This window comes from Burkholderia sp. R-40, from assembly GCF_049942845.1.
In the GTDB taxonomy this organism is placed as follows: domain Bacteria; phylum Pseudomonadota; class Gammaproteobacteria; order Burkholderiales; family Burkholderiaceae; genus Burkholderia; species Burkholderia ambifaria.
In genome coordinates, this window is sequence record NZ_CP187968.1 from 627056 (window position 1) to 740477 (window position 113422).

Annotated in this window: 104 protein-coding genes, 1 tRNA gene and 1 pseudogene (1 of these 106 only partly in view); 51 read left to right on the forward strand and 55 right to left on the reverse strand. The window is 66.5% G+C overall.

The genetic code is table 11. From position 1 onward, the window contains the following. The first annotated feature begins 288 nt into the window (after nt 1-288). The 4 genes from ACP26O_RS19210 to ACP26O_RS19225 all read left to right on the forward strand — a co-directional run bounded on the left by ACP26O_RS19210 (nt 289) and on the right by ACP26O_RS19225 (nt 2626). Nucleotides 289-639 carry a hypothetical protein gene (locus tag ACP26O_RS19210; protein ID WP_244098348.1) on the forward strand — a complete coding sequence of 117 codons (351 nt, stop codon included), beginning with the start codon at nt 289-291 and terminating at the stop codon, nt 637-639. Nucleotides 640-867: 228 nt separating this feature from the next. After that, on the forward strand, nt 868-1095 hold the full coding sequence (locus ACP26O_RS19215) for a DUF2945 domain-containing protein (RefSeq protein WP_175663441.1): 228 nt from the start codon (nt 868-870) through the stop codon (nt 1093-1095). Next, complete coding sequence (locus tag ACP26O_RS19220; RefSeq protein ID WP_175663440.1) at nt 1092-1670, forward strand: DUF488 family protein; 579 nt, start codon at nt 1092-1094, stop codon at nt 1668-1670. Before ACP26O_RS19215 ends, ACP26O_RS19220 begins: the two co-directional genes overlap by 4 nt. A 218-nt stretch (nt 1671-1888) precedes the next feature. After that, complete coding sequence (locus ACP26O_RS19225) at nt 1889-2626, forward strand: sulfite exporter TauE/SafE family protein (RefSeq protein WP_175663439.1); 738 nt, start codon at nt 1889-1891, stop codon at nt 2624-2626. A 123-nt stretch (nt 2627-2749) separates the two neighbouring features. Here ACP26O_RS19225 and ACP26O_RS19230 read toward each other — a convergent pair whose 3' ends face one another. From ACP26O_RS19230 to ACP26O_RS19250, 5 genes are all read right to left on the reverse strand, one after another. After that, nucleotides 2750-3328 (reverse strand): NnrU family protein, encoded by a 579-nt coding sequence (locus ACP26O_RS19230; protein ID WP_175663438.1) that lies wholly within the window; start codon nt 3326-3328, stop codon nt 2750-2752. Between the two features lie 229 nt (nt 3329-3557). After that, nucleotides 3558-4001 carry a TfoX/Sxy family protein gene (locus ACP26O_RS19235; RefSeq protein ID WP_175663437.1) on the reverse strand — a complete coding sequence of 148 codons (444 nt, stop codon included), beginning with the start codon at nt 3999-4001 and terminating at the stop codon, nt 3558-3560. Further along, a complete protein-coding gene (locus ACP26O_RS19240) occupies nt 3998-5107 on the reverse strand; it encodes a malate/lactate/ureidoglycolate dehydrogenase (RefSeq protein WP_175663436.1) in 1110 nt (369 codons plus the stop codon). Before ACP26O_RS19240 ends, ACP26O_RS19235 begins: the two co-directional genes overlap by 4 nt. Before the next feature lie 80 nt (nt 5108-5187). Then, nucleotides 5188-6642, reverse strand: coding sequence for a M20 family metallopeptidase (locus tag ACP26O_RS19245; RefSeq protein WP_006751392.1), 1455 nt, complete (start codon nt 6640-6642; stop codon nt 5188-5190). Between the two features lie 150 nt (nt 6643-6792). Beyond that, nucleotides 6793-7863: an NAD(P)H-dependent flavin oxidoreductase gene (locus ACP26O_RS19250; protein ID WP_175668352.1), complete on the reverse strand. Its 1071-nt coding sequence runs from the start codon at nt 7861-7863 to the stop codon at nt 6793-6795. A 438-nt stretch (nt 7864-8301) separates the two neighbouring features. On the opposite strand from ACP26O_RS19250, the gene adiC reads away from it, so the two are divergent. Next, on the forward strand, nt 8302-9828 hold the full coding sequence (adiC, locus tag ACP26O_RS19255) for an arginine/agmatine antiporter (RefSeq protein WP_175663434.1): 1527 nt from the start codon (nt 8302-8304) through the stop codon (nt 9826-9828). A gap of 2 nt (nt 9829-9830) precedes the next feature. Next, nucleotides 9831-12170, forward strand: coding sequence for an Orn/Lys/Arg decarboxylase N-terminal domain-containing protein (locus ACP26O_RS19260; RefSeq protein WP_175663433.1), 2340 nt, complete (start codon nt 9831-9833; stop codon nt 12168-12170). A gap of 66 nt (nt 12171-12236) precedes the next feature. Here ACP26O_RS19260 and ACP26O_RS19265 read toward each other — a convergent pair whose 3' ends face one another. Both ACP26O_RS19265 and ftrA read right to left on the reverse strand, forming a co-directional pair. Then, the gene (locus tag ACP26O_RS19265) at nt 12237-12965 is read right to left on the reverse strand and encodes a hypothetical protein (protein ID WP_175663432.1); all 729 of its coding nucleotides are present in this window, start codon (nt 12963-12965) and stop codon (nt 12237-12239) included. Nucleotides 12966-13131: 166 nt separating this feature from the next. Further along, complete coding sequence (ftrA, locus tag ACP26O_RS19270) at nt 13132-14106, reverse strand: transcriptional regulator FtrA (RefSeq protein WP_175663431.1); 975 nt, start codon at nt 14104-14106, stop codon at nt 13132-13134. Between the two features lie 110 nt (nt 14107-14216). On the opposite strand from ftrA, the gene ACP26O_RS19275 reads away from it, so the two are divergent. Both ACP26O_RS19275 and ACP26O_RS19280 read left to right on the forward strand, forming a co-directional pair. Continuing rightward, nucleotides 14217-14636 carry a rhodanese-like domain-containing protein gene (locus ACP26O_RS19275; RefSeq protein WP_011659334.1) on the forward strand — a complete coding sequence of 140 codons (420 nt, stop codon included), beginning with the start codon at nt 14217-14219 and terminating at the stop codon, nt 14634-14636. Nucleotides 14637-14726: 90 nt separating this feature from the next. After that, nucleotides 14727-15053 carry a superinfection immunity protein gene (locus ACP26O_RS19280; protein ID WP_011659335.1) on the forward strand — a complete coding sequence of 109 codons (327 nt, stop codon included), beginning with the start codon at nt 14727-14729 and terminating at the stop codon, nt 15051-15053. A 15-nt stretch (nt 15054-15068) separates the two neighbouring features. Here the strand turns inward: ACP26O_RS19280 and ACP26O_RS19285 are convergent, their stop codons facing one another. The 5 genes from ACP26O_RS19285 to ACP26O_RS19305 all read right to left on the reverse strand — a co-directional run bounded on the left by ACP26O_RS19285 (nt 15069) and on the right by ACP26O_RS19305 (nt 19459). Further along, nucleotides 15069-16250: a cytochrome P450 gene (locus tag ACP26O_RS19285; protein WP_175663430.1), complete on the reverse strand. Its 1182-nt coding sequence runs from the start codon at nt 16248-16250 to the stop codon at nt 15069-15071. A 166-nt stretch (nt 16251-16416) separates the two neighbouring features. Next, nucleotides 16417-16680 carry a YodC family protein gene (locus tag ACP26O_RS19290; RefSeq protein ID WP_011659337.1) on the reverse strand — a complete coding sequence of 88 codons (264 nt, stop codon included), beginning with the start codon at nt 16678-16680 and terminating at the stop codon, nt 16417-16419. 332 nt (nt 16681-17012) lie between these two features. Then, nucleotides 17013-17873 (reverse strand): isocitrate lyase/PEP mutase family protein, encoded by an 861-nt coding sequence (locus ACP26O_RS19295; protein ID WP_175663429.1) that lies wholly within the window; start codon nt 17871-17873, stop codon nt 17013-17015. A gap of 316 nt (nt 17874-18189) precedes the next feature. After that, nucleotides 18190-19050, reverse strand: a complete 861-nt coding sequence (locus tag ACP26O_RS19300; RefSeq protein WP_006753956.1) for a MurR/RpiR family transcriptional regulator — start codon at nt 19048-19050, stop codon at nt 18190-18192. Between the two features lie 55 nt (nt 19051-19105). Further along, nucleotides 19106-19459: a YgiW/YdeI family stress tolerance OB fold protein gene (locus ACP26O_RS19305; protein WP_011659339.1), complete on the reverse strand. Its 354-nt coding sequence runs from the start codon at nt 19457-19459 to the stop codon at nt 19106-19108. Between the two features lie 225 nt (nt 19460-19684). Here ACP26O_RS19305 and ACP26O_RS19310 point away from each other — a divergent pair, with 225 nt between their 5' ends. The 4 genes from ACP26O_RS19310 to ACP26O_RS19325 all read left to right on the forward strand — a co-directional run bounded on the left by ACP26O_RS19310 (nt 19685) and on the right by ACP26O_RS19325 (nt 22776). Next, nucleotides 19685-20347, forward strand: a complete 663-nt coding sequence (locus tag ACP26O_RS19310) for a response regulator (protein WP_175658898.1) — start codon at nt 19685-19687, stop codon at nt 20345-20347. After that, nucleotides 20344-21720 (forward strand): ATP-binding protein, encoded by a 1377-nt coding sequence (locus ACP26O_RS19315; protein WP_175663428.1) that lies wholly within the window; start codon nt 20344-20346, stop codon nt 21718-21720. The genes ACP26O_RS19310 and ACP26O_RS19315 overlap by 4 nt, the downstream gene beginning before the upstream one ends. A gap of 202 nt (nt 21721-21922) precedes the next feature. Further along, nucleotides 21923-22369, forward strand: a complete 447-nt coding sequence (locus ACP26O_RS19320) for a MarR family winged helix-turn-helix transcriptional regulator (RefSeq protein ID WP_175663427.1) — start codon at nt 21923-21925, stop codon at nt 22367-22369. A gap of 38 nt (nt 22370-22407) precedes the next feature. Beyond that, nucleotides 22408-22776, forward strand: a complete 369-nt coding sequence (locus tag ACP26O_RS19325; protein ID WP_175663806.1) for an antibiotic biosynthesis monooxygenase family protein — start codon at nt 22408-22410, stop codon at nt 22774-22776. 786 nt (nt 22777-23562) lie between these two features. Here the strand turns inward: ACP26O_RS19325 and blaPEN-bcc are convergent. After that, a complete protein-coding gene (blaPEN-bcc, locus tag ACP26O_RS19330; protein ID WP_175663426.1) occupies nt 23563-24456 on the reverse strand; it encodes a PEN family class A beta-lactamase, Bcc-type in 894 nt (297 codons plus the stop codon). Nucleotides 24457-24572: 116 nt separating this feature from the next. Here blaPEN-bcc and penR point away from each other — a divergent pair, with 116 nt between their 5' ends. After that, nucleotides 24573-25463 (forward strand): beta-lactamase transcriptional regulator PenR, encoded by an 891-nt coding sequence (gene penR / locus ACP26O_RS19335; RefSeq protein WP_006758175.1) that lies wholly within the window; start codon nt 24573-24575, stop codon nt 25461-25463. 496 nt (nt 25464-25959) lie between these two features. Here penR and ACP26O_RS19340 read toward each other — a convergent pair whose 3' ends face one another. The 5 genes from ACP26O_RS19340 to ACP26O_RS19360 form a co-directional block, all read right to left on the reverse strand. After that, entirely contained in the window at nt 25960-26211 is a 252-nt protein-coding gene (locus tag ACP26O_RS19340) for a hypothetical protein (RefSeq protein ID WP_011659343.1), read from the reverse strand. 98 nt (nt 26212-26309) lie between these two features. Continuing rightward, nucleotides 26310-28535: an amylo-alpha-1,6-glucosidase gene (locus ACP26O_RS19345; protein WP_175663425.1), complete on the reverse strand. Its 2226-nt coding sequence runs from the start codon at nt 28533-28535 to the stop codon at nt 26310-26312. 156 nt (nt 28536-28691) lie between these two features. Next, a complete protein-coding gene (locus tag ACP26O_RS19350; RefSeq protein WP_175701124.1) occupies nt 28692-35792 on the reverse strand; it encodes an autotransporter-associated beta strand repeat-containing protein in 7101 nt (2366 codons plus the stop codon). Between the two features lie 748 nt (nt 35793-36540). Further along, nucleotides 36541-37200 (reverse strand): YdcF family protein, encoded by a 660-nt coding sequence (locus ACP26O_RS19355; protein WP_175663423.1) that lies wholly within the window; start codon nt 37198-37200, stop codon nt 36541-36543. A 205-nt stretch (nt 37201-37405) separates the two neighbouring features. After that, nucleotides 37406-38440, reverse strand: coding sequence for a rod shape-determining protein (locus ACP26O_RS19360; RefSeq protein ID WP_165753541.1), 1035 nt, complete (start codon nt 38438-38440; stop codon nt 37406-37408). Nucleotides 38441-38696: 256 nt separating this feature from the next. On the opposite strand from ACP26O_RS19360, the gene ACP26O_RS19365 reads away from it, so the two are divergent. After that, nucleotides 38697-41099 carry a patatin-like phospholipase family protein gene (locus tag ACP26O_RS19365; protein ID WP_175663422.1) on the forward strand — a complete coding sequence of 801 codons (2403 nt, stop codon included), beginning with the start codon at nt 38697-38699 and terminating at the stop codon, nt 41097-41099. Between the two features lie 78 nt (nt 41100-41177). Here ACP26O_RS19365 and ACP26O_RS19370 read toward each other — a convergent pair whose 3' ends face one another. Together ACP26O_RS19370 and ACP26O_RS19375 are read right to left on the reverse strand one after the other, a co-directional pair. Next, the gene (locus tag ACP26O_RS19370) at nt 41178-42308 is read right to left on the reverse strand and encodes an ATP-binding protein (protein ID WP_165753543.1); all 1131 of its coding nucleotides are present in this window, start codon (nt 42306-42308) and stop codon (nt 41178-41180) included. 64 nt (nt 42309-42372) lie between these two features. Further along, nucleotides 42373-43083 carry a response regulator gene (locus ACP26O_RS19375; protein ID WP_006752985.1) on the reverse strand — a complete coding sequence of 237 codons (711 nt, stop codon included), beginning with the start codon at nt 43081-43083 and terminating at the stop codon, nt 42373-42375. A 222-nt stretch (nt 43084-43305) separates the two neighbouring features. Here ACP26O_RS19375 and ACP26O_RS19380 point away from each other — a divergent pair, with 222 nt between their 5' ends. From ACP26O_RS19380 to ACP26O_RS19390, 3 genes are all read left to right on the forward strand, one after another. Beyond that, nucleotides 43306-44220 (forward strand): glutaminase, encoded by a 915-nt coding sequence (locus tag ACP26O_RS19380; protein ID WP_175663421.1) that lies wholly within the window; start codon nt 43306-43308, stop codon nt 44218-44220. A 167-nt stretch (nt 44221-44387) separates the two neighbouring features. Beyond that, nucleotides 44388-45308, forward strand: coding sequence for a LysR family transcriptional regulator (locus tag ACP26O_RS19385; protein WP_175663420.1), 921 nt, complete (start codon nt 44388-44390; stop codon nt 45306-45308). A 130-nt stretch (nt 45309-45438) separates the two neighbouring features. Then, the gene (locus ACP26O_RS19390; RefSeq protein ID WP_175663419.1) at nt 45439-46074 is read left to right on the forward strand and encodes an isochorismatase family cysteine hydrolase; all 636 of its coding nucleotides are present in this window, start codon (nt 45439-45441) and stop codon (nt 46072-46074) included. Nucleotides 46075-46142: 68 nt separating this feature from the next. On the opposite strand, the gene ACP26O_RS19395 is transcribed toward ACP26O_RS19390, so the two are convergent. Next, nucleotides 46143-46874, reverse strand: coding sequence for a ribonuclease T2 (locus ACP26O_RS19395; RefSeq protein ID WP_011659354.1), 732 nt, complete (start codon nt 46872-46874; stop codon nt 46143-46145). A gap of 171 nt (nt 46875-47045) precedes the next feature. Continuing rightward, nucleotides 47046-48449 (reverse strand): HdeD family acid-resistance protein, encoded by a 1404-nt coding sequence (locus tag ACP26O_RS19400; RefSeq protein ID WP_011659355.1) that lies wholly within the window; start codon nt 48447-48449, stop codon nt 47046-47048. A 362-nt stretch (nt 48450-48811) separates the two neighbouring features. On the opposite strand from ACP26O_RS19400, the gene ACP26O_RS19405 reads away from it, so the two are divergent. The 5 genes from ACP26O_RS19405 (at nt 48812) to ACP26O_RS19425 (ending at nt 52612) form a co-directional block, all read left to right on the forward strand. Then, the gene (locus ACP26O_RS19405; protein WP_175663418.1) at nt 48812-49459 is read left to right on the forward strand and encodes a hypothetical protein; all 648 of its coding nucleotides are present in this window, start codon (nt 48812-48814) and stop codon (nt 49457-49459) included. A 71-nt stretch (nt 49460-49530) separates the two neighbouring features. Further along, entirely contained in the window at nt 49531-50088 is a 558-nt protein-coding gene (locus tag ACP26O_RS19410) for a helix-turn-helix domain-containing protein (protein WP_175663417.1), read from the forward strand. A gap of 108 nt (nt 50089-50196) precedes the next feature. Continuing rightward, on the forward strand, nt 50197-50778 hold the full coding sequence (locus ACP26O_RS19415) for an HD domain-containing protein (RefSeq protein WP_175663416.1): 582 nt from the start codon (nt 50197-50199) through the stop codon (nt 50776-50778). Nucleotides 50779-50836: 58 nt separating this feature from the next. After that, nucleotides 50837-51565 carry a class I SAM-dependent methyltransferase gene (locus ACP26O_RS19420; protein WP_175663415.1) on the forward strand — a complete coding sequence of 243 codons (729 nt, stop codon included), beginning with the start codon at nt 50837-50839 and terminating at the stop codon, nt 51563-51565. Nucleotides 51566-51859: 294 nt separating this feature from the next. Continuing rightward, nucleotides 51860-52612, forward strand: coding sequence for a DUF3658 domain-containing protein (locus tag ACP26O_RS19425; protein WP_175663414.1), 753 nt, complete (start codon nt 51860-51862; stop codon nt 52610-52612). A 43-nt stretch (nt 52613-52655) separates the two neighbouring features. On the opposite strand, the gene ACP26O_RS19430 is transcribed toward ACP26O_RS19425, so the two are convergent. Beyond that, the gene (locus ACP26O_RS19430) at nt 52656-54194 is read right to left on the reverse strand and encodes an MFS transporter (RefSeq protein WP_175663413.1); all 1539 of its coding nucleotides are present in this window, start codon (nt 54192-54194) and stop codon (nt 52656-52658) included. 177 nt (nt 54195-54371) lie between these two features. Between ACP26O_RS19430 and ACP26O_RS19435 the strand changes: the two genes are divergently transcribed. Continuing rightward, nucleotides 54372-55277, forward strand: a complete 906-nt coding sequence (locus ACP26O_RS19435) for a LysR family transcriptional regulator (RefSeq protein WP_175663412.1) — start codon at nt 54372-54374, stop codon at nt 55275-55277. A 61-nt stretch (nt 55278-55338) separates the two neighbouring features. On the opposite strand, the gene ACP26O_RS19440 is transcribed toward ACP26O_RS19435, so the two are convergent. The 6 genes from ACP26O_RS19440 to ACP26O_RS19465 all read right to left on the reverse strand — a co-directional run bounded on the left by ACP26O_RS19440 (nt 55339) and on the right by ACP26O_RS19465 (nt 62845). After that, a complete protein-coding gene (locus tag ACP26O_RS19440; protein ID WP_175663411.1) occupies nt 55339-56478 on the reverse strand; it encodes an enoyl-CoA hydratase/isomerase family protein in 1140 nt (379 codons plus the stop codon). Beyond that, nucleotides 56475-57266 (reverse strand): enoyl-CoA hydratase, encoded by a 792-nt coding sequence (locus ACP26O_RS19445; protein WP_165753557.1) that lies wholly within the window; start codon nt 57264-57266, stop codon nt 56475-56477. The genes ACP26O_RS19440 and ACP26O_RS19445 overlap by 4 nt, the downstream gene beginning before the upstream one ends. Continuing rightward, on the reverse strand, nt 57263-58165 hold the full coding sequence (gene mmsB, locus ACP26O_RS19450; protein ID WP_006761413.1) for a 3-hydroxyisobutyrate dehydrogenase: 903 nt from the start codon (nt 58163-58165) through the stop codon (nt 57263-57265). Before mmsB ends, ACP26O_RS19445 begins: the two co-directional genes overlap by 4 nt. A gap of 18 nt (nt 58166-58183) precedes the next feature. Then, nucleotides 58184-59713 carry a CoA-acylating methylmalonate-semialdehyde dehydrogenase gene (locus tag ACP26O_RS19455; RefSeq protein WP_011659364.1) on the reverse strand — a complete coding sequence of 510 codons (1530 nt, stop codon included), beginning with the start codon at nt 59711-59713 and terminating at the stop codon, nt 58184-58186. A 107-nt stretch (nt 59714-59820) separates the two neighbouring features. Further along, a complete protein-coding gene (locus tag ACP26O_RS19460) occupies nt 59821-61527 on the reverse strand; it encodes an AMP-binding protein (protein WP_175663410.1) in 1707 nt (568 codons plus the stop codon). Between the two features lie 184 nt (nt 61528-61711). Further along, entirely contained in the window at nt 61712-62845 is a 1134-nt protein-coding gene (locus ACP26O_RS19465; protein WP_006753001.1) for an acyl-CoA dehydrogenase family protein, read from the reverse strand. Nucleotides 62846-62982: 137 nt separating this feature from the next. Between ACP26O_RS19465 and ACP26O_RS19470 the strand changes: the two genes are divergently transcribed. The 3 genes from ACP26O_RS19470 (at nt 62983) to ACP26O_RS19480 (ending at nt 66487) form a co-directional block, all read left to right on the forward strand. Beyond that, nucleotides 62983-64017 carry an AraC family transcriptional regulator gene (locus tag ACP26O_RS19470; protein ID WP_175663409.1) on the forward strand — a complete coding sequence of 345 codons (1035 nt, stop codon included), beginning with the start codon at nt 62983-62985 and terminating at the stop codon, nt 64015-64017. A 122-nt stretch (nt 64018-64139) separates the two neighbouring features. Continuing rightward, the gene (locus ACP26O_RS19475; RefSeq protein WP_175663408.1) at nt 64140-65717 is read left to right on the forward strand and encodes an NfeD family protein; all 1578 of its coding nucleotides are present in this window, start codon (nt 64140-64142) and stop codon (nt 65715-65717) included. Continuing rightward, on the forward strand, nt 65714-66487 hold the full coding sequence (locus tag ACP26O_RS19480; protein WP_011659369.1) for a slipin family protein: 774 nt from the start codon (nt 65714-65716) through the stop codon (nt 66485-66487). The genes ACP26O_RS19475 and ACP26O_RS19480 overlap by 4 nt, the downstream gene beginning before the upstream one ends. 78 nt (nt 66488-66565) lie before the next feature. Here ACP26O_RS19480 and ACP26O_RS19485 read toward each other — a convergent pair whose 3' ends face one another. Then, nucleotides 66566-67843, reverse strand: a complete 1278-nt coding sequence (locus ACP26O_RS19485) for a haloacid dehalogenase-like hydrolase (protein ID WP_175663407.1) — start codon at nt 67841-67843, stop codon at nt 66566-66568. Between the two features lie 507 nt (nt 67844-68350). Between ACP26O_RS19485 and ACP26O_RS19490 the strand changes: the two genes are divergently transcribed. The 5 genes from ACP26O_RS19490 to ACP26O_RS19510 all read left to right on the forward strand — a co-directional run bounded on the left by ACP26O_RS19490 (nt 68351) and on the right by ACP26O_RS19510 (nt 73068). Beyond that, complete coding sequence (locus ACP26O_RS19490; RefSeq protein WP_175663406.1) at nt 68351-69250, forward strand: M24 family metallopeptidase; 900 nt, start codon at nt 68351-68353, stop codon at nt 69248-69250. A gap of 65 nt (nt 69251-69315) precedes the next feature. Continuing rightward, nucleotides 69316-71103 (forward strand): SDR family oxidoreductase, encoded by a 1788-nt coding sequence (locus ACP26O_RS19495; RefSeq protein WP_175663405.1) that lies wholly within the window; start codon nt 69316-69318, stop codon nt 71101-71103. A 34-nt stretch (nt 71104-71137) separates the two neighbouring features. Further along, a complete protein-coding gene (locus ACP26O_RS19500; RefSeq protein WP_175663404.1) occupies nt 71138-72043 on the forward strand; it encodes a metal-dependent hydrolase in 906 nt (301 codons plus the stop codon). Between the two features lie 102 nt (nt 72044-72145). Further along, a complete protein-coding gene (locus ACP26O_RS19505; RefSeq protein ID WP_006749455.1) occupies nt 72146-72433 on the forward strand; it encodes a hypothetical protein in 288 nt (95 codons plus the stop codon). 251 nt (nt 72434-72684) lie between these two features. Further along, a complete protein-coding gene (locus ACP26O_RS19510; protein ID WP_175663403.1) occupies nt 72685-73068 on the forward strand; it encodes a DUF2917 domain-containing protein in 384 nt (127 codons plus the stop codon). 181 nt (nt 73069-73249) lie between these two features. On the opposite strand, the gene ACP26O_RS19515 is transcribed toward ACP26O_RS19510, so the two are convergent. Next, nucleotides 73250-73528, reverse strand: a complete 279-nt coding sequence (locus tag ACP26O_RS19515; RefSeq protein WP_175658874.1) for a hypothetical protein — start codon at nt 73526-73528, stop codon at nt 73250-73252. A 758-nt stretch (nt 73529-74286) separates the two neighbouring features. Between ACP26O_RS19515 and ACP26O_RS19520 the strand changes: the two genes are divergently transcribed. Further along, the gene (locus tag ACP26O_RS19520; RefSeq protein ID WP_011659376.1) at nt 74287-75588 is read left to right on the forward strand and encodes an NCS2 family permease; all 1302 of its coding nucleotides are present in this window, start codon (nt 74287-74289) and stop codon (nt 75586-75588) included. 592 nt (nt 75589-76180) lie between these two features. Here ACP26O_RS19520 and ACP26O_RS19525 read toward each other — a convergent pair. The 8 genes from ACP26O_RS19525 to ACP26O_RS19560 form a co-directional block, all read right to left on the reverse strand. Then, nucleotides 76181-76462 carry a helix-turn-helix domain-containing protein gene (locus ACP26O_RS19525; protein WP_426356393.1) on the reverse strand — a complete coding sequence of 94 codons (282 nt, stop codon included), beginning with the start codon at nt 76460-76462 and terminating at the stop codon, nt 76181-76183. A gap of 106 nt (nt 76463-76568) precedes the next feature. Then, nucleotides 76569-77405: an HNH endonuclease gene (locus ACP26O_RS19530; protein ID WP_175663402.1), complete on the reverse strand. Its 837-nt coding sequence runs from the start codon at nt 77403-77405 to the stop codon at nt 76569-76571. Beyond that, nucleotides 77402-78853 (reverse strand): AAA family ATPase, encoded by a 1452-nt coding sequence (locus ACP26O_RS19535; RefSeq protein WP_175663401.1) that lies wholly within the window; start codon nt 78851-78853, stop codon nt 77402-77404. Before ACP26O_RS19535 ends, ACP26O_RS19530 begins: the two co-directional genes overlap by 4 nt. 309 nt (nt 78854-79162) lie before the next feature. Further along, on the reverse strand, nt 79163-81013 hold the full coding sequence (locus ACP26O_RS19540) for a DUF3732 domain-containing protein (protein WP_175663400.1): 1851 nt from the start codon (nt 81011-81013) through the stop codon (nt 79163-79165). Beyond that, nucleotides 81010-81456, reverse strand: a complete 447-nt coding sequence (locus ACP26O_RS19545) for a three component ABC system middle component (RefSeq protein ID WP_175663399.1) — start codon at nt 81454-81456, stop codon at nt 81010-81012. Before ACP26O_RS19545 ends, ACP26O_RS19540 begins: the two co-directional genes overlap by 4 nt. Further along, entirely contained in the window at nt 81449-82663 is a 1215-nt protein-coding gene (locus tag ACP26O_RS19550; protein WP_175723924.1) for an ABC-three component system protein, read from the reverse strand. Before ACP26O_RS19550 ends, ACP26O_RS19545 begins: the two co-directional genes overlap by 8 nt. 543 nt (nt 82664-83206) lie before the next feature. Further along, nucleotides 83207-83911, reverse strand: a complete 705-nt coding sequence (locus ACP26O_RS19555) for a hypothetical protein (RefSeq protein WP_175663397.1) — start codon at nt 83909-83911, stop codon at nt 83207-83209. A gap of 188 nt (nt 83912-84099) precedes the next feature. Continuing rightward, on the reverse strand, nt 84100-84360 hold the full coding sequence (locus ACP26O_RS19560) for a hypothetical protein (RefSeq protein ID WP_175663313.1): 261 nt from the start codon (nt 84358-84360) through the stop codon (nt 84100-84102). A 62-nt stretch (nt 84361-84422) separates the two neighbouring features. Between ACP26O_RS19560 and gmtX the strand changes: the two genes are divergently transcribed. Beyond that, nucleotides 84423-84902 (forward strand): gamma-mobile-trio protein GmtX, encoded by a 480-nt coding sequence (gmtX, locus tag ACP26O_RS19565; RefSeq protein ID WP_244098945.1) that lies wholly within the window; start codon nt 84423-84425, stop codon nt 84900-84902. A gap of 191 nt (nt 84903-85093) precedes the next feature. Here the strand turns inward: gmtX and ACP26O_RS19570 are convergent, their stop codons facing one another. Next, nucleotides 85094-85945, reverse strand: coding sequence for a LysR substrate-binding domain-containing protein (locus tag ACP26O_RS19570; protein ID WP_175663805.1), 852 nt, complete (start codon nt 85943-85945; stop codon nt 85094-85096). Nucleotides 85946-86147: 202 nt separating this feature from the next. Between ACP26O_RS19570 and ACP26O_RS19575 the strand changes: the two genes are divergently transcribed. From ACP26O_RS19575 to ACP26O_RS19585, 3 genes are read left to right on the forward strand one after another with little or no spacing between them, the layout of a single operon-like run. Next, nucleotides 86148-86678 carry a sugar ABC transporter gene (locus tag ACP26O_RS19575; protein WP_175663804.1) on the forward strand — a complete coding sequence of 177 codons (531 nt, stop codon included), beginning with the start codon at nt 86148-86150 and terminating at the stop codon, nt 86676-86678. Between the two features lie 13 nt (nt 86679-86691). Then, a complete protein-coding gene (locus ACP26O_RS19580; RefSeq protein WP_175663396.1) occupies nt 86692-87018 on the forward strand; it encodes a hypothetical protein in 327 nt (108 codons plus the stop codon). 3 nt (nt 87019-87021) lie between these two features. Then, complete coding sequence (locus ACP26O_RS19585) at nt 87022-87885, forward strand: MBL fold metallo-hydrolase (RefSeq protein WP_175663395.1); 864 nt, start codon at nt 87022-87024, stop codon at nt 87883-87885. 145 nt (nt 87886-88030) lie between these two features. On the opposite strand, the gene ACP26O_RS19590 is transcribed toward ACP26O_RS19585, so the two are convergent. Both ACP26O_RS19590 and ACP26O_RS19595 read right to left on the reverse strand, forming a co-directional pair. Further along, on the reverse strand, nt 88031-88318 hold the full coding sequence (locus tag ACP26O_RS19590; RefSeq protein ID WP_011659381.1) for a DUF1488 domain-containing protein: 288 nt from the start codon (nt 88316-88318) through the stop codon (nt 88031-88033). Between the two features lie 245 nt (nt 88319-88563). Next, nucleotides 88564-88755 carry a DUF2964 family protein gene (locus tag ACP26O_RS19595; protein WP_041491684.1) on the reverse strand — a complete coding sequence of 64 codons (192 nt, stop codon included), beginning with the start codon at nt 88753-88755 and terminating at the stop codon, nt 88564-88566. Between the two features lie 477 nt (nt 88756-89232). On the opposite strand from ACP26O_RS19595, the gene ACP26O_RS19600 reads away from it, so the two are divergent. The 7 genes from ACP26O_RS19600 to ACP26O_RS19630 all read left to right on the forward strand — a co-directional run bounded on the left by ACP26O_RS19600 (nt 89233) and on the right by ACP26O_RS19630 (nt 93838). Beyond that, nucleotides 89233-91119 (forward strand): sigma-54-dependent Fis family transcriptional regulator, encoded by a 1887-nt coding sequence (locus ACP26O_RS19600; protein WP_175663394.1) that lies wholly within the window; start codon nt 89233-89235, stop codon nt 91117-91119. Nucleotides 91120-91206: 87 nt separating this feature from the next. Next, a complete protein-coding gene (locus ACP26O_RS19605) occupies nt 91207-91509 on the forward strand; it encodes a 2Fe-2S iron-sulfur cluster-binding protein (protein WP_011659384.1) in 303 nt (100 codons plus the stop codon). Between the two features lie 56 nt (nt 91510-91565). Next, complete coding sequence (locus tag ACP26O_RS19610; RefSeq protein WP_175663393.1) at nt 91566-92060, forward strand: SRPBCC family protein; 495 nt, start codon at nt 91566-91568, stop codon at nt 92058-92060. A 101-nt stretch (nt 92061-92161) separates the two neighbouring features. Then, the gene (locus tag ACP26O_RS19615) at nt 92162-92539 is read left to right on the forward strand and encodes a DUF2946 domain-containing protein (RefSeq protein ID WP_011659386.1); all 378 of its coding nucleotides are present in this window, start codon (nt 92162-92164) and stop codon (nt 92537-92539) included. A 224-nt stretch (nt 92540-92763) separates the two neighbouring features. Continuing rightward, a complete protein-coding gene (copC, locus tag ACP26O_RS19620; protein ID WP_175663392.1) occupies nt 92764-93129 on the forward strand; it encodes a copper homeostasis periplasmic binding protein CopC in 366 nt (121 codons plus the stop codon). A 52-nt stretch (nt 93130-93181) separates the two neighbouring features. Continuing rightward, on the forward strand, nt 93182-93628 hold the full coding sequence (locus ACP26O_RS19625; RefSeq protein ID WP_175663391.1) for a copper chaperone PCu(A)C: 447 nt from the start codon (nt 93182-93184) through the stop codon (nt 93626-93628). Between the two features lie 33 nt (nt 93629-93661). Further along, the gene (locus ACP26O_RS19630) at nt 93662-93838 is read left to right on the forward strand and encodes a hypothetical protein (protein WP_175663390.1); all 177 of its coding nucleotides are present in this window, start codon (nt 93662-93664) and stop codon (nt 93836-93838) included. 205 nt (nt 93839-94043) lie between these two features. On the opposite strand, the gene ACP26O_RS19635 is transcribed toward ACP26O_RS19630, so the two are convergent. Beyond that, nucleotides 94044-95369 (reverse strand): leucine-rich repeat-containing protein kinase family protein, encoded by a 1326-nt coding sequence (locus tag ACP26O_RS19635; RefSeq protein ID WP_175663389.1) that lies wholly within the window; start codon nt 95367-95369, stop codon nt 94044-94046. Between the two features lie 142 nt (nt 95370-95511). Between ACP26O_RS19635 and ACP26O_RS19640 the strand changes: the two genes are divergently transcribed. Further along, nucleotides 95512-95596 (forward strand) — tRNA-Leu (locus ACP26O_RS19640). A gap of 100 nt (nt 95597-95696) precedes the next feature. Here the strand turns inward: ACP26O_RS19640 and ACP26O_RS19645 are convergent. From ACP26O_RS19645 to ACP26O_RS19670, 6 genes are all read right to left on the reverse strand, one after another. After that, nucleotides 95697-96890: an NAD(P)/FAD-dependent oxidoreductase gene (locus tag ACP26O_RS19645; RefSeq protein ID WP_426356394.1), complete on the reverse strand. Its 1194-nt coding sequence runs from the start codon at nt 96888-96890 to the stop codon at nt 95697-95699. Beyond that, entirely contained in the window at nt 96829-98451 is a 1623-nt protein-coding gene (locus ACP26O_RS19650; protein ID WP_175663387.1) for a methionine--tRNA ligase, read from the reverse strand. Before ACP26O_RS19650 ends, ACP26O_RS19645 begins: the two co-directional genes overlap by 62 nt. Before the next feature lie 49 nt (nt 98452-98500). Next, nucleotides 98501-99568: an NAD(P)/FAD-dependent oxidoreductase gene (locus ACP26O_RS19655; RefSeq protein WP_244098944.1), complete on the reverse strand. Its 1068-nt coding sequence runs from the start codon at nt 99566-99568 to the stop codon at nt 98501-98503. Further along, complete coding sequence (locus ACP26O_RS19660) at nt 99565-99948, reverse strand: cupin domain-containing protein (RefSeq protein WP_244098943.1); 384 nt, start codon at nt 99946-99948, stop codon at nt 99565-99567. The genes ACP26O_RS19655 and ACP26O_RS19660 overlap by 4 nt, the downstream gene beginning before the upstream one ends. After that, nucleotides 99945-101273, reverse strand: coding sequence for a SidA/IucD/PvdA family monooxygenase (locus ACP26O_RS19665; RefSeq protein WP_175663386.1), 1329 nt, complete (start codon nt 101271-101273; stop codon nt 99945-99947). The genes ACP26O_RS19660 and ACP26O_RS19665 overlap by 4 nt, the downstream gene beginning before the upstream one ends. A 125-nt stretch (nt 101274-101398) precedes the next feature. Continuing rightward, nucleotides 101399-102745 (reverse strand): MFS transporter, encoded by a 1347-nt coding sequence (locus ACP26O_RS19670; RefSeq protein WP_244098942.1) that lies wholly within the window; start codon nt 102743-102745, stop codon nt 101399-101401. Nucleotides 102746-102914: 169 nt separating this feature from the next. Here ACP26O_RS19670 and ACP26O_RS19675 point away from each other — a divergent pair, with 169 nt between their 5' ends. Then, nucleotides 102915-103667 (forward strand): ArsR/SmtB family transcription factor, encoded by a 753-nt coding sequence (locus tag ACP26O_RS19675; protein ID WP_175663385.1) that lies wholly within the window; start codon nt 102915-102917, stop codon nt 103665-103667. Between the two features lie 22 nt (nt 103668-103689). Here the strand turns inward: ACP26O_RS19675 and ACP26O_RS19680 are convergent, their stop codons facing one another. Genes ACP26O_RS19680 through ACP26O_RS19690 form a run of 3 tightly spaced genes read right to left on the reverse strand, consistent with a single transcriptional unit; the run spans nt 103690 to nt 106355 of the window. Then, nucleotides 103690-104391, reverse strand: a complete 702-nt coding sequence (locus ACP26O_RS19680; RefSeq protein WP_175663384.1) for a glutathione S-transferase family protein — start codon at nt 104389-104391, stop codon at nt 103690-103692. Next, entirely contained in the window at nt 104388-105893 is a 1506-nt protein-coding gene (locus tag ACP26O_RS19685; RefSeq protein WP_175663383.1) for an FAD/NAD(P)-binding protein, read from the reverse strand. The genes ACP26O_RS19680 and ACP26O_RS19685 overlap by 4 nt, the downstream gene beginning before the upstream one ends. Nucleotides 105894-105911: 18 nt before the next feature. Next, entirely contained in the window at nt 105912-106355 is a 444-nt protein-coding gene (locus ACP26O_RS19690) for a nuclear transport factor 2 family protein (protein ID WP_175663382.1), read from the reverse strand. Between the two features lie 204 nt (nt 106356-106559). Between ACP26O_RS19690 and ACP26O_RS19695 the strand changes: the two genes are divergently transcribed. Further along, the gene (locus ACP26O_RS19695; protein WP_175663381.1) at nt 106560-106982 is read left to right on the forward strand and encodes a VOC family protein; all 423 of its coding nucleotides are present in this window, start codon (nt 106560-106562) and stop codon (nt 106980-106982) included. Between the two features lie 37 nt (nt 106983-107019). Here the strand turns inward: ACP26O_RS19695 and ACP26O_RS19700 are convergent, their stop codons facing one another. Further along, nucleotides 107020-107904, reverse strand: coding sequence for a LysR family transcriptional regulator (locus ACP26O_RS19700; RefSeq protein ID WP_175663380.1), 885 nt, complete (start codon nt 107902-107904; stop codon nt 107020-107022). 76 nt (nt 107905-107980) lie between these two features. Between ACP26O_RS19700 and ACP26O_RS19705 the strand changes: the two genes are divergently transcribed. Beyond that, on the forward strand, nt 107981-109282 hold the full coding sequence (locus tag ACP26O_RS19705; protein WP_175663379.1) for an aspartate aminotransferase family protein: 1302 nt from the start codon (nt 107981-107983) through the stop codon (nt 109280-109282). Between the two features lie 74 nt (nt 109283-109356). Here ACP26O_RS19705 and ACP26O_RS19710 read toward each other — a convergent pair whose 3' ends face one another. After that, nucleotides 109357-110106 carry an SDR family oxidoreductase gene (locus tag ACP26O_RS19710; protein ID WP_175663378.1) on the reverse strand — a complete coding sequence of 250 codons (750 nt, stop codon included), beginning with the start codon at nt 110104-110106 and terminating at the stop codon, nt 109357-109359. Nucleotides 110107-110151: 45 nt separating this feature from the next. Between ACP26O_RS19710 and ACP26O_RS19715 the strand changes: the two genes are divergently transcribed. From ACP26O_RS19715 to ACP26O_RS19730, 4 genes and pseudogenes are all read left to right on the forward strand, one after another. Next, nucleotides 110152-111129, forward strand: coding sequence for an AraC family transcriptional regulator (locus tag ACP26O_RS19715; protein ID WP_175663377.1), 978 nt, complete (start codon nt 110152-110154; stop codon nt 111127-111129). 73 nt (nt 111130-111202) lie between these two features. Then, nucleotides 111203-112063, forward strand: a complete 861-nt coding sequence (locus ACP26O_RS19720; RefSeq protein WP_175663376.1) for an AraC family transcriptional regulator — start codon at nt 111203-111205, stop codon at nt 112061-112063. A gap of 44 nt (nt 112064-112107) precedes the next feature. After that, nucleotides 112108-112515, forward strand: coding sequence for a DUF2000 domain-containing protein (locus tag ACP26O_RS19725; RefSeq protein ID WP_175663375.1), 408 nt, complete (start codon nt 112108-112110; stop codon nt 112513-112515). Between the two features lie 179 nt (nt 112516-112694). Next, nucleotides 112695-112856 (forward strand): annotated as a pseudogene (locus tag ACP26O_RS19730) (LysR family transcriptional regulator); the annotation flags it as partial. 91 nt (nt 112857-112947) lie between these two features. On the opposite strand, the gene ACP26O_RS19735 reads toward ACP26O_RS19730, so the two are convergent. Further along, on the reverse strand, nt 112948-113422 hold the 3' portion of the coding sequence (locus ACP26O_RS19735) for an ABC transporter ATP-binding protein (protein WP_011659407.1). It continues 227 nt past the right edge of the window; 475 of the gene's 702 nt are visible here — the last part of the coding sequence; the start codon falls outside the window, past its right edge; the stop codon is at nt 112948-112950.

Sequence of the window (113422 nt, forward strand, 5' to 3'; positions counted from 1 at the left end):
CGCAACTGCGCCTCGACACCGCTACTGCAAAGGTTGCGCAGCAGGCGGAGCGACTATGTCAGGAAATATCCGGAATCCGTTTGGTGTTCGCACGGCCGATTGCAGATCGACACGCGCAGTTCGCCCATGCCGGCCCGGCGTACCGGAACGCATGCATCTGGACCACATGAGCGTGCGTTTCCGAAGCACCGTGATCTATTGCGTAACGTCGTACAGTGAATTCGAGGCAAGCTTCGTCAACCGTGCTAATTGCGTCCATCCGCACATACCAAACATGGAGCGAGTCCGATGAAATCGATGAACGCGATCCAGATTCGCGTAGCCTGCGTGGCCGCCCTGCTCGCGTGCGCGACTGGCTTCGGCCATGCGGCACAGTCCCCGCGCTTTTCCGATGCGATGACCGAGGTTGAAACGGATCTGGTCACGCCATTGGAACGGATCTCGACCGATGGTCGACTCGTGTGCACGATCGCGGGCAATGCCGATTCGAAGCACCGGAGGACCGTTATGTCGGGATCGAGCCTCTCACACGTCGCTTCGTCACGAAAGCCGGAACGCGTCGTCACTCCCCGACAGGAACCCTTCCGCCATTTTCCCGGCTACCGGACGAGCGTTCACGACGCAAAGGACTGGACGTAAGGACTGACCTGCTCCCTGTGTTTAGTATGGTGACGGTGTAGAGTCCGTTGCAGAGAGCAACTTCAGTTCGTCGGCCTTCAGGAAAATGCGATGTTCGGCGTGTAAGAGCCGCTTTTCCCGCATCCGGTCCCGACGGATAATGAACGCCTGCACGCGTTGCCGTCGCCGTCGGGCTGCCCACGCCACGCCGGCAAGCGACGCAGCATCGACGCAAGGAGGCTTCCCCGCATGACGCATCCATTCAAACTGGGCGACCACGTCCGCTGGAATTCCGAAGCCGGTTACGTGACGGGCACGATCATTGCGATCCACATGCAGGATTTCGACTACAAAGGGCATCGCCATCGCGCGTCGCCCGACGATCCGCAATACGAGATCAAGAGCGACCGGACCGACCACATCGCTGCGCATCGCGGCCGCGTGCTCGAACGCATAGCAGGCAAGGACGACGCATGACGCTCCCGTTCTACACGATCGGCCATTCGAACCGCACGCTCGACGAGTTTATCGAGATGCTCGACGCGGTCGATATCGCGCTGCTTGCCGATATCCGGAAGATGACGCGTTCGCGCACGAATCCGCAGTTCAACGAAGCGACGTTGCCCGACGCATTGGCCGCCGCCGATATCGCATACGAGCACATCGCGGAACTCGGCGGCCTGCGCGGCAAGTCGCGCGACGTGCCCGACGAGGTCAACGACTTCTGGACCAACCGCAGCTTCCATCGCTACGCCGACTACGCGCTGTCGCCCGAGTTTCGAGCCGGCCTCGATCGGCTGATCGAGCAAGGACACCGGCAACGCTGCGCGATCATGTGTTCGGAAGCCGTGTGGTGGCGGTGTCACCGGCGCATCGTGTCCGACTACCTGATCGCGCGCGGCGAAACGGTGCTGCACATCATGGGCCGCAATCGCGCCGAGCCCGCGCGTCTCACGGCCGGCGCGGTGATCCGGGACGACGGCACGATCGTCTATCCGGACGTCGACAGCGATGCGGCTGACGACGGCGCCGCCGCGCAACCGAACGAGTAACGCGGCGCGAGTCGTGCTCGTGCGCGCGGCGGCGATGGCCCGACGCGCGGCGCAACGGCAGCGCTCCACGTCGGCCGGTCCGCCACCCCTGCGCACCCGCCACACCACTCGCTCGCCACGGTTTGCGCCGCCGCGATCCTGCATTACCATCGGGCGATCATCGCGCGCGCGCCTGCTTCCGGCCCGCGCGCCCCCGCCACCTCCGCACTCCCTCATCGATGCTCGCTCTCATCATCATCGCCGGCCTGTGGGCCGGCCTGCAGAATGCCCTCGCGGGCGGCGGCTCGTTCGTCACGCTGCCCGCGCTGATCCTGTCGGGCATGTCGCCGCTCGCGGCGAACATCACGTCGACGGTCGCGCTGTTCCCCGGCCAGGTCACGACGGGCTGGGCGAGCCGAAACATGGTGCGCGGCGCGGGCAAGCTGCCGTTTCGCGCGTTGTTCGCGATCAGCGTGGTCGGCGGCGCACTCGGCGGGCTGCTGCTGCTGAAAACCCCGTCGTCGATCTTCTCGCATCTCGTGCCGTGGCTCGTGCTGTTCGCGACGGTCGTGTTCGCGTGGGGCAGCTTCTTCCGCAAGCCGGGCGTGGACACGCAGCACCTCGGCCCCATCACGGCCGCGATCGCGCAGTTCCTGATCGCGATCTACGGCGGTTACTTCGGCGGCGGCATTGGCTTCCTGATGATGGCCGCGCTGACGATGGCCGGTTTGTCGCCGCGTCACGCGATGTCGACGAAGAACGCGCTCGCGGGCGTGATGAATGCATCGGCGGTCGTGCTGTTCCTGACGTCGCCACACCTGCACTGGCAGGCGGCGATCGCGCTCGGCGGCGGCGCGATCGTCGGCGGCCTGCTCGGCGCGTGGGCGCTGCACCGCGTGAACGAGCGCGTGCTGCGGATCGCGATCGTGTGCATCGGCATCGCGCTGACCATCGGGCTGTTCGTCAAGCCGATCTGACGCACGCGTGCCGATCGCACGCTCGGGCGGGCATCCGTACGTTGAGGGAAGGCGGGTAGCAGGGAATGTGCGCACCGCGATGTCGCGGGCGCCCCGCTCGTCAATCGTTGCAGGCGCGCACGTTCAACCGAACGGCCGCACGCCGATCAGCGGCCCGTGCAGGAACAGCGCGAACACGGCCCATACGACGAGCCCGGCCGCGATCGTCACGCCATCGCCCGACAGCCTGCCGGCCGGATAGCGGACGCCGTCGCGGCGGTCACGCGCGCGCCACACGACGAAATCGACCAGCGACCACACGAAAAATGCGCCGAACAGCACGACCGCATGCAGCGTGCCGTTCGCGAGCAGGTGGGCGACTGCCCACACCATCACGCCGGCCACCATCGGATGGCCGACGAGCGTCTTGATGCGGTTGCGCGGCACGTAGGCCGCGGCGATCAGCACGAATGCAATCGCGGTCAGCATGCCGGTAAGGTGGCGCACGCCGACGGGTGACACCCACAGCAGCGTCCCGTTCTGGCGGGCGATCCCGTAACCCCAGACGATCAGCACGAAGCCGACGACCGACGCGATCGCATAGGGGCCCTTCCAGCGTTTCTCGCCGATCCGCTCGATGGTTGCGGAGCGCCAGCCATCCGCGACGATCCGGATCGAATGCACGCCGAGAAAGATCGCTAAACCGAGAATCAGGACGAGCATCGGCTATCTCCGTCTGGAACGATGAGTGGGGAACATTCGCGCGGCTTTCGATGCGCCGTTCGCGAGGCCGGCGGCGACACCGGCTCGGGTTGCGCCGGGCACGGACGCAATCGCGCCGATCATAAACGCCGGGGCCGCCGTTGTGAAGCCGGCGAACCATGCGGTGCGTCAAGTCCGGCGCTTGCGCGCACCCGCCGCGGCTCGAAAAAAGGAAGGAAAAGGCGCCGTCCTACGGCCGACGCTGCGTGCGCTTGCGCGTCGCCTCCGGCTTCGGTTTCGGCTTTGCCTCCGATTTCGGCGCCGGCTTCGACTTCGGCCGTGCGTTGCGCTTCGGCGCCCCCGCCAGCAGCGCCGCGCGATATGCGCCGCGACACCAGTCGAACAGCGCGCCCGCGTCCTCGAGCACATCGGCCGGCGTTTCGTAATAGCCTTCGAGCGCAACGGTGCGCGTGGGCCGCTCGTACGAGAACGGCCCCATCCCCGCCGCCACGAACGCCGGACGGTTCACGTCGTCGACGCGCAGGAACAGCGACCCGCGCGACATGAAGCCGAACATCACACCGTCGAGCCGCATCGCGGCGCCGCTGAAGAACCGCACGACCTCCACCTTGCCGAGCGGCGCGAGCTGGTAGGCGATCTCCTCGCCGTGCGCCTTCTCCGCCTGCCAGCTCATGCGGCCTCCGTGCAGCGCTGCGTCCACACGTCGAGTTCGGCATCGTCGAAGCCGACGGCCGCCGCGCTCTCGCGGATCTGCCGCCACGTCGCACGATCGACCGGAATGCCGTCCGCGCCGCGCGCCACGCGGCTCGCCTCCTCCGGCTCGCCGGGCATCCGCACCGGCGCATCGCCCGCCTGCGGCGACGCCTTCGCCCACGCGACGAACGCATCGGCTTCACGCTCCGCATCGGCCGCATCGAACGCATTCGGATCGATCAGCACCGACAGCATCCCGTTGACGATCGCGCTCGTCTTCTGCAGCGTGTCGCCGTAGGTCGTATGCCCGCCGACCAGCGCGCCGCCGAAGATCTCGCACATCGCGGCCAGCGCATAGCCCTTGTGCAGCCCGAACGGCAGCAACGCGCCGAACGGCTGCTCGTGCATGACGGCCGGATCGTCGGTCGGCTGGCCGCGATGATCGATCAGCGACCCGGCCGGCACGCGCTTGCCCTGGTTGTACGCCACCCGCGTCTTGCCGTATGCGATCGCGCTCGTCGCGAAATCGAGCAGCAGCGGCGGGCGGCCGGCGCGCGGATAGGCGGCGCAGAACGGATTCGTGCCGAAGCGCGGATCGGTGCCGTTGAGCGGCGCGACGAGCAAGTCGCCCGGCACGTTGACGAAATGAAACGACACGAGGCCCGAGCGCGCGCACTGCTCGGCCCAATGCCCGATGCGGCCGAGGTGATGGACGTCGCGCAGCCCGATCGCGCAGATGCCCATGCGCCGGGCCCGCTCGATCCCTTCAACCATCGCCTCGAACGCGATCACCTGGCCGAAGCCGCGCCCGCCGTCGATCGTCAGCACCGCGCCGCCATCGCGGACGATCGACGCGTGCCCGTTCAGCTGCAACTGCCCTTCCCGCCACGATGCGACGTAGTTCGGGATCATCCCGATCCCGTGCGAATCGTGCCCGGCCAGATTCGCGCCGACCAGATGATCGGCGACGAGCCGCGCCTCGCGCTCGCTGCTGCCGGCCCGCTCCCACAGTGCCGCGACGAATGCGTGCAGCGGTTCGGCGCGCATGCGCAGCGGGTCGGTAACGGGTGTCGGCAGCGCGGTCATCGGCAAGGCTCCGTCAGGTCAGGCGGGATCCGGTCGGGTTGGGTCGGGTCGGGTCGAATGGGAACTGGCAGCGCGAACGCTCAGCGCGCGGTCGCGATCACGTCCGCGACCGCCGCGGTCAGCTTCTTCGCGTACGGCACGTGCAGGAACTCGTTCGGGCCGTGCGCGTTCGACTTCGGGCCGAGCACGCCGCACACCATGAACTGCGCGGACGGGAACCCTTCCTGCAGCACGTTCATCAGCGGGATCGTGCCGCCGAGGCCCATGTACGCGCAGTCCGCGCCGAAGTGGCGGCGCGACGCGGCGTCGAGCGACGACGCGAGCCACGGCGCGAGATCCGGCGCGCTCCAGCCGGTCGCGGCGCCCGCGTCGGGCTTGAACGTGACCTTCGCGTTGTACGGCGGATCGAGTTCGAGCAGTTCCTTCAGCTGCTGCACGGCCTGCGCGGCATCGACGAGCGGCGGCAGGCGCAGCGACAGCTTGAACGCGGTGCGCGGACGCAGCACGTTGCCCGCGTCGGAAAGCGCCGGCAGGCCGGCCGCGCCCGTCACCGACAGCGACGGACGCCACGTCGAATTCAGCAGCGCCTCGCGCGGATCGGTCGTGGTCGGCAGCACCGGTTTGCCGTCCATCCCGCACGCCCACGGCAGCCCCTTCCACACGGTGTCGCCGAGAATCGCGGCGGCCGCGTCGGCTTCGCGCACGCGGCTGTCGGGAATCTCGCAATGGAACACGCCCGGCAGCAGGTTGCCGTTCTTCGCATCTTCCAGGCGCTCGAACAGCTGACGCATCACGCGGAAGCTCGACGGCGCGATGCCGCCGAAGACGCCCGAGTGAACGCCTTCCTCGAGCACCTCGACCTGCAGGTCGCCGGACACCAGCCCGCGCAGCGAAGTCGTGAGCCACATCTGGTCGTAGTTGCCGGCGCCCGAATCGAGGCACACGACGAGCGACACCTGGCCGAGCCGGTCGCGCAGCGCGTCGACGTACGGCAGCAGGTCGTAGCTGCCCGACTCCTCGCAGGTTTCGATCAGGCCGACGCAGCGCGGTCGTTCGACGCCCTGCTCGTCGAGCGCGCCGAGCGCCGCGAGGCTCGCGTAGATCGCATAGCCGTCGTCCGCGCCGCCGCGGCCGTACAGCTTGCCGTTCTCGAACTTCGGCGTCCACGGGCCGAGGTCCGCGCGCCAGCCGTCGAATTCGGGCTGCTTGTCGAGATGGCCGTACAGCAGGATCGTGTCGGTGCTGCCCGCGCGCGTCGCGGGGGTTTCGAAGAAGATCACCGGCGTGCGGCCGGGCAGGCGCACGATCTCGAGCTTCAGGCCTTTCACCGGCTGGCGTTCGGCCCACTGCGCGGCATCAGTGACGACGCGTTCGAGATACCCGCGCTTCGCCCAGTCGGGGTCGAATGCGGGACTCTTCGCGGGGATCGCGATGTAGTCGGTCAGTGCGTGGAGGATTTCATCGTTCCACTTGCGCTCGACGAAGGTAACGAGCTTGTCATGGTCGAGGACGGGGGTAGTGTCGACGGAGGTCATGATGGGTGCCTGGATCGGGCTGATGAAAAAACGGATGATACGCCGATGGACCTTCGGCCGGGGCGTTTCGGCGGCGCTTTCCGCCGCCGGCTTCGGGCTCGCCTTCGGCTCCCTTCCGGCGTGCGTTTCCGCGTCCGTTTCCGCGTCCGTTCAGTCGCCCGGCGGGAACGTGTCGCGCAGCCCCGCCGCGCACGCCAGCGCATCGTCCCACAGTCGTCGCGTCAGCACCCCGGCGTCCTCTTCGCGCGCGAGCGCCGCGGCCTCGCCCGACCACAGCAGCGAGAAATCGTCGCGGCCCTGCCGTTCGAATGCGCCGCGCAGCGGATCGACCGCGGCCGTCGCGAGCGGGAACGCGGGCGCGAGCGCGCTCATCGGGCCCTGCTCGCGCATGAAGCGCGTCAGCAGGCCGCGCGCGGGCCGGCCCGTGTACAGGTTGGTCATGCGGGTGCCGTCGTCGCGCGCCGCCCGCACCGCGGCGCGGTGCTGCGCGGAGCGGCCGGCCTGCGGCGTGAGCAGGTAGCCGGTGCCGATCTGCACCGCACGGGCGCCGAGCGCGAAAGCGGCCGCGATGCCGCGGCCGTCGGCGATTGCGCCCGCCGCGATCACGGGCGCGCGCACCGCGTCGACGATCTGCGGCAACAGCGCGAACAGCCCCGGCTGCGCGTGAATGTCGTCGGTCAGGAACATCCCGCGATGGCCGCCGGCCTCCGCGCCCTGCGCGACGATCGCATCGACGTCGCGCGCATCGAGCCAGCGCGCCTCCTCGACGGTCGTCGCGGACGACACGATCCACGCGCCGGTACGACGCACGCGCGCCAGCAACGCATCGTCCGGCAATCCGAAATGAAAGCTCACGACGGCCGGCCGCATCTCCTCGACGACCGCGCACATCGCGTCGTCGAACGGTGCGCGGCCGGCGCCGCCCTTCACACCGACCGGATCGAGCCCGGCTTCCGCGTAGTAGCCGGCCAGCGCCGCGCGCCAGCGCGCGTCGACCTCGGCGTCCGGCGCGGGCGGCGTATGGCAGAAGAAGTTCACGTTGAACGGGGCCTGCGTGCGTGCGCGGATCGCCGTGATCTCGTCACGCAGTTGCTGCGGGCCGAGCGCCGCGCATGCGAGCGAACCGAGCCCGCCCGCTTCGCAGACTGCGATTGCAAGCGCGCTCAGCGAACCGACCATCGGGGCCTGGATCAGCGGCAAACGGGAAGGCAGCATCGGCATCATCCGTCGAAAGGAAAAATCGTCATGCGCACCGGCGGCGCGCTTGCGCGGCTCATATATTCAACGCACCAGATAATAGCCGACAAAATCGCGCCCGAAAGATCGAACATTTACGTCGAAAAATGTTCAATCCAATTCGGCAAAAAAAACGGATTGCCCATCGCTGCCGACCCGCCCGAACTCAACTTTCCCCGCCCACTACCGCCGAATCCTGCGAAATCTGCCGTATCGCGCCCCACCCCGTGCCCCAACGCCAGCCAACACATTTCAATGACATCGATCAACATTTAACTCATTAAATGTCGGCGTTTACCATTAAAAAATCGACTAGCGATATACCATGACGTCGTTTAATAAAACGGCGATCCATTCCGGAATCGTCGACCGGCGCCGGGCCGCGCCACCTCAACCGCATCACGTCCATTCAAGGAGCCCCGCATGTCCGATGCCAGCTCGTCCTCCTCCCGCTCCGCCGCCACACCGGCCGCGATTTCCGCGCCGAAAATCGGCGTCGTCCCCGCCACGCTGATGGTCGCGGGCAACATGATGGGCTCCGGCGTCTTCATGCTGCCCGCGAACCTCGCCGCCACCGGCGGCATCGCGATCTTCGGCTGGCTGATCACCGTGGTCGGCGCCGTGTCGCTCGCGCTGGTGTTCGCGAAGCTCGCGGCGATCGACCCGGCCGCCGGCGGCCCGTACGCGTATGCGCGCAAATCGTTCGGCCCGTACATCGGCTACCAGACCAACCTGATCTACTGGCTCGCGAACGTGCTCGGCAACGTCGGCCTCGCGGTCGCCGGCCTCGGTTATCTGACGCACTTCTTCCCCGTGCTGCGCGACCCGCTCGTGTTCGCGCTCGCGCAGATCTTCGTGATCTGGCTGTTCACCTACGCGAACATCCTCGGGCCGAACGTCATCGGCCGCGTGCAGTCGGTCACGACAATCTTCGCGCTCGTGCCGATCCTCGGGATGGCCGTGTTCGGCTGGTTCTGGTTCAGCAAGGACGTGTATTTCGCCGGCTGGAACGTGTCGGGCGCGAGCAGCTTCAGCGCGATCGGCGCGACGCTGAACTTCACGCTGTGGGCGTTCATCGGCGTCGAGAGCGCGTCGGTGTCGGCCGGCGTCGTCGAGAACCCGTCGCGCAACGTGCCGATCGCGACCGTCGGCGGCGTCGTGCTCGCGGCCGTGTGCTACGTGCTCAGCTCGACGGTGATCATGGGGATGATCCCGAACAAGGCGCTGCTCGCGTCGAGCGCGCCGTTCGCGGATGCCGCGCGCCTCGCGCTCGGCGACACCGCCGCGAACGCAGTCGCGATCTGCGCGGCGCTCGGCTGCCTCGGCTCGCTCGCGGGCTGGACGCTGCTGGTCGGCCAGACCGCGAAGGCCGCGGCCGACGACGGCCTGTTCGCCGGCGTGTTCGCACGCGTCAACTCGAAGAACGTGCCCTCGGCCGGCCTCGCGATCGTCGCGGCGATCATGTCCGTGCAGGTGCTCGCGACGATGTCGCCGAGCGCGAGCGAGCAGTTCGGCAAGATCGCGTCGATCGCCGTGATCATGACGCTGTTGCCGTACATCTACTCGTGCATCGCGATCAAGGTGCTCGGCTACGGCAAGATGCCGTCGCACCAGTTCACCTTCTACACGATCGTCGGCCTGATCGGCGCCGTCTACGCGCTGTGGGCAATGGTCGGCTCCGACGGCCAGCAGACGCGCTGGTCGCTGATCTTCGTGATCGCGACGATCGTCTTCTACGAGCTGTCGATCAACCGCCAGCGCGAAATCGAGGAAACCCATGTCCATCCGGGCGGCCGTTCGCCGCGCTGGGTGCGCTATCTCGCGCTCGGCGTGACCATCGTCGCGCTCGTCGCGACCTTCTGGATCTCGGTAGGCCGCCACGAGGCCGACATTCTTCACGCCCGCTCGCCGGCCGCGGGCGTCCAGGCAACCCAGCAAACGGGGGAATAACCATGACCGCTACCTTGACCCAACCGGCGTTTCGCCGCCTCGGCATGAAGGCGCTGCTCGTGCAGCACGACATCGACGAACGCACGGCCACCGGCCGCGCAGCCACCGCCCTCGCCGAGGAATTGCGCGCCCGGCTGGTCGACGTCGTGATCGCGACGTCCGCCGAAGACGCGCGCGCGGTGGTGGACGCCGATCCCGCGATCCAGTGCCTGCTGCTCAACTGGGAGCTCGGCAACGATCCCGAGCATGCGCCCGCGCGGGCCGTGCTCGACGCGATGCGCGCGCGCAATGCGACGGTGCCGGTGTTCCTGCTCGCGAGCCGCGCGAGCGCCGCCGCGATTCCCGTCGACGCGATGCGCAAGGCCGACGACTTCATCTGGATGCTGGAGGACACCACCACGTTCATCGGCGGGCGGATCGTCGCCGCGATCGAACGCTATCGCGAGACGGTGCTGCCGCCGATGTTCCGCGCGCTCGCGCAGTTCTCGCGCGTGTACGAATACTCGTGGCACACGCCGGGCCACACAGGCGGCACCGCGTTCCTGAAATCGCCGGTCGGCCGCGCGTACTTCGAATTCTTCGGCGAAGCGCTGTTCCGCTCGGACCTGTCGATCTCGGTCGGCGAACTCGGCTCGCTGCTCGATCACTCGGGCCCGATCGGCGAAAGCGAACGCTACGCGGCGCGCGTGTTCGGCGCGCACCGCACGTATCACGTGACGAACGGCTCGTCGATGTCGAACCGCGTAATCCTGATGGCGAGCGTCACGCGCAACCAGGTCGCGCTGTGCGACCGCAACTGCCACAAGTCGGCCGAGCATGCGATGACGATGTCGGGCGCGATTCCGACCTACCTGATCCCGTCGCGCAACCATTACGGGATCATCGGGCCGATCATGCCGGAACGGCTCACGGCCGCCGCCGTGCGACTCGCGGTCGACGCGAATCCGCTCGTGCGCGGCCGCGACGGCATCGATCCGACGCCCGTGCATGCGCTGATCACGAACTCGACCTACGACGGCCTCTGCTACAACGTCGCGCGCGTCGAGGAACTGCTCGGCCAGAGCGTCGACCGGCTGCATTTCGACGAAGCCTGGTACGGCTATGCACGCTTCAACCCGATCTACCGCGACCGTCACGCGATGCACGGCGATCCGTCGCAGCACGACGCGAGCAAGCCGACCGTGTTCGCGACGCAATCGACGCACAAGCTGCTCGCCGCGCTGTCGCAGGCATCGTTCATCCATGTCCGCAACGGCCGCAACCCGATCGAGCATGCGCGCTTCAACGAGGCGTACATGATGCACGCGTCGACGTCGCCGAACTACGCGATCATCGCGTCGAACGACGTGAGCGCCGCGATGATGGACGGCCCCGGCGGCGAGGCGCTGACGACCGACGCGATCCGCGAGGCCGTGTCGTTTCGCCGGATGCTCGCGCGGCTGCACGCGGAATGCGAGGAGAACGACGACTGGTTCTTCAACGGCTGGCAGCCGGACACCGTGGTCGACCGCAAGACGGGCCGGCGCGTGCGCTTCCATGAAGCGGACGAAACGCTGCTCGCCACCGATCCGTCATGCTGGGTGCTGCATCCGGGCGACACGTGGCACGGCTTCGGCGAGATCGAGGACGACTACTGCATGCTCGACCCGATCAAGGTATCGATCGTGACGCCGGGCGTCGCGCCGCACGGCGGCCTGATGCCGGTCGGCATTCCGGCGTCGGTCGTCACCGCGTATCTGGACCGCCACGGCATCGTCGTCGAGAAAACGACCGACTTCACAATCCTGTTCCTGTTCTCGCTCGGCGTGACGAAGGGCAAGTGGGGCACGCTCGTCAACACGCTGCTCGACTTCAAGCGCGACTACGACGCGAACGCGCCGCTCGAACAGGCGCTGCCGGACCTCGTCGCGCGTTATCCGGACCGCTACGGCAAGCTCGGGCTGCGCGAGCTGTGCGACCTGATGTTCAGCGCAATGAGCGACCTGAAGACGACCGAGATGATGTCGCGCGGCTTCTCGACGCTGCCGCAGCCCGACTTCAGCCCGGCCGAGGCGTTCGAGCATCTCGTGCACAACGACATCGAGATGCTGGAGCTGTCGGAGATGGCGGGCCGCACCGTCGCGACGGGCGTCGTGCCCTATCCGCCCGGCATTCCGCTGCTGATGCCCGGCGAGAACGCGGGGCCGGCCGACGGGCCGCTGCTCGGCTACCTGAAGGCGCTCGAGCAATTCGACCTGCGCTTCCCCGGCTTCACGCACGATACGCACGGCGTCGAAGTCGAGGACGGCGTGTACCGGATCGCCTGCATCCGGCAAGTCGATCGCAAGACCAACACGCGCTGAGCGCGTGCGTCGCGACGCCGTGCCGGCAACCCGCGGCCGGCATCGCGACGCAGGGTGAGCCGCCGGTTATGCCGGCAGCCGCCCGACCCATGCGGCAAGCTGCGCTTCGCCGTCTTCATCGAGCTTGCCCTTCAGTTCGCCGTACCACGGCGCGATCGCGTCGGCCGGCTGCGTGGCCTTCAGGATCTCGAAACTGTTCTCGAGGAATGAAGAAAAGAACGGAATGCCGCGCAGGTGGAGGAAGGTCGAGTCGGTGATGTGCACGTGGCCGTACACGTCGCGCACCCAGGCGAGATGCGGCAGCGCCTCGCGCAGGTGGCCGCTTTGCATCAGCGCGGAGATGAAGTTCACGCGCGCGGCGACATCCGACTGTTCGTGCGTGTCGTGATTGACCTCCGCAGCCTTCTGCAGCCACGCTTCGCCGCGCTCCACTTCGTCGCACATCACGGATGTCGTCGCGAGCTGCACCGCGTTGTGCGCGCTCGGCTCGTGGTCGAACAGCACGAGCCAGTACGGAAACGCGTCCGGGTAACGCTTCATCGCCGAGTACGACAGCGCGCACAGGCGCGCCGCATCGGCGAGCCGCTCCGCATGCGGCGCGGCGGCCGCGATCGCGGCTTCGTGCCGCCCGGCCTGGAATGCCTTCAGCGCGGGTGCGAGTTCCGGTGCGATGTCGGGGGCGTCCTGCCCGGCCGCGTCGGGTGCTTCCGGCGCGTCTGGCGCTTGCGCCGAAGGCGCAGGCGATGCCGCTTCGTCACGCGGTTTCTTTCCGAACAGCTTTCCCAGCAGGCCCATGATGTTGTCCTTGTCGTTGTGAGGGGGCGATGGCGGCTTCCTGCAGCGGCGCGCAATGCGCGGCATGCGTGGATCACCGCACGGCGACCGCCATCTTACGCGCGCCCGGAGTCGGCAAGAAGCGCCCGACGGCCGGGGACCGCAGTTACAGGAGAAGACGCGACGCTCACGCGTCCGTAGGCCTGACGCCGCGATCCATCCCGCGCCGGTACGCGGCGGGGCTCGTCGCGGCGACGCGCCGGAAATGCCGGCGCAGCGACTCCTCGGAACCGAAGCCGGAGCGCGCGGCAATCTGCGCGAGCGACAGCGCCGGATGCGTTTCGAGCATGTCCTTCGCGAGATTCACGCGCTCGCGGATCAGCCACGTGAGCGGCGACATGCCCGTCGCATCCGCGAACTGCCGCTGCAGCGTGCGCGTGCTCATCGCGGCCTGCGCGGCCAGCGACGCGAGCGTGTGCGGTTCGGCCGCATGCGCGCGCATCCAGTCGATCAGCTTCGCGAGGCGGTCGCCGCCGCCCGGCGCGACCGGGCGCGGCACGAACTGCGCCTGACCGCCATCGCGATGCGGCGGCAGCACGAGGCGCTGCGCGACACGGTTCGCGATCGCCCCGCCATGATCGCGGCGCACGAGATGCAGCAGCATGTCGAGCCCCGCGGCCGAGCCGGCCGACGTGACGATCTGCCCTTCGTCGACGTACAGCGCGTCGGGATTCACGCGCAGCGCCGGATAGCGCGCCTGCAGGCGCTCGGCGTAACGCCAGTGCGTCGTCACGGTCAGCCCGTCGAGCACGCCAGCCGCCGCGAGCACGAACACGCCCGAGCAGATCGAACAGAGTCGCGCGCCGCGGCGATGCGCGGCACGCAGCTTCTTCAGCAACGGTTCCGGCGGCAGTTCGTCCGGATCGCGCCAGCCGGGAATCACGATGGTGTCCGCGCGATCGAGTGTCGCAAGCCGGTACGGCGCGGCGACCGTGATGCCGCCCGCCGCGCGCACGGGCCCCGGCTCGCTCGCGCACACCGCGAAGCGATACCAGTCGACGCCGAGTTCCGGGCGCTCGAGCGCGAACAGTTCGACCACGCAGCCGAATTCGAAGGTGCAGAGGCGATCGTAGGCGAGCGCGACGACGAGATGATTTTGCATGGCGCGATGTTACCGGAACTTGTCGATCGCGCCACTGCCGGAAAAGCCGGCGAACCGCGATACTGCCCTTCATTGCGGCGAATCCCCGCCGTCCTGATGGAGCGCCTTTCATGTCATACGTAACCGATGTACCCGCCGCCGACAGCGCCGCCGCCCTTGCGCACTTCGAAGCGTCGTTGGGCTTCGAGACCGATTGCTGGGACGTGCACGACGCGCTCGCGTCCGGCGCGCCCGATTTCGTGCTGCTCGACGTGCGGAGTCCGGAACTCTTTTCCGCCGGCCACGTGCCGGGCGCACGCAATCTGCCGCACCGCAAGATCGTCGCCGGCAAGCTCGCCGAGCACCCGGCCGACACGCTGTTCGTCGTGTACTGCGCGGGCCCGCACTGCAACGGTGCCGCGCGTGCGGCGATCCGGCTCGCGCGCCTCGGCCGCCCCGTGAAGCTGATGATCGGCGGCATCACCGGCTGGCTCGACGAAGGTTTCGCACTGAGCAACGATGCGGAACCGAAGGAGCTCGCCGCGCGCTGATCGTCACTAAAAACGCAACAATCAATTGCCAGCACACAACCGGAAAAAGCGCGACAATCAGCCTCATTGCAGTTCTGATGGAGCAGCAACATGCAACACGCAGTCCTGATTCAGGTGGCCGGTTCGGTCGCAGCGATCGCGCTCTATTTTCTCCCGGCCGTCATCGCCGACCGGCGCGGCCGGCACGACAAGCTGATGATCGCGATGTTCAACGCCCTGTTCGCATGGACGGGCATCGGCTGGCTGATGACGCTGTACTGGGCCTGCCAGCCGAACCCGCAAACCGACGTCGCGCAAACCATCCTCGCGAAGCGCCGCGGCGTCAGCATGCGGACCTTCTCGACTGGTCTGGTCGAACGCGTGCAGCGCCGCGTCGCCGCCCAGGAGCAATGGGCCGAGAAGCAAGGTTGCCGTTAAGTCCTGCCGTTCCGCTTACCCCGCCGGGCCGAACTTCGGCATCCTGACGTTGGTCGAGCCCCGGTAGTCCCACACCAGCCTGTCGCGCGGCGCCTCCCCGCCCGCGCGCAACCATGCCCCGAATGCCCCGGCCGTGACCGCCCGCGCGATCCGCTCGCCCGGGCAGCCGTGCGGCCCCGTGCCGAATCCGAAGTTCGGCCCCGGCGCGCGGCCCGGCAGCAGCCGATGCGGCTCGCGATGCATAGCCGGATCGCGGTTCGCGGCCGCCAGCACGACCAGGATCGCTGCGCCGGCATCGACGGTTACTCCCTCGATCGTCGTGCTCGACGCGACGAAGCGGCGCGTGTTCTGCACCGGCGCATCGAATCGGCCAACCTCGGCGACGAATGCTTCGAGCGCGGCGGTGTCCGGCATCGTGCGGTCGCCGCTGGCGGCATCATTCGTCGTACCGTCCCACGCAACCAGCACATTGCCGAGCCACGCGGCCGTCGCCTCGCACGTCTGCGACAGCAGCCCGACGAGATTCGCGACGAGCGCACCGCTCGCGTGCCAGCCCGCGGCACCGGCCGCCTGCTGAATCGCCGCGACCCAGGAGCCGTCCTGCGCACGGGTGCGCGCGACGCGCTCCGTCATCCGGTCGAGCAGTTGCCGCGCGGCGTCGCTCGCGCGGGCCAGCGCCGCGGCGTCGGACAGCGGCGACAGCGCGGCGACGAAGTCGACCACCAGCGCGGCGATGTCGTCGAGCTGCGCATCGTCGAAACCGAGCAGGTCGGCCACCGCGCAAACGGGCACCGACAGACACCACGCGTTCAACGCATCCGCGTCATGCGGCGCGCGCAGCCGGCTGCCGGCCAGCTGGGCGGCACGCTCGCGCAACGCGCCTGCGTCGATCGGCGCGCACGCCGCGCGCAGCGCCTGCTTCGGCACGTCGTGCCGCAGGGCGCCGTCGTTCATGCGCACCAGCTCGCCGAACAGCGCGCCTGCCGTGGTGCCGCGCAACGCGGGCGGCACCGGCGCATCGAGCGGCCTGACGCGGCACGCCGGATGGCCGAGCACAGCCGTCACGCTCGCCGCCCGGCTCGCGACCCACAGGCCGAGCGTGGCGTCGAACGCGAGCGGCGGGCCGTCGACGAGCGTCGCGTAATAGGGATAGGGATCGCGGTGCGTCACCGCGGCAATCGGATCGGTCGGGTTCATGCGTGAAGTATCGGCGCGCGGGGCCGCCGCATGTTTCCGGATGACGTGAAATGTGGAGGTTGCCGCGGGAGGCTGGGAGCGCGGCCGCCGCTACACGGCGACAGGCGGGCGGCGCCGCGCCGTAGCGGATGCGGCGGGATGTGGCGGAATACGGCTGGCTACGGCGTCAGGCCGCCGACCGGTAGCGGTACGCCTGCATCCGCAGACGGACGCGCCCGGCCGAAATCGCGCGCGGCTCGGCCACCACCGTGTCGTGGTGAAACATTTCCTGCCGGAAGTGGCCGGTCTCGTCGAACCACTGGCAGATCAGCCACTCGGCATCGTCGAACACGACCGGCCCGGCATAGGTGACGGTCATGCGTGGGCCGCCGGTTTTCAGCGTCACGACATCGCCAACGCGAAAGCCGCGGTGATTTTCTCGGATTGTCATCGCTCTCTCGATTTTTTATATATTCATTTTCCAGCGGTCTGCCGACCGCTGCCTCGGATATGCCGCAGATTACCAACGCTAAAAATAACCGGCAACTCCCTAAACCAAAAAAATTATCGGTCGGAAAATCGCAACAATACCGGGCATCGGTACATCTGACAGGCATCTGGCACCCATAACCGGCGCGGCTTGCGCGCCTTCGGTCCACCAGTCGAATGCGGAGAATAAACGATGTATTTCTCGACGTCATCGCGACTTTAAATCAGTCGCGATTTCGGTTGATTACAGTCAATCGATTTTCAGCTGGAAACGTTCCCAGGTTTTATCGGCGTTCATAGTGGAAATTGAACATGTGCATTATCGGGCGCCGAAAACCAGCGATCGAGATCGCGCCCCGACACCGCCGCGCGCGCGAACGTAAATGTGCCGTCGCGCGCCATTTCCGTCGCGGCGCGCAGGAACGCGCCGAGCGCAGCCCGCGCCAGTGCGCCGCCGACGCTGACACGCTTCACGCCGAGCGCCGCGAGCGCATCGAGGCTCAGCAACTCGCCCTGCAACCCCATCACGACATTGACCGGTGCACCGACCGCGCGCGTGACCGCCGCGATGTCGTCGGCGTCGTTCAGGCCCGGCGCGTACAGCACGTCGGCGCCCGCGTCGCGGTACGCGACCAGCCGCGCGATCGTATCGGCGAGGTCGCGCCGGCCGTGCAGGTAGTTTTCGCAGCGCGCGGTCAGCGTGAACGGAAACGGCAGCGCGCGCGCCGCGTCGACCGCCGCCGCGATGCGCTCGACCGCCGCGTCGTGCGGGTAGATCGGTGTGTCGGGGCGGCCGGTCGCATCCTCGATCGAGCCGCCCACCGCGCCGGCACCGGCCGCGAGGCGGATCGTCTCAGCGACCGTGTCGGGCGCGTCGCCGAAGCCATTCTCGAGATCGGCGCTGACCGGCAGGCCGCCCGCGGCGACGATCTCGGCGATGTGGCCGAGCATTTCGTCACGGCCGATCGCGTTGTCGGGCCGCCCTCTCGAATAGGCAAAACCGGCGCTCGTGGTGGCGAGCGCGTCGAAGCCGGCCATCGCGAGCAGGCGCGCGGAACCGGCATCCCACGGGTTCGGGATGATGAAGGCGCCAGCGCGCGCATGCAGCGCGCGGAAGGCTTCGGCGTGGCGGAACTGCATGTTGGAATCGGACATCGCTGTCTCCTTGGAGCGGGAGATACCAGCATAGGCGCGCGCGGTACCGCGACGGTTCGCGCCACGGTGAAATGTCGATGTGGATGCCAGGACCCTCGCGTGCGCGGTGCGCCGTCGGTCACGCCGTCGCTCAGGAACCGAGTGTCTTCGTCAGGAAAATGCGCGACTGCGCGGCCGGACCGTCAGGCAGTCAGGCAGTTCGGCAGTCCGACAGTCCGGCTATTCGCCGAAGCGGACATAACCGCGCGTCTCACAGAACGCCCGCGCCTGAAATTCGAACGTATCGAGCCGCACGCCGTGACAACCACACGCCCGGCTACACGACATACGCGCCCTTCGCATGCAGTTCCGCTTCGGTGCGCTCGAGCGCCGCGACCGCATCGCTGCCTTCGAGCGCGAGCAACTGCGCGACCAGCGCTTCGGTCATCGCGTGCGCGGCGACCAGCGACGGAAAGAACGACGGGCTGTCGTGCGTGAAGATCAATTGCGCGTCCGCGTGCAGCGCGATCGGCGACACCGCGCTGTCGGTGATCGCGACGATCTTGCTGCCCTGCGCCTTCGCCGCCTGCGCCACGCGTGTCGCTTCCGCCGAATACGGCGCGAAACTGACGATCACGGTCACGCTCTGCTTCGCGATCGTACGCAACTCCATCTCGAGCGAGCCGGCGACGCCGTTGAGCAGCGACACGGTCGGCCGGAACAGCCGGTAGCCGTACACGAAACCGAACGCGACCGGATAGCACGACCGGAATCCGGCGACGTGCACGTGCGATGCCTTGCGGATCAGCTTCGCCGCGTCGGCGAGCGCGTGCTCGTTCTGCGCGGCGGTGGCGGCGAGATTGTGTTGCTGGGCGGCCAGCAGGTCATGCGCGAGCGACGCCTTCGCGTCGGGCCGCACGAGCGAACGCGCACGCTGCGTGAGCGGCTCGGGGCGCGTGCGCACGCGCGCGACGCACAGGTCGCGCAGCTCGTTCCAGCCGGGGAAACCGAATTGCTGCGCGAGCCGCACGAGCGACGCGGGTTGAACCTGCGCGCGCTGCGCGACCTTGCGCATCGACGAGGTGGCGACCTCGTCGGGATGATCGAGCAAAAATGCAGCGCCCGCCTGGAATTGCGGGCTCAGTTCGGAAAATTGCGCCCGGATACGGGACGCGAGTTCATCGAAATTGGCAGCCATCTGGGTGAGAACGGGAACCGGATGCCCATGGTATCACCGGCCCCGCGCGCACCGGTCAGCGCAGCACTTCGACGTGGTCGGCATCGACCTTCACACGGCCCGACCATTTGCGCTCGAACTCGCCGGTCACTTTCACTTCGTTCTTGTCGCTGACGGGCTGGCCGGCCGCCCACAGCTTGTGGTCGATCTCGACGCGGATCGTGCCCGTCGCGTCGGCGAATTCGTAATCCTCACCGCCGACGTGCTTGACGATGCGCCCTTGCAGCTGCACGTGCTGATCGTCCTTGCCGTTCGCGAGGAGTTCCTTCACGGTGGTCGTCGTCAGCGCGGACGGCCCCGTGTATTGCGCATAGGCGGCAGCCGGCAGCACCGCGAGCGCGACCGCCAGGATACTGGTCAGATGTTTCATGTTTGCGATCCTCTTGCTTGATGGGACGCCGCGCCCCGTTGAACGCGACGGGCCAAGATTACGGACCGTAAGATTAAGCGAGCCTGAAGGCCGTGCCGACGCGACACGGCGCCGCATAGGACGCGTACGAAAGCGCAACCGCCACCGCCGTTTAAGCTCGGCCTAAGACACCTGCGCTTATGATGGACACCCCGGGCGCCCGTGCCCGCCAACAGACACGAATCCATGCGCGTACTGCTCGTCGAGGACGATCCGCTGATCGGCAGCGGGCTCGAACAGGGCCTCAAACAGGAAGGCTTCGCGGTCGACTGGGTCAAGGACGGCGACGCCGCGTCGCTCGCGCTGCGCTCGACCGCGTATGGCCTCCTGCTGCTCGACCTCGGGCTGCCGAACCGCGACGGCCTGTCGGTGCTCGCGTCGCTGCGCCGTCGCGACGAAACCCTGCCCGCGATCATCATCACCGCGCGCGACGGCGTGCCGGACCGCATCGCCGGCCTCGACAGCGGCGCCGACGACTACCTCGTCAAGCCGTTCGTGCTCGAGGAGCTGCTCGCCCGCATCCGCGCGGTCAACCGCCGTCATGCGGGGCGCGCGCAAACGACGCTCGCGATCGGCCCGCTGCGGCTCGATCCGGTCAAGCACCAGGTCTGGCTCAACGACGACGAAGTCACGCTATCGCCGAAGGAATTCGTGCTGCTGCACGAACTGATGCGCGACCCCGGCGCGGTGATCTCGCGCGAACAGTTCGAGGAACGGCTGTACAGCTGGGGCGAGGAAATCGAGAGCAACGCGGTGCAGGTGCACATCCACAACCTGCGCAAGAAACTCGGCCACGACATGATCCGCACGGTGCGCGGCGTCGGCTACCGGATCGGTGACGGCGCATGACGCGCGTGCGACACGCGATCGAGCGCTGGCGCAGCGCGTCGCTGCGGCGGCGCCTGTTGATGTGGCTGCTGCCCGCCGCTTGCGTGATCGGACTGGTCGCGAGCGCGGGCACCTACTGGGGGGCGCTGCGCGAGCTCGACGATCTCCTCGACGACCAGATGCGCAGCATGTCGAAGCAGATCGTCGTCGGCCCGAACGGCGAGCTGTCGTTTCGCGACCATGGCGACGGCAAGCACGACTTCGAGGCCAGCGATCCCGACGCCGTGCTGCTGCAGGTCTGGCGCAACGGCACACTGGTCTACTCGACCGATCGCGAGTCCGCGCTGCCGCCGCCCGCGCAGACGGGCGTCGGCAGCGTCGACGTCGGCGGCCAGCCGTGGCGCACCTATGTGACCCAACGCGGCGGCACGACGATCCGGCTCGCGCAGGCGCGTCATGCGCGCTGGGAAGCGATCGCGGGCATCGCGGTGCATTTGCTGTGGCCGGTGTTCTCGATGCTGCCGGTGCTCGCAATCGGCCTGTGGTTCGGCATCGGCGCGGGGCTGCGGCCGCTGCGCACGATCGCATCGGGCCTGAAGCGCAGGAATGCGAACAATCTGGAGCCGGTCGACGTCGCGTCGATGCCGAACGAGGTGCGGCCGCTCGCCGAAGCAATCAACGACCTGCTCGCGCGGCTCGACCGTTCGTTCACGCTGCAGCGCCACTTCATCGCCGATGCCGCGCACGAGCTGCGCACGCCGATCATGGGGCTGTCGATCCAGTCGCAATTGCTGCGGCGCGCGGCGAGCGCCGACGAACGCGAGCAGATCCTCGCGCAGATTCACGCGGGCACGACACGCCTCGGCCACCTCGCCGAGCAGCTGCTGACGCTCGCGCGCCTCGAACCCGATGCGCAGGCGGGCGCGTCGGCGTCCACGCCCGTCGATCTCGCCGCGCTGTGCCGCTCGGTGGTCGCCGACCGCACGCGCGTCGCCGATGCGCATCGGATCGACCTCGGCGCGATCGTGTCGTCGCCGGTGATGGCCGCCGGCAATGTGGACACGTTGCGCGTACTGCTGAACAACCTCGTCGACAACGCGATCCGCTACGCGGGCGACGGCGCACGCGTCGACGTATCCGCGCGCGTCGACGGCGCCACCCCCGTGCTCGAAGTCGCCGACGACGGCCCCGGCATCCCGGAAGCCGAGCGCACGGAAGTGTGGGAGCGCTTCTATCGCGGCGAAGGCGCGCAGGCCGTCACGGCGTCGGGCAGCGGCCTCGGGCTGTCGATCGTCAAGCGGATCGCCGAACAGCATCGCGCGACGGTCGCGCTCGGCACGACGCCAGGCGGGCGCGGGCTGACCGTGACGGTGCGCTTTCCCGTGCCGGCCTGACGCACGGCCGATCCGCAGCTTGTCCACAGATTGTGTTGGCAAGCTTGTGGACAACCTGCCGCTAACGGCAGCAAGCCATTGATCCGAAAGAACTTGACGGTCGTGCGCAGCGAATGCGCCAGCCAGGGCGAACCTGCTGCCTAATTTGACAACCAGTTGTCCATTGCGTAAAGTAGTTGTCAATTCATCGCGCACCCCGACCATGACGAAACCCGCCAAGTTGACCGCCGTCGCGCTGTCCGTCTTCCGCCTGAACGGCCTGCTGATCGAATGGGGCAATACCTTTGCCGCGCCGCACGGCCTGACCAGCGCACGCTGGCAAGTGCTGGGCGCCATCTCGATGGCGCCGGACGCCCCGAACATCCCGCAGATCGCCGACGCGATGGGCATCACGCGGCAGGCCGTCCTGAAGCAGGTCAACGTGCTGACGGAAGAAGGACTCGTGCAACCGCTGCCGAACCCGATGCACAAGCGCTCGCCGTTGTATGCGCTGACGCCGCGCGGTGCCGCGGCCTATCAGGCGGTAGTCGAGCAATGGCAACACCATGTCCGCGGCATCGCCGGCCAGTTCAGTTCGACCGATCTCGATGCGGCGATTCGCGTTCTGTCGACGATGTCCGCCGCTCACGCGCCCGATGGGCGTGCTTGATCGCACCGTTGGCTCATTCCCCTCAGGAGGGCGTGCCCATGTCACATTTCAAACCGATGGATCCGAACTTTCCGATCCAGCAACAGCTCGGCATCGACGCCGAACCCGTCGTCCTCCTCAACGTCTTCACGCTGGATCCGGCCGATGAAGCCGACTTCCTGGCCGTGTGGAAGGACGACGCCGCGTTCATGAAACGGCAGCCGGGATTCATTTCGACGCAGCTGCATCGCGCGCTCGGCGACAGTCCGACCTACTTCAACCAGGCGATCTGGGAGTCGACCGCCGCGTTCCGCGCGGCCTTCACGCATTCCGAGTTCGACGCGAAGCTTTCAGCCTATCCGTCGTCCGCCGTCGCGAGCCCGCATTTGTTTCAGAAGGTCGCCGTGGCGGGCATTTGCACTGCATGAGCCCGCGCGCCGCGCACGAGTGGCACGCTGTGCCATGCTGCCCGATCGCGATCGCGAAGTTCTCCACAGAAAATGTTGGCAAGCTTGTGGATATCCTGCGCACCACAACGCTAAGCCCTTGATCCGACGGACTTTGGCACGCGTGATGCAGACGCGGCGCGCAACGGGCCGTCAGATGCGCCGGTTCGCCGCACATCGCATCACGATGCCACGTCGGCGACCCGACGATGCACGGCGCACGATGCGTGTCGTTCGCGACTTACCCACAGATTTTGTTGGCAAGCATGTGGATAGCTTGCGCATATCGCGATCAAGCGCTTGATCCGAAACGCTTTGTCCCCGCCGCTTCGAATGCGGCACACGGCGGGTGATGGGCCACCGGCGACCAGCAAAACCCGCTCGCGTGTCGTCACGTGATGCTAAGCGCCTCCTCTCACGCGTACCGCCCCGCTTGTCCACAGATTTTGTTGGCAAGCGTGTGGATAGCCTGCGCATACCATGCACAAGCGCTTGATCCGAAAGGCTTTGTCCGCGCCGCTTCGAACCGTGCAAGCAAGTCCGCGCAACGCCTGCCGCATGCGATCACGGCCATCGCCGCGCGATGAACGCGACCGATGGCGCGCTTGTCCACAATTTTTGTTGGCAAGCATGTGGATATCCTGAGCATGCGTGACCTAAGTCGTTGATCGCGCAACGTTTCGACATGCCGACCACGACTGCGGCACGGCGCGCCGCCGTCGCGTCATTCATCCATCCATCGATCACGCACGCCGCGCCGCCCGCTGCTCAGGCGAGCGTCGCGACCGCGATGCGCCCGGCGGCCGCGATCACGTCGTCCTTCGGCTTCGCATCGGCACGCGCCTGCGTGTAGTACACGGCGAGCACGATCGGCGCGCGCGACGGCAGCCAGATCACGCCCGCATCGTTCGTCGTCCCGTAGTCGCCGGTGCCGGTCTTGTCGCCCACCTGCGACCCGGCCGGCACGCCCGCGCGAATCCGCTTGTCGCCGACCTTGTTGCCGCGCAGCCATGCAACGAACTGCGCACGCTGCGCGGGTGGCAGCGCGTCGCCCAACGTGAGCACGCGCATGCTCGCGGCCATCGCGGCCGGCGTCGTCGTGTCGCGCGGGTCGCCCGGCAACGCGGTATTCAGTTCGGTCTCCCAGCGATCGAGCCGGAACGCGTCGTCGCCGATCGAGCGCGCATACGCGGTCACCGCCGACGGTCCGCCGATCAGCTTCATCGCGAGATTCGCGGCCGAGTTGTCGCTGTACTGGATCGCCGCCTCGCACAACTCGGCGACGGTCATCCCCGTGCCGACATGCTTGCCCGACACCGGCGAGTAGTTCACGAGATCGGACGGCCCGTAGGTCACGCGCTGCTGCAGCAACCCCGGACGCTCGACGCTGTGCGCGAGCACCGCCGCGCCCAGCATCGCCTTGAACGTGCTGCAGAACGGGAAGCGCTCGTCCGCGCGATGCTGCGCGCGCCGGCCGCTCGCGGTGTCGATCGCGCACACGCCGAGACGGCCGCCGGCCGCGTGCTCGAGCGCGGCGAACGACGTCGCGGACGAAACGTCCTGCCCCGCGGCCGGCGACGACGCGCACGCGGTGACGGTCAGGACGAGCGGCGCCGTCGCGGCGGCCAGCAACAGGGTTCGACGTTGCGATGAGTAGGTCATGTGAGGTCTCTCGTGGTGGAATGGGTGCAAAACGGCCGGCCGGCGAGACAGCACTATCGTGACTTTACGGTTGCCTGACAAGCAACGATAATTGAGCGCTGCCCCAAGAAATTCTTATGACTAAGCTCCGCCCTCACCTTCCACTGAATGCATTGCGCGCGTTCGAATCGTCGGCGCGCCACCTGAACTTCACGCGCGCCGGCCTCGAGCTGAGCGTGACGCAGGCGGCCGTGAGCCAGCAGGTGCGCTCGCTGGAGGAACGGCTCGGCTGCGCGCTGTTCACCCGTCTGCCGCGCGGCCTCGGGCTCACCGACGAAGGACGCGCGCTGCTGCCGGTGCTCAGCGACGCCTTCAGCCGGATCGAAACCGTGCTCAAGCAGTTCGACGGCGGGCGCTTCCACGAGGTGCTCACGCTCGGCGCGGTCGGCACCTTTGCCATAGGTTGGCTAATGCCACGGTTGAAGCGCTTCGGCGACACGCACCCGTTCGTCGAGCTGCGGCTGCGGACCAACAACAACGTCGTCGACCTCGCGGCCGAGGGCCTCGATTTCGCGATCCGCTTCGGTGAAGGCAACTGGCCGGCGACGCGCAACGAGCGGCTGCTTGACGCGCCGCTCACCGCGCTGTGCGCGCCGGAGATCGCGCGGCGCCTCGCGGCGCCGGCCGATCTCGCGAACGAAACGCTGCTGCGCTCGTACCGCACCGACGAATGGCTCGGCTGGTTCGACGCCGCGCAGCTCGAACCGTGGTCGGTCAACGGGCCGGTGTTCGATTCGTCACGGCTGATGGTCGAGGCGGCGATGCAAGGCGCGGGCATCGCGCTCGCACCGGCCTGCATGTTCGCGCGCGAACTGCAGCTAGGCCTGCTCGCGCGGCCGCTCGACATCGACGTGCGCGCGGGCGGCTACTGGCTCACGTCGCTGAAGTCGAAGCCGCTCACGCCGGCGATGACGCTGTTTCGCGACTGGATCGTTGCGGAAGCGGCCGGCGCGGCACCGGTTGAATGACGGGCCGGGCTTGTCCACAGATTTTGTTGGCAAGGATGTGGATATCCTGGGTACCCGGGGCCTAACTCGTTGATCGCGCACGATTTACGGCGCCGATGCGCACATCGGGCAGCCCGTGCGCACGGGGTTCGGCGCACCGGCCGCCGCCCGCGGGATCGTCAACCATCAGGAAGCAATCAGGTGAGACTTATCCACAGATTTTGTTGGCAAGCCTGTGGATATTCCCCCGATGTGACACGTAACATCCTGATACAAAAGGGGATTCAGTAGATCGGGCCCGGCAGGTCAACGACGCGGCATCGTTTGCGATCTCGCCGCGTGTGCCGGGCGTCCGAATCGGGAGTGGCCGGGTTCTCCACAGATTGTGTTGGCAAGCTTGTGGATATCCTGCACACCAGATGGCTAACTCATTGAGCGCACGGGGTTTTGTGCGCGCCGCGCAGGATTGGGCAGCACCGGCGCGGGCCGGGCGGCCGGCGCCGGTGCTGCCGGTTCGTCAGTGCCGGTCGAGGCCGCTGCGCAATTCGCTCGCCTTGTCGCGCAGCGCCTCGTAGCCCGAGCGCGCATGTTCGGGCAGGTCGGGATCGCCGATCAGCGCGCCGAGCGTTTCGATCAGGCTGAACAGGATGCCCTTCGCCGCCCCCGCCGCGATGCTCTGCGACTCGATCGACTTGTGCAGGTGGTCGACCGCCGCTTCCAGATTCTCGAGCTTCTGCTCGCCGTCGTCGGGCCGATTGTCGGTCGTCATCGTCATTGCCTCCGCCATCGTTCAAGGGTCATGTCACGATTCTATGCCGCTGCGCGCGAACGTGGCGCGACATCGCGCAACCTTCGCGCACGCCTGCGCTACAGCAGCGCGACCACCTTCACGCGACCCGGCTGCGCCGCCGCCGCGACCACCTGGCCATCGACGCGACGGAACGTCAGCGAGACGGTTTCGTCGCCGACGCGCAGGTCGTCGATGCGCAGCCAGTCGACGCCTTCAGGCAGCGTCGGGCGCTCGACCCGCACCTCGTGGCGCGCCGCGTCGACGCTCACGCCCAGACACGCCTGCAGCATCATGAACGGCGCACCGGCCGCCCACGCCTGCGGCAGGCACGCGACCGGATAGGCCGTCGGCGGCTCGCCGCGCCGGCGCGGGAACCCGCAGAACAGCTCCGGCAGCCGCATCTCGAAGCTGACGGCCGCCTCGAACAGCGCGCGCAGCAGGTTCACCGCGGCCGTCTTGTCGCCGTAGCGCGCGAGCCCGCGCGCGATCAGCGCATTGTCGTGCGGCCACACCGACCCGTTGTGATAGGCCATCGGGTTGAAGCGAGGCTGGCCGGCCGCGAGCGTGCGGATGCCCCAGCCCGTCTGGAACAGCGTCGAGCCGAGCACGCTCGCGACCGCCGCGCCGCGCTGCGCGTCGGGCAGCCCGAACGCGAGCAGCTGGCCCGCGTTCGATGCGAGCACGCGGCACAGATCGCCGTGACCGTCGAGCGCGATCCCGTAGAACTGGTTGTCCGGCATCCAGAAGAGCGCGTCGACCTGGTCGCGCAGCGCCTTCGCGCGCAGCGCATAGCGCGTCGCATCGGCCGCGTGCCCGCGCCGGCGCGAGCACATCGACATCGCGTCGAGCGCCGCGCACGCATACGCCTGCACTTCGACGAGCGCGATCGGGCCGTCCGGGAAGCGGCCGTCCGCGTGGAACACCGAGTCGTGACTGTCCTTCCAGCCCTGGTTCGCGAGGCCGCGCTCCGACGTGCGCTGGTAGTCGAGCAGCCCGTACGGATTGCGGTCGCACTTGTCGATCACCCATTGCGCGGCACGCTCGAGCGCGGGCCACAGCTCGTCGATCAGCGCATCGTCGCCGGTATGTTCGACGTACGCGCCCGCGAGCACGATGAACAGCGGGGTCGTGTCGACGCCGCCGTAATACAGCGCGAACGGCACCTCGCCCGTCGCGGCCATCTCGCTGCGGCGGAACTCGTGCATGATCTTGCCGGGCTCGGCGTCGCGGAACGCGGAAGTCTCGCGCGCCTGATGCGCGGCGAGAAAGCGCAGCACGCCGCGCGCGAGCGACGGTTGCAGCCACAGCATCTGCAGCGACGTGATCACCGCGTCGCGGCCGAACGGGGTCGAGAACCACGGAATGCCCGCATACGGATACGGCCCGGTATCGAGCTGCGTCGTGAGCAGCCCGAGATCCGCGAGCGACCGGTCGAGCCACGCGTCGAACAGCGGATTGCCGGTGTGCACGCGCGCCATCGACTCGCGTCGCGAACGCATCTCGCGATGCACGCCGACGAGCGCGGTGCGCAGCGCGACACGCCCGCATCCCGGGTCCGCGGCGTGGTGCGCCGAATCGAGCGTCGCGTCGACGGTCAGGTAGATCGACACGCATGCCTGCGCGGCGATCGTCAGCGTGTAGTCGGCACGATCGACCGACAGCGCGTCCGGCGCCGGCGAGAAATGCACGGTCACGTTGCGCTCGACTTTGTCGAGGCCGTCGTAGCGCAGCCGCACCGCGCCTGCGTCGACGCGCGGCGCGCCCACCGTGCCGCGCTTCGGGCGCAGCGTGCCGCGCACTTCGAACATGTCCTTGAAATCCGCCGCGAACGACAGCGACAGCGGCACTTCGGCCTCGCTCGCGCCATAGTTCGTCAGCGTCAGCGCTTCGTACAGCACGTCGCCCGCGAGCACGCGCGTGCGTTCGATGTGGATCACGCCCTCGGGCGTCTCCTTGCCGCCGAGCGGCGGCAGCGGCCGGTTCGTCAGGTGCGCGGTAAACGACGCGTTGTCCGCGCTCGTCGCGCCCGACAGCAGCGACGGCGCGCGGCCGCCGAAGGTCAGGCGCCAGGTCGACAGCACGCGCATGTCGTCGACGTACAGGCCGTCGTCGCGCCCGCTGATGTCGCCGAGCGCGTCGCCGACCACGAACGCGTCGCCGGATTTGAGCACGTACTGGTTGTTGCGCGCGAGCGCCTGCGGATCGGCTTCGGGCGCGATGAATGCGGGGCCGGACGCTTGGGTCGGAGGAAGCGGCGCGACTTGCGGCGCCTGCGTCGTGGTGGCTTCGGCGTGATTCGGCATCGATGCTCCTGTGTCGAGGCGCAACGCGCGGCGCGCGTCGCGTGTTTCGCACAGGATAGGCCAGAACGGGGAAAGCGCGCAGCGACGAAAAAGACGCGGCGCCATGCGACGTTACCGTCGCCGCATGGCGTCGCGCACAGGCATGTCACACGCCGGTCAGAACTTCCACAGGATGTTGCCGAGCACCGCGTTGTCGCGCACGCCGCTGCCGTACTGGCCGCTGAACGTGAGGCCGAGCGTCAGGCGCTTCGTGATGTTCGCGTCGATGCCGGCCTCGAGCACCGCGCTGTCGCGAGCAATCGGCACGCCCGATACCTGGAACGACGTGCCGCCGTTCGCGAACGTGAACGCCGACGACGGCCGCACGTTGCCGAACGCATGCCGCCAGCCGACCGTGCCGCGCGCGGTGAACGTGCCGCTCGCGATCGAGCCGAGCTGCGACGCGGCACGCAGGCCGAGCGTCGAGAACCCGATGTGGGTCGTCTGGCCGCCTGCCTGCAGCGCCGCCGCACCACCGCTTTCGGTATAGCCGTCGGTATGCAGGTTCACGTAGGCCAGACCCGCGAACGGTTCGAGCGCGACCGGCCCGAGCGGCAGCGCGTAGCCGACTTCGCCGAACACCTGCGCCGAATGCGCGTTGTAGCCGGCCGAATTGTGGTCCGAGAAGCCCGCGAAGCCCGGATAGCGGTCGGTGTTGATCCGGTACCACGTGTACGACGCGCCGCCGCGCACGCCGAGCGCGCCGTACTGCGCACCGCCGTACAGCGACAGGTAGTAGCTGTTGACCGCCGCCGACGAACTCTGGTCGTTGTCGAGCGAGCTGTGCGTGACGCCTGCGGCCAGACCGGCACGCCACTTGTCGTTGAGCGCCATGTCGGCACCGGCGATGAAGCCGGTCATGCTGCGGTTGATCGTCGACGCGTTGCCGTCGCCCGCGAGCCGGCTGCGGCCACCGAACGCCTGTCCCCAGACCACCGGCTGGTAAGGCGTGCCGCCGTAGCAGCCCTCGCGCGAGCCGATCCGGCGCTCCGGCGCGAGCGTCGGGTCGGTCACGCCGGCCGTGTTGTCGCCGCACAGCGCGGCCCCGCCCGACGACAGCGCCGCGAGCGGCCCCGATCCGGGCGCGAGACCCTGGCGCACGCGATCGGTCACGGCATCGCGCACATAGCGGCTGTCAAGCAGCAGCATGCTCTTCAGGCTCGCCTGCAGTTCGCCGTCGAGCACCGAGTACGCCTGGCGCGCGGTGGCCGCATCGGTCGTCAGCACCTTGTCGTACAGCGTGTTGCCCGCGCCGAGCGCACCGATCGCGGTGGCGACCGAGCGCTGGTTCGGCGTCGTCGCGAAGTCGGGCAGCGCCGTGCCGTTCGTCACGAGCCGCAGGTATACGTGGTTCGGATCGTAGCTGAGCGTCGGCATCAGGAACGCGTAGTTCGAATTCACCTGGCTGAACGCGCCCTGCACGCCCGACGATGCGCTGAGGATCGTGTACGTCGTGCTCGGCTGGTAGCTGGCCTGGTTCGCGAGCACCTGCACGGTGCCGCCGTTCAGCGTCGCCGTGCCACCCGCGGCAATGCTGCCGCTTTGCTGCGGCGTAACCGCGACCTGCAGCGTCGAGCCCGGCTGGAACGTGACGTTGCCGGCGACGTTCAGCGCCGCGCCCGGTTGCGACGCGGCCGCGATCCCGCCGCTCTGGACCACGACGCCGCCGACCGTGCCTGTGCCCGTCAGCGTCGCGCCGTTCTGCACGGTCACGGCCGACTGGGCGAGCGAACCGGCGACGTCGAGCGTGCCCGCGGCGACGGTCGTCGGGCCGCTCAGCGTATTGGTGCCCGTCAGCGTCAGGGCGCCGCTGCCGGCCTGGGTCAGCGAACCGGTGCCGGACAGCACGTTCGCGAGCGTCACGCTGCCGGACTGGTTGACGATCAGTGCGCCGTTGTCGACGACATTGCCGACCACGCTGCCCGACGTGCCGCCGTTGCCGAGCTGCAGCGTGCCGCCCGCCGCGATCGTCGTGCCGCCCGTGTACGTGTTGCTGCCGGTCAGCGTCTGGATGCCGGTGCCCGCGACCGTCACGCCGCCGGTGCCGCCGATGACGCCGTCGAACGTGCCGTTGGTGCTGCCATTCAGCGCCAGCGCGTTCGTGCCGAGGTTCACGGTGCTGCCGGCCGCCCCGGACAACGTGCCGATCGTCTGCGTGCCCGCTGCGCCGCTCACGTCGAACGTCGCGCCGGTGCCGGCGAGATTCACCGCGCCCGTCGACGCGAGGCTGCCGCCCGTGCCGAGCGCAAGCGTGCTGCCGCCGTTGATCGTCGTGCCGCCGGTGTACGTGTTCGCGCCCGTCAGCGTCTGCGTGCCGGTGCCCGCGACCGTCACGGCGCCGGTGCCGCCGATCGTCCCGCCGAACGTACTGGCGCCGCTGCCGTTCAGCGTCAGCGCATTCGCGCCGAGGTTCACGTTCGTGCCCGCCACGCCCGACAGCGCGCCGATCGTCTCGGTGCCCGCCGCACCGCTCACGTCGAACGTCGCGCCCGACCCGGCGAGATTCACCGTGCCCGTCGACGCGAGGCTCCCGCCCGAGCCCAGCGCAAGCGTGCTGCCGCCGTTGATCGTCGTGCCGCCGGTGTACGTGTTCGCGCCTGTCAGCGTCTGCGTGCCGGTGCCCGCGAGCGTCAGGGCGCCGGTGCCGCCGATCGCGCCGCCAAACGTGCCGTTGCCGCTGCCGTTCAGCGTCAGCGCGTTCGCGCCGAGGTTCACGTTCGAGCCGGCCGTGCCGGTCAGCGTGCCGAGCGTCTGCGTGCCCGACGCGCCGCTCAGGTCGAACGTCGCGCCCGTGCCCGCGAGGTTCACCGTGCTGCCCGAGGCGAGGCTGCCGCCCGAACCGAGCGCAAGCGTGCTGCCGCCGTTGATCGTCGTGCCGCCGGTGTACGTGTTCGTGCCCGTGAGCGTCTGCGTGCCGGTGCCCGCGACCGTCACGGCACCGGTGCCGCCGATCGTCCCGCCGAACGTACTGGCGCCGCTGCCGTTCAGCGTCAGCGCGTTCGCGCCGAGGTTCACGGTCGTGCCCGCCGCGCCCGACAGCGCGCCGATCGTCTCGGCGCCCGCTGCGCCGCTCACGTCGAACGTCGCGCCCGTGCCGGCCAGGTTCACCGCGCCGGTCGATGCGAGGCTGCCGCCCGAAACGAGCGCAAGCGTGCTGCCGCCGTTGATGGTCGTGCCGCCGGTATAGGTGTTCGCGCCCGTCAGCGTCTGCGTGCCGGCACCGGCCAGCGTCAGGCTGCCGGTGCCGCCGATCGCGCCGCCGAACGTGTTGTTGCCGCTGCCGCTCAGCGTCAGCGCATTCGCGCCGAGGTTCACGGTCGAGCCGGTCGCGCCGGTCAGCGCGCCGATCGTCTGCGCGCCCGACGCACCGCCCAGGTCGAACGTCGCGCCCGCGCCAGCCAGATTCACCGTGCCCGTCGACGCGAGACTGCCGCCCGCGCCGAGCGCGAGCGTGCTGCCGCCGTTGATCGTCGTGCCGCCCGTGTACGTGTTCGCGCCCGTCAGCGTCTGCGTGCCGGTGCCCGCCAGCGTCAGGCCGCCGGTGCCGCCGATGACGCCGCCGAACGTGCCGCTCGCGGTGCCGCCCAGCGTCAGCGCATTCGCGCCCAGGCTCACATTGGTGCCGGCCACGCCCGACAGCGCACCGAGCGTCTGCCCGCCCGATGCGCCGCTGAGGTCGAGCGTCGCGCCTGCACCCGCGAGATTCATCGTGCCGGTCGATGCGAAGCTGCCGCCCGCGCCGACCGCCAGCGTGCCGGCGTTGATCGTGGTGCCGCCGGTATAGGTATTCGTGCCCGTCAGCGTGGTCGTCGCCGCGCCGTCCTTCACGAGCGCGCCTGCGCCGGAGATCGCGCCGCTCAGCCCGAGCGTGTTGCTGCCGCCGAGCGTCAGCGTCGCGCCCGTGCCGAGATCGATCGCGTTGGCGACCGACAGGTTCGTGTTCGTATCGAGCGTCGCCGCGCCGCCGACATTCAATGCGCCGGAGCCCAGCGCCGCGTTGTTGCCGAGCACGAGGCCGCCGCTGTTCAGGTTCGTGCCGCCCGAATAGGTGCTCGCGCCGTTCAGCGTCTGCGTGCCGGTGCCGTTCAGCGTGAGGCTGCCGGTGCCGCCGATCGTGCCGCCGAACGTGCCGCTTGCCGTCCCGCCCAGCGTCAGCGCGTTTGCGCCCAGATCGATGCTCGTCCCCGCGACGCCGGACAGCGCGCCGAGCGACTGCGCACCCGACGCGCCGCTCAGGTCGAGCGTCGCGCCCGCGCTCGCGAGATTCATCGTGCCGGTCGTTGCGAAGCTGCCGCCCGCGCCGACCGCCAGCGTGCCGGCGTTGATCGTGGTGCCGCCGGTATAGGTATTCGTCCCCGTCAGCGTGGTCGTCGTCGCGCCGTCCTTCACGAGCGCACCGGCCCCGGAGATCGCACCGCTCAGCCCGAGCGTGTTGCTGCCGCCGAGCGTCAGCGTCGCGCCCGTGCCGAGATCGATCGCGTTGGTGACCGACAGGTTCGTGTTCGTATCGAGCGTCGCCGCGCCGCCGACATTCAACGCGCCACTGCCGAGCGCCGCGTTGTTGCCGAGCACGAGGCTGCCGCTGTTCAGGTTCGTGCCGCCTGTATAGGTATTCACGCCGTTCAGCGTCTGCGTGCCGGTCCCGTTCAGCGTCAGGCTGCCCGTGCCGCCGATCGTGCCGCCGAACGTGCCGCTCGCGCTCCCGCCCAGCGTCAGCGCGTTTGCGCCCAGGTTCACGCTCGTGCCGGCCGCGCCCGACAGCGCGCCGATCGACTGTGCGCCGCCCGCGGCGATGTCGAATGCTGCGCCCGCATTGGCCAGGTTCACCGTACCCGTGGACGACAGGCTGCCGCCCGCGCCGATCGCCAGCGTGCCGGCGTTGATCGTCGTGCCGCCCGTGTAGGTGTTCGTGCCCGTCAGCGTCGCGGTCGCCGCGCCGTCCTTCACGAGCGCGCCCGCGCCTGTGATCGCGCCGCTCAGCCCGAGTGCGTTGCTGCCGCCGAGCGTCAGCGTCGCGCTGGTGCCGATATCGATCGCGTTGGCGACCGACAGGCTCGTGGTCGTATCGAGCGTCGCCGCGCCGCCGACGCTCAGCGCGCCGGAGCCCAGCGCCGCGTCGTTGCCGAGCACGAGGCCGCCGGCGTTCAGCGTCGTGCCGCCCGTATAACTGTTCGCGCCCGTCAGCGTCAGCGCCGCCGCACCGTTCTTCACCAGCCCGCCCGCGCCGGCGATCGTGCCGCTCAGCCCGAGATCGGTGCTGCCGCCGACCGTGAGCGTCGTGCCGGTGGCGAGGTTGACGCCGTTCGCCAGCGACACGTTGGTGCTCGCATCGAGCGTCGACGAGCCGTTGACGTTGATCGCGCCGAAGCCCAGCGCCGTATTGCTGCCGACGACGACGTTGCCGCCGTTCAGGTTCGTGTCGCCCGTATAGATGTTCGCGCCGGTCAGCGCCTGCGTGCCGGTGCCCGACAGCGTCAAGCCGCCCGTGCCGGCGATCGTGCCGGCGTAGGTCGTATTCGCGCTGCCGTCGAGCGTCAGCGAATTGCCGCCGAGGTTCACGTTCGTGCCGGCTGCCCCGGCGAGCGAACCGATCGTCTGCGTGCCCGTCGCGCCGGCCAGGTCGAACGTCGCCCCCGCGCCGGTGAGGTTGACCGTGCCCGTGGACGCGAGGCTGCCGCCCGCGCCGAGCGCCAGCGTGCCGCTGTTGATCGTCGTGTCGCCGGTGTACGTGTTCGTACCGGTCAGCGTTGCGATGGCCGTGCCGTTCTTCACGAGCCCGCCGGCGCCGCCGATCGTGCCGGCCAGGCCGAGATCGTTGCTGCCGCCCAGCGCCAGCGTCGCGCCCGTCGCGAGATTGACCGCGTTGCCGAGCGTCACGTTCGTGCTCGTATCGAGCGACGCCGACGCGTTGACGTTCAGCGCACCGGTGCCGAGCGCGTCGTTGTTGCCGACCACGAGGCCGCCGGCGTTCAGGTTCGTGCCGCCGGTATAGCTGTTCGCGCCCGACAGCGTCAGGATGCCGCCGTCGTTCTTCGTCAGCGCGCCCGCGCCCGTCACCGTGCCCGACAGCGAGAGGCCTGTGGCGCCCTGCACCGTCAGCCCGCCCGCGCCGAGATTCACGTTGTTGCTGACGTCGAGCCCGGCGGTGCCGGCCTGCAGCGCACCGCCGGTGGCCGTGATCGTGCCCGTGCCGAGCGACGCGTTGTCGCCGATGATCGCGACGCCGCCCGCCAGCGTCGCGTCCTGCGCGGTCGACGCGCCGTTGATCGTCCAGTTACCGCTCGTGACGTCGAGATGATTGAAGTTGATGTAGTTGTTGGCCGCGATGGTGCCGTTGGCCGACACGCCTTGCTGCAGCACCAGCGTGTTGTTGCCGCCGGCGCCGCCGTCGACGGTGCCGGTCGCCGCGACGCCGAGCGTGACCGGCCCGACCGTGATGTTGAACGCGCCGCCCGTGCCGCCCGCCGTGTTGACCGACGAGCCCGTCACGGCAGTGAACGTGTTGGCGCTGTTCGCGCCCATCGACACGCTGCCGTTGATCGTGCCCGAGTTGGTAAACGTATTGCCGAGCCCGGGCGTGCCGTTCGATCCGAGCGACACGCGGCCGGTGATCGTCCCGCTGTTCGTCATGTTGACCGTGCCGCCGCCGTATGCGGCGACCACGGGCGCATCCGCGCCGATGAGCGTCGCGCCGGCCAGCGCGGTCGTGCCCATCGTGCCGGTGTTGGTGATCCACGACGTGCCGCCCGTGCCGTTCTGCACCGACAGCGCCATGCCCGTCACGCCGCTGACCGCGACACCGGTCGAGCCGTTCATCGTGCCGTTGTTGGTCACGGTCGTGGTGCTCGCCGCCGCATTGCCGACCACCGCGCCGCTCGACAGCACGCCGAGGCCCGAGCCGAGCACGGACGGATCGATCGTGCCGTTGTTGGTCAGCGTGTTGTTGCTGCCGGTCAGCGACATCGCGGTGCCGCCCACGCCGAGCAGCACGCCGACGCTCGCGCCGGGGTTCACTGTGACGTTCAGGTTGTTCGCGCTATTCGAATAGCTCGGCGCCAGCGGATTCGCGACACCCGAACAGGTCACCGTCGTGCCTGCCGTCGAGCAGGTCGCATAGGCGGAAACGATGCCTGCACCCGACAAGGCGAGGAAAACGCCGGTCGGCAACAGGAACCTCGGAAACGACTCGCCGCTCTTTTTCGAATGCGCAATATTCATGCTTCCCCTCGGCATCAGCTTGACCGCTGAATCGGACCGGCCACGGCGGAAGATCCGGGACGAAAGCGTCCCCGCCGGCAGTCGCGGAACGACGTCGGTTTATTCGTGGATGAACTGCTGGTTAATCGATTCTCGTTTGCGAATGCAAAACTAGCCGAATGACATGACCCGTGCCCCCTGTTTTTATGCAGCGACTTTCTGGTTGATTTGATTACCGCCCCGCTTTTGTCAGACAAGGCTATATCAAACAAAAAGGGTTTTCCAGTCGATGTTTTACTATTTGATCAAGATCAATCGAATATGCACTTTTTACTGGTGCTGGCGGGCCGAGAATAGAACTACTGAAGCGTTCCGGTAATTCCGCGCAAGGCGTGGCAAGGCGTTCCGGGCCGCGCACTCAGTGGAAACACCGATACGCGCATCCGGGATTTGGAATGGAATTTGCGCCAGGGATATATCCGCGCTCACCCCGACGGGCCGGAAAAATCGCAGAGCGCGTTGATTCGCCGAACCAAAAGCGAATTTTCAACATCCTGCAAATCGCTTTCGAATCCGGCGTCGCTTGAATTCCGCGACTCGTTCGCCATTAATCATCCGGCGACGGCGGTACCGATTCCATCAATGGGATAGCGCACCGGATTCGGCGTGAATCGGCGGCGTGATTAGCGTGAAAATCGGAAACGAAAAAGGCGACCGTGCTGAAAATCGAAACGCGGCACGCGCGCGGCAGACACCGCGCGGGGCCGTGTTACGAAAACAGGCTCATCAGATAAAGCATCGGCCGGAACGATACGGGCCGTGCATCGGGATTGAGCCACAGACGCAGCACATAGACCGCATACGCCGGCACTTCCCGCCAGCTCGAATAGATATCGCGCAACTGGAAGTGGTGCGGATACGCGGCGGAGATGTTCGCGCCGGAGATGCCGACCCGCTCGAACGCGAGGCGCGCCCGCGCGAGGTGGTAGTACTGACTGATGATCAGCACGCGCGACAGCCGGTGCGCCTGCAGGTACGCCCGCGTGTGCTGCGCGGTCGCGAGCGTGTTGTCGCCCTGGTCGTCGACGGCGATCCGGTCGGCCGGCACGCCGTGCGCGACCAGATAGTCGCGCATCGCGGTCGCCTCGTTCAGCCCCGGGCCGTCGATCGCGCCGCTGACGAGGAACGCCGGGCACTGCCCTTCGCGATAGCAGCGCACGCCGACGTCGAGCCGCGCGGCCAGCACGGGTTTCGGCGCGCCGTGGTCATCCAGTGCATTGCCGAAGATCACCGCGACATCGGCCGGCTCGCTCGGCATCCGCATCCCCGCGCCGACGAGCACGACCGCCGCGACGATCCACAGGCATGCGAACGCGGCCAGCACACGGCCGATCCGGGCCATGCAGCCCCACTTGAATCGCTGCTTCAATGGTGTCGAACTCCTGGAGAAACGCGCCGCCGGCTTGTCCGGCACGCGGCCCGGCATACTGCCACGCCGCGCTCGCGCATGTCCAGGTCACGCGGCCGGCATGACGCGTCGAACGTATCCGGAGCAACCGGACGACGTGCGACATGCGGGCGCTTCGGGGTTCGAAAGACTTTCAGGAAACGTCAACGAGTGTGCGCGGCCGGCGTCAATCCACCGGGCACATCGCTAGCCGCCCCATCGCCTCGCCCGCGCCACGCACCGCGCAGGTGGCCGGGTCGTCGGCGATCCGGGCGACCAGGCCCGTCTCGTCGCGCAGCAGGCGCTCGAGATCCGCGAGCAGCGCGCCGCCGCCCGTCAGCACCACGCCGCGATGCGCGATGTCGGTCACGAGTTCCGCCGGCGCGTTTTCCAGCACCGACTTCACCGCGCCGATCACCTGCTTGAGCGGCGCGGCCAGCGCGTCCGCCACGTCGTGGTTGGACAGCTCGATCGAGCGCGGCAGGCCGTCCTCGATACCGCGCCCGATCGCGCGGGTCGACGTGCGCGGCACGGCGCGGGTGGCCGAGCCGATCGTGTTCTTCACGCGCTCGGCCGTCTGCTCGCCGAGCAGCACGCCGTACACGTTGCGCACGTAGTTGATGATCGCCGCGTCGAACTGGTTGCCGCCGACGCGGATCGACTCGCGATAGACGATTCCGCCGAGCGCGATCACCGCGACTTCGGTCGTCCCGGCGCCGATGTCGATGACCATCGAGCCGACCGGCTCGGTCACCGGCAGCCCCGCGCCGAGCCCGGCCGCGAGCGCTTCCTCGATCAGTTCGACCTCCGACACACCGGCCGCGAACGCGGCCTCGCGGATCGCGCGGCGCTCGACCGCCGTCGCATCCGACGGCACGCACAGCGTGACCTCGACACGGCGGCTGAAGCGCGAACGCGTGCGCGACATGTCGATGAAGCGGCGGATCATCTGCACGGCGGCGTGCGCATCGGCGATCACGCCGTGTCGCATCGGCCGCACGGCCTCCAGATGCCCTGGCTCGCGGCCGAGCAGCGCCTTCGCGAGCTCGCCGACGGCCTCGAGGGTCGGCCGCGCGTCGGACGCCCCGCCCTTGCGGAAGCAGACGACCGACGGCTGGTTCAGCACCACGCCGCGCTCATGCGTATAAATCCGCGTACTCGCCGTTCCAGGGTCGATCGCAACGGGTTGCGCAAACAACTTTCCGAACAGCGGTGTCGACATATCAAGCCTTTATTGAACAAACCAGCCGCATCCGTGCGGCGCGCCTTTACCGCCCCATCCCGGACTTAGCGGCAAATCGTTCCGATACTTTAGACACTTCCGATGATTATTTCGCGACGAAATTGCCGAAAACGCGTTCCGGCAGGCCGGCGCCTACGCATCGGCCGCTCGCGTTGCGCTTGTGAAACACGGTAATCTCTCGGTCTTGCCTGCTTCCGGCAGGCGTTTCACGCCCGATCACGCCAGGTATTCCACCATGACAGCGACCGCTACTCTCCGCTGGCTCGGGGTGCGCCGGATCGGCGCAACGCTCGTTGCGCTCTGGTGCTGCACCGTTGCCGCGCAGCCCTTGCCGGCCGCCGACACCGCCACCCGCACCGCGCCGGTGGCCGCTGCCGCCGCACCGAACGCCGCACCCAACGCGACGCCCGCGCCGACCTGCAACGCCGACGGCGGCCCGGCAGGCCGGGCGCCGGTCGGCCTCGTGCTGTCCGGCGGCGGCGCGCGCGGCTACGCGCACCTCGGCGTGCTGAAGGTGCTCGAGGAGAACCGCATCCCCATCGACTGCATCGCCGGCACCAGCATGGGCGCCGTGGTCGGCGGCCTGTATGCGAGCGGCATGGCCGCCGACGAGATGCAACAGCGGCTGTCCGAGGTGAACCTGGCCGACATCGCCTTCGACGTGACCGACCGCGCGGACCTGCCGCAAACCAGCCGCGAGGACGAGCGCCTGTACATCAACAGCCTGACGCTCGGCTTCGGCAAGAAAGGCGTGAAGGCGCCGGTCGGCCTCGTCCAGGGCAATCGGCTGCAGGCGCTGCTCGCGAACTGGACGGCCGCCGTGCCGACCAACCAGCCGTTCGACCAGCTGCCGATCCCGTATCGCGCGGTCGCGACCGACCTGCAAACGGGCCAGATGGTGGTGCTGGACCACGGGTCGCTGCCGCTCGCCATCCGCGCGAGCATGGCGATGCCCGGCCTGTTCGCGCCGGCCGAGATCAACGGCCGCGCGCTCGTCGACGGCGGGCTCGTCAGCAACCTGCCGGTCGACACCGCGCGGCGCATGGGGGCGAAGGTCGTGATCGCCGTCGACATCGGCTCGCCGCTGCGTCCGCTCGACGCGCTCGCGTCGCCGGCCGACGTGATGCAGCAGATGGTCGGCATCCTGATCCGCCAGAACGTGACGTCGCAGCGCCAGCAGCTCGCCGCGCAGGACGTGCTGCTCACGCCCGACCTCGGCGCGCTCGCGTTCACCGATTTCCAGAACGCGAAGCAGGCAATCGCCGCCGGCGCGGCCGCCGCGACCGCGGCGCTGCCGCGGCTCAAGCGCTTCGCGCTCACGCCGGAACAGTACGCGGCCTACCGGTCCGCCCATGCGCAGCCGCTGCCGCCGCCGATCCGCATCACGCGCATCGAGATCAAGACGAGCGGCGGCATCCCGAAGCGCGTCGTCAGCGACGCGCTGCACGTGAAACCGGGCGACACCTACGATCCGGCGACCGTCAGCCAGGACCTGCTCGGGCTGACGACCGGCGGCAATTTCGAGAGCGTGACGCAGCAGATCGTGAGCCACGGCGACGAGAACGTGCTCGTGGTCGATGCGCGCGAGAAATACTGGGGGCCGAATTTCCTGCTGTTCGGCGTCGGGATGTCGAGCAGTTCGACCGACGAAGGCGGCTTCCGCCTGCACGTCGGCTACCGGCGGCCGTGGCTCACCGAATCGGGGCTCGAGTTCCGCGCGGATACGACGATCGGCAGCGACCTGCTGTCGGCGCGCGTCGAATTGCGCCAGCCGTTGCCGGCCGCGTACGGTTTCTACATTTCGCCCTATGCGGAATATCAGCGTCGCTACGTGAACCTGTACGACGACAGCGGCGAGGTGAAACTGAACCAGTATCTGATGCAGACGGCACGCACCGGGATCGACTTCGGGCTGCCGATCGGCCGGCTCGGCGACCTCCGGATGGGCATCGGCTACGCGACCGGGCACGGCTCGCCGAACTACAACCTGCCGTTCTCGTTCGATGACGGCAGCTCGACGCTGATCTGGCCGAGCTTCACGTCCCAGGCGCTGACCGCGCGCGCGCGGCTCGTCATCGATCAGCTCGACGATCCGATGTTCCCGCGCAGGGGCTACTACAGCGAATTCCGCGTCGAACGCTCGCTGTGGTCGCACAACAGCCAGTCCGCGGCGAACCTCGCCGATACGTCGAACACGCCTTACACCGAGATCTACGGCAAGGCGATGATCGCGCAGCAGTTCGGCCGGCACAGTGTCAGCGCCACGATCGAGGGCGGCAAGAGCATCGGCGGGACCAACCTGATCAACGCGTTCAACTTCACGCTCGGCGGCTTCCAGCATCTGGCCGCGTATGCGGCCGACCAGTTGACCGGCAACGAACTCGCGTACGCGAACGTGACTTACATGAACCAGTTGGCGACGTTCAACGCGTCGCCGATCAAGGCGCTGTCGGTGGGCGCCAGCGCGGAAGTCGGCAACGTGTGGTCGAGCGGCGTGCAGGTGGGCGGTGGCGCGCTCAAGCAGAGCTATACGTTCTTCACGAGCCTGTCGACCGCGTTCGGTCCGCTGTACATGGGTGTCGCGCTCGCGCCGGGCGGGCGGCGCAACATCTACCTGCAGCTCGGCCGCACGTACTGACCGGGGCGTGCGGCGGGCGCGGCCGACGCACCTGCGGCGGCGCGGCGACCCCGTTGCCCGGCCGCGGCGGCCGGGCCGTCAGATCGGCCAGCTGATCTCGAAGCGCGCGCCGCCGAGTTCGACCGGATCGACCACCGCGATCCGGCCGTTGTGCGCATGGAGCACCTGCCGCGTGATCGCGAGGCCGAGCCCGTAGCCGCCGGTGCGGCGGTCGAGGCGCACGAACGCGTCGAAGATCCGCTCGCGTTCGTCTTCCGGCACGCCCGGGCCGTCGTCCTCGACGAAGATCGCGATGTTGCCGTGCTCGATCGAGATGCCGACCACGATCTGCGCGTTCGCATACTTGCTCGCATTGCGCAGCAGGTTGCGCATCGCATACGACATCAGCCGCCGGTCCATCTTTACGCGCAGGTCCGACGCGATCGCGATGCGCGACTCGATCGCGCGCTCCGGATACAGCAGCTGTGCATCGCTGACCTGATGCTCGAACCATGCGACCGGCGCGGTCAGCTCGATGTTCGACTGCAGTGAGCTGTATTCGAGCCGCGCATACGTGAGGCTCATGTCGATCAGCTCCTCGAGCTCGGTCACGTCCTGCGCGATGCTCTCCAGCGCACCGTGATATTCGGCGGCGGAGCCCGGTTCGCGCAGCATCTCGAGCGCGAAGCGCACGCGCGCGAGCGGCGTGCGCAGCTCGTGCGAGATCCCGTTCGTCAGGTCGCGCTGCGCGGCGATCAGCCGTTCCATGCGCATCGCGAGCGCATTCAGCGTGCGCGCGAGCGGGCCGATGATCACGCTGTGCGACTCCCGCGCGCGCGTGTTGAAGCGCCCGCCGGTGAAGTCGATCGCACGCTCGCGCACCATCACCAGATCCGACCAGACCGGCCGCATCCATCGATACGCGGCAAGCGCGGGCGCGGCGAATATGAACGCGAGCACGATCCAGATGTCGCCCGGCAGCGCGTCGAACGCGTGCCACACGACTTCCGGCGACAACACGACGCCCAGCGCGAGCGCCGGCACGAGCGCGGTCAGCAGCACGAGGCCGAGCAGATGCAGGTAGGTGCGCACGTACAGGCGCGACCAGCTCGGAATGCGGTCGGCGCGCGTGTCGGTCCACGCGCGGCGGAAGTGCAGCCAGCGCCATTTGACGTAGCGCAGCGTCGAGAGCGGCGGTGCATCGGGGTGCGAAGGCGTGCGTCGGATCATCGCGGCTTCCGGCTATCGTGCGAGGTGGGGATACTGCGGCCGGCGGCACCGCGCCGGGGCGGCGTCATTCCCACGCATGCTTGCTGAACTGGTAACCCTTGCTGCGTATCGTCTTGATCCGCTGCGGGTTGCCCGCATCGTCGTGCAGCTTGCGGCGCAGCTTCGAGATGCGCCCGTCGATCGTGCGGTCGAGGCCGTCGAACTCGACGCCGCGCAGCTGCAGCATCAGGTCGTCGCGGCTGACGACCTCTCCCGCATGGCACACCAGCACCCACAGCAGGTCGAACTCCGCCGACGTGAGATCGGGCGAGCCGCCGCCGGGCAGCACGACCGAGCGGTCGGTGCGGTCGATCGAGAACTGGCCGAACGTGTAGCGCTCCGGCTGCGCCGCGGGGCCCTCGGCCGCGCGCGCGGGGGCACGGCGCAGCTGCGCCTTGATCCGCGCAAGCAGGATGCGCGGCTCGACCGGCTTGTGCACGTAGTCGTCGGCGCCGAATTCGAGGCCGAGCAGTTCGTCGAACGGCTCGTCGCGCGCCGTCACCATGATGATCACGCCGTCGTACTCCTTGCGCGCTTCGCGGCAGATCTCGAAGCCGTCCTTGCCCGGCAGGTTCACGTCGAGAATGACGAGATCCGGGCGCATGGACAGGATCGCCGGCACGGCGGCGTCACCATGCAGCACAGTGTCGACTTCGTAGTCGTTCTTGCGCAGGTAGCCGGCGATCAGCGTGGACAGGCGGGTGTCGTCTTCGACGAGCAGGATGCGAAAAGACATGGGCAACGGTCGGATCATACGGGGGGACCGCCGCGGCGACAGGCTTGCGCCCGCTGCCGGCCGGCGGCCGAAACGTACCGCATGATACTGCGCCCGCCGATTGCCCGTTTGGAGATCTGACAAATAAGGGTGCGATGGCTGCCGCGCTTGACGAACCGGCGCCGAAACGGTTCCATACGGGCTCCCTGGAAACCGGGCCCCGCGCCCGCCCTGCCTCACGTGATGAACTACCAGCCGATCCTCCAACGCATCCATACCGAACTCGCCCCCTGGATCGGCCAGGGGCGCGTCGCCGACTACATTCCCGAGCTCGCGAAGGTGCCGGCCGACAAGTTCGGGATGGCCGTCGTGACGCTCGACGGAAACGTTTACACCATCGGCGACGCGCACGAGCGCTTCTCGATCCAGAGCATCTCGAAGCTGTTCGCGTGCACGCTCGCGTTCCAGCTGCTCGGCGACGCGCTGTGGGAACGGGTCGGCCGCGAGCCGTCCGGCACCGCGTTCAACTCGCTGGTTCAGCTCGAAAGCGAACGCGGCAAGCCGCGCAACCCGTTCATCAACGCGGGGGCGCTGGTCGTCACCGACGTGCTGTGCCGCCGCTTCGTGCGCGCCGAGACGGCGCTCGTTGAATTCGTCCGACGGCTGATCGGCAACAACGATATCGATTACGATTCGCGCGTCGCGCTGTCGGAGTTACAACACGCAGAACGCAACCGCGCGATGGCGCATTTCATGGCGAGCTTCCGGAATATGCAGATGCCGCCGGAAACAGTGGTCGACGCGTACTGCCGCCAGTGCGCGATCACGATGAACTGCGTGGAGCTCGCGCAAGCCGCGCTGTTTCTCGCGAACGGCGGCGTCGCGCCCGTCACCGGCGAGCGCATCCTCGATGCGAGTTCGGCGAAGCGGCTGTCGGCGCTGATGCTGACCTGCGGCACCTACGATGCGGCAGGGGACTTCGTCTATCGCGTGGGGCTGCCCGCGAAAAGCGGCGTGGGCGGCGGGATCGTCGCGGTGCTGCCGGGCGAAATGGCCGTGTGCGTGTGGGCGCCGGGGCTCGACGCGAATGGGAACTCGTTGGCGGGGACGCTGGCGCTGGAGTGGTTGACGACGTATTCGGGGCGGTCGATTTTTTGAGGTGGGGAAGTTAGGCGCAATTAGGAACAGCGTCGTCGCGGCTGCATAATGGCGCCCCCTCGCGGCCACTGACCCACGCGCCCGGGCATGGTCGCGACCCTGACCTCTTCCAATTTGCGCCCCGCCCCCGCGTCGAAGATCAGCGGCCCATCTAAAAGGTAATCGTTTTGAAGTTGTCGTTTGAAGTTCTGGAGGCGCTCGATGCCATAGACCGCGCGGGCACGTTCGCGGAAGCTGCCGTGCTGATTCATCGCGTACCGTCTGCACTGTCCTACCTGGTGCAAAAGGCAGAGAGCGATCTCGGCGTCATCCTGTTCGATCGCAGCGGGCGGCGTGCGCAGTTGACCGAGGCGGGACGGCTGCTCGTAGAGGATGGTCGTCGTCTGCTCCAGGCGGGGCGGGAGCTGGAAAACAAAGTCCGGGGTGTCCACGCGGGTTGGGAGGCCGAGCTCAGGCTATGCCTCGACGAGATTCTGCCGCTCCCGTCGTTGTGGCCGCACGTGCGCGCCTTTTATGACATGAAGCTGACCACGCGGCTGCGTCTATCGACCGAAGTGCTCGGCGGCGTATGGGACGCGCTCGTGACGGGCCGGGCGGATATCGCGATCGGTGCCGCGGGAGAGCCGCCACACGCGCCGAACATCGCGGCAAGGCCGATCGGCCTGTTGCGCCATGTTTTCGTCGTGGCGCCGCATCACCCGCTCGCCGCCGTCGAACAACCGCTCGACAGCGACACCATTTCCAGTCATCGCGGCGTCGTCATCAGCGACACGTCGCGCGCCCTCGAGCCGCGATCGGTGGCGATTCATGACGGACAACCGGTCATCATCGTGCCGACCCTGGCCGCCAAACTCGACCTCCTTTGCGAAGGCATGGCCGTCGGCATGCTGCCCGCGCCCGTCGTCGAGGAGGCGATCCGTCAGGGAAAGCTCGTCGAGCGGCGCGTAATCGGCGTGCGGGACCATACAACCTGCTACCTCGGCTGGCGTGAGGACAAGACCGGACGCGCATCGAAATGGTGGATCAACCGACTGGATCAGATCGATCTGATCTCCACGCTGTTCCGCACGCGCGGCGTCGCGGCCTGACGCACATGTCCGTACCCGGGACGCCATGCGACGAACCCGTTTCTTGCCTGCCCACTAGAATGGTCGACGACATCCTCGCAGCGGTCGATTTTCCGAACCTACCGAAGTGACTTTTGGGAGAGCATCAGTCATGCAACCGGAACACGCTTCAGATCGCGCAGCCACTGACCACGCAGGCACGGATACCCACACGCACGCGTCAATTCCACCGATCGTGCCGGCGCAAACCGCGCTGGTCGTCATGCATTACCAGACCGACATCCTCGGGCTCTTTCCGTCGGTCGCGCCCACCCTGCTCGCCAACACGCGCAAGCTGTGCGATGCGGCGCGGGCCGGCGGCGTCCACGTCTGCTTCGCCAATCTCCGCTTCAGCCCCGGCTATCCGGAAGTCAGTGCGCGCAACAAGAACGGCCAGGGGATCAAGCAGCTCGGCCTTTTCGTGGACGACGGCCCGTGCCCGGAGCTCGGCCGGCTGGACAGCGAGCCGCTGATCGCCGCGCATCGTGCGAGCGTGTTCTTCGGCACCGACCTGCAGGCGCAACTCGTCGCGCAGGGTATCGATACGCTGATCCTGGTCGGGATTGCGTCGACCGGCGTCGTACTGTCGTCGGTTGCGCACGCAAGCGATGCGGATTTCCGGCTGTATACGGTGAAGGACTGCTGCTACGACCCGGATCAGGTCGTGCACGAGCATCTGTTCGCGACGGCGTTCGACACGCGCACGACGGTGCTGTCGCTCGACGATGCGTTGCACTTGCTCGCGTAGACGCGCAACGCCCAAGCCGCGCCGGCCGGAACGCTCCCGGCCGGCACATCCTGCGTGACTTCGTGCGTTTACTTCGCGATATACACGCCCGACGTCGGGCACGTGCCCTGCGTATTGCCGTCCGTCACGAGCGACGCCGCGCTCGGAAACTGCGAGGTCGCGGTCGTCTTCACCGCGATCCACGCTTCCGTGAAATAGCTGACGCCGTTGGTCTTCGTGCACTTCAGCGACACCGCGCTGCGCGTGTTGCTGCCGAACGCGCCCTCGAACGCGGACAGCAACTGGTTGCGCGTCACCACCTTGCCCGCGTTCGCCTGCAGGAACGTGTTGAACGACGTGTTGCCGAGCCGGCTGATCATGCCGGTCGCCTCGTTCCAGTAAGTGTCCGGCGTGGCCGAATTCGAGCAGGTGCCGTGCTTGAACCATTCGTGCTTGTCGAGACACGACGCCACGCCCGGCATGTAGGTCGACAGCGTGTTGCGGGTCGCGGTGCTCACCGGATACGCGTCCATGCTGCACCACTGGTGCGCGTTGTCGAGATCGATGTCGCTCTGCGGCACGCCGCAGTAGAACGGCTGGTTGCCGTCATACCGGTTCGGCCACAGGCCATGCAGCGACAGGCTCGTCGCCGCATACGTGCCGGCGAGGTTCGTACACTCCGGTGTATCGTGCGACGCGCAGAAGCCGGGCTCCCACGAAGCCGCGAGCAACAGGTAGTCGTAGCTGGTCTGCGCGGTGGCGTGCAGCGAGGCGGATGCGACGGCGAGTGCGGCCGCGGCGCGGGCGAGCGTCTTGAGCATGGCGTTTCCTCGGAAAAGGCTTGCGGTCGCGGGATGCGCCGCAAGATTGTCGAATGTCTGCCCGCGATTGTTGCCGACGCAACATGGCATCAATATGAAGGTGGACCAAGGAATTCGTGAAGCGGCGCAGTGCGGATTCGCCGATCGAAGCCTCGGTGCGGCGCCACGCGGTTATTTCGCCGACGCGGCTTCCGATCCACCCGGTGACAACGCCGCGCTGTCCTGCTCACGCCACGCGCGGCGCGACGCGATGATCGCCGTCACGGCCGAGCGCGCGACCTTCCACCACGCGAACGGCCGCGGATCGGCGAGCATGCTGAGCGCCCGCGCATAGTCGAGCGTGAGCCCGGGCGTCCAGGCCATCGTCACCGCGCGCTTGCGGATCTGGGCGGCGACCCATAGCTCGGGCGTGAGCAACAGCCGGACGAACGCCCCCCACCCTGCCCGCTCGCCCTTGAGCCGCCACACCGCGCCGTCGAGTGCCGCCTCGAGCGCGTTCGACACGGTGCTCGAGCAGTTGCGGTGCGTGAGGTTGTACGTCACGGTCTGCCGGTACGACGACCAGAAGGCGTCCAGCTTCGCCGGATCGTAGTTGCGGATCCGCACGCGCACGGTCGACGGACACCACGCCTTCGATTCGGTCGCATAGTCGGGCTGGAACAACCCGGGCACGTCGTTCTCGCGCGTCGCGCGCAGCAGCCGCGTGAATTCGTCCGGAGAACGATCGATCTCGACGGCCGGATACAGGCTGATGTAGATGCCCTCGGGCGACTCCAGCGCCGCATGGCCGGTCGAGATCACGCCGTTGACGTCCACCGCCGCGATGTAGCGGTCGATCACCGGGTAGCGCTGCGCTTCGGCCTTCGACGTGCCGGTGGGCGTCCACACGTGCACGGTGAGCGCGCGCTCGTGATCGGCCGGCGGGCCGTCCCATTCGGATTGCGTGAAGCGCGGAACGTCGGGCGCCGTGTCGATGTCGGGCACGATCGCGGGCGCCGGCGACGTCACGAACGCGGGGTTGCGCGTGAGCCGCCGCACCCGCGCGGCGAGGCTCAGCATGTGCATCCCGCCGAACATCAGCAGCAGGCCGAGGCAGTACGGCACGGTGCCCGCATAGTGGGTCGGGTACGGCTGATAGAAGAAGATCGCGAGCAGGATCTCGACGACGCCCCATGCGAACGCGACGTTCCAGCGCCGGTAACGCACCATCCATGCGGACGTGCACTGCAGCAACCCGTCGACGAGGAACAGCGTGCCGAAGATCATCGACAGCAGGAAGTGGCCGTGATGATGGCCCGCGAACACGAGCCCGGCGGCCACCACGACCGCGATGCCCTTCACGTAGCGCAGGATGCGCTGCCCGCCGACGCCGCTGCCGGCCACCGCGAGCGTCGCGAGCCCCTCGATCAGGAACAGCCACGCGAACAGTTCGATCGGAAAATGCAGCGCGCCGTCGAGCGCGTCGATGAAGATGCCGACGCCCGCGACGACCCACAGCCAGCCCAGCACGGTCAGCCCGCGCCAGCGCGTTCGCAGATATTCGATGCCCAGCAGCAGCAAGACCAGTCGTACCATTGCGCCCTCGTATCATTTTTTCGGGATACGCGCTGGCCACGCGTCTCCTGTCGTGCCGACCGCGCGCCGTGCGATGCGCAAGCCGGAAGGCGGGGAATGCTGGCCGGCACGTCATGCGTCGGCATGACCGATGGCGGCCGGCGCGCGCCGCTCTGGCCGAATAATAAGATATGACGAGGCCGGTTGAAAGCCTGCCGAAAACGTGTCCGGCTGCTTCGGACGCCACGGCATGCTGCAAGACACGGCACGATCGGCAGCGTTGCCGCAACAGATTTCCCGTTCGACAACGCGCGCCGGATACGCGAGAATCGCCGCTCCGAGGGCGAAAGCCACCTTAAACCGCAAAGACGGAACAACAAGAAATGCGCATTTCGATCACGCGCCGGCGCCTGCTGGCCGCCGGCATGGCTGCGGCCAGCCTCCCGCTGTCCGGCTGCTTCACGCCGAAGCTGTACAAAGAGAGCGCGTACCACGAACAAGTGTCCGCGTTCATGATCACCGAAGACGGCAAGAAACTCGTCGTCCTCGGCCAGGATTACCATTACATCTTCGATCTGCCAGCCTCGCTGCGGCCCGTGCTGCAGTCCGGCTACCGGAAGTCGCTGCGCACCGAGTTCACCGACTTTCGTGGGAACGGCAGCGGCGTGACCGGCCACTACCGGATTCTGTTGCCGAAGAACGCATCGGCGGACGATCAACAGGCCGCGACCGCCGACGGCTTCACCGCTGCGCAGGCCGGGCTCGTGCTCGAAGGCGACATCGGCGGCAAGCGCTACTCGACCGAAGGTTTCGCCTACAAGGCCAAGGACAAGGACAACGCCGCACAAGCGTTCAACCACCCGTACACCGTGTACGTCAGGGAATCGCCGTCCGTGGTCGGCATGGGCTTGCGGATCCTCGCGACGCCGGTCACGGTCGCCGCCGACGGCGTGCTCGTGCTGGGCGGCATCGTGCTCTTGCCGATCGCGGTCATCGCGATCGAGGCGAACGGCGGCCTGCGGATCATGTAACGGCCACGGCGACGGTGACGCTCGCCTGCCATGCACGCGCTCGCACCACGAACGCAAACCGGAGCATCGACATGACGATCTCGCCGCTTCACACCCCGCCGCTCGGCCCGCAACTCAAGCGCTGGCGCACGCTGCGCCGCGTGAAGCAGAGCCATGCGGCCGAGCTGTTCGGCGTCGCGCAATCGACGATCTCGCGCTGGGAAGCCGGCATCCAGCAGATGTCGCCCGACGAGCGCGCGACGGCCGAGCGGCTGCTTGCCGCGCGTCTCGATTCGGCCGGCGACCACGCGCTCGCGCGGCTGATCGCGAGCAGCACGGCCCGCACGCATCTCGTGTGCGACCTCACGCACCGTTTGCTCGCCTGCTCGCCGTCGCGCGCGGCCGAGTTCTCGCGGCCGCTGCCGATGTTGCTCGGTACCTCGCTGTGGCGCTATGCGTCGCCGGAAATCGTCCGCATGGAAGCCGCGCTCGACCCGCTCGGCTGGCACGATCGCGCGGGGCCGCCGAGCGTCGAATTCGCGACCGGCACCAATGCGTCGCGCGTCGTGCCGATTCGCGGCAGCACCTGCCGGTGGACGCGCATGACGCTGTCGGATGGCTCCGCCGCGCGGCTCGTCGAAACGCTATAGCACGTGCGCCAGTCGCCGGGCCCCGGCGCGCCACGCATATTTCATGCGTGGACGCGGGGCGTCCGCTCGGCGTACGCTTGACGGCTCCATTCACGCATTGCGCCAACGATGAACCTCGACACGATTCACGCGCGGCTCGATTTCCTGCGCGAAGCCGAACGCCTGAAAGACGTGCTGCGCAGCGGCCACACGTCGACGGGCCGTCGCGAAAGCACGGCCGAGCACAGCTGGCGCCTCTGCCTGATGGCGCTCGTGTTCGCCGATGCGCTGCCCGACGTCGACACGACGAAGCTGCTGAAATTGTGCGTCGTCCACGATCTCGGCGAAGCGCTGCACGGCGACATCCCCGCGATCGAGCAGGCCGCGCATCCGGACAAGAGCACGCACGAACGCGACGACCTGCTGACGCTCACTGCCGGGCTCGATCGCGCGCTGCGCGACGAGATCGTCGCGCTGTGGGATGAATACGAGGCGGCCGAATCACCGGAAGCGCGCGCCGCGAAGGCGCTCGACAAGCTGGAGACGATCCTGCAGCACAACCAAGGCAGCAACCCGCCCGACTTCGACTACGCGTTCAACCTCGGCTACGGGCGGCGCTACACCGACGCGTCGCCGCTGTTCGACGCGATCCGCGCGATCGTCGACGCGGACACGCAACGCCGGATCGACGCACGCGGCGACGGCGCGTAAGCTCGCGGAACCGGCGGCCGCGCGGCACCGCGCGCCGCATTTGCGCGAGGCTCGCCGCATGACGCAGAACATCTATGACGATCCCGCCTTCTTCGAAGGCTACAGCCGCCTGAACCGCTCGGTGCACGGGCTCGCCGGTGCGCCCGAATGGCCCGCGCTGCGCGCGCTGCTGCCGGCGCTGCGCGGCGCCAACGTGCTCGACCTCGGCTGCGGCTATGGCTGGTTCAGCCGCTGGGCGGCCGAACAGGGCGCGGCGAGCGTGCTCGGTATCGACGTGTCCGAACGCATGCTCGAACGCGCGGCGTCGACGGCCGCGCACCCGGCGATCACGTACCGCCGCGCCGACCTCGAAACGCTCGCGCTGCCCGATGCCACGTTCGATCTCGCGTACAGCTCGCTCGCGTTCCACTACATCGCACATCTCGACACGCTGCTGCGTACGATCCACCGCGCGCTCGTGCCGGGCGGGCGGCTCGTGTTCTCGATCGAGCATCCGATCTATACGGCGCCCCGGCGGCCCGGCTTCGTGGTCGATTCGCAGGGCAAGCGCTCGTGGCCGCTCGATGGTTATCAGCGCGAAGGCGAACGCGTGACCGACTGGCTCGCGCCGGGCGTCGTCAAGCAGCATCGCACGCTCGGCACGCTCGTGAACCTGCTGATCGGCAGCGGCTTCACGCTCACGCACCTGAACGAGTGGGGGCCGACGCCGGAACAGGTCGATGCGATGCCCTCGCTGGACGAGGAACGCGACCGGCCGATGATGGCGATCGTTGCCGCGCAGCGGTAGTGGATACCGGACGGTGTTCATATAACTGCCCTCACCGGTTCGGTACATCTCTAGCCGCTATGCGGCGCGGTAAATCCGGCGGACGGAGATTCTCAATTTAATTTAACAAAATTGACAATATGACAGTCTGCAACAATTGCCCCCTTTCACAAAAATAGATACTTGAAAAATCATCCGTCGAAAATCTACCCTGCTCTTTACACAATACGCATCGAACGGTAGGGCGGCAGGCCGGACAGCCCTACCGGCATGACGCGATGCGGGGATTGCTTGAACTGAAATCGGGGAGCTCGAATGATTCAAAACAAGCATCATCAACATGTCGTTCACGCGACATTCTCGAAGCGCTCCTTCGATGCCGTTTCAACTGCAATTTCAAATGGAAGCTTGACGGGATCGTGTGTTCTTATTGACGGAGACTGGCATCTCGGCCCGCTCCAGGAGCGCAACACCAAAACGCTGTCGGCATGGTTCTCCGAGAATTTTGGCTACGTTCCCGAAAATTTATCGACAAACATCCCAGCTCTCAGCAAGGGTGCCAAAATTTTTGCATGGGTGAACCCGTTGGCGTCAGATGAATATGCGAGCTTCATACATTGGGTGAGTTTTCAAGCAGTGCAAGAATTTTCCTTGATTCCGGGTCCCGAAAGCGCGCCGGACGCCGCTGCTGAGGATTTTCACGATATCGCGATTTTTCTCGACGATGCCGTTGAGAAAAAGGCGAGCGACATCAGCCATTACATCCGGGAATGGGATGTCCTAACCGCCGAAAATGCGGATTTTAGGCTGATCGGCCGCACCGGAAAAATCCAGTCGCTCCCGTCATCGCACTTCGACCAATACCTCACCGACGCCATAACCGGGCAATGGGAGCCATCTCCAATAGTCGCATTGCGCATAATGGAAAAACTTGCTTCAGAGAAGCAAGCATTCCCCGGGGACATCTTCCTTTATCATCGATTCGAGAAACTTTGCTCGAGCGGCATCATTGAAAAGCAAGCTGACGTCAGCATCGCCCAAACCCTGATACGGGCAACGCCCCTTTAACGCTTGTCATGCGCCAGCCCCATCGGCCCGGCTACGCACGACATCATTCACACACCGCCCCCCTCCGCCCCACCGGCGCGAACGCCACCGCGCTCGCGGTCGCGAGCACGGCCACGCCGGCCGCGCCATACACCATCACCCAGCCGAACCCGTGCACGAGCGCCGCGTGCAGCGCGGTGCCGTTCGGGTCGGCCTGCGCGAGCGCGGGCGCAATCGCCTGCAACCCGTCGGTGCGGCCCGACGCGATCTGCTGCGCCAGCGTGCGCAACACCCCCGCATCGACCGCCCCCGCAACCCCCGCCTTCAGGCTCGCGACGATCCCCGCGACCAGCACGAACCCCATCGTCGCGATATTCAGCGCGAGCGAGATCATCCGCGCGCTCATGTCGATGCCGGACGCCATCCCGGCCCGCGAACCCGGCACCGCGCCCGTCGTCGTGTTCGTGACCGGCGTGTTGGTCAGCCCGAGCCCGATGCCGGCGATCAGGCAGCCGGGCAGCATCGTGAGCCAGCTCGCGTGGTCGACGCCGCTGCCGATCCGCATCAGCGCGAAACCGGCCGCGATCGTGAACAGGCCGCCCGGAATGACGACGCCGGGCCCGTAGCGCAGCGCGAGCCGCTCGCCGAACGGCGGCGCGACCAGCGTCGGCAGCGTGTACGCGAGCAGCGCGAGGCCGGCCGTCACGCTGTCGTACCCAAGCGCGACCTGGAACCAGATCGGCAGGTAGATCATGAACGGCCAGAAACTGAAGTTCATCCCCATCGAGCCGAAGATCGCGCCGGTGAACGCGCGAATCCGGAACACGGAGAAGTCGAACATCGGCCGCGCGCTCACGCGCTCCGCGACGACGAAGCCCGCCAGCGCAAGCACGGTCGCGCCGAGCACGCCGAGGCCGGCCGCGCTCGTGAGCCCCAGTTCCGCGCTTTGGGTGATATAGAACGCGAGGCCGAGCACGGCGAGCGACAGCGTGACGATACCCGCGACGTCGAGCGTGCCCGCATGCGGATCGCGCGACTCCTGCACCGCGCCGCCGATCAGCACGAGCGCGACGGCCGCGAGCGGCGCGTGGACGAGAAACACCCACGGCCAGCTCGCCAGTGCGACGATCGCGCCGCCGACGATCGGCCCGAAGCCGAGACCGATCCCGAACACGATTCCCCAGATCCCGAACGCGCGGCCGCGCTCGCGCCCTTCGCGGAACTGGTGCGACAGCACCGCGATCTGGCAGATCAGCATCGCGCCGCCGCTCGCGCCCTGCAGCAGCCGGCCGGCCACGAGCACCGGCACGTTCGGCGCGAGCCCGCACAGCAACGACGTCGCGCCGAACAGCACGGTGCCGATCACGTACACGCGCTTGCGGCCGAAGCGGTCGGCGAGCGTGCCGGCCGCCATCAGCACCGTGGTGCACGCGATCGTGTACGCGTTCATGATCCACTGCATGCCGTTGAAGTCGCCGTGCAGCACGTGTTCGAGCGTCGGCAGGATCACCGGCACGCTCGAGATCTCGAGGCCGAACATCAACGACGTGAGACAGACGGCCGCGAGCGCGACCGCATTCCTGCGGGAGTCGGATAGCGTCATGCGTATTGCGCGACGACCCGCAACGGGCCGCGCGCCTCCAGGTAAGAACGATTCGCCGCGTGCGGCCGGCAACGCACGCTGGACGGGAATCGGTACTATAGTGAGAATTCCCCTCCCCATTGACGCACCCTTTTCTCCAGACTGGGGAACTACAGGACTCAATCACCGCAACCCGCCATGACTGACAGACTCGACGGCGTCACGACCTTCGTCCAGGTAGTGGAATCCGGCAGCTTCGCGCTTGCCGCGGAACGGCTCGACATGACGCGCTCGGCGGTCGGCAAGGCGATCGCGCGGCTCGAGAAGCGGCTCGGCGCGCGACTGCTGCAACGCACGACGCGCAGCCAGAGCCTGACCGACGATGGCCAGGCGTATTACGACCGCTGCGTGCGCGCGCTGTCGGAACTCGAAGCGGCGGAAGCCGATCTCGATTGCGGCCGCAACGAAGCGCGCGGCAAGCTGCGGCTGAGCGTGCCGCTCGCGTTCGGGCATCACTGCGTGACGCCGATCGTGCTCGATCTCGCACGCACGTATCCGCACCTGCGGATCGACGTGTCGATCACCGACCGTTTCGTCGATCTGGTCGAGGAAGGGATCGATCTAGCGATACGGATCGGCACGCTGGCGGATAGCACGAGCCTCGCGGTGCGGCGGCTCGGCACGCAGTACGGCAGCCTCGGCGCAGCGCCGTCGTATCTCGCGCGCTACGGGATGCCGCAATCGCTCGACGACCTGCGGAATCACCGGACGATCGCGTATTCACGCTCGGGCGTCGCGCAGCCGTGGGACCTGCGCGCGCCGGACGGCTCGACCGTGCGCGTCGACATGCAGCATCAGCTCAGCTTCGACGACGTGCAGGCGATCGCGGCGGCCGGTGCGGCAGGGTTCGGAATCGCGTGGCTGCCGAGCTGGCTGCTCGATCATTACGTGAAGCGCGGCGAGATGGTCGTCGTACTCGACCGCTGCTTCGTGTGCGAAGGCGACATCCACGCGATCTGGCCGAAAACGCGCTATCTGCCGCGCAAGACGCGCTGCGTGATCGACGCGCTCGTGCAGGCGGTACCGCCGATGATCGAGCGCTGAGCGCAGGCGAGAAGACTGGAAATGCGCTGAAACCGACACGCCACCCGGGCGTGTCGGAACATCACGCCGCGCCGAGATCGGCGAGCGGATGCGCGAACAGCTTCCACGGCGAGGTCAGGAAATGCCGCACGCGCTCGGCGCGCAGCTCGACGAGCGACGCCGGCGCCCAGCGCGGCTTGCGATCCTTGTCGACGAGATGCGCGCGCACGCCTTCGCAGAAGTCGCCCTCCTCGATCGCGCGCGCCACGATGCCGAGCTCCATCCGGAACGACTCGGCCAGCGTCATCTGGCGGCCGCGCAGCAGCGCTTCGCGCGTCACGCACAGCATCGTCGGCGAATGGCCGGCGAGCGCATCGAGCGTCGCCTGCAGCCATTGACGATGCTCGCGCGACAGCTCGTCGCGCACAAGATCCTGCTTCAGCGTCGCGACGATCCGCTCGACGGTCGAGCGCTTGTCGAAGTGCCGGACGATCCACGCCATCTGCGTGTCGAGCACGGCATGCGGCACGACGTTGCACGGCGGCTCGAACACCTTGCGCAGCGCCGGCAGCACATCGCCGTCCCACTTGACGCTCTCGATGCGCGTCTCGAACGTATCGAGCCACGACGACGGCACGCACAGGTCCGCGAGCTTCGCGCTCAGCGCGTCGGCGCCCGACAGCATCGCGCCCGTCAACCCCACGTACAGTTCGAGCTCGACCGGCATGCGCGACAGGAAATGCGTCGCGCCGACGTCAGGCACGAGGCCGATGCGCGTCTCCGGCATCGCGATCTTGCTACGCTCGGTCGCGACACGCAGCGCCGCGCCTTGCGCGAGCCCCATCCCGCCGCCCATCGTCACGCCGTCCATCAGCGCGACCACCGGCTTCGGGAACGTGTGGATCGCATGGTCGAGCCGGTATTCGTCGACGAAGAACGGCAGCCAGGTCTCGCGCTGCGCGACCATCCGGTACAGCGCACGCACGTCGCCACCCGCGCAGAAGCCCTTCTCGCCCGCGCCGCGCAGCACGACCGCGACGATCTGATCGTCGGTGCGGCAACGCTCGAGCAGCGCGGCGAGCTCGCCGATCATCGGATAGGACAACGCATTGAGCGCGGCCGGCCGGTTCAGCGTGATCAGCGCCACGCGGTTCACCACGCGGAACAGCACCTCCGGCGCGGGTTGCGCGACGCTGTCGTGAGTCGTGACCGGCGTGCTCATGGTTGCGCCTCCCCATCGGTGTGCCATTGCGGCGCGCGCTTGCCGAGAAACGCGGCCACGCCTTCGCGCGGATCGTTCGTGTCGAACAGGTCGACGAAGCGCTCGCGCTCGACCGCGAGCGCCGCGCTGCGCGGCACGCCGCGGCGTGCGAGGCCGATCAGCTCCTTGCTGTATGCCACCGCATGCGGGCTTTGCCGCGCGACGTTGCGCGCGAGCGCCAGCGCCGCATCGCGTGCCGTGCCGCGCTCGACCACGTCCTCGACGAGGCCGATCCTGAGCGCCGTCGCCGCGTCGACGCGCGTGCCGGCCAGGATGATCTTCTTCGCCCAGCCTTCGCCTACGAGCCAGGGCAGCGTCTGCGTGCCGAGCCCGCACGGCAGCAGGCCGACCGACGGTTCGGGCAGCGCCATCTGCGCGTGCGTCTCGGCGATCCGCAGGTCGCACGCGAGCGCGCATTCGAGGCCACCGCCCATCGCATAGCCGTTGATCGCCGCGATCGTCACGACCCGCGCGTCATGCAGCGCCTCGAACGCCGCGCCGAAGCGCGCGGCCATCGCGCGCGCGACCGCGCGGTCGCCATCGGCGAACGTGTTCAGGTCGGCGCCCGCGCTGAAGAACTTCGGGCCGTCGCCGGTGATCACCAGCGCGCGCACGCGCGGGTTCGCGTTCAGCTCGGCGACGGTGTCCTGCAGCTGCCGCAGCCCGTCGGCGGTAAAGGCGTTCGCGGGCGGACGCTTGAGCGTCGCGCACGCGATCGCGCCGTCGTCGACGTAGTCCAGTTCGATCATGAGGCGTCCTTCTTCGTGGCCGGTTGGTACAGGCGGATCACCGCCGAGAAATCGAGTTGCCCGTCGCCGCGGCTGCTCATCGCCTGGTACAGCTGCTGCGCGAGCGCGCCGAGATAGACGGGCTGGCGCGCCTGCTTCGCGGCGTCGTTCGCGAGGCCGAGATCCTTCAGCATCAGGTCGGTGCCGAAGCCGCCGCTGTAGCCGCGCGACGACGGCGCGGTGGCGATCACGCCCGGATACGGGTTGTAGGTGTCCGAGCTCCAGCAGCGGCCCGTCGACGTGTTGACGATGCCGGCCAGCACCTTCGGGTCGATGCCGAGCGCGACGCCGAGCGACATCGCCTCCGATACGGCCGCCATCGAGATGCCGAGCACGAGGTTGTTGCAGACCTTCGCGACCTGCCCCATTCCCGTCGCGCCGCAGTGGACGATGTTCTTGCCCATGCCGGCGAGCACGGGCTTCACGCGCTCGAAATCGGCGTCGCTGCCGCCGACCATGAAGGTCAGCGTGCCGGCCGCCGCGCCGCCGGTGCCGCCCGACACCGGCGCATCGACGAACGCGCCGCCGTGCTCGCGCACGAGCGCGCCGAACGCCTGCGCGCTCGCCGGGTCGATCGTGCTCGAATCGATCACGGTCGCGCCGGCGTCGAGGCCGGCCAGCACGCCGTTTTCACCGGCGAGCACGGAGCGCACATGCGGCGCGGCCGGCAGCATCGTGATCACGAACGTCGCGCCCGAGGCCGCATCGCGCGGCGACGCGGCCGCCTGCGCGCCGGCGTCCTGCAGCGCGCGCAATGCATCGGCGCTCAGGTCGAACGCATGCACTTCATGGCCAGCCTTCAGCAGGTTCAGCGCCATCGGCGCACCCATGTGGCCCAGTCCGATAAAACCGATCTTCATGTTCGTCTCCTCCGCCGCTCAGTGCAGCCGGATCGTCGTGTTTACCGGGCCGGCCGTCGTGTCGTCGTCGAACCAGCGCGCGGTGACCGTCTTCGTCTGCGTGTAAAACTGCACGACCTGCTTGCCGTACGGGCCGAGATCGCCGAGCTTCGAGCCGCGCGAGCCGGTGAAGCTGAAGAACGGCACCGGCACCGGAATCGGGATGTTGATGCCGACCTGGCCGACGTCGATCTCGCTCTGGAACTTGCGCGCGGCCGCGCCGCTTTGCGTGAAGATGCCCACGCCGTTGCCCATCGGGTTCGCGTTGACGAGCGCGATCGCTTCGTCGAGCGTGTCGACTTCCATCACGACCAGCACCGGCCCGAAGATTTCATGGGTGTAGACCGTCATCTCGGGCTTCACGCCCGAAAAGATCGTCGGCCCGATGAAGTTGCCTTCCTCGAAGCCGGCGACCTTCACGTCGCGGCCGTCGAGCTCGAGCTTCGCGCCTTCCTTGATGCCGGCGTCGATCAACGACAGGATGCGCGCCTTCGCGCCGCGCGACACGACCGGCCCGACGTCCGTGCCCGCTTGCGAGCCCGCGTTGACCTTCAGCGTCTGCGCCTTCGCGACGATGTCCGGCAGCCAGTCGCGCGCGCGACCGACCAGCACCGCGACGGAGGTCGCCATGCAGCGCTGGCCGGCCGCGCCGAAGCCCGCGCCGACCAGCGCATTGATCGCCTGCTCGCGGTTCGCGTCGGGCAGCAGGATCGCGTGGTTCTTCGCGCCCATCATCGCCTGCACGCGCTTGCCGTGCTGGCTGCCGAGGTTGTACACGTGCGTGCCGACGGCCGTCGAGCCGACGAACGAGATCGCCTTCACGAGCGGATGCGTGCAGATCGCATCAACCACTTCCTTGCCGCCGTGCACGACGTTCAGCACGCCCTTCGGCACGCCGGCCTCGATCGCGAGCTCGACGAGCTCCATCGTCGACATCGGGTCCTGCTCGGACGGCTTCAGCACGAACGTGTTGCCGCACACGATCGCCATCGGGAACATCCACAGCGGGATCATCGCGGGGAAGTTGAACGGCGTGATGCCCGCGCATACGCCGAGCGGCTGGCGCAGCGTGTACGTGTCGACGCCGCCCGCGACGTTTTCGGCGAACTCGCCGAGCTGCAGCGTGCCGATCGAGCATGCGTGCTCGACCACCTCGAGGCCGCGGAAGATGTCGCCTTCGGCGTCGGGCAGCGTCTTGCCCTGCTCGGCGGTCAGCGTCTTCGCGATGCGCTGCAGGTTCGCGCGCACGAGATCCTGGAACTTCAGCATGATGCGCATGCGCGCGGCGATCGGCGTGTTCTTCCATGTCGCATACGCCTCCTGCGCGGCCTGCACGGCCGCGTCGACTTCCGCGACGGTCGCGAACGGCACGCGCGCGAGCACCTGCTGGGTCGCCGGGTTGACGATGTCGCGCCACTCGCTCGTGGTGGACTCGAGGAAAGCGCCGTCGATCAGCAGCTTGACCGTCGGCACGTCTTGCCCCGTGCGGGGCGTCGGATTCGCGTTCATCGATGCAATCTCCTTGCTGTGGACCGCGCAGCGCCGATGCCGCGCGGCCGGTTCAATCCAGTTGCGGGCGGCCGCCGCGGGATGCGGCGCGCGCGGCCCGCGGCCGGTCATTTCAGTTCGGCGGCGAAATCTTCTTCCCAGTATTCGCCGGGCATGCGCGTCGTCGCATCGTCGCCGCGCTCGATCTCGCGGCGGCGCAGCTCGACGCGGCGGATCTTCCCCGAGATGGTCTTCGGCAGTTCGGCGAACTGCAGGCGGCGGATGCGCTTGTACGGCGCGAGCTTCTCGCGCGAGAAGCGGAAGATCTCCAGCGCGAGCGCCGGGCTTTCCTCGTAGCCCTGGCGCAGCGTGATAAAGGTTTTCGGCACCGACAGCCGCACCGGGTCCGGGCTCGGCACGACGGCCGCCTCCGCGATCGCAGGATGCTCGATCAGCACGCTTTCCAGCTCGAACGGGCTCAGCCGGTAGTCGGACGACTTGAACACGTCGTCCGCGCGGCCGATGTACACGTAGTAGCCGTCGTCGCCGCGCATCGCGATGTCCGACGTGCGGTAATGGCCGTCGCGCATCGCATGGGCCGTCGCGTCGGGATTGTTCGCATAGCCGTTCATCAGCCCGACCGGGCGCGATGCGCCCGCGCCGATCGGCAGCGCGACCTCGCCTTCGCTGACGGGCGCGCCGTCCGGGTCGAGCAGCGCGATCCGGTAGCCCGGCAGCGGCCGCCCCATCGACCCGGCGACCACCGGCTGGCCCGGCGTGTTGCCGATCAGGCAGGTCGTCTCGGTCTGGCCGTAGCCGTCGCGAATCGTGATGCCCCACGCCTTCTTCACGCGCTCGATGATCTCGGGATTGAGCGGCTCGCCCGCGCCGACGATCTCGCGCAGCTTCACCTCGAACGACGCGAGCGGCTGCTGCACGAGCATCCGCCACACGGTCGGCGGCGCGCACAGCGTGGTCACCCGGTATTTGACGAGCGCATCGAGCACGACCTTCGGCTCGAAGCGCGCGTAGTTGAACGCGAACACGCACGCCTGCGCATTCCACGGCGCGAAGAAGCAGCTCCACGCGTGCTTCGCCCAGCCCGGCGAGCTGATGTTCCAGTGGATGTCGCCCGGCTGCAGGCCGACCCAGTACATCGTCGACAGGTGCCCGACCGGATAGGTGCGGTGCGTATGCTCGACCAGCTTCGGCTTCGACGTCGTGCCCGACGTGAAGTACAGCAGCATCGTTTCGTTCGACTGCGTGACGGCGTCGGGGGTGAACACGTCGCTCGCCGCGTAGCCGTCATTCATCGCAAGCCAGCCGTCGCGCGGCGCGCCGGCGACGATCTTGCGCCTCAGGCCGAGATCGGCCTGTTCGAACTTCGCGGTTTCGTTCTCGTCGACGATCGCGTAGGTCGCGCCGCCGATCTGCACGCGGTCGCGCACGTCGTCGGCCGATAGCTGGGTGGTCGCGGGCAGCACGATCGCGCCGAGCTTCATCGCGGCGAGCATCGCGTCCCACAGCTCGACGCGGTTCGGCAGCATCAGCAGGATCCGGTCGCCGCGCACGACGCCGATGCCGCGCAGCCAGTTCGCGATCCGCGACGAGCGCTCGGACATCTGAGCGAACGAATACGGGTCGCCCGTCCCGGTTGCCGCGTCGACGATCCACAGCGCGGGCTGGTCGTTGCCGCGCGCCATCGGGTCGAAGTAGTCGAGCGCCCAGTTGAACGCATCGAGCACCGGCCATTCGAAGTCGCGATAAGCGGTTTCGTAGTCGGTGCGATGGCGCAGCAGAAAGTCGCGTGCGTCCAGGAATGCCTGTACTGTCATCGTGTCGTCTCCAGTCTCCATGCCCAGCGGTCGACCGGCGCAGGCGCTGCAGCGCCCGTCCGGTTCCCTGTTGCGCCGCGCACGGTCACGTCGTTGCGTGCCGCGTTTGCCGCGCTGCCCTCGTGCCCTGCCTGTTTGCCTGCTTGTCGGTTCGCGTGGTATTCGACGGAGCGAGCGCCGCGACTCAAAGCTGTCGCGCGATCACCATCCGCTGCACTTCGCTGGTGCCTTCGTAGATCTGCGTGATGCGCGCATCGCGATAATGACGCTCGACTTCGTAATCGGCGAGGTAGCCGTAGCCGCCGTGGATCTGGATCGCGTCGGAACACACGCGCTCGGCCATCTCGGATGCGAACAGCTTCGCCTGCGACGCCTCCGACAGGCACGGCAGCCCGGCCGTACGCAGTTTCGCCGCGTGATGCACGAGCAGGCGCGCCGCGTTGATCTGGGTGGCCATGTCGGCGAGCTTCTGCTGAATCGCCTGATGCTCGGCGATCGGCTTGCCGAACTGCACGCGCTCGCCCGCATAGCGGCGCGCCTTGTCGAACGCGGCGCGCGCGATGCCGAGCGCCTGCGCGGCGATGCCGATCCGGCCGCCTTCGAGGTTCGACAGCGCGATCTTCAGCCCTTCGCCGCGATTGCCGAGCAGGTTTTCTTCCGGAATCGCGCAGTTCTCGAACGTGATCGCGCACGTGTCGGACGCGCGGATGCCCATCTTCTTCTCGGGTTTGCCGACGATGAAGCCCGGCGTGTCGGTCGGCACCAGGAACGCGGAAATGCCGCGCTTGCCGGCTTCCGGGTCGGTCATGGCAAAAACGATCGCGACGCCGGCGCGCTGGCCGTTGGTCACGAACTGCTTCGCGCCGTTCAGCACCCACTTGCCGTCGCGCAGTTCCGCCCGCGTGCGCAGGTTGTGCGCCTCGGAGCCGGCCTGCGGCTCGGTCAGGCAGAACGCGCCGATGATGCGGCCCGCCGCCATCTCGGCCAGCCAGCGATCCTTCTGCGCGGGCGTGCCGAAGCCGAGGATCGGCCCGCAGCCGACCGAGTTGTGCACGCTCATCATCGTCGCGCACGCGGCGTCGCCGGCGGCGATCTCCTCCATCGCCAGCGCGTAGGCGACGTAATCCGTATACGCGCCGCCCAGTTCCTGCGGCACGATCATCCCGAGCAGGCCGAGTTCGCCGAGCTGCGCGACGACGGCGTCGGGCAGGTGCGCGTCGTGGTCCCACTGCGCGGCGTTCGGGGCCAGCACCTCCGTGGCAAACGCGCGCGCGGCGTCGCGGATCATCCGCTGGTCTTCGGTGTAAAGCTCGTCCATGGCGCTGCTGTCTCCCGCGGCCGCGTGCGGCGACCGACCTTTCGTTTCGATGCAACAAGTGTAGGCAAGCACGCGCGACTGTTCGATGCTCGCGCCGCTCATTTACACTGAGCGTTTTTGCCATACCGGCGGCGTCGATGAAGCAGGAAGACAAGGGCACCATCGCGATCAGCCTCGTCGCGTACAGCATCGCGCTCGCCACCCGGCGCGGCGTCGCGGCCGAGCCGCTGCTCGCGCAGGCCGGCATCGCGCCCGCGCTGCTCGACCAGCCGCGCGCGCGGGTATCCGCGCAGCAATACGGCGCGTTGTGGAACGCGATCGCGCGCGCGCTCGACGACGAGTTTTTCGGGCAGGACCGCCACCCGATGCGCAGCGGCAGCTTCATCGCGATGAGCCAGGCCGCGCTGTCCGCGCAAGACGGACTGCATGCGATGGCGCGCGCGGTGAATTTCCTGCACTGCGTGCTCGACGATCTCCACGCGGAGCTCGACGCCAATCCGCAGCGCGTGCGGCTGCGCTTCGTGCACCGCAACAGCGCCGCGGCGCCCGCGATGTTCACGTACGCGACCTATTTCATCATCGTGTACGGGCTCACCTGCTGGCTGATCGGGCGACGCATCCCGGTGCTGCACGCGAGCTTCCGCTGCGACACGCCGCCGGCCGACCACGAATACCCGTCGATGCTGTGCGACGACATGCGCTTCAACCAGCCCGATTCGTATGTCGATTTCGATCCCGAATTCGCGACGCTGCCGGTCGTGCAGAACGCGAAGACGCTGAAGACGTTCCTGCGCAACGCGCCGGCCAGCTTCATCGTCAAATACCGCAACCCGAACGCGCTCGCGCAGCGCGTGCGCACGGTGCTGCGTGGGATGCCGCCCGCCGCGTGGCCCGGCGCGGGCGGGATGGCCGCGCGGCTGCACGTGGCCGAGGCGACGCTGCGCCGCAAGCTGCACCAGGAAGGCCACGCGTACCAGTCGATCAAGGACACGCTGCGGCGCGATCTCGCGTTCGAGGCGCTGGCCGATCCGTCGCGGACCATCGCCGACGTCGCGGCCGCCACCGGTTTCGCGGAACCGAGCGCGTTCTACCGCGCGTTTCGCAAATGGAGCGGGCGCAGCCCGGCCGAGTACCGGGAAGAAGCGCTCGCGCGCGGCAACGGCGCCGGCTGAATGCGCGGCCGGCGGCCCCGCCTTCGCGCTTTGCCCCGAAACCGCCTAATCTTCAAATATCGGGCCAACGCCCTTTTCCGCGAGCCGGACGGCGTGCGGCCGCGCGCCGCCCGGACGCCCCGATGCCCATTCATCGTCATGGGCCGCCGTCATCGGCTTCGCCCGACGGCCGCCCCCGTCACCCGCTGGTCGCGCGGGTCGCGCGCGCCGCGCTGTTCGCGGCGCTGCTCGTCGTATGCGCGGCGGTTGCCGCCCCGCCCCCCGCCGGCTCGTCCGCCGCACCCGCCGCCGCGGCCCCGGTCATCGTGATTCCGGTCAACGGCGCGATCGGGCCGGCCAGCGCCGACTTCATCGTCCGCTCGCTCGAGCGCGCGGCGCACGACCACGCGCCGCTCGCGATCCTGCAGCTCGACACGCCCGGCGGGCTCGACACGTCGATGCGGCAGATCATCAAGGCGATCCTCGGCTCGCCGGTGCCGGTGGCCGCGTTCGTCGCGCCCGGCGGCGCACGGGCCGCGAGCGCGGGCACCTATATCGTCTACGCGAGCCACGTCGCCGCGATGGCGCCCGGCACCAATCTCGGCGCGGCCTCGCCGGTGCAGTTCGGCATCGGCGGCGGCGCGCCGGGTACACCCGGTACGCCGGGCACGCCGCGGCCGTCGCCGGCCGGGACATCGGGCGCTGGCGGGGCCTCCAGCGCCTCGTCCACGCCCGTCGCGCTGCCGAACGACACGCAGTCGACCGAGATCCGCAAGGCGACCCAGGACGCCGCCGCCTACATCCGCGGCCTCGCGCAGCTGCGCGGACGCAACGCCGAATGGGCCGAGCGCGCGGTGCGCGAAGCCGTGAGCCTGTCGGCGAACGAGGCGCGCGCGCAGCATGTCGTCGACCTGATCGCGCAGGATCCGGCCGACCTCGCGCGCCAGCTCGACGGCCGCACCGTGACGACCAGCGCCGGCACGCTGCACCTCGCGACCGCGCATGCGCCGCTCGTCGTGCTCGCGCCCGACTGGCGCAGCCGCTTCCTGTCGATCATCGCCGATCCGAACGTCGCGCTGATCCTGCTCACGATCGGCATCTACGGGCTGTTCTTCGAATTCGCGAACCCCGGCTTCGTGCTGCCGGGCCTCGCCGGCACCATCTGCCTGCTGATCGGGCTGTTCGCGATGCAATTGCTGCCGGTCAGCTATGCGGGCCTGGGGCTCGTGCTGCTCGGTCTCGGCTGCCTCGTCGCCGAGGCGTTCCTGCCGACTTTCGGCGTGCTCGGTTTCGGCGGGATCGTGGCGTTTACGATCGGCGCGCTGATGCTGATCGACACCGACGTGCCCGGCTACGGGATTCCGTGGCCCGTGATCGCGAGCCTGGCGCTCGGCGGCGCGCTGTTCGTCGCCGTCGTATCGAGCGTCGCGCTGCGCGCGCGGCGGCGCCCGGTCGTGACGGGCGCCGAGGCGATGCTCGGCAGCATCGGCGAAGTGCTCGACGACGGCCTGCACCCGGATCAACCGATGGCCGCCAGCGGCGTCGCGCCGTCGGCCGCCGGCTGGGCGCGCGTGCACGGCGAGCGCTGGCGGGTCGCGAGCAGCGTGCCGCTCGCCGCCGGCTGCCGCGTGCGCGTGACCGGCCGCCAGGGGCTGACGCTGACCGTCACGCCGCTCTACGACGTGCCCGGGCAGGCACAACCCCAAGGAGAACCTTCATGATCGGTTACACGTTCGGCTTCAGCAGCGTCCTGATCGTCTTCGTCGTGGTGCTCGTCGCGTCGTCGATCCGCATCTTCCGCGAGTACGAGCGCGGCGTCGTGTTCATGCTCGGCCGGTTCTGGAAAGTGAAGGGGCCGGGGCTCGTGCTGATCATCCCGATCGTCCAGCAGGTCGTGCGGATCGACCTGCGCACCGTCGTGTTCGACGTGCCGCCGCAGGACGTGATCACGCGCGACAACGTGTCGGTGAAGGTCAATGCGGTCGTGTATTTCCGCGTGGTCGATCCGGAGAAGGCCGTGATCCAGGTCGCGCACTTCTTCGACGCGACCAGCCAGCTGTCGCAGACGACGCTGCGTTCGGTGCTCGGCAAGCACGAGCTCGACGCACTGCTCGCCGAGCGCGAGCAGCTGAACGCCGACATCCAGAAGACGCTCGACGCGCAGACCGATGCGTGGGGGATCAAGGTATCGACGGTCGAGATCAAGCACGTCGACCTGAACGAGACGATGGTGCGCGCGATCGCGCGGCAGGCCGAGGCCGAGCGCGAGCGGCGCGCGAAGGTGATTCATGCGGAAGGCGAACTGCAAGCGTCGGAGAAGCTGCTGCAGGCCGCGCAGCGGCTCGCGCTGCAGCCGCAGGCGATGCAGCTGCGCTACCTGCAGACGCTGACGACGATCGCGGCCGACAAGAACTCGACGATCGTGTTTCCGCTGCCGATCGATCTGCTCGGGTCGCTGCTGGAGCGGTTGGGGGTGAAGCGGGAGCCTTGAGATGCGCGTGTGCCGGCTCGCGCGAGGCCACGGCCGCGGATGGACGCCGGGCCGCGGCGGCCCGGCGCCCGGCGCGCGTCAGGCCAGCAGCTTGCGCTCGGTCTTGCCGTACTTGAGCGACTTCTCGTCCGGGATCATCAGGCCCGTGTGCTCGTCGCGGCCCTGCAGCAGGAAGCGCGCGTCCGGCTTGCCGATCTGTTCGGCCGCGAGCGTGCTGTCCGCGCCGATCTCGCCCTTCTTCATCCGGTTGACGATCACGCCGGCCGCGGTGTCCTTGAAATCGCGCAGCATCCACGCGTCGCCGTCGCTGTCGCCGAACACCAGCAGCGGGCCGTAACCCTTCTTCGACGCGAGGACGTTGCGGATGCCCACCGTCTTGCCGGGCCCCCAGTTGAAATGCCAGCCGGCCGGATAGGTGCTCGTGTACCTGCCGTCCTGCATGTCGAGACGCAGGCCGATCACGTTCTCGGGCGCCACGCCGTAGCCATAGTTCGGATTGCCGGCGAACACGCGTACGACGTCGTCGAGCGACGCGGTGCTCACGTACACGTCGATGCCGTTCGCGCGCAGCGTATGCATCACCGCGCGGATTTCCTCGTGAATGCGGATGCCGTGGAAATGGGTATCGGCCACCACGCCGGCCTTGCCCGGCAGCGCCTTCGGGCTTTCGTAGCGAACCTTGCGCAGCGCGTCGCCGATACCGTAGTTGTTCGACGCTTCCGCCATCGCCTGCAGCTCGGCGGTCGTCATGTTCTTGTAGAAGTAGATGATCCACTTGTAGCCGACTTCGAGCGGATGCGTGTCGCAGATCGCGTCGTACATGAAGTACAGCTTCGCGCGAAAATCCTTGAACTGGTCGGTCTCGCGAATCTCGTCGAGGCTCTTGTCGCCGCCGAAGCCCTTGTAGTTCGCATGGAGCCAGCGGTAGTCGGACTCGACGTCGGCGGCGAGATCCTCCATCGTCACCGGCTTGCCGTCGACGGTCGTGTAGTCCTTCATGAACGCGCCCTTCGGCACGTCCTTCCACATCACGGCGACGAACTCGTCCGGCGTCAGCTTGTACTGCAGATGGTTGATCTGGTACATCAGCAACGCCTCTTCGCAGTCGTTCATGATGCACGTGTTGTCCCAGTCGAACACCGCATACGGGCGGCGCTTTCCATCGTAGCGCGCGCTCGCGACGCCATGCTGGTCGAGCACCGCCTGCAGGCGCGCGGCGTTGAACGGCGACCAGCGGCCCGGGTCCAGCGTGTCCGGCGCGATTGCGCTCTTCGCGCCGGCGATGCCGGCCTTGAGCATGAGCGGCGTCGCGGCGGTCGCCGCGGCAAGGGTGTTCATGAACCGGCGGCGTTGCATGGTCTCTCTCTCCGTTGAAATGCCGAATCGGCTTCGGTCGCTGCCCCGCGCGACGCGCGGCACACCGGCCCGGCGAAGCCGCAAAGGCTTCGAATAGGGGCGGATGATGTGACGAAATTATTTCGGCAATTTGACAGCGTCTCGCCGCGACACGACGGAGAGTTGATCCGGCGCGACATGCCGGCGCCCGCCGGAACCTCGCGTGGTGCTCCCGGCCGGCTCCGCGCTCGGGACGCGTGCGCAGCAGCGGGCCAGCCGGTCCGACCGCCCCAAACCTAGAGCGTCTCCTCCATTTCGGCTCTTCATTAGGAGAAGTCCTCATCTCCGCGGGCTCGCACGCGACGTCGAACCGGTTATGATCATTACATCAATCAATGGCACATTAAATGCTGACTGAATAATTCGCCCAAGTTCACTGGCGGATGCGTTCCGGATCAGCGCCCAAGCCTTGCACAGGATCCGCGTCGCGCCGACAAGCAAACACGGGCCGACACATGGAGACGCATCATGACCGCTGACCACCCGCTGCCGGAAGTCCACCTGGACGAGCTGCCGCAATTCCGCGCGGTCCAGCAGCTTGCCTACCGCTGCGTCGAGACCGTCGGCGCGATGCTCTATCCCGGCATCACCGAGAAGGAAGCCGCACGCCTGCTGACCCAATGGCTGCAGGACCACGGCGTGCACGACTGGCTGCACAAGCCGTTCGCGTGGTTCGGCGAGCGCACCGCGTTCGAAGGCTTCTCCGGCCTCAAGCACATGGGCGGCTTCAACCTCGCGTTCTTCCCGAGCCACCGCCAGCTCGAAACCGACATGCCGGTGATCCTCGACGTCGCGCCCGTGCTCGACGGGGTCGTCGCGGACGTCGGCTACGCGCACTGCCTCGGCCGCAACCCGATCCTCGAACAGCTGCAGGAGGACCTGATGGACCATCGCGACATGATCGTGCGGCTCGTGAAGGCGCGCCGCCCGATGGCCGAGGTCGCGCAGGCGGTCGACGCGCTGTGCCGCCGCCAGGGCGTCGAGCCGCGCCACAAGGCCTATCCGTTCAAGGTGCTCGCGCATCGCGTCGCGAAGATCCACAAGCCGTCGAAACCGCGCTTCGTCGCGCGCTTCGGGCTGAACGCGACGCGCAACCTGCTGCTCGACCAGGGCCGCGCGGCGAAGCAGCAGGGCTGGTCGCCGCTGTGGTCGATCGACCGCCGCTCCGAACATGCGCCCGTGCCGGGCCTGTGGGCCGTCGAGCCGCATCTCGGCTTCGCCGGCGTCGGCGCGAAATTCGAGGAACTGCTGGTGATCACCGACGACGACGCGTACTGGCTCGACGACGACCTGCCGCACGTGCGCCGCCGGCAGCGCCGCCAGGCCGAACGCGCGCAGGCCGTCGCGGCCGTGCCGGCCGCTGCGTGACGCGTCCGCGTCGCGCCTTCCTCCCGAATTCCCTAAGCCCCGAATCTCTGAACGACGGACTCACGATGCAGCCTCTTTCCGACGAAGCGCCGCTGGCCCTGTTCGAATTGCTTCACAGCGAGACGGCCGTCGCCTCCGGCGACCTGACGCTCGCGGTCAGGACCTGGGGCGACCCGGCCCGCTCGCCGGTCGTGCTCGTGCACGGCTACCCCGACGACAGCAGCGTCTGGCAGCACGTCGCGCCGCTGCTCGCGCGCAAGCACTACGTGATCGCCTACGACGTGCGCGGCGCGGGCCTGTCCGGCGTGCCGACGCGCACAGCCGACTACCACCTCGCGAAGCTGACCGACGACTTCATGGCGGTGATCGACACGCTCTGCCCCGGCCGCGCGGTGCACCTGATCGCGCACGACTGGGGCTCGATCCAGGGCTGGGAATTCGTCACGGATCCGCGGCTCGCCGGCCGCATCGCGTCATACACGTCGTGCTCGGGGCCGTGCCTCGACCACGTCGGCTTCTGGCTGCGCGAACGCGTGTTGCGGCCGACGCCCGAGTCGTTGGCCAAGCTCGGCGGCCAGCTCGTGCGCTCGTGGTACGTCATCCTGTTCCACCTGCCGTTCATCCCCGAGCTGAGCTGGCGGCTGTGGCTCGGCCGCGCATGGCCGGGCCTGCTGCGCCGGCTCGAGAAAGCGCCGATCGCCCCGCGCGCGACGCAGGCCGACGACGGCGCGCACGGCGTGCGTCTCTATCGCGCGAACTTCATCCGCTGCCTGTTCGCGCCGCGCGAGCGCTACGCGCACGCTCCCGTGCAGACGATCGTGCCGCTCGGCGACAAGTACGTGAGCCCGGCACTGTCCGAGAACCTGTCACGCTGGGTGCCGCAGTACTACCGCCGCGAAGTCGCGGCCGGCCACTGGCTGCCGCTCGCCGATCCCGCGCGCTTCGCGGGCCTCGCCGAGCAGTTGATCGACGCGGTCGAATCGGGCGACGAGCCGCCCGCGCTCGCGAACGCACGCCGGCGCGCGACCAGCGGCCGCTTCAGCGGCAAGGTCGTGGTCGTCACCGGCGCGGGCAGCGGCATCGGCCGTTGCGCGGCGCTCGCGTTCGCCCGCGAAGGCGCGAGCGTCGTCGCGTGCGATATCGAACTCGCGAGCGCCGAGCGCACCGCGCTGCTGCTCGGGCTGATCGGCGCGCAGGCCCACGCGAAATGCGTGGACGTCGGATCCGCCGACGAGATGGAAGCGCTCGCGACGTGGGTCGGCAGCGAACTCGGCGGCGCGGACGTCGTGATCAACAACGCGGGCATCGGCATGGCCGGCGGCATTCTGGACACGACCGCCCACCACTGGGAGCGCATCCTGCACGTGAACCTGTGGGGCGTGATCCACGGCTCGCGACTGTTCGCCCAGCAGATGGCCGCGCGCGGCACCGGCGGCCACATCGTCAACACCGCGTCGGCCGCCGCGTTCGGGCCGTCGCGCGACCTGCCCGCCTACGCGACGACGAAAGCCGCCGTGCTGATGCTCAGCGAATGCATGCGCGCGGAACTCGCGGAGAAAGGCATCGGCGTGACGGCCGTGTGCCCGGGCTTCGCGGAAACCGGAATCATGGCGTCGACGCAATACGCGGGCGCCAACGCTCAGGACGAGGCACGGCTGCGCAAACGCGCGACGAAGCTGTACCAGATGCGCGGCCTGAAGCCAGAGACCGTCGCGCAGGCGATGGTCGACGGCGTGCTGCGCAACCGGCCGGTCGTGGCGGTGGGCGCCGAGGCGCACGCGCTGCGCATCGTGGGCCGCTTCATGCCGTGGCTCGGCCGGATGCTCGCCCGCATCGGCATGGCATCGCATTGACGGCGCAGGCTACCGCACAGGAACGGAGACACAGATGACCGCTACCGCCGACTATCACAAGATCAAGGCCCGGCACGTGAAGTTCGATTTCAGCGACACGCCGATCACGTGGGTGCCGAACGACCCGTGCAGCACGCACATCATCAACACGCTGAACCTGCTGTTCCCGGAAGGCGAGCTGTGGTTCTGCCGCGTGTACAACAAGGCGCTGCCGCACATCACCGATGCACGCCTGCGCGACGAAGCCGAAGGCTTCCTTCGCCAGGAAGCCGTGCATTCGCGCTCGCACGGCGGCGTGCTCAAGCATTACTACGATCGGCACGGGATCGACACGAAGCCGTTCACGCAGAAGCTGAACTGGCTGTTCACGCGCGTGCTCGGCGAAGCGCCGCTCGGACTGAAGATCGGCCACACGCGCTTCTGGCTGCGGCAACAACTCGCGGTGATCGCATCGCTCGAACATTTCTTCGGCTATCTCGGCAACTGGGTGCTCAATGCGCACGGGCTCGACGAAGGCGGCGCCGATCCGACGATGGTCGACCTGCTGCGCTGGCACGGCGCGGAGGAAGTCGAGCACCGGACCGTCGCGTTCGACATCTACAACCATGTGGGCGGCAACTACCCGGAGCGCTGCCTGCACATGGCGTTCGTGATCGTGCTGCTGCTCTACTTCATCACGAGCGGCGCAAGATTCATGTACCGGCGCGACCCGGCCGCCGGCCGCTATCCGGGTTTCGTGCTCTCGTGGTGGAAGGGTTCGCGGCGCGGCCACCTGCCGTCATTCTGGAAAGTGATCGGCGCGGCGCTGCGCTATTTCAAGCCGGGCTATACGCCGCACCATGAAGGCTCGACCGAGCAGGCGCTCGCGTATCTGGCCCGCTCGCCCGCCGCGCAGGCGGCCGCGCACGGCGGCAACTGGGGCACGACGAAGGGCGCGTGAACGGCTGCCCGAGCGAGGTCAGCGGCGGCTTTGTCACGGCCTCGGCGGGCGGCGCCCGCCGAAGTGCGTACAATCGCGGCTTCATTTCCCGGAGGTGCCGCGATGGCCATGAAGAAAACCGATCTAGAAAAGAACAAGGCGCTCAAGCTGACGCAAGCGATGAAGCAGTCGAACGCCGCGCGCTTCGGCAAGGGCGCCGAGGAAGCGCCGAAGCTCGATCGCCGCGCGCAGCGCAAGCTCGATCAGGAACAAGGCCTCGTGCCGTTCGCGTGCAAGCTCAACGCCGATCTCGTCGAACAGCTGAAGGCGCGCGCCGCCACGCACCCGGAAGGGATGACGGGCCTGCTGTCCGAACTGCTCGTGAACGGCCTCGCCCAGCGCGACGCGTGATCGCCACGTATCTCGAAAATAGTCGTTGACAACGCAGGACGACATCGACAAACTCGTTCGCATGCCTACGTTCAAGCACATCGCCATCGCGAAACATTGCTCGGTGAACATTCGAAAGAATGGATCACGGGAGGCGCTTGTGCGTTAGCATCCGAGCAGTACCGCATGTCACACAAGGCCTCACCGGAAACGGATGAGGCCTTTTTGTTCTGGTGCGCGTCATCCGTCCGGCTCAACGAATGGAGCAGACGATGGACCAGGCAAGCCCGTTGTTCGACCGTCCCGACCGTCCCGATACGCGCCGCAGTGGCGCGATCACGTTACCGACCGTCGTGATCCGCTTTGCGGTCGCGCCGCGCACGACCCTGACCTGGCGCGCGCCGAGCGATGCGGAAATTCGTGCGCACGGCGCGCCGCTGTGGATCACGCGGCCGCCGAGCGTCGACGATTTCTGGGTGCAACCCGGCGACGTGCTGCGCATCGCGCGCGGCGATCGCATCTGGCTCGGCACCGATGACGGCCGGGCGGCCGAAGCGTCGATCACGACGGCGTACGTGCGGCGCGGCGAACGGCTCAGACGCACGCTCGCGCAAGTGCAACGTTTGCTCGTCGGACGATGGCGAAGAAGGGATTGACGATGCGAGCTGACGCGCGCAACGAGGCACCGGCGCGCGCGAAATTACCGCATCCGGAAACGGACGCACCGGCGGCGCACTGCGTCGCCGGTGCGCATCGAATCACGCGGCACGCTCATGCATGCCGCGCGCGATCGCGCGCCGTGCGCAACAACCGTCACCTGCATTGCATGCATCAGGTTCAGGTGCTGGCGGCGAGACGCGGGCCCGTGCCACGGGGAGCGGAATCAAGATCGGGGCGTTGCGCGGCATGCGAGGTCACCCACGGGTCGATGCCTTGTTTTTGCACCTCCTCGAGGAATGACACGCGTGTACGCCAGTAATCCGCCTGTAATTTCGCATCGATGACGCGCTGTTCGGCTGTGAACAGTTCCATGCGCGCCGTCACGAGCATCGACGCAGCGGTTTTTTCCGGCGTGGGGGCGTGCCGCATCGCCCAACGGCTGATCCAGTTCAACATGCTGACCTCCGTGAATACGGACGAACCCGCATCGGGCAATCGCAATCGGTCGCGCCTGCCCGAATGCGCGGCGACCGTCACCACACTTCACCGCCTGGCCTGCACGGACTGCGACTCCCCCGCGTCGGCAATAACCGGCCGGCGTGTGTGCGCGGTGTATCTATCCTAGAAAGACTTGCCGGTTTACGCGATGACCTCTTGCAATCTTTTACACAGAAACCACAGTCGCGCCGGCATCGAGAAATGACAGTTGCGGACGGAACGGCTTCGGAGCAGGATAGCCCGATATCTGCAACCGCCCGGACCGACGAACGGCCGCCGAACGCCGCTGCGCACCCGCGCCGGCCACGCGCGCCGCGTTCGCGCATGCGTTGCGTCGGCCCCGCGGTCGTCCAGCATGCGGGCGCTCCATGGCAGTCGCATGTCATCGTGCGGCGTCCGCGCGTGCTTCATGCCGTTGCGCCCGCATCGGCCGACACGGCCCGCCCGCCGTCGAATCGTTTCCATCGTTTCTACCTGCCCGCTTCGTCCAAACCGGTAAAATGCGCGCCGTCCTCGCGCGACCGGCCTGTCCGACCGTTCGTGCGAACGCAGCCGATCGTGCCCCGCAACTATATCGTCCGAGCTATCCGCGCTATTACAATCCGCCGATAGCGCGGCAATAGTGGCTGGTTACAGTACGCCGGCCGCGCGCTGCCGTTACAACAATTCGGCACAAACAACAAGCAACACGACAATCCGACCGGAGAAACGCCTTCATGGAATCCATCAAGCGGTATTTCGGCTTCGCTGAAGCCGGCACCGACTTCCGCACCGAAATACTCGCGGGCGTCACCACGTTCCTGACGATGGCTTACATCATCTTCGTCAACCCGGCGATCCTCGGCGACGCCGGCATGCCGAAGGAATCCGTGTTCGTCGCGACCTGCCTCGTCGCGGCGCTGGCGTCGCTCATCATGGGGCTGTACGCAAACTACCCGATCGCCTGCGCGCCGGGCATGGGCCTGAACGCGTATTTCGCGTACACGGTCGTCAAGGGGATGGGCTTCACGTGGCAGGCCGCGCTCGGCGCGGTGTTCATCTCCGGCTGCCTGTTCCTGCTCGTCACGCTGTTCCGCGTGCGCGAGGCGATCGTCAACGGCATTCCGAAATCGCTGCGCATCTCGATCACCGCCGGCATCGGGCTATTCCTCGGCATCATCTCGCTGAAGACCTCCGGCGTGATCGTCGGCAGCCCGGCCACGCTCGTCACGCTCGGCGACCTGCACAAGCACGACACGATCCTCGCGATCATCGGCTTCTTCACGATCGTCACGCTCGACCATCTGCGCGTGCGCGGCGCGATCCTGATCGGCATCATCGGCGTGACGATCCTGTCGTTCTTCTTCGGCGGCAACCAGTTCCACGGCGTGTTCTCCGCGCCGCCGTCGATCGACGCGACGCTGTTCAAGCTCGACATCGGCGCCGCATTGTCGACCGGCATCATCAACGTGATCCTGGTGTTCTTCCTCGTCGAGCTGTTCGACGCGACCGGCACGCTGATGGGTGTCGCGAACCGCGCGGGCCTGCTCGTCGAAGGCAAGATGAACCGCCTGAACAAGGCGCTGCTCGCCGACAGCACCGCGATCGTCGCGGGCTCGGTGCTCGGCACGTCGTCGACCACCGCGTATATCGAAAGCGCATCGGGCGTGCAGGCCGGCGGCCGCACGGGCGTGACGGCGATCACCGTCGCGGTGCTGTTCCTCGCGTGCCTGTTCATCGCGCCGCTCGCCGGCGTCGTGCCGGCCTACGCGACCGCGCCCGCGCTGCTGTACGTGTCGTGCCTGATGCTGCGCGAGATGGTCGACGTGCCGTGGGACGATGCGACCGAAGCCGTGCCGGCCGCGCTCACCGCGCTGCTGATGCCGTTCACGTACTCGATCGCGAACGGCGTCGCGTTCGGCTTCATCTCGTATGGCGGCCTGAAGCTGCTGACGGGCCAGGCCCGCACGGTCAAGCCGGTCGTGTGGATCATCGCGGCCGTGTTCCTGTTCCGCTTCTTCTATCTCGGCAGCGAGTGACGCACGCGCATCGGTGCGATGCACGATGAAACCACGCCACCTTCGGTTACTCCCCCAAGCGGGAATACATAGCTAGGTACAAATCTGCTTACGTCGTAGTCAGCACCCCTCCGTGAGGGGTGTTTTTTTGTCCCTGCACTTTTGAAGCTATACAAAATTTCTTCATCGGATGTACGCGAAACACCGGCCTATGTATGATATTTGACGATGCCGAGTAGCCGGCTTTCTTTCACCCGCACATGAGCGGGTATGGACGTTCACCCCAGATTCGAGCGCCTATGGAGTGGTTCGCCAGCGTACCTTTGTGACAGACGAATCAGGAAGGTCCCAGACCGGCCTCCGCGTTAGACAATAAATCCGAATCGGCCGATAGCCGCCTTCTCGGGTACCCCATTCTTTTTTTACAAATAGGGCAAGCCGGCAAAAGCCGGCGCGTCAGACGTTCGAGTGTGTGCAACTCTGGTCCTGCCCGCAGGGCGGCTATCCACACCCGTGCGGTGTGGGCAGCAGAGTTGTGCACACGGAGACACCCTGACATCATCTGCATTTTTTCAGATGCTACTGCGCGTTCTCGACGACCGCACTCAGCCGCTCACATCTTCTGCTCAAGTTCTGCGACGAACTGGCTGGCTGGAATGCCCAGAGTCTCACACCAACTACATAGTTCAATGACATCCAGTCGGCGCTCGCCGCGCTCGCACTTGTTAATGAAGGTCTGAGTCGTCTCGAGACGAGCTGCGACCTCTTCTTGTGTAAGACCCCTCTTCTCTAGCTGCTCGCAGCAGCTTAGCGAACATCGCGTATCGACGAGAGTAGATAGATTTTTCCATTGGCGGCTCGACGCGAAGAGCAGGTCACAGTTTCTGCGCACCACGAATATTCTTTACGGCGAAGACGCTCCTCTCGCATAGTGATTGACGTAAAGGGAGGGAATCGAGACGGCTTCGCTGCTTCTGCTAGATTGCGAACACACTGGCGCGTCACTCCTCTATCAGCTCAAAGCCACCATTGCAGAAGTCATCGCTTTCCGCTAGGCATCGGTAAAGAACCGCCATCCACCCATTTAAGTTTCCCTCAGACCTAGTTCCGGCTACTTGCCGCAACTCCTCGCGCAGAGCTTCCGGTCCAGAAGCGAAGTTGTTTCGAAAAGTTCGTTTGCTTTCTGCGAGTTCCGACGCAGCGTAGCTGACATAAAGCTCGTTAAGTTCAAGGAGGTCGAAGTGATTACGAGCGCGTTGCACATCGACTGCGGACATTGCCGGTGCGGTGAGAACCCGATACGAGACCGTTAGGCTCTCGCCAAATTCAAGCGATGCCCCGAGGACACAATATTCGCTCCAATCGTCAAAGTACGGGTGGAAAGTCTCTTCGGCACGGCTTTCGGCGACGTGAGCGAGTTTCGATTTGTTGCAATCCGCGCAGGCGGGAACCAGATTTGCGGGAAACACAGCAAGTTCAGGAAATCTTGTTTGTGGCAAATAGTGGTCTAGGGTCTTCACAACACGGAGACCACAGAGGGGACAACGCTTGAATTTTGCACTGGCCTTGATTCGGTCGTAAATCGGTCGCCCGTATCCACCCACCAGCACGCGGTCGTACACGCCTGAGAGTTGGCCGCTGGTCACCCCGACCGGCTCCTCTCTATCGAACGCTGAAAGGTCGCCCACTTCTGCAAGGCTTAAATATTCGCGAGCTCGGCGCTCTACACGTGGACCTTCAGCAACAAGTGCAGCACGCAACACCCGGTCTTGAGTGTGCTCAGCTAGCTCTTCAAATAATTCTCTCGGGTCGTCCCCCGGACATTCCATACCAATCATGCGTCGCGTCCCCGCAAAAGTGAACGCGCCACCGAACGTCCCTCGGCGCCAAGTTGGTCGTTAAAGGCTGCAAGGACCTGCTCAAAGTCGTGCGATTGCCCCACCACCTTTGAAATCAAGGCATGGTGAGAACTTTCCGTCATTTCAACCCGGAAGATTTCCCGTGTGAGTGTTCCCAAGTTCTCCGCGAACGTCTCCGTTTCTGGACGCTCGAGCTCCACCTCATCCCCAGTCCTGAAGAAAAGGGTCACGCACGCAGCTGGAATTTCCTGGACAACGACCGGTGAATGAGTCGCCAATAGTGCCACGCCATTACGGGCAGCGAGAAGATTCGAAAGCGCTCGCACAAACGCTGCCACAAGAGGAGGGTGGAGATGCGCCTCCGGCTCGTCAATTACCACCAACGTCCGTTCGGTGACCAGCTCGACAAGTTTGGTCATCGTAAGCAAGACGACTTTGTGCCCCGAACTCGCCCGGTCAAAAAGCTCTCCAGCTTCCTGCGCAAATCGATTCTGTTCTGAATCGGCTAACTTGACTAACCCGAGTGCTGCAAAAAGCGGGTCCGTCTCCAGCACCCGCATTGCGGCGCGCCAACGCGGTACACGCGCACTGCGCAAACACGCAAGCGTACTATCTATGAATTCTTTCTTGAGCTCAGACGTTCTTTTGAGGCTGCTTGCCTCGCCGTCCTTTCTTCGGTCCTTCTTCAGCCCGACATACGTGTACCTTATCCCAGTGCCGGTTCCCTTATTTGAGACAGGCGGGTCGAATTCGTCGAATGCGCTGAAAGCAACGGCAACAAGGTTGGCGAAGCTTGTGCGTTCAGTACTCCCACTCGGTTTGCGCATTTGCAACTCGCCGCCTCGCGCGGTGCTCCCATCGCGCAAGGTCTGCACAAGCGACCTAAGCAGTGTCGTTTTGCCAACACCATTCCGGCCAATGATGGCATGGATGTTTGTAGGGGGATTCGAATCCGGTTTGACATTGACTCGAAGGCGAACATCACTATTCGCTGAAAGTGCGTAGCTAAACCGGAATGCGGTCGGCGTGGCACGCTCTAGAAGGATATCGCTCATCTTTTCGATGTCGTCCGGCCAATGCCCGCGCATCAACGACTTTTGGAATGCTTGCTCGTGCTCCACACGTGCTCGGATATCAGCGTCCCATATTACGTCCCGCATCGCGCGCAGGATAGCTACGCGCTCATCCTCGCCGAGACTAATGAGATTTTCATAGTATTCGGCACTTCCCCCCAATGAAGCATAGTCTTGCGGAAGTTCAGGGAACGAATCCTCGACGCTCACCCACCCTTCTTCCATGCCATCGCTCATGACTTTCACCGACCCAATGTCGTGCCTTGTCCCTTCTGAGTCGAAGTAGACAAGCCGGAAGGTAGTCTTTAATGTGTAGTCGTCCCAGTTATCGCGCAGCAGATAGCATTCGTTCATGCCCGTTAGGGTCCGGGACCTACGAGGAACATCTTTGTACTGCACAACAGTAAAGAGCATAAACCTCTCCAACGAATGCCGCCAAAGGAATAGAGTTTATCCGGCCTCTCCTGCTCGAAACGCTTGCCACTGGAGGGTATTCTCCCCTGCGCCCGACACCATCGAGACTTTCAGGTAAAAGCGCGGGAACTACGCTTGGTGAGCCAGAAGAAAGATTAACGTCCCGGCCCGTTCGATGAGCGTCAGTTTCAGACCGCCTAGTACAGCCGCGACGATGGTGGAGTATCACCGCAGCCTTTTCATCCCTTGCTATGATTGCCACCCCTCTGGAATGAGCGCCTCACCATTACGGAACTCAGGAAGGATATGCACGTAGGCCATGTCCTTGAACGTTTCGCTCGGCACGTGCTCGAACACAATCATCTGGAACTCGGTCTTGTAGTCCCTATTCATCCGCGCAATGAAATTGTTGAGCAGACTGAAAGCAATCGATACTTTCTCTGTGTCGCTGTTCTTAAGCATCACATTGTCATCGGCCTTGTTGTCCGGATAGTAGGGCCGGCTGGGCTGGTCAATGATGAGGAAGCTCGGGATAAACATCGACTGGTGGCTGATGGCAACCTCATGCAACGCGAGGAAATGCAGCAGATGCAGGAACATGTGGTTCGAGCTGCTGCCCACGTTTTCAATCAGCTTCGAGCGAGGCTTGCGTAGTCGTAAGCGCTTTTCCTTGTAGGCAAAGTCGGTCTGATAGGACGCGTAGTTCGCGAGCGCGTCCCCAGTTTCTTTGAGAAGGTCCAGCGCAATCTCGTTAATCATAGAGACGACGGCTTCGCGAGTTTCTTCCACATCGCGCACCTCGATTGCGTCCATCTGCCTCTGCAGGTCGTCTTCGTCAGAGGTAGTAGTCTGCAGAACAGCCGGAGCACGCGCTCCCTCATACGCTCTGAATTGCCCCATCGCCTCGCCCACGAACATCCACTTCTCGCGTTGAGAAGCAAAGGACTTGGGTTCTTGCGGAAGTCCGGAGAGGTCCCGTTGCAGCGCATCGCGTTCACCCTCGAGCGATTTGACCATTGCGCCAATCTGGCCATCCACCGGCTGCTTACCAACGATAGATTTCTTGACCGCCGACAGGTCTGATTTCAGGCTGCTGATGAGGTCATCAAAAATCTCCGACTTGACTAGGCTCGGGGCCTGCTTCATCAACTGCTCGATTGGTCGCAGACTGTCTTCAGCGTTTTTGAAGGTATCTTTGTAGGACCGGTATTCAGACGAGAACTGCCTGAGTTTTCGAAGGCGACGCTCCACAACGAACAGCTTGGCACTGGTCTCGACATACCTATTCAGGGCCTGCCCGGTTTCCGGCGACGCGGCGTCGCTGATAGCACGCCGGACGTTGTCCATGGACAGGCTCGCGGGGTCGCTATCTATGAGACCATATTCGGCTGCCTTGACGGCAATATCGCGCACCTCTTCATCAAAGATCTCCCTCCCTTGGCCGAGGTGTGCCTCCTTGCGTTGGAGTCTTGCAATCTCCTTCCTCAGAGCTTCCTTTTTCTCGCGCGCAGCGATGTTAGAAAGGTCGTCTATACCGAGAGCCATGTCGAAAATGCGTGGCAGAGCTTCCTGGTATCGCTCCTCTGACTGCTTATCGAAGAACACCTTGCTGTTGGTGATGATGTCTTCGGAGATAGTGTTAAACAGGAAGAAATATCGGAACGACACCTTCGAACCAGTCTTCAGTGCGCGCCCGCCATAAGCGACCGTAACCTTATCGGTGATATGAAACTCCGCTTCGAGTATCGTCCGGATGTCGCCTTCTTTCGTATTCGACTCGGGCATGTCCGGCACCACCCCGGTGCTCGAAAAATAGTAGTCGCTCGAAACCTCATTGTCCCTAGGGCTTCTACGCGCAATCGTGTATGTCTTGTCGTTCACGTAGAACGTCAATCCATACCAGCCGACGTTCTCATTGATGATACTGTCCGGGAGCTTGTGGGAACTCGCCAGAAAGCAATAATCGATGATGTCGAGCAACGCGCTTTTGCCAGTGTGACTTTCGCCGGTAATCACATTCAGGCGGTTGCGCTCAAATCGAAGACTGCGGCGCTCACCTGTGCGTGACCAGAGCGTGATGGAATCGAAGCCGAAATTCAAAGCTGCACCCTAAAGTTTAAATACAGCTCCTCGACCGGACCAGTGAGAAGCGAAGCGATGTGCCCCGCCGCTTTGGCGATTTTTTGTGCCCGTTTGCCAAACGCGGGGTCTACCTCTAGTGACTTCAGCAACGTCAAACCGCCGTCGAAGCGAACAAAACCCACTTCGACGAGAAACTGTATTGCGTTTACTGTCATGGCGAGACTGTCGTCATACCGCGTCGCGAAATTAGCAAACAAGTCGGGGCGTTGCGCAACCAGTGCCGCGGCCTCTCGCCGTGCAACTCGCGAATCGCCAAGGTAGCGCACAGTCCCATCGTGCATGACCAGAGGCATCACGAGGAGTGCTTTGGGGAGCGTCACGCTCTTTGCGTGCTCAAGCACGCCCATCAACGCGATTGAGCATATCCCAACGTTGTTATATCCCGACCATCTACTACTCATCGGCACTCCAGTCTTTATGCCAACCTATCTGACCGGCGTCTGACAGGTAATAGAGCTCGCCGTTGCTAAGCGTTGTCGACAATTCGGTATCGCCAAGCTTGAACCGGTCCCGCCGCAGCGCAATCAGTAAGTTCATCGCAGCTTCAATAATCTCACGTGGAGTACTGCAGCCCCGAAATGCGACCCGAAACTCGTTTCGCCATCGCACGAATACCTCTTCGTGAAACGCCTCAATCTCCTCGCTGACAAGGTCACCCTCTTGGACCCATTGCTCGAGGTACCGCGAGATACGCAGCTTATAAGTGGTGTAATCGATAGCCAGCTCTTCATCCGATTCGGATATATCACCAATCTCCAATAGACGCTTGATAAATCTCTGCGCGAAGATATTACCCGGTAGCTCCGGAGTAAATTTCGGATAAACCAATTTCTTCGTACGCCCGTCATCGAAGATACGGCGATACCGCCTCATGAAATCGTCGAAACTTATTAGTATCGCCTCCCCGCGTTTGACTGCAATAAAATTATCGACTCGGATACCCGAATCCAACCGACTGAAGACCGTATCCACCTTATCTGGGTCGATAATTTTCTCAAGAAGGGAACGCTTCACGCGGCCAATAATGTCATCAAGCTCCAACTCGACGCAGATACGCTGAAAGAATCCCTCCAGAACATCGACCTCAAGTTTCAGCACACTTCCAATATATCCCTTGATATTCTGGTCAGTTGTTTTACTTCCGAGATACCTGACATGGTTAAGCAGCACATGAAAGTCAACCTCACCCAAATTTAATCTTTCGAGAATCCGAAGAAATTCGTTGGCCCTAGACTGAGATTTATTAGAAACCAGATGGAATTCCGTCTTCTCCACAAAGCGAAGTTGTGACGAGGGCTCTTTTCGCCCTTCCGCTTCATCACTTATAATCTGCGACCAGTTATAAATCGTCTTCCAAAGGTCAGAATCGAGTTCAGTCAATGCGACAGGGTCACCCTTTACATTACTGCGAACGGTATGTTTGAGCTGTACGAGTATATTGATGTCAGCATCGAGTGTCGTGTGAACATCATCCTTGACTTCCAGACCGACGGTTTGACCTGATTTCAGATTCAGGAGGCGGTCGAGGAAATAGTAATATTGGTATTCAAACCCAATACTCTTATCGTCCGCGCTGGTCTTCTCGCTGAAACTTTTTTTGTTTGCCACGTGCTACGCCCAGTTCTTTTGCTGACTACGCACACACTCGCCACCACATTAGAACACTCAACAACGCAGTAATGCGTGGCATCCCCGGAATCGAAAGCCCACGTATCCGACCAAAGCTTTCCGATGACGAATCATACTTCGTTCCTACGTCTTTTTGTTGGCTGCCTAGGTTGTGTCTGAGCAGCCTTGAAATAGAGCGCGTTTAGTGCAGGACCATCGAAGTCCGCGGACAATGCGCTCTGGGCCAGCATCTAGACGCCCGTCTACTCCAAAACGCGTGGCAAGCCGTCCTACATAGAGCGAATCCTTCCCCGGCCCCCTCCCCATTTGGCGTATCCAAGCCATGCCGACTCCCCGTGTGCACAACTCCGCTGCCCCCACCACAAAGGTATGTGCACCCGCCCCGCGGAGGGTGCCAAAGTCGCACACACTCGAAGACTGATGCGCCGGCTTGCCCAAAAAGCAAAATTCTTTGTCACCTCTCTGCTCCGGACAAGCGTGGTTAATGACAGAAAAGGCCGAACAAAGATGTAAAAAATGCTACTACTTGAATTTGACCTGAATCTTTCGGCTCATCAGCCGACCATGCGCACCTGCCACGAAGCGGTCATCTCGCAAAGCCTCGTACCGGCTGGCATAGATGGAAAGGTTGCCGTGTGATACGACATCGACCTCCTTCGGCTCCTCGACCTCTACACGAACGTCCGCATTCATGCTCGCTGCGGCCCGCGCCAGGGTACGCGCCAAGAGCGCGCTTGTGGACTTCGCTGCCAGAAGCGGCGAATTGAACGTCAACGTATGCGCATGGCATATCCGAGCGATGCGCACTAGCTCGTCGGCCTGCGCGCGAAGTACCGCGACGTCGCGAGGGTGCACGCTCGTATCGGGCAGATGCACGCGCAACTCGCGGCCATAGCAGGACGTCACAATCATCGACACCTTGCCGGGGTTCAGCCGGAAGTACATGCTCTGCAGCGGCAGGAAAGTCACCAGCAGCAGGGCTGTTGCAAGGTCGCTCCTGGGGTTCAGCCACGCAAATACACTAGTGGTCACCATGCAAGCAAGCGTGACGTAAAGGGCGTTCACGCGCGCGAAACTCACGAACGCCACGCGCTGCACAGGCGTGGAAATCCACCAGTCCAGCACGGGGCCCACCACTTTGTGTCCGAGCGAAAGGACATGTGACATCAGACGGCCGAAATTGAAGCCAACTGTCCCGAATCCATGCGAAAGAATGTTGCTGCGCATCTCCGTATTTCCTCACTAAGTCGAAATGGCGCACGGTATTGCACATAAAGAAACAGTTCCCGTGGGTCATCGGCCAACTATCGCCATTCAAAATAACGGCTGCGACGAGGAATTCTTTAGCCGGCTAAGATGGCACGAACTGGAGACAATAACGCCCAGCAGGTCAATCTCGCGGCCCCTGCGCTGGGCTAGCGGGAAGTCATTCGTTTGATGGACGCGGGCGTGAGCCTCAGCCAGTATTTCGGCATCGACCTGGCCGCGCTATTGCCCAGGATGCATGCCGGCACCGCGTTTCCCGCCATGCGTCGGACACTCTCGAGAGCTTTGGCATGAATGGTGCGACGAACCTCCACCCGGACGCCGTACTGGAGTTGCTGCTCACCAAGGGCGGCCGCTCGAACCGGCGCGTGAATCTGACGAAAATGCACGAACTCTGCCGCCAGCAGCATGAGGCGGCTCGCGCAATTTCTCTCTGCCAGCCATCGGCCGCCTAGCAGAATCCGAAGGCATTATGAAGGGCCGCGCACTCTACAATGCTCAATTGGCCGACTACAAGGCACTGATTGAAGCCCGGGCCGCCTACGCTGGACCATCTGCGCCAACGCCGCTAAAGACGCTGGCGAACCACGAATACCTGATGCGCATCGCGGACCCCGCTATCCGCTCCATCATGCGGGCCATCACCGCGAAACGCGACAAGCTCAAGGCGCAGCTCAACGTGTTGAAGGCTAACGCTCAAGTGACCGTGGACCGACGCCCACTCGACGCGACCGTCGCAGTTGCACCGGGCTCGCAACCCGTGGCCGTACGCTCCCTGGCCGAGCAGCTCACACCTTCCGAGCGCGAAGCATTGCAGAAGGCAGTCTCAGCCGACTACCTTGAAGAACGCGGCCTGTGGGAAGGTAGCCACGGCGAAATCGTGAATACGCGCGGCCGAACGGTGTTTGAGGTGGGGTTCGCGCGCGCGATTCGCAAAGTGCTCGGCGACTGACCGACGCAACGATAAAGCGCCGACGTTGCCGTCGGCGCTTGTAGGTAACGATGTATTGGGATGTATTCATACATCGTAAACGTGGAATGCACAGAGGCCTTGTAAAATAAGGCTTTGGCGTTGCTCATTCACGAACTATGTGCTGTTAAGGTATAAGTTCTTCGGGTGGCGTTTTTGTTGGGCTACGCGCATCACGCGTCCGCCTGCCGCAGTACCCAGTGCGCAAAGGTCTGCAGCGGACCGTCGCCCAGTTCCAGCGCGTCGGGCAACACGAGACAGAAGCGCTTCACCACGCCCCGACCGTCGGGCCAGGGCGCCGCGAGCGATCCTTGCGCGATCTCGGCGTCGACATAGAGCCGTGGCACCAGCGCGACGCCGAGCCCGGCCAGCGCCGCCGCGATCAGCATCGAGTACAGATCGTAGCGCGCGCCGGCGGCCGGATTGTTCACCGGCAACCCCGTCTCCTGCACGTACGCCGACCATGCATCCGGCGTCTGGCGCTTGTGCAGGCGCGGCAGCGTGCCCAGCAACGCATCCGGATCCCCGCCCGCGAGCAGCGACGGATGGCAGACCGGCACCAGCACCTCCTCGCACAGCCGGTACGTATGCATGCCGGCCCATGCCGGATGCTCGAAATGAATCGCCGCATCGAATCCGCTGCCGGCCAGCACGAACGGCTCGGCGCGATCGGCGAAATGCACGGTGATGTTCGGATGCCGCGTCTGGAAATCCTTGAGCCGTGGAATCAGCCAGCGCGTCGCAAACGTCGGCGTCACGGCGATATCCACGCTGCCGCCGTCGCCGGGCTGCCCCATCATGTACTGGCTGTCGCGCTCGAGCCGATCCAGCACTTCGCGAACCTGCGCCGCGTAGCGCGCGCCGTTCGGCGCAACCCGAACGCGGTTGCCGACCCGCTCGAACAGCGACACGCCCAGGAACATCTCCAGCCGGCCGATCTGCCGGCTGATCGCACCTTCGGTCAGCGCCAACTCGTCAGCGGCACGCGCGAAGCTCCCATGCCGCGCCGCGGCCTCGAATGCCATCAATGCCGAATTGCTCGGAATCCTGCGTCGCGTCACGATTGCTCCCGGTTCGACCCGCGTGGGTCATAGCTTGATCAAATGTCATTGAACGGTGATGAATGATCGTTTTTCGCCCGCTCATTGGCTAATTATCATGACAAAAACTCAACCAGTCGAGCGGCGACCTATCCCGAAGGCCCGCTTTGCTACCCGTGGAGGTGTGATGATCTATGCCGTTGAATGCAGCATCGCCGAGCCCGCCGTCGAAGCCGAGTGGAACGACTTCTACAGCCGCGTCAAACTGCCGGCGCTGATTTCCGTGCCCGGCTTTCGCACGTCGCAACGCTTTCGTGCCGTCGATGGCGCGGGGCCCATCTACCTTGCGCTGCACACGATCGACAGCGCCGACGTGCTGAACTCGGCCGAGTACCGCGACAACGGCGGCGGCAATTTCGCGCGCTGGCAGCCGCACATCGTCGAGTGGCGCCGCAATGTGTACGACAGCCCCGCACCCGCGCCGGCCGTCTCCGGCAATCAATGGCTGGCCGTTTGCGACAACGCTGCCCCGTTCGCACAAGCGGGAATCGCTGCCACGGCCCTGCGTGCGATCGCGCTGGACCGCCTGCCGGCCGCTCGCTGGCTGGCCGTGCTGGATCAGGATCATGCGCGGCTCGTGTCCGGCGCCGCGATCCGGCTTTATGCACCGATGGGCGATCGGCTCGTCAGCGCGCCAGCGTCGGCAACCGCACACTGACGGGAGTCCCGCCATGCCCAGCGTCACGATTTTCATCCCCGAGACGAACATGCCGGCGAACGCGGCGCTCGACGGACTGGCGTCGGCCTGCGAGACGCTCTGCACCGACGTGCTGAGCGCCGCGCCCGGCACGATTCACGTCGCCTATGTGCCGATCCGGCACGGCCGCGGACATCCGGTCAGCGCGGAGATTCGCTTTCGCATCGCATCGTTTCGCACCACTGAATTGATGGATCGGTTCATGGCCGAACTGGATCGCGAGATTCTCCGCCACACCGGATGCGTCGCACGCATCCGCTGCTTCGGCTACGACACCGCCCACCTTCACGCGCGACATTGACCCATGAGCACACTCATTCCCCGCCTGTCGTTTCCGCGTCGTCAGGTCGGCGATTTCTCGGTCACCGCGATCAGCGACGGCACGCTGACGGCCGGCCTCGACCTGCTGTCGAACATCGACGTGGACGATGCGACCGGCATCATGCATCGCGCCGGCATCCTCGCGCCGTCGGACGTCAACATCAACTGCTACGTGATACGCGGGAACGGCCGCACCGTGCTCGTCGACACCGGTGCCGGCGGCATCCGGAACTGGGGCGGCCGTTTGCGTGCGTCGCTGGCGCACGCCGGTATCGATGCACGCGACATCGACACGATCCTGCTCACGCACGCGCATCCCGATCACATCGGCGGGCTGCTCGACGCGGACGGACAGCCGGCCTTTGCGCAAGCGGCGGTACTCATTCATGGACGGGAACGCGCGTTCTGGCTGGACGACGACGCGTACGAGCGGGCAAGTGAACGCGCGCGTTTCAATTTCCAGATCGCACGACGGACGTTCGACGCTTACCGCGCGCAACTCCGGATGATCGACGCAGGCGACGTACTGCCCGGCATCGTCGCGGTACCGTTACCGGGGCACACGCCGGGCCACACCGGCTATCGCGTTGAATCGCGCGGCCAGCGCCTGCTGATCTGGGGTGATCTCGTGCATTTCGCGCCGATCCAGGTCGCCCGGCCCGACGTGTCGATCACGTTCGACCAGGATCCGTCTCAGGCTTCCGCGACGCGCGCGGCCACGCTCGCCGAAGTCGCTTCGGACAACGTGTTGATCGCGGGCATGCACCTCGCCGACACGGGCTTCGCACGTATTGCGCGCACGAATGGTGCAACCGACGGCGCGTATGCGCTCATCGGGGCCGATTGACGGAAACGGAACGCACGCACGCTATCGCGCCGCACGATGTTGGCATCGTGCCATCCGCCCCAAGCGGGACTGAGGACCAGCATGCGCCGATACGACACGGGCGCCGGTATCCGGCGCCCGCTCCGTCGCTGCCCGGTCGTCCGGTTCAGCGCCAGTTCGCCTCGTAGAAGCGCACGTAGCCGCTGCGCAGCGTCAGGCATTGCGCGCGCGTTTCGGACAGCAGCCGCCGCGCGGCCGCCTCGATACGCTCGCGATGCTGATCGTACGCACCGACCATGTCCTCGAAGCGCGGCGACGCCGCACCGAAATGGTCCTCCAGCGCCTCGGCGGTGATCTGACATTGGACGCGCTCGCCATTGACCAACGCCGTGAATCCAAGCATCAGGTCGCGCCCCGAATATTCGGGCTTCTCATTCGTGAAATGAATTTGCATGGGAGCCGCCTATCGGCCGGTAGAAAGCAAATGACCGCGTCCGTCGTCCGCTACCGGCCGGACGAAAAATGTACGCGGGCTCGCCGGCGGAGGCACGATCCACGGAGGGTATGGCGCGGACAATGCATGCCGGTTGCATTCCACTTTAGACGGTTTCGCGCAGGAGGCAACATTTACGACACGCGTCGTTTCGACGCGCATTTCCTCTGACCAGCGCAACATCCGACACCGTTTTCCGAATGGCGTCAGTGAGGGTCGGTGGGCCAGATGTTCAGCGAGATCGCGGCGGTCGTGGCGCCTACCGCAATGGCGGCGGCCCCGTATTGCACCGCGTCGGCCAAGTCGAACAGCAAACCGTGGATCGCCACGGCAATGCCGCCCAGCATGATGAAGGTGGCGATGGCCGCCAGCACGACTCTCAGTTCCGTCCGAACCATGATGCGTCTCCCGAACGGATGCATGTCACGTCGCATGCATGTTGCGATGCGGAACACGGCGCGTGCGTGCTCCGCTTTCATCATTGCAGGCGGGTGCTTAAAAGCAAGGGGTTTTTATACTCAGTCGCACAACGCGCGCCGCGCTTGTATGATGAGGCGATATCGATGGTGGCGGCCCGGGTGACGGATGGTGCGGTGCAAGGCGCAAGGTAGGTCGATTGCGATGCAGGGGCCCAGACAAGCGCGCTGAAGTGCCGGGCTGGGTCGACTGCGAAGCGCGAGGCCCAAGTGAGCGCTGAAGTGCCAAGCTGGGACGACCGCGAAGCATGGGACCAGAGCAAGTGCTGAGGCGCCAACTTGGGCCGACCGCGAAGCATGGAGCCCGAGCAAGCGCTGAAGCGCCAACTTTGGCCGACCGCGAAGCATGAGACCAGCGTAAGCGCTCAAGCGCTAACTCTGGCCGACAGGAGACAAGACATGCCTCAACCTTTCGTGCTGCCCGCCACCGCGGGCCGCAACGACCTGCTCGCGCAGGCGCATGCCCGTTCGACCGCGGTCGGCCTGCGCGCCAACGAGCGCCCCGATTTCTCGCCGCTGTCGCGCGTCGCGCTGCGCGAGCTGCTCGACACGAACCACGCGCTGTTCGCCCACGCGCGCCCCGTGATGGAGAACCTCCACGCGCAGATCGCCGACACGCAAAGCCTCGTGCTGCTCACCGATGCCGACGGCGTGATCCTGCACAGCATCGGCGACGCGGACTTCATCGAGAAAGCCAACCGCGTCGCGCTGTGCACCGGCGTGTCGTGGGCCGAAGGCGCACGCGGCACCAACGCGATCGGCACCGCGCTCGCGTCGGGCCAGGCGCTCGCCGTGCATGGGTCCGAACACTTCCTGCGCGCGAACCATATCCTCACCTGCTCGTGCGCGCCGATCATTGACCCGTTCGGTCGCACGCTCGGGACGCTCGACGTGAGCGGCGACCCGCGCGGCTTCAGCCCCCATACGCTCGCGCTCGTTCGGATGTCCGCGCAACTGATCGAGAACCACCTGTTCGCGAACCAGTGCGCGGAAGCGCTGCGGCTGCGCTTCCATGCACACGAGGATTGCGTCGACTCGCTGTTCGCCGGGCTCGTCGCGTTCGGCCCCGACGGCGGGCTGATCGCCGCGAATCGCAGCGCGCAATTCCAGCTTGGCGCCACGTTCGATGCGTTGCAGCATCACGGCTGCGACGCACTGTTCGGCATGCACTTTGGCGAACTCGCGCAGCAGGCGGCCCGCGCCGCCGGCGCACCGTTCCGACTGACGCTGTCGACCGGCGTGCGCGTGCTCGCGCGCTGCGAATTCGCGGAAGCGCACAAGACGGCCATCGCCGTCTCGCCGCCCGCCCCCGCCGTGCGCATGCGCGCGCCGGAACCCGACGCCATCACGTTCGCGACGCTCGACACCGGCGATGCGCGGATGGCCGCCGTGCTCGAACGCGTCGCGAAGATCCGCGGACGCGACCTGCCGCTGCTGATCCTCGGCCAGACCGGCACCGGCAAGGAATGGCTAGCGCGTGCGCTGCACCAGGCGTCGCCGCGCGCGGACGGACCGTTCGTCGCGGTCAACTGCGCGGCGCTGCCGGATTCGCTGATCGAGGCCGAACTGTTCGGCTACGAGGACGGCGCATTCACCGGCGCGCGCAAGCGCGGCAGCCCCGGCAAGATCGCGCAGGCCGACGGCGGCACGCTGTTTCTCGACGAAATCGGCGACATGCCGCTCGCACAGCAGGTCAGGCTGATGCGCGTGCTGCAGGAGCGCGCGGTGATGCCGCTCGGCGGCGCACGCGCGGTGCCGGTCGACGTGCGCGTGGTCTGCGCGACCCACCGCGACCTGCGCGCGATGATCGCGGAAGGCACGTTCCGCGAAGACCTGTTCTACCGGATCAACGGACTCGCGGTCACGCTGCCGGCGCTCGCCGCACGCACCGACCTGCCCGCGCTGGTCGAGCGGATCCTCGCGCGGCTCGCGCGCAGCGAACCGATGCCGGGCCGCGTCGCGGCCGACGTGCTCGACGCGTTCATGCGGCACCGCTGGCCCGGCAACCTGCGGCAAATGACCAACGTGCTGCGTACGGCCGGCATGCTCGCCGAGGACGAACCCGAAATCACGCTCGCGCACTTGCCCGACGATTTCTGGCTCGACTGCGACGACTCGCCCGCAGCGAAAGCACCGGCCGACACGCGCGCAGCGACGACGCTGCAGAGCCATCAGGCCGCGGTGATCGACGCGGTGCTCGCGCGGCATGGCGGCAACGTATCGGCCGCCGCGCGTGAGCTCGGGCTCGCGCGCAACACCGTGTACCGCTACCTGCGGCGACACTGACGTCGGGGCCGGCCGCTGACGGCTTCGGGTATGCTTGGCGCTTGCCTTGCCTTACCTTGTTGCCGCCCGCGCCGCCCGCTTCGACCCATGACCGATCCCGACCACCCGCCTCTCGTGCGCATCGAACCGCTCGGCGCGACGTTCGACGCTCCCGATTCGCTGACGCTGCTCGAGGCGGCCGCGTTCGCGCACGTCAGGCTGCCGCGTTCGTGCCGCAACGGCACGTGTCGAAGCTGCCTGTGCAGGATCGTCAGCGGAAGCGTACGCTACACGATCGAATGGCCGGGGCTCTCCCGCGAGGAAAAGGCCGACGGCTATACGCTGCCGTGCGTGGCCGTCGCGACCTCCGATGTCGTGCTCGACGTGCCCGATGCGGAGATGATCGACTGAATGCGGCGCGCGGCCGCGCGCCGTCCTGCAACGATGATGCCTGCCTGGAGAACGTGATGACCCAGCCAACCGATCGCATCGAGAAACAAACCCTGCTTGCCGCGCCGCTGGCGCGCGTCTGGGAAGCCGTCAGCAATGCCGGGGAATTCGGCACCTGGTTCGGCGTGACGTTCGACGGGCCGTTCGTGGCCGGCCAGTCGATGTTCGGCCGCATCACGCCCACGCTCGTCGACGACGACGTCGCCAAGGCACAGGAGCCGTATGCGGGCACTGTATTCGAAATCGTCGTCGATCGCATCGAGCCGAAGCAACTGTTCTCCTTTCGCTGGCATCCGTTCGCGATCGATCCGAACTTCGACTACGCGTCCGAGCCGATGACGCTCGTCAGCTTCACGCTCGCGGAAACCAATGGCGGCACGCTGCTGACGGTCACCGAAACGGGCTTCGATCAACTGATCGAAGCGCGCCGTGCGAAGGCGCGCGAGATGAACGACCAGGGCTGGGCCGCCCAGATGATGCTGATCACGAAATATCTGGCGAAGCACGGCTAGCACGGATAGCGTGCCACCACGCCGCATGCCCCGGCCGACATGCGCATCGACGTGCGTGGCATAATCCGCTCCATCGTCGCCCTTACGCCGCCGCGCACCGCATGCTGAGTCGTCGACTTCGGAAGATCGTCAGTCTGATCGGGATGCTCGCCATCCTGATGACCGCGCTCGCGCCGACGATCTCGCAGGCGCTGACCACACACGACCGCGTCGACGCGCTGCTCGCCGGTTACTGCACCGCCGGCCCGGCTGGCGGCGACCACGCCGGCGATGCGTCGTCGAAGCGACTGCAGGCCCATCTGCAGGCTTGCGGCTACTGCAACCTGCTGGCCCATACGCCCGCCTTGCCCGCGCCCGAACTCACGTTCGCGGCCCACGTTCACCTCCTCCAGCATCGCGCAGCCACCCGCTTCGAAAGCCTGCGCCGCGCGCTGCCGCTCACGGCCGCGCAACCGCGCGCCCCGCCGTTCGCGTCCTGATTCGTCGTCACTGCGCGTGATGCCGTAGCGCATCGCGCCGTCCGCACGCGCGCGGCGCGTGCATGCCGTGTCACGTTTCGAAGGACGCTGATGTTGGACCCTATTGCTCGCGGCGTCGTGCCGTGCATGCGCTCGCCCGCTTCTAGCGGTCACGCGTGCGCGAACACGCGGCCGCACGTCGAATGCATCGTTCTCCTTGTCATTTCCAACCGGATCATCCCATCATGAAAACCACTGCTTTCCTGCGCGGCGCACTCGTCGCACTCGGCTTCGTCATCGCACAGGCCGCGCATGCGCACGCGCACCCGAAAACCATGGAACCGGCCGCCGACGCCACGTTGTCGAGCGCGCCACCCGCGGTCACGATCGACTTCAGCGAAACGCTCGAGCCCGCATTCAGTTCCATCGCGGTTACCGACAGCCACGGCCAGTCGGTCGCCGACGGGAAATCCGCGGTCGATGCCGGCAACCGGAAGCGGATGCAGGTTGCGCTGACCCACCTCGCGGCCGGTACGTATACGGTCGCGTGGATCGCGGTGGCGAGCGACGGCCATCGCACGCAGGGCCGCTATACGTTCACGCTGAAGTAACGCATACGCGACCCGCGCGACACGCTTCCCTACCCGATCAGGAACACACTCGATGAAACGCTCGATTCCGACCAGCCTGCTGTTTGCACTGCTCGCGCTCCAAGCGCCCGCCACGTTCGCCGCGTCAACCGTACAGGCCGATGCGTGCTGGATCCGCACGATGCCGGCGACGGTGCCGTCGTCCGGTTACTTCACGCTGAAGAACGATGGCGACAAGCCCGTCACCCTCACGAGCATCGATACGCCCGCGTTCGGGATGGCGATGATCCACGAAACGCAGACGGCCGGCAGTACCGCGAAGATGGTTCACGTCGACGCGGTCGACGTGCCCGCGCACGGCACGGTGACATTCAAGCCGAAGAGCTATCACGTGATGCTGGAGGAACCGCGCCAGCCGGTCGCGCCCGGCGCGAAGGTGCCGTTCCGGCTGCATTTCGCCGACGGCTCGACGGTGTCCGTGACCTGCGACGCGAAGGCGCCTTCCTACGCCGGCCAGTAACGCCGCATACGCGACGATCGAGGAGAAACGCACATGAGGAAAGAACGCTTGCCGCTGGCTGACCTGATCGTCCGCTATCGCACGCCGCTGAATATCGCCGTATTGATCGTCTGCGGGTTATGGGCGGCGTGGATCGCATGGATCACGCGGCCGGCCGCGATCGATACGCCGTCGTCGATCGCTGCCTATTGCGTGCGCGGCGGGAGCTGATCGCCGGCACCGGCGTCGCGTTCACAGCGTCTATTCGTTCGGCGTGCGCCGGCTTTATCGCAGCTTCGGCGTCGGTCCGTGACCGCATGAGGCCGAGCGCGCCAGCGGATTGCTGTTCGTCGGGCTCGGGATCAAACTGCTGACCGCGCGGCAAGCGTGACGATTCGCACGGCGACGGCCTGCGCCGAAACAAAAGGCAACCCCGTCAGGCCTTCGACGCAGCCAATACGGCCAACACCTCACCGAACGAAGGCCGCGCATCGATATCCTCGCTCAGACACGCGGCCGCCAGCGCTTCGAGTGCGTGCGAACCTTCCCATGCACGCGGCTCGCAGCGCGCCAGCAGTTCGCCGAGCAGATAACCGAACGCCCTGACTTCCAGCCGTTCGAGCCGCGCCGCGCGCACGCGGTCGTTCACGTCGTAGACCGACGCCGCGCCGAAATCGCCGAGCAGCGCACCGCCCTTGCCGTCGTGCAGGATGTTGTGCGCGTACAGGTCGCCGTGCATGATGCCGCGCGCATGCAGATGCGCGGCGACCGACGCGATGCCGAGCGCGATCCGCGCTGCCGCGGCCGGCTCGAATCGTGCGTCGGCCGCATACACGTCGCGCGTACAGGACGCGAAGCTCGGCGGCCCGGCGAGGTTCGTCAGCGCCGGATCGACCAGTTCCATCACGAGCCCGTGCGTGCCGTCCGGATGACCGCGCACCTTGCCGATCACCGGAATCATGTTCGGGTGAAGGCCGGCGTGCAGGCAGGCGGCCATCTCGCAGTCGGGCAGGCCGTCGCTCGTCACCGCGCCCTTGAACAGCTTGACCGCGACCGCTCGCGGCGCGTGGCCGTCCGGGCGCCACTGCGCGCGGTAGATGACGCCCGATGCGCCTTCACCGAGCTTCTGGTCGCAGGTGAGTGACGTCCAGTCGATGTCCGCGACGCCAGGCTCGGCCGACGCGGCGGCCTCCGGCACGGCACCGAACGGGTTACCCGCTGACGCGAGCCATGCGAGGCGCGGCAGACGCAGCAGCCACTCCGGCAGCGCGTCGAGCCGGTTCGCCGACAACCGGATCAGTTCGAGCGAACGGCACGCGGCCATTTCGGCGGGCAATGCACGTAGCCGGTTGCCCGCGAGCATTAGCTTCTGCAAGCGCGAACAGTCGCCGATATCGGCCGGCAGTGCGTCGATTGCGTTATCGGTCAGGATCAGCCAGCGCAGCGCGCGCGGCAGCGAACCGCGCGGCACCGTGCGGATCCGGTTCGCCTTGAAGCCGATCATGTCGAGCTTCGCGCACGTGCCGAGGACTTCGGGGAATTCGGTGAAATCGTTGCCGGACGCGAACAGGATGCGCAGGCGATGCAGCCGCGACAGGTCGTCCGGCAGCGCGGACAGCGCATTGCCGGACAGGTCGAGCACTTCGAGCGTGTCCGCCAGATCGAAGATCTCGCGCGGAAATTCGGTCAGCCCGCACGCGAGCTTGAGTTGCCGGGCGCCCGCCAGCTGGCCGGTCTGCAGTTGTTCGAGGGTGTGGGTCACGGGAGAAAACGGGTGGCGGTAGTTGCGAGGATTATCGGCGTCGATCGGACGAATTCTACCGGGATCGCTTTCGCCCTCTCGCGATCGTGTCACACCCCCTTCACAAATGCGCAATGTGACGCTAGAATTGCGCCCCTGCAGTGCCGACGTGGTGAAATTGGTAGACACGCTATCTTGAGGGGGTAGTGGCGAAAGCTGTGCGAGTTCGAGTCTCGCCGTCGGCACCAAACATGGTTTCTCCATGTTTCGGGCATGTGCAAAAAACCGCGACAGCGCAACGCTTCGCGGTTTTTTTGTTGCTTCGGCGATTTGATTCCGATTCTCACGTCATCGCAATGCACACTTCTCGAAGCGCATGACGTCGAATGCCCGCAACTCGGGCCGGAGTCGACCAGTCTCCAGCCAGTCGGCGACCCCCTGCCCGAACACTGGCGCAAGCTTGAAGCCGTGCCCCGACAATCCCGCCGCGACGAACAACCCTTGCACCCGTGGATCCGCGCCGAAGAGCGGGTTGCCGTCCGGCGTGTCGTCGAAGAACGATACGCGGCTACCGGCCGGCGTCGCGCCGTCGATGCGCGCGAATCGTCGCGCCGCACGAACGCGGTAACGCAGCTGCTCCGCGTCGCCCATGCGCGTATCGAAACCGTCCACATCGATTGCACCGCTATCGCTGGCCTGCAATGATCCGATGAAGTAATGCCGAGGCAGATCGGGACGCAGGTAAAACCCGCCGCGGCGGTCCGAAAATCCGGGCAACGACGCCCGGCCGCCGTCGTCGGCTCGGACAATCGCGACGCACTGGCGCGACGGCGCGATCGGCAGTTCCACCCCGCAGCTCGCCGCGAGACGCGCCGCCCACGGCCCTGCTGCATTGACGACGACTGCGCAGTCGATGCTGCCGCGGTCCGTGTCGACACCCACGACGCGGCCGCCCTGCGCGCGGATCCCGCGGACCTCACACCGCGTGTCGATCTGCGCGCCGCTCGCGCGCGCACCATGCGCAAACGCCAGTGCGCTCGCGCGCGCATCGCAGTAACCGGCGTCGGCTTCGTACACAGCGCCGGCAAGGCCTTCGGCATCGATATCGGAGCACAGGCCGCGCATGTCGTCCACCGACAGCAACGACAGCGCGAAGCCTTTCGACCGCAGCGAATCGACATACGCATGCGTCGCGTTCCAGTCCTCCGGAGCCACCGCCGTCAGGAAACCCGTGCGCCTGAACCGGCAATCGCCGCCGACAGTCTCGCTCCAGTGGCGATACGCATGCGATCCGTCCGACGCAAGCGCAACAAGCGCCGGATCCGCGTAGTACAGCCGCACGATGCCCGGCGACGCACCGGATGAGCCGGCCGCAATGTCCGCGCGTTCGAGCAATCGCACATTCGTGCCCGCCTGCGCTAGATGCCATGCGATGCCGCACCCGGTCGTGCCGCCCCCCACCACGACGACGTCCGCCGTTTCACGCATGCGCGGCGCTCTTTTCGTGGACCAGCGCGGGCGGCAGACACGGATCGAGCGCATCGCGCGACAGCGGCGTGAACCATATGCGCCCGGCGATTCCGCCACGCGGTCGGGATGCTGTCGACCATTCGCATCGACGCGGCGCGCCGTCATGCCCTGTTGCGTACCACAGGTCGTTCGCAAACCGTGGCATCACCGGCGCGGCGATGCACGCGAGCCCCTTCAGCCACCCATACGCCTGCGCCGCATCGCTCAGATCGACGTTCGGCAGCACGATCCATGATCGCAGCACTGCGCAGGCGGATCGCACGCTCACCGCGTCGAACCGAAACGATGCATCGAGCAGATGCAGCGACGCGCTCAGCGCGTCGCGCAATGGCGCCGCGATGCCGACCGGCTCGCCGACGATCGTCTCCAGCGCAGCGGCTGCCATGCGAACGCGCTCCTGCAGTGTCGTCACGAGTTCGTCGTTGACGAAACCGATGAAGGCGTCGACGTCGAAGTTCGCCGTGCCAGCTTCTGGGCTCTCGCGCGCGAGAAAGTAACGGACCGCGTCGCTCGAGGCGGGTGTCGCCTCGACGATGTCGGCAGCCCACACGACATGGAGCCGGCTCGTCGAAAATTTCGCGCCCTGCAGATTGTAGAAGTAGTTCGTCAACACATGGTCGAACGGCTTGCGATCCGGCAACGCGCCCATCACGGCCGCGCTGCCTGCAAGCAGCAGCACTGCGTTGTCGATGCCGAAACTGACGAACGTCGTCACGTCGCCGTCGCTCTGCATCGGATGCGCGCCTTGCGCCCCGTCCGCGCACAGGTCTCCGCAGGTCAGCGCGTACTCCCAGCCGGATTCGAACAGCACGCGCGGATTGCCGAGGCGATCCGCAGGCCACGCGACGCCCCAGTCGCCAGGCGCCGTCAGCCGCACGAGGCCGCGCTCCTGCGCGAGAAACCGGCGAATCACGTCGATGAATTGTGGAGGCGCGCCCGAAGATGCGAGACGGCGCACAAGCCCGGCCTCGTCGGGAATTCGCAGGAACAGGCTTTCGACCTCGCGCCACTCGAGTTCCGCATCGCCGACACGCGGTTCCGGATCGCGCATCGCCTCCGGGCGGAAGTGAGCGCCGCATGCCTCGCAGAAGTAGCCGCCGGCCGGCGCGTCGCACTGCGGACACCGGCCGACGAGCCACGCCCCCGCCAGATAGCGGCCCGTCGCACGGCTGTACAGCACCTTCTCGACCACCGTTTCGGTCAAACCGCGCTCGACCAGTTGCTCGACGGCTCGGCGCGCATTCGCCGCATGACGATCCGCATGTGGGCCCTGCACGAGATCGACGAATGCGTCGACTTCGACGTCGAGTGCCGCCAGATCATGCGCGATCTGATCGTGATAGTCGTGACAAACCTCGTGCGGGGAGCGCGATTCCTGTAGCGCCTTCCACAGCACGTAAGAATCGAAGCCATCGACCGCCGATACGATGTCGACGCGATGGCCGTGGCTGCGAAGATGACGGCCCAGCATGTCCATGCGCAGGTATGGGCCGGCGATGTGGCCGAGATGCAGACGCCCGTTCGGCGTCGGCGGAATCGGCATCAGGAAGAATTTTCGGGGCTCGGTTTTCATGGCGGATTTCACGGATTCGAATTAGCTCGCATTGAACAGCGTGACCACGTCACGCGTCGAAACGACGCAACGCCTCGTCGGCAAGACCGGGCGAAAGCCGGAAACCGGCGCCGCTACCCGCGCCGGCGATCACGACAGGGACTCCCGGCACGCGTTCGACGAGCGGCTCGCCGCTCGGCGTATACGCATCGCAGAACACGCGTCCGCCCACGAATGCATCGCTTGATCCGGGCAGATAGCGCTCGACAACGCGCATCGCAAGCAACCGGTCCGGTGCTGAGATTTCCAGCGCATGCTTGAGCGGCCTGCAGTCCCACTCGTCGGCGCGAAAGCTGAATAGCCACTGATTGCGTGCCGGCAACGGCATCAGATAGGCGTCCGACTGCGCAAAGAACACGGCGGCGGCGTCCGGCGGCGGAACGCGGTCCACATGCAGCGCGACGACTTTCTTCACGCGCACCGAGGCAGCCGCGGCGAACGCACTGAACGGCTCCCCTGCGAGCCACGGCCCCGCCGCCACCACCGCGCGCATTGCACGCATCGTCGTGCCGTCGTCGAGCCGCAACTCGACGCCCGACGCGCCGGCGTCCAGCGCGCGCACACCTACGCCTTCAACGCAACTCACATTCGACGACCGGATGCTTGCAGCGATCAGGCTCCGCGCAATAAGCGCGGGATCATGACTGACCGCCGTCCCCCCGCGCAGCAACACCTCGGTCTCGTCAAGCACAAGCGGGCCGATGAGCTTGTCGCGCAGGATTGCAGGCGGCACATGCGCACCACCGATCGTGAAATCCACCGCAAGCTCCTGCAGTGCGTTTGTGCGCGCGGCTTGTGTCACCCAGAACACATCGGCTGAAGTCGTACGCAGCCCGAGCGGGCCCCGAATTTCGCGATAGAGTTCGGCGCTTAACGCCGCAAGCTTCCGCTCTCGCGGTGTGACGCCCGTCGCCAACAGTACGCCGGCGGAATGTGCAGTCGCACCGTCGCCGACGCGGAATCGCTCCACGAGACAGATCCGCCATTGAGGAAAGCGCCGCTGTGCAAGATAGAGCGTCCACGCGCCGACGATACCGCCGCCGACGATCGCGAGATCATATTCGCGCATCATGCTCATTGCCACCATACCGAAAAGATTTGCGCATCCGCTTCGCCGACATTGCGCGCAAAATGTGGCCGCCATGGTTCGAAAAACACGGTCTGTCCCGCGTCGACGCGATGCCATGCACCGTCGTAGCAGACATCGAGTTGCCCGCTCGACACGAACCATATCTCGTACACGGCGTGACGGTCTTCCTGCGTACCGCATCCTGGCTCGATCGTGAAACGCGAGCTGCGCAGCGGCGCCTGCGCCATGCGCTCGCAGAACGCATGCATGAAGAGCCTCACGCCCGCGAGATCGACAGCCTCCTCGGTTTCGACGACGCGAGGCGCGATCGGAGCAGCGGCGGCCAGCGACTGGCAGGCCGCCTGATCGTATCCGCGGGTACTGGTCACGAGACCACCTCCAGATCCTGAACGCCGCGCTGCATGACCCTGCCCTGCGCCTCCCAATGAACGAACGGCGCCCGCTCGTCCAGGTCATAGCACTGTGCGCCGGCGATGCTGTTGATGATGCGCGCGCAACGCCATGGAATCAGGCCGAGATTCGGGTCGGCGATGCCGCGCTGATGCCTCGCGGCGTTCTGCACATAGATGCGGCTGCCGGACGGACCGTTCCAGCGGATCGCATAGTCGTGGTCGACGACGAAGCCGTCAGTGCCCCACTCGATCCGGTCAGCGATCGGATCGAGGCACGCGGGCATGCCGTACGTGTAGCCCGTGCACAGCACGACGATGTCGGCTTCGAGCGCTTCGTGCACGTCGCGCTGTGCATGCCTGAGCGTCAGCGACCAGCCGCTTCCGTTGCGGGCGACCGCGACCAGTTCGCGCGCCGGGCGCAACTGCAGATCGCACGGCAGACCCGTCACGTGGCGCAATTCGTACACGCGCCGGTAAATCGACTCGAGCAGTGCGGACGACACGCCGTCGCTCGCGAGTTTCTGCTCGGCCAGCAGCGACGCGCGACGCGTGGCCGGCAGATCGTAGAAATAGTCCGCATATCCGGGCGTATAGAGCTCGTTGGTGAACGACGATTCGTCGAGCGGCGCGAAATTCCACCGCCGCGACGCCCACGTGACGCTCGCAGGCATCGCGCTCGCATCGGAAATCAGGTGCTGGAACACCTCCGCCCCGGTCTGCCCGCCGCCGATCACGACGACGCGCTTGCCCTCCACCGCGTTGTTGTTGGTCAAGTACTGCGACGCATGGAGGAGCGTCGTGCCGAGATACGGCTTCGCGCAATCAGGGACGCTAGGCTGCTGCCCGGTACCGAGCACCAGATGACGCGTCGTCTGCGTCCAGTCCGATCCGTGCACGGCAATCAGGTCGCCGTCGATCTCGACCGCTTCGACCTCGCGGTTGAACTCGAGATTCGGCAGTTGTTCGCAGGCCCAGCGATAGTACTGGTTGAACTCACGCCGCATGACCTGCGGGAAATTCGCGTTGATGAAACAAAGCAGCCTCTTCTGGCTCGCCAGAAACTGCAGGAACGACAGCGCGCTGGTCGGATCGACCAGGCTGACGAGATCCTTCAGAAACGAAACCTGCAGCGCGGCGTTCGGCAGCATCAGTCCTGCGTGCCACTGAAATTCCGCCCGCCGGTCGAAAAAGCAACTGCGAATCGCCCCATGCGGCCTGAGCAGGGCCGCAAGGCTGAGATTGGCGGGACCGATCCCGATCCCCACGACATCCATCGGTGCTTCCGTAAGCGAGTAGCGCATGGTTCAAGTCCTTAGATAATCAAGAAGCGACAGCGAAACGGCGGCCCGGACACGAAATGCGCGCCGACACGGCGTCGCAGACCGCGCCCGACGGCGATCTGGTTGAACTGCCCGAGTGAATGGAATCAGACTGCGGCTTTCGGCTCGCGGCCGGTCCGCACGAGCGTGACGCGCCAGCATGCAGCCGCCGCCAGCGACAGCGCGATCGCAACGAAGATCGCGACGCGCACGCCTCCACCCGGTGTCTGCGCGGCGCTCATCAGCGCCCCGAAGATGGCCACGCCGAATGCGGAGCCGCTTTGCCTGCTCGCATTGAGCACGCCAGCCGCGATGCCGGCACGGCTTTTCTCGACGGCGCCCATCATCGCGGCCGTGACGGCCGGCGTAATCACGCCCGAGCCGAATCCGACCGCAGGAAAACACAACGCCACGCGCCAGTACGGCGCATCGCTCGCCAACGCCAGCAGCCCCGCGAAACCCGATGCGTAGAGCAGGAAGCCCGCGACCACGACACGGCGCGCGCCGTAAGCACGACACAACCGGCCCGCGGAAAAGCTGCCGGCCGTCACCAGCACGGTCAGCGGCAGGAATGCGAGACCAGTCCGCAACGGCGGCCAGCCGCGGTTCTCCTGGAAATACAGGCTGAGCAGGAACAGCAATCCGTAGAAAATCAGCGCCGAAACCAGCGAGACGAATACCGATGCCGAAAACACGGGAAGACGAAACAAGCCGGGCGGAAGCATTGGCTGCGCGCGACGACGCTCTATCGCGACGAAGCCGAACCATGCTGCAACGGCCAGCGCGATACCGCCCAGAATCGGCGTCGATCTCCATCCCAGTTTCGCGCCTTCGATCAGGATCGCGACCGAACTCGCGAGCGCGATGATCGCCGCCACCTGGCCGGCAATATCCATATGCGCTGCGCCGTGGCGCTGCGACGCGCGCGGAATGTGCGTCGTCAGCCACGCACCGCAAATGGCAAGCGGCACGTTCACGAAAAATATGCTTCGCCATCCGAACCAGTGGATCAGAAGACCACCGGCAAGTGGTCCCGCCGCCATCGCGATGCCGCCGCAGCCGGCCCAAACGCTGATCGCCCCGGCTCGCTCCTGCGCGTCCGGATATGCCGTGCTGATCAGCGTCAGCGAACACGGCACGAGCAGCGCAGCGCCGACTCCCTGCAGTACGCGCGCAACCACCAGTGTCGCGAGATCAGGCGCGGCGCCGCACAGCGCCGACGCAGCCGCGAACACCAGCAAGCCGGTCAGATAGACGTTCTTCGCGCCGAGACGATCACCTAACAGGCCCCCGGTCAACAACAGGCTCGCGAACGTCAGCGTATAGGCATTGACGACCCACTGCAGCCCCGATACGTCGGAGCCGAGCGTAGCCGCGATCCGCGCGAGTGCAACGTTGACGATCGACGTGTCGAGTATGACGACGACATAGCTAAGGCTTGTCGCCAGCAACACGCTTTTCTTATATTCGATTGTTTCATTCACGTGAATAAGGTCCCCAACGGAATAGCGTGTTGACTATAAGCGTGGGCCCATCGACAATGCTTCGGAGCGTATCGAAGTGTGCCGGATCGACCATCGGTTCGCGATACGAAAAGACAATAAATAGAACCGGAGAGAAGCAGTGAGTCAGCACAATATTTCAACCGTGGCCCATCTGATCGCGGAGCCCGTGCGTGCGGTGATTCTGATCACGCTGACGGACGGCTGTGCCCGTTCGGCGAGCGCGCTTGCGGAAGCCGCCGGCGTCACCGCGCAGACGGCGAGCTCGCACCTCGCAAAACTGCTCGACGGCGGCCTGCTGAAGGTGGAAAGCAAGGGCCGGCATCGTTACTACAGCCTGGCTGGCCCGCACGTTCCACGCGTGCTCGAGAGCCTCGCGTCAGTCGGCCCCGTCTCGCAGGCATGGCGCACGACACCGAATCGTTCCGCACGGGAATTGCGCTTTGCGCGCTGCTGCTACGACCATCTCGCCGGGCAGATCGGCGTTGCCGTCACGCAGCGAATGCTCGAGCGCGGCTACCTCATCGAGCACGGCGAATACGCGTACGAACTCACACCGAGCGGGCATTCATGGCTGCAGCAACTCGGCCTCGACGTCGGGGGGCCATTCGCGAATCAGGCAGGGCACGCGCACCGGTGCCTCGACTGGACCGAGCGGCAATACCATATCGCCGGTGCGCTCGGCGCCCATTTGATGAACGCATTCTGTACGTGGGGATGGATGGCCCGCGGTCATGAGACACGCGTCGTCGTCGTGACACCGGCCGGCTGGGAAGCGCTCCGTGAACATTTTGGCATCGAGCGCAACGCCGAACTGGACTCGCAAGCGCAGCGGGGCACGCCGCGCTTCGCCGAATATCGCGAGACGGCCTGACCGGCGGCCCGTGGCGGCGGTATCACGCAGGCGCGCCGGCCTCCTGCGACGCCGGTCGCCGACGGTAACGGCCAGACGCGAAAGCCGCCTCGATTTCCACGATACGTCGCTCCAGATCCTCACCGGTCCGGCGCCATGCGGGTATCGTGTCCAACAGCCGTGCATGCCACGCGGACAGATGCGGGTAGTCGCCGAACGGCGCACGAGTCCGCAGTACGTGGCTGAACGGCGCGGCGAGGTCGATATCGGCTAGCGTCGGCGTGTCGCCAACCACGAACGCCCTATCGCGGAGATGGTCGTCGAGCACCTGCGCATACCGGCGAATCGATCGAAGCGCATCGGCGACCAGGACCGGATCCTCCTCACGTCCCTGCAGCCGGTGGATGAAACGCTCGTCGATCAGCACTGCGGGCCCGCGCCGGAAATGCTCTGCAGCCCAGAACATCCATTTGAGCACGTCGACGCGCGCCGTGCCTGAGGGCCACAATGAGGAGCCAGAACGTTCGGCCAGGTAAATCGCAATAGCCGACGCCTCGAACAGCACGACAACGCCGTCTGTCAGCGTCGGAATGGTTCCGTTCGGATTCAATGCGAGATAGGACTCCGTGCGGTTCTCGCCGGCGAACAGATTGACCAGCGTGAAGTCGACATCGAGCGACTCATGCATTGCGACAGTCAATACCCGCCGCGTGTTGCTCGACCCGCGGTCGCCATACAGTTTCATCCTGCCTCCGTTGCAACGGTATCTTGCTCAGCGCGGCGTTCGTCTTCGGCACGCCAGCGCCGACACAACTCGCCACTCTGTCGCGCAGCCTGATAGAGTGCGTTGATCAGCGGTGCGCCGAGATAGGACGCGACGCCGAGCGTCCAAATCCGCTCCGGATGAGCGGCGCCCGCGAGCCAGACCCGGAGGTCGGTCGACACGCGCGGCACGCCGCCCCCGACGTCCGAGTCGGCAGACAGCGCAAGCGCGCTTTCGCTCGCGCGCAGAGGCGCTTTCTGAAAGCCCGTCGCGCACACCACCGCATCGTATGTCTCCGAAGTGCCGTCCTGCCAGTCGATTCTCCAGCGGCCGCCGGCCTCGTGCAGCATCGCCGGCATGCCTGTCTTGACGTGCAGCCGCCCTTGCTCCGCAAAGCCGAGCAATGTCTCGCCATTCCCGAGCGGGCATGCAAACAGATATCGGCCCATCGCGCGCGAGCAGGCGTCGATCGCCAGCTTCTGACGCGCGGGCGGTTCGCTGCGCAGGCGCGCTTCGACCGCGTCCATGTTCGCAACCAGAATGTGCTGCCAGTCGGTCGCGCCGTCGCGTGCCAGCGTCACTTCGCGCCGCAGACGCTCGATCGGATCACGCAGCCGTACCACCTGGTCGCTCAGCGCGCGCCCGCGCACCGCGCGCGCCGAACGCGCGACGATGCGCATCAGGCGCCACGACAGCGCGCTTGAATTCAGATCGAGGCGGGCGTACGCCGCGGCGTCGATCGGCACCGGCGCGACGCGGGTCGTCGCCGTGCGCACCGCAGGCAAGCGGCCCGACGGAGAGGCGATGACGGCCGAATGACCGCCGCGGCACAGCAGCAACGCCGCGTCGACCGCCGTCAGCCTGCTGCCCAGCACGAGCACGCGCGATCGCGGCTCGAGCTGCGCGAGCACCGCTCCCTCCGGGTAGAACCGCGCGAAAATACGTGGCGCGCCGACGTGCGCCTTCACGTACTCTGGTACATAGGATTCGCCGTTACCGGTACACACGAGCACATCGGTCGCCTCGAGTGCCCTATCGACGTCGAGCCAGACACGGTACCCTCCCGTCGGCATTCTTTCGATATACCGGGCGCCGGCACTCACCAGACGATGATCGATACCCGCGTCTCGGGCCTGCCGGCTGAAATGCGCATAGCGCGAAACGAGATAGTCCGACACGTGGCGGCGCGCGACGAACGCGTCGCGCGACACGGACACGCCGATGGATCGCAGATAGGCGCGGAAATCGTCGGGATCGTCGTCAAGAATCGACATCGTCTCGACCGACGTATTGCATAGCAGCGCCGGATCGACCGCCGAGAATGCGACGCCCCGCCCGATTCCGAGCGGATCGACGATGTCGATCGACTGCGCGACGCCGAAACGGACCGCAGCCGCGAACGCGGCGACGCCGCTCGCGCCACCACCGACGATGACCAGACGGCGCCGCCCTTTCACATCGCTCGCCACACGTGCTTTTTCCATTCGTTGCGGTCGCCCCGTCTATCGCGACGCACGGGCGTCCGCCGCGGCGAGCGCGCCGGCGAGCAATTTGACACCATGCCAGCCCCAGTACACACGGTGGCTGACGATTTGACCGTCATCGATGTCCATCATCTCCATCAGGTCGACCTGATCGCCGGCCGGCGCGACGCGTGGATATTCCCACGTAAGCTGCTTGCCGTTGACGAAATAGACGCCCGTGCGATACCACTGCGCGAGGTCGCTGGGAAACTTGCGGATGCTATCCTCGAAGAACGTCAGGATAGCGTCGCGTCCGACCACCAACCCGCTGTTTCGCTCGGGATAAACGGCCAGCGCGAGCGGCGTTTCGAGTACCGCGCGCTCGGCATAAAGCGCCGCAGTGCCAGCGAGGTCGCGCGTGCGCACTGTGTCGTGCCACACGGTGAAAATACGGTTCATATCCGCATCGACAGAATCAATCATCGAAACTCCCAGGCAAGATCGGCCAGCGCGCATGACCGCCGGCATCGCATTCGATTCCCGACTATATCGGAGCTCGACCTCGCCTCGTTTCGACGCGTGTCGAAGTATCGTGCCGCACCACACGCTCAGAACGAACGAGGTGATACATGCCGCCAATCGCGGATAATCTGTCGGCTTCGCATTCCCTCCATCGAGGCTCCCCCCATGAAACCCCGAATCAGCGTGCTGACCCTCGGCGTCGACGATCTCGACGCCGCCGTGACGTTCTATCGCGACGGGCTGGGTTTGCCGACGCAAGGCATCATCGGCACCGAGTTCGAACACGGCGCAGTCGCCTTTTTCGACTTCCAGAACGGACTGAAGCTCGCGCTGTTCGAGCGCGGCAACATCGCGCATGACGCCGGGCTGCCGGTGACGGCGCGCAGCGCGACCGAGTTCACGATCGGGCACAACGTCGCGAGCGAGCGCGAAGTCGATGACGTGATGCGGCAAGCGCTTGCCGCCGGTGCCCGGTTGGTGAAGCCGGCCGGAAAGACCTTCTGGGGCGGTTATGCAGGGTACTTCCAGGATCCGGACGGGCATCTGTGGGAAATCGTCTTCAATCCGGAGTTGATGCCGGGCGATTGACAGCCGCCGCCGCATTGTCCCGAGCGAATACTGCCCGTCACAGCACCGGCAACACCGCCCGGATATGCTCCGCGAATGCTGCCGTCAAATGCGACGGCCGCTTCCGGTCGAAGCGCAGCGTAATGCCCACCGCCGGCAACGGCGGCAGCCCGCGATCGCCGGCGAGGATCGCCAGATCGGCCGGCACCGCCGTCTGCGTCATCACCGCGAACGCCTGCCCCGAACGCACGAGCGCGATCAGCCCGGCAAGGCTGCTGCTCGCATACGCGACGCGATAGTCGCGGCCCGCGCGATGCAACGCATCGCAGGCCGCGATGTGATCGAGCGTATCGGGATCGGAAAGCGCGAGCGGCAACGGCTCGAACTGCGCGGCATCGAGGCCCGGATAACCGATCCACACCAGTTGCTCGCGACGGATGACGTCGTCGGTCGACCCGTCGTCCGGCAATGAAATCATCGCGAGATCGACCGCCCGCTTGTCGAGTTGCTCGAGCAACCGCGGCGTCGGCCCGCACACGACCTCGACGATCGCCTGCGGATGCTGGCTCGAAAACTGCCGCAACAGCGACGGCAGCCACACTTGCGCGTAATCGTCCGGGCAGCCGAACCGGATCGTCCCCGACAATCCCGTGCCGCACAGGTCGGCCATCGCCTCGTCATGCTGCCGCAGGATGCGCTGCGCATGCACGAGCAGCCGCTCGCCGGGGTGCGTCAGCACCACGCCACGCCCGGTGCGCTGGAACAGCGGCTGGTCGACGCTTTCCTCGAGCCGGCGCATCTGCTGGCTGAGCGCGGACTGCGTGCGGCCGACCCGCGCCGCCGCGCGGCTGAGCGAGCGCACCTCGGCGATGACGACGAACGAGCGCAGCAGGTCGATTTCGAGCGAGCGTCCCAAGGTATTAGCTCCCTTTCTACCTTGCATAAGAACTATTCGTTTCCATAAAACCAGACCCGCGCCTAGACTGCAAGCGATCCTTGGCCCTGTCCGGAGAAGCCCGATGTCCCTGAACGACGACGCCACCTTCTGGCACAACGCCAGGCAGCACTTGATCCGCTACGGCGGCACGTTCGAGCCGATGATCATCGAGCGCGCGCAAGGCAGCTTCGTCTACGACGCCGACGGCCGCGCGATCCTCGATTTCACGTCGGGCCAGATGAGCGCGGTGCTCGGCCACTGCCATCCGGAGATCGTCTCCGTCATCAGCGAATACGCGGGCAAGCTCGATCACCTGTTCAGCGGGATGCTGTCGCGCCCGGTCGTCGATCTCGCGACGCGCCTCGCCGACATCACGCCGCCCGGGCTCGATCGCGCGCTGCTGCTGAGCACCGGCGCGGAATCGAACGAAGCGGCGATCCGGATGGCGAAGCTCGTCACCGGCAAGTACGAGATCGTCGGCTTCGCGCAGTCGTGGCACGGGATGACGGGCGCGGCGGCGTCCGCCACGTACAGCGCCGGCCGCAAGGGTGTCGGCCCGGCCGCCGTCGGCTCGTTCGCGATTCCGGCGCCGTTCACGTACCGGCCGCGCTTCGAGCGCGGCGGCATGTACGACCCTCTCGCCGAACTCGACTACGCATTCGACCTGATCGATCGCCAGTCGAGCGGCAACCTCGCCGCATTCATCGCGGAGCCGATCCTCAGCTCCGGCGGCATCATCGAATTGCCGGAAGGCTACATGGCGGCGCTCAAGCGCAAGTGCGAGGCGCGCGGGATGCTGCTGATCCTCGACGAAGCGCAAACCGGCGTCGGACGCACCGGCACGATGTTCGCGTGCCAGCGCGACGGCGTGACGCCCGACATCCTCACGCTGTCGAAGACGCTGGGCGCGGGGCTGCCGCTCGCGGCCGTCGTCACGTCCGCGCAGATCGAGGAGCGCGCGCACGAACTGGGCTACCTGTTCTATACGACGCACGTGTCGGATCCATTGCCGGCCGCCGTCGGCCTGCGCGTGCTCGACGTGGTGCAGCGCGACGGCCTCGTCCAGCGGGCGAACGTGATGGGCGACCGGCTGCGGCGCGGGCTGCTCGATCTGATGGAGCGCTTCGACTGCATCGGCGACGTGCGCGGACGCGGACTGCTGCTCGGCGTCGAGATCGTCAAGGATCGCCGGACGAAGGAGCCGGCGGACGGGCTCGGCGCAAAGATCACGCGCGAGTGCATGAATCTCGGGCTCAGCATGAACATCGTGCAGTTGCCCGGCATGGGCGGCGTGTTCCGGATCGCGCCGCCGCTGACCGTCAGCGACGAAGAGATCGATCTCGGCCTGTCGCTGCTGGAGCAGGCGATCGCACGCGCGCTGTAACGCCCCGCCCTACCTCGCACGCGCCGCCGCGCCGGTTCGAACGGCCGGCGCGACGGCTTGGGAGGTTCGGTCGATCAATGCGCTTCGGCCGCCCATGCTTCGGCATCGGCGCCGGCCGGGATGCGCATCGGACACGACGGATCGGTCGCCGCGCGCCACACGGCTTCGGCGACGTCCCGCGCATGCGTAATCGGCGCGGATTCGTCGACCATGCGCTTGAAGGCCGCCGCGGCAAACTCCGCATAAGCCTCGTGCTCGAAGCCGTGCATGTACGCGCGCGCGTTGTCGGCGAAACGCGTGTCCGGCGCACGGCCCGGCAGCACGAGACGCGCGCGCACGCCGAACGGTTCGAGTTCGAGCGCCATCGATTCGGTGTACGCATTGACTGCCGCCTTGCTGGCGCGATAGGCGGCGACCAGCGGCAGCACCTTCAGCGTGACGCTAGACGTGACGTTCACGACGACGCCGGCCCCGCGCCGGCGCAATTGCGGCAGCACGGCTTCCGTCACCGCGATCGTGCCGATCGTGTTGGTCTCGAACAGCGCGCGCACGGTATCGAGCGGCATCAGCTCGGCCGGCGCGGCCGCGCCGAAACCCGCATTGTTGACAAGTACGTCGATCGGGCCGGCGGCGTCGATCGCCGCGCGAATGCTGTCGGGGTTCGTGACATCGAGCGCCAGCACGCGCAGGTGCTCCGAAGGCGGCAGGACGTCGTCGCGCGGCGTGCGCATCGTCGCGACGACCTGCCAGTCGCGGGCCAGGAAATAGCGGGCGATCTCGAGGCCGAAGCCGGAGGAACAGCCGGTGATCAATACGGTCTTCATGCGAACTCACTCCTGTGACGTGTTGGGCATGTGTTCGTACGATAGATGGCCGCATCCGTATTCGCTACAATCAAAAATCCGATTTTCTTTTGCGAGAGTCCGGCAATGACCGATCCGCTAGCCGAGGTCGTGACGCTGCTGCAGCCAAGCACGCGGTATTCCAAACTCGTTCACGGCGCGAGCCCCTGGCGCATCAGCCGGACGGTCGCCGGCGAGCCGTTCTATTGCGTGGTCCTGGAAGGCGGGTGCCGGGTCGCGATCGACGGGCATCCGCCGATCGCGTTGCTGCCCGGCGACTTCGTGCTGATTCCGGCGGCCTACGGCGTCGAGATATCCAGTCTCGAACTGCCGCCGCCGGGCGTCGAAACGGCCGCGCCAGTCGTGCTCGACAACGGCGAATACCGGATCGGCGACGCGAGCCGCCCCGTCGACGCGCGCATGATGGCCGGCCACTGCAGCTTCAGTTCGCCCGACGCGGCGCTGCTGGTGTCGCTGCTGCCGCAATACGTGCACGTACGCGGCGAACCGCGCCTCACCACGCTCGTGCAACTGGTGCGGGACGAATCGCGTGCGCAGCGGCCGGCGCGCGAACTCGTGCTGTCGCGCCTCATGGAAGTGCTGCTGATCGAGGCATTGCGGTTTTCGGCAGACACGGGCGCATCGCCCGGCCTCGTGCGCGGTCTCGCCGACAGCCGTCTCGCCGCCGCGATCCGCGGGATGCACGAACGCCCCGCGCACCCGTGGACGGTCATCGAGCTCGCGAAGGAAGCGGCGCTGTCGCGTTCGACCTTCTTCGAACGCTTCAGCCGCGCGGTCGGCGTCGCGCCGATGGAATACCTGCTCACCTGGCGCATGGCGCTCGCTAAAAACCTGCTGCGCCGCGACGAGGGGCGCATCGCGGAGATCGCCGGGCGCGTCGGCTACAGTTCCGCGAGCACCTTCAGCGTCGCGTTCACGCGGCACGTGGGCCGGCCGCCCGCGCAATATGCGCGCGACGAACGCGCGGCGGCGAGCGACGCATGACCGGCACCCGCAACCGCCATCCCGCGACCTGCGTACACTACCGGTCACGCAACGACGACGCGCGAGGCACGCGATGACGACAGCGGCAAACAATCCCGACACGCGCGACCACTGGCTCGTCGCGCGACGCGATGCGGAAACCGGCATCGAAAGCCTGCACGCGCATTTCAACGGCCATGCGTACGATGCGCACGATCACGACGACATGCTGGTCGGCTTCACCGAACAGGGCGTGCAGCGTTTCCAGTGCCACCGTTCGCTGCATACGAGCGTGCCGGGCCGCGCGATCCTGATCGAACCCGGCGCGATGCACGACGGCCATGCGCCCGAAGCGGGCGGCTTCACCTACGGGATGCTGTACCTGCCGCAAGCCTGGGTCGAACGCGCGGCGCGCCGGCTGGACTTGCCGGGCCTCGGCAGCGTCGAAGCCGCGTTCGGCCATACGCTCGTCGACGACCGCGGCCTCGTCGCTGCGATCCGGCACGCATTTCTCGCGATCCACGGCAACGAAGGCCGGCTCGCGCGCGACCAGACGCTCGACCGCCTGCTGACGCGGCTCGGCGGCGAACTGCGTGGCGTCCCGCTCGCGCTGGAGAGCAGCGTCGTGCCGCCGGCGATCGCGCGCGTGCGCGATCTGCTGCATGCGCACATGGATGGCAATCTCGGCCTCGACGAGCTGGCCGGCGCCGCCGGGATCGACCGGTTCCGCTTGACGCGGCTGTTCCAGCGCGCGTACGGCACGTCGCCGCACGCGTATCTGGTGCGCTTGCGGCTGCGCGCCGCGCGCCGGCTGCTGGCGGCCGGCCGCACGCCCGCCGAGGCGGCCGCGGACGTCGGCTTCGCCGACCAGAGCCACCTGGGCCGCTGGTTCCGCCGCGCGTACCGGATCACGCCGGCCGCGTACCGGCAACTGTGCACAAACGTTCCAGACTGAGCACGCGCGACATCCGATCATGTGTGCTTCAACCAGGAGCAATCATGATCGATACCAAGGTGGCGCTGATCGTGCGCGACGATCTCGCCGCGTGGCAAAAACTCAACGTGGTCGCGTTTCTCGCGACGGGTGTCGCGGCCGAAGCGCCGGACGCGCTCGGCGAGCCTTACGAGGATGCGGCGGGCCGCCGCTATGGACGCATGCTGGGCCAGCCGATGCTGGTGTTCGCATCCGACTTGAGCGGGCTGCAGGCCGCCCACCGGCAGGCGCTGTCGCGCGAACTGACGATCGTGCCGTACGTGCATGCGATGTTTTCGACCGGGCACGACGCGGCCAACCGCGAAGTGTTTCGCGCCGGGGATGCGGAGAATCTGGATCTGGTCGGGCTGGCGCTGCACGGACCGAAGAAGGCCGTGGACAAGGCCGTGAAGGGGCTGGCGTTGCATGCGTGACGCACCATCGTTTCGAACCGGCGATTCGACGAAGTAACGGCTATTGCGCGCCCAGCAACTCCGGCTTGTTCCCGTCCAACCACGCCTTTACATCAATCAGGAGAGCTTGCGGCAGATGTAGCCTATTTGACTACGATCGGAGCTGATTTAACTACACATTAACTGCGATCGGCATGTGCCTCGTCGAGCGCGATCGCGTGTCCGGCAACCTGACGAGCCACGTCGCCGGGGTCGTGCTGCCCGATCTGCCGCCGCACCTGATCACCGTCCTGACGGACGACAGCAATCGCGCCGCGCTGCGTCTGCGCGACGTACTGAAAAGCACGTTCAGGATCGGATAGGAAAGACAAGGCCGGGGACCGGCCTTGCATGCGAAAGCAATAAGTCAGGCAACAACGCCGCCGCCCCGTTGCAGGCCGGCGGCATCCGGCGTCAACCGCCGAGATACGCCTGCTTGATCCGGTCGTTCGCGAGCAGGTTCGCGCCCGTGTCGGCCAGCACCACACGCCCGGTTTCGAGCACGTAGCCGCGATCGGCCACACCCAGCGCCTTGTTCGCGTTCTGCTCGACCAGGAACACCGTGACACCTTCGTCGCGGATCGTCCGGATGATGTCGAAGATCTGCGCGATCACGAGCGGCGCGAGGCCGAGCGTCGGCTCGTCGAGCAGCAGCAAGCGCGGCTTGCTCATCAACGCGCGGCCGATCGCCAGCATCTGCTGCTCGCCGCCCGACATCGTGCCGGCCCGCTGCGTCGCGCGCTCCTTCAGGCGCGGAAACAGCTTGAACACGTGCTCGATGCCGTCGTCGATCTCGTGACGGCTCGCGAAGAAGCCGCCCATCTTCAGGTTTTCGAGCACCGTCAGGCTCGGGAACACGCGCCGCCCTTCCGGCGAGATCGCCATCCCC

Coding starts and splice junctions, on each gene's coding strand:
- ACP26O_RS19210 (WP_244098348.1), top strand. CDS start 289: ATGAAATCGATGAACGCGATCCAGATTCGCGTAGCCTGCGTGGCCGCC.
- ACP26O_RS19215 (WP_175663441.1), top strand. CDS start 868: ATGACGCATCCATTCAAACTGGGCGACCACGTCCGCTGGAATTCCGAA.
- ACP26O_RS19220 (WP_175663440.1), top strand. CDS start 1,092: ATGACGCTCCCGTTCTACACGATCGGCCATTCGAACCGCACGCTCGAC.
- ACP26O_RS19225 (WP_175663439.1), top strand. CDS start 1,889: ATGCTCGCTCTCATCATCATCGCCGGCCTGTGGGCCGGCCTGCAGAAT.
- ACP26O_RS19230 (WP_175663438.1), bottom strand. CDS start 3,328: ATGCTCGTCCTGATTCTCGGTTTAGCGATCTTTCTCGGCGTGCATTCG.
- ACP26O_RS19235 (WP_175663437.1), bottom strand. CDS start 4,001: ATGAGCTGGCAGGCGGAGAAGGCGCACGGCGAGGAGATCGCCTACCAG.
- ACP26O_RS19240 (WP_175663436.1), bottom strand. CDS start 5,107: ATGACCGCGCTGCCGACACCCGTTACCGACCCGCTGCGCATGCGCGCC.
- ACP26O_RS19245 (WP_006751392.1), bottom strand. CDS start 6,642: ATGACCTCCGTCGACACTACCCCCGTCCTCGACCATGACAAGCTCGTT.
- ACP26O_RS19250 (WP_175668352.1), bottom strand. CDS start 7,863: ATGCCGATGCTGCCTTCCCGTTTGCCGCTGATCCAGGCCCCGATGGTC.
- adiC (WP_175663434.1), top strand. CDS start 8,302: ATGTCCGATGCCAGCTCGTCCTCCTCCCGCTCCGCCGCCACACCGGCC.
- ACP26O_RS19260 (WP_175663433.1), top strand. CDS start 9,831: ATGACCGCTACCTTGACCCAACCGGCGTTTCGCCGCCTCGGCATGAAG.
- ACP26O_RS19265 (WP_175663432.1), bottom strand. CDS start 12,965: ATGGGCCTGCTGGGAAAGCTGTTCGGAAAGAAACCGCGTGACGAAGCG.
- ftrA (WP_175663431.1), bottom strand. CDS start 14,106: ATGCAAAATCATCTCGTCGTCGCGCTCGCCTACGATCGCCTCTGCACC.
- ACP26O_RS19275 (WP_011659334.1), top strand. CDS start 14,217: ATGTCATACGTAACCGATGTACCCGCCGCCGACAGCGCCGCCGCCCTT.
- ACP26O_RS19280 (WP_011659335.1), top strand. CDS start 14,727: ATGCAACACGCAGTCCTGATTCAGGTGGCCGGTTCGGTCGCAGCGATC.
- ACP26O_RS19285 (WP_175663430.1), bottom strand. CDS start 16,250: ATGAACCCGACCGATCCGATTGCCGCGGTGACGCACCGCGATCCCTAT.
- ACP26O_RS19290 (WP_011659337.1), bottom strand. CDS start 16,680: ATGACAATCCGAGAAAATCACCGCGGCTTTCGCGTTGGCGATGTCGTG.
- ACP26O_RS19295 (WP_175663429.1), bottom strand. CDS start 17,873: ATGTCCGATTCCAACATGCAGTTCCGCCACGCCGAAGCCTTCCGCGCG.
- ACP26O_RS19300 (WP_006753956.1), bottom strand. CDS start 19,050: ATGGCTGCCAATTTCGATGAACTCGCGTCCCGTATCCGGGCGCAATTT.
- ACP26O_RS19305 (WP_011659339.1), bottom strand. CDS start 19,459: ATGAAACATCTGACCAGTATCCTGGCGGTCGCGCTCGCGGTGCTGCCG.
- ACP26O_RS19310 (WP_175658898.1), top strand. CDS start 19,685: ATGCGCGTACTGCTCGTCGAGGACGATCCGCTGATCGGCAGCGGGCTC.
- ACP26O_RS19315 (WP_175663428.1), top strand. CDS start 20,344: ATGACGCGCGTGCGACACGCGATCGAGCGCTGGCGCAGCGCGTCGCTG.
- ACP26O_RS19320 (WP_175663427.1), top strand. CDS start 21,923: ATGACGAAACCCGCCAAGTTGACCGCCGTCGCGCTGTCCGTCTTCCGC.
- ACP26O_RS19325 (WP_175663806.1), top strand. CDS start 22,408: ATGTCACATTTCAAACCGATGGATCCGAACTTTCCGATCCAGCAACAG.
- blaPEN-bcc (WP_175663426.1), bottom strand. CDS start 24,456: ATGACCTACTCATCGCAACGTCGAACCCTGTTGCTGGCCGCCGCGACG.
- penR (WP_006758175.1), top strand. CDS start 24,573: ATGACTAAGCTCCGCCCTCACCTTCCACTGAATGCATTGCGCGCGTTC.
- ACP26O_RS19340 (WP_011659343.1), bottom strand. CDS start 26,211: ATGACGACCGACAATCGGCCCGACGACGGCGAGCAGAAGCTCGAGAAT.
- ACP26O_RS19345 (WP_175663425.1), bottom strand. CDS start 28,535: ATGCCGAATCACGCCGAAGCCACCACGACGCAGGCGCCGCAAGTCGCG.
- ACP26O_RS19350 (WP_175701124.1), bottom strand. CDS start 35,792: ATGAATATTGCGCATTCGAAAAAGAGCGGCGAGTCGTTTCCGAGGTTC.
- ACP26O_RS19360 (WP_165753541.1), bottom strand. CDS start 38,440: ATGTCGACACCGCTGTTCGGAAAGTTGTTTGCGCAACCCGTTGCGATC.
- ACP26O_RS19365 (WP_175663422.1), top strand. CDS start 38,697: ATGACAGCGACCGCTACTCTCCGCTGGCTCGGGGTGCGCCGGATCGGC.
- ACP26O_RS19370 (WP_165753543.1), bottom strand. CDS start 42,308: ATGATCCGACGCACGCCTTCGCACCCCGATGCACCGCCGCTCTCGACG.
- ACP26O_RS19375 (WP_006752985.1), bottom strand. CDS start 43,083: ATGTCTTTTCGCATCCTGCTCGTCGAAGACGACACCCGCCTGTCCACG.
- ACP26O_RS19380 (WP_175663421.1), top strand. CDS start 43,306: ATGAACTACCAGCCGATCCTCCAACGCATCCATACCGAACTCGCCCCC.
- ACP26O_RS19390 (WP_175663419.1), top strand. CDS start 45,439: ATGCAACCGGAACACGCTTCAGATCGCGCAGCCACTGACCACGCAGGC.
- ACP26O_RS19395 (WP_011659354.1), bottom strand. CDS start 46,874: ATGCTCAAGACGCTCGCCCGCGCCGCGGCCGCACTCGCCGTCGCATCC.
- ACP26O_RS19400 (WP_011659355.1), bottom strand. CDS start 48,449: ATGGTACGACTGGTCTTGCTGCTGCTGGGCATCGAATATCTGCGAACG.
- ACP26O_RS19405 (WP_175663418.1), top strand. CDS start 48,812: ATGCGCATTTCGATCACGCGCCGGCGCCTGCTGGCCGCCGGCATGGCT.
- ACP26O_RS19410 (WP_175663417.1), top strand. CDS start 49,531: ATGACGATCTCGCCGCTTCACACCCCGCCGCTCGGCCCGCAACTCAAG.
- ACP26O_RS19415 (WP_175663416.1), top strand. CDS start 50,197: ATGAACCTCGACACGATTCACGCGCGGCTCGATTTCCTGCGCGAAGCC.
- ACP26O_RS19420 (WP_175663415.1), top strand. CDS start 50,837: ATGACGCAGAACATCTATGACGATCCCGCCTTCTTCGAAGGCTACAGC.
- ACP26O_RS19425 (WP_175663414.1), top strand. CDS start 51,860: ATGATTCAAAACAAGCATCATCAACATGTCGTTCACGCGACATTCTCG.
- ACP26O_RS19430 (WP_175663413.1), bottom strand. CDS start 54,194: ATGACGCTATCCGACTCCCGCAGGAATGCGGTCGCGCTCGCGGCCGTC.
- ACP26O_RS19435 (WP_175663412.1), top strand. CDS start 54,372: ATGACTGACAGACTCGACGGCGTCACGACCTTCGTCCAGGTAGTGGAA.
- ACP26O_RS19440 (WP_175663411.1), bottom strand. CDS start 56,478: ATGAGCACGCCGGTCACGACTCACGACAGCGTCGCGCAACCCGCGCCG.
- ACP26O_RS19445 (WP_165753557.1), bottom strand. CDS start 57,266: ATGATCGAACTGGACTACGTCGACGACGGCGCGATCGCGTGCGCGACG.
- mmsB (WP_006761413.1), bottom strand. CDS start 58,165: ATGAAGATCGGTTTTATCGGACTGGGCCACATGGGTGCGCCGATGGCG.
- ACP26O_RS19455 (WP_011659364.1), bottom strand. CDS start 59,713: ATGAACGCGAATCCGACGCCCCGCACGGGGCAAGACGTGCCGACGGTC.
- ACP26O_RS19460 (WP_175663410.1), bottom strand. CDS start 61,527: ATGACAGTACAGGCATTCCTGGACGCACGCGACTTTCTGCTGCGCCAT.
- ACP26O_RS19465 (WP_006753001.1), bottom strand. CDS start 62,845: ATGGACGAGCTTTACACCGAAGACCAGCGGATGATCCGCGACGCCGCG.
- ACP26O_RS19470 (WP_175663409.1), top strand. CDS start 62,983: ATGAAGCAGGAAGACAAGGGCACCATCGCGATCAGCCTCGTCGCGTAC.
- ACP26O_RS19475 (WP_175663408.1), top strand. CDS start 64,140: ATGCCCATTCATCGTCATGGGCCGCCGTCATCGGCTTCGCCCGACGGC.
- ACP26O_RS19480 (WP_011659369.1), top strand. CDS start 65,714: ATGATCGGTTACACGTTCGGCTTCAGCAGCGTCCTGATCGTCTTCGTC.
- ACP26O_RS19485 (WP_175663407.1), bottom strand. CDS start 67,843: ATGCAACGCCGCCGGTTCATGAACACCCTTGCCGCGGCGACCGCCGCG.
- ACP26O_RS19490 (WP_175663406.1), top strand. CDS start 68,351: ATGACCGCTGACCACCCGCTGCCGGAAGTCCACCTGGACGAGCTGCCG.
- ACP26O_RS19495 (WP_175663405.1), top strand. CDS start 69,316: ATGCAGCCTCTTTCCGACGAAGCGCCGCTGGCCCTGTTCGAATTGCTT.
- ACP26O_RS19500 (WP_175663404.1), top strand. CDS start 71,138: ATGACCGCTACCGCCGACTATCACAAGATCAAGGCCCGGCACGTGAAG.
- ACP26O_RS19505 (WP_006749455.1), top strand. CDS start 72,146: ATGGCCATGAAGAAAACCGATCTAGAAAAGAACAAGGCGCTCAAGCTG.
- ACP26O_RS19510 (WP_175663403.1), top strand. CDS start 72,685: ATGGACCAGGCAAGCCCGTTGTTCGACCGTCCCGACCGTCCCGATACG.
- ACP26O_RS19515 (WP_175658874.1), bottom strand. CDS start 73,528: ATGTTGAACTGGATCAGCCGTTGGGCGATGCGGCACGCCCCCACGCCG.
- ACP26O_RS19520 (WP_011659376.1), top strand. CDS start 74,287: ATGGAATCCATCAAGCGGTATTTCGGCTTCGCTGAAGCCGGCACCGAC.
- ACP26O_RS19530 (WP_175663402.1), bottom strand. CDS start 77,405: ATGATTGGTATGGAATGTCCGGGGGACGACCCGAGAGAATTATTTGAA.
- ACP26O_RS19535 (WP_175663401.1), bottom strand. CDS start 78,853: ATGAACGAATGCTATCTGCTGCGCGATAACTGGGACGACTACACATTA.
- ACP26O_RS19545 (WP_175663399.1), bottom strand. CDS start 81,456: ATGAGTAGTAGATGGTCGGGATATAACAACGTTGGGATATGCTCAATC.
- ACP26O_RS19555 (WP_175663397.1), bottom strand. CDS start 83,911: ATGCGCAGCAACATTCTTTCGCATGGATTCGGGACAGTTGGCTTCAAT.
- ACP26O_RS19560 (WP_175663313.1), bottom strand. CDS start 84,360: ATGCTGCTGGCGGCAGAGTTCGTGCATTTTCGTCAGATTCACGCGCCG.
- gmtX (WP_244098945.1), top strand. CDS start 84,423: ATGAAGGGCCGCGCACTCTACAATGCTCAATTGGCCGACTACAAGGCA.
- ACP26O_RS19570 (WP_175663805.1), bottom strand. CDS start 85,945: ATGGCATTCGAGGCCGCGGCGCGGCATGGGAGCTTCGCGCGTGCCGCT.
- ACP26O_RS19575 (WP_175663804.1), top strand. CDS start 86,148: ATGATCTATGCCGTTGAATGCAGCATCGCCGAGCCCGCCGTCGAAGCC.
- ACP26O_RS19580 (WP_175663396.1), top strand. CDS start 86,692: ATGCCCAGCGTCACGATTTTCATCCCCGAGACGAACATGCCGGCGAAC.
- ACP26O_RS19585 (WP_175663395.1), top strand. CDS start 87,022: ATGAGCACACTCATTCCCCGCCTGTCGTTTCCGCGTCGTCAGGTCGGC.
- ACP26O_RS19590 (WP_011659381.1), bottom strand. CDS start 88,318: ATGCAAATTCATTTCACGAATGAGAAGCCCGAATATTCGGGGCGCGAC.
- ACP26O_RS19595 (WP_041491684.1), bottom strand. CDS start 88,755: ATGGTTCGGACGGAACTGAGAGTCGTGCTGGCGGCCATCGCCACCTTC.
- ACP26O_RS19600 (WP_175663394.1), top strand. CDS start 89,233: ATGCCTCAACCTTTCGTGCTGCCCGCCACCGCGGGCCGCAACGACCTG.
- ACP26O_RS19605 (WP_011659384.1), top strand. CDS start 91,207: ATGACCGATCCCGACCACCCGCCTCTCGTGCGCATCGAACCGCTCGGC.
- ACP26O_RS19610 (WP_175663393.1), top strand. CDS start 91,566: ATGACCCAGCCAACCGATCGCATCGAGAAACAAACCCTGCTTGCCGCG.
- ACP26O_RS19615 (WP_011659386.1), top strand. CDS start 92,162: ATGCTGAGTCGTCGACTTCGGAAGATCGTCAGTCTGATCGGGATGCTC.
- copC (WP_175663392.1), top strand. CDS start 92,764: ATGAAAACCACTGCTTTCCTGCGCGGCGCACTCGTCGCACTCGGCTTC.
- ACP26O_RS19625 (WP_175663391.1), top strand. CDS start 93,182: ATGAAACGCTCGATTCCGACCAGCCTGCTGTTTGCACTGCTCGCGCTC.
- ACP26O_RS19630 (WP_175663390.1), top strand. CDS start 93,662: ATGAGGAAAGAACGCTTGCCGCTGGCTGACCTGATCGTCCGCTATCGC.
- ACP26O_RS19645 (WP_426356394.1), bottom strand. CDS start 96,890: ATGCGCTCGATCCGTGTCTGCCGCCCGCGCTGGTCCACGAAAAGAGCG.
- ACP26O_RS19650 (WP_175663387.1), bottom strand. CDS start 98,451: ATGAAAACCGAGCCCCGAAAATTCTTCCTGATGCCGATTCCGCCGACG.
- ACP26O_RS19655 (WP_244098944.1), bottom strand. CDS start 99,568: ATGAGCATGATGCGCGAATATGATCTCGCGATCGTCGGCGGCGGTATC.
- ACP26O_RS19665 (WP_175663386.1), bottom strand. CDS start 101,273: ATGCGCTACTCGCTTACGGAAGCACCGATGGATGTCGTGGGGATCGGG.
- ACP26O_RS19680 (WP_175663384.1), bottom strand. CDS start 104,391: ATGAAACTGTATGGCGACCGCGGGTCGAGCAACACGCGGCGGGTATTG.
- ACP26O_RS19685 (WP_175663383.1), bottom strand. CDS start 105,893: ATGGAAAAAGCACGTGTGGCGAGCGATGTGAAAGGGCGGCGCCGTCTG.
- ACP26O_RS19690 (WP_175663382.1), bottom strand. CDS start 106,355: ATGATTGATTCTGTCGATGCGGATATGAACCGTATTTTCACCGTGTGG.
- ACP26O_RS19695 (WP_175663381.1), top strand. CDS start 106,560: ATGAAACCCCGAATCAGCGTGCTGACCCTCGGCGTCGACGATCTCGAC.
- ACP26O_RS19700 (WP_175663380.1), bottom strand. CDS start 107,904: ATGCAAGGTAGAAAGGGAGCTAATACCTTGGGACGCTCGCTCGAAATC.
- ACP26O_RS19705 (WP_175663379.1), top strand. CDS start 107,981: ATGTCCCTGAACGACGACGCCACCTTCTGGCACAACGCCAGGCAGCAC.
- ACP26O_RS19710 (WP_175663378.1), bottom strand. CDS start 110,106: ATGAAGACCGTATTGATCACCGGCTGTTCCTCCGGCTTCGGCCTCGAG.
- ACP26O_RS19715 (WP_175663377.1), top strand. CDS start 110,152: ATGGCCGCATCCGTATTCGCTACAATCAAAAATCCGATTTTCTTTTGC.
- ACP26O_RS19720 (WP_175663376.1), top strand. CDS start 111,203: ATGACGACAGCGGCAAACAATCCCGACACGCGCGACCACTGGCTCGTC.
- ACP26O_RS19725 (WP_175663375.1), top strand. CDS start 112,108: ATGATCGATACCAAGGTGGCGCTGATCGTGCGCGACGATCTCGCCGCG.